At 71.5% G+C, this 114,124-nt stretch carries 108 protein-coding genes (2 of these 108 running past the window's edge); 51 read left to right on the top strand and 57 right to left on the bottom strand.

The features are described from left to right. Positions 1-1,178 carry the 5' portion of an ATP-dependent DNA helicase UvrD2 gene (locus FLX07_RS15025; protein WP_142571385.1) on the bottom strand. 919 nt of this gene lie to the left of the window's left edge, so the window shows 1,178 of its 2,097 coding nt (coding positions 1-1,178); it begins with the start codon at positions 1,176-1,178; its stop codon lies beyond the left edge, outside the window. A gap of 75 nt (positions 1,179-1,253) precedes the next feature. Between FLX07_RS15025 and FLX07_RS15020 the strand changes: the two genes are divergently transcribed. Further along, positions 1,254-2,273 carry an alpha/beta hydrolase gene (locus tag FLX07_RS15020; RefSeq protein WP_229689746.1) on the top strand — a complete coding sequence of 340 codons (1,020 nt, stop codon included), beginning with the start codon at positions 1,254-1,256 and terminating at the stop codon, positions 2,271-2,273. A gap of 76 nt (positions 2,274-2,349) precedes the next feature. Then, the gene (locus tag FLX07_RS15015) at positions 2,350-2,589 is read left to right on the top strand and encodes a mycoredoxin (RefSeq protein ID WP_142571384.1); all 240 of its coding nucleotides are present in this window, start codon (positions 2,350-2,352) and stop codon (positions 2,587-2,589) included. 1 nt (position 2,590) lies between these two features. Here FLX07_RS15015 and nudC read toward each other — a convergent pair whose 3' ends face one another. Continuing rightward, positions 2,591-3,511 carry an NAD(+) diphosphatase gene (gene nudC, locus FLX07_RS15010; protein WP_142571383.1) on the bottom strand — a complete coding sequence of 307 codons (921 nt, stop codon included), beginning with the start codon at positions 3,509-3,511 and terminating at the stop codon, positions 2,591-2,593. A 123-nt stretch (positions 3,512-3,634) separates the two neighbouring features. Between nudC and FLX07_RS15005 the strand changes: the two genes are divergently transcribed. Genes FLX07_RS15005 through FLX07_RS14990 form a run of 4 tightly spaced genes read left to right on the top strand, consistent with a single transcriptional unit; the run spans position 3,635 to position 9,146 of the window. Next, positions 3,635-4,813, top strand: coding sequence for an ATP-grasp domain-containing protein (locus FLX07_RS15005; protein ID WP_142571382.1), 1,179 nt, complete (start codon positions 3,635-3,637; stop codon positions 4,811-4,813). Further along, entirely contained in the window at positions 4,798-6,429 is a 1,632-nt protein-coding gene (locus FLX07_RS15000; protein ID WP_223853177.1) for an IucA/IucC family protein, read from the top strand. Before FLX07_RS15005 ends, FLX07_RS15000 begins: the two co-directional genes overlap by 16 nt. Positions 6,430-6,432: 3 nt before the next feature. Then, on the top strand, positions 6,433-8,055 hold the full coding sequence (locus FLX07_RS14995) for an IucA/IucC family protein (RefSeq protein WP_142571381.1): 1,623 nt from the start codon (positions 6,433-6,435) through the stop codon (positions 8,053-8,055). Further along, complete coding sequence (locus FLX07_RS14990; protein ID WP_142571380.1) at positions 8,052-9,146, top strand: type III PLP-dependent enzyme domain-containing protein; 1,095 nt, start codon at positions 8,052-8,054, stop codon at positions 9,144-9,146. Before FLX07_RS14995 ends, FLX07_RS14990 begins: the two co-directional genes overlap by 4 nt. A 4-nt stretch (positions 9,147-9,150) precedes the next feature. Here the strand turns inward: FLX07_RS14990 and FLX07_RS14985 are convergent, their stop codons facing one another. Beyond that, positions 9,151-9,936, bottom strand: coding sequence for a hypothetical protein (locus tag FLX07_RS14985; RefSeq protein WP_142571379.1), 786 nt, complete (start codon positions 9,934-9,936; stop codon positions 9,151-9,153). Positions 9,937-10,324: 388 nt separating this feature from the next. Here FLX07_RS14985 and FLX07_RS14980 point away from each other — a divergent pair, with 388 nt between their 5' ends. Beyond that, on the top strand, positions 10,325-11,062 hold the full coding sequence (locus tag FLX07_RS14980) for a Uma2 family endonuclease (RefSeq protein ID WP_167748245.1): 738 nt from the start codon (positions 10,325-10,327) through the stop codon (positions 11,060-11,062). On the opposite strand, the gene FLX07_RS14975 is transcribed toward FLX07_RS14980, so the two are convergent. The 3 genes from FLX07_RS14975 to FLX07_RS14965 all read right to left on the bottom strand — a co-directional run bounded on the left by FLX07_RS14975 (position 11,037) and on the right by FLX07_RS14965 (position 18,459). Next, a complete protein-coding gene (locus tag FLX07_RS14975; protein WP_142571377.1) occupies positions 11,037-14,294 on the bottom strand; it encodes an ATP-dependent helicase in 3,258 nt (1,085 codons plus the stop codon). The two genes, FLX07_RS14980 and FLX07_RS14975, sit on opposite strands and share 26 nt — an antisense overlap. Beyond that, on the bottom strand, positions 14,288-17,551 hold the full coding sequence (locus FLX07_RS14970) for an ATP-dependent helicase (RefSeq protein ID WP_142571376.1): 3,264 nt from the start codon (positions 17,549-17,551) through the stop codon (positions 14,288-14,290). The genes FLX07_RS14975 and FLX07_RS14970 overlap by 7 nt, the downstream gene beginning before the upstream one ends. A 71-nt stretch (positions 17,552-17,622) precedes the next feature. Continuing rightward, the gene (locus FLX07_RS14965) at positions 17,623-18,459 is read right to left on the bottom strand and encodes a helix-turn-helix transcriptional regulator (RefSeq protein ID WP_142571375.1); all 837 of its coding nucleotides are present in this window, start codon (positions 18,457-18,459) and stop codon (positions 17,623-17,625) included. A gap of 109 nt (positions 18,460-18,568) precedes the next feature. On the opposite strand from FLX07_RS14965, the gene FLX07_RS14960 reads away from it, so the two are divergent. Beyond that, positions 18,569-19,330: an SDR family oxidoreductase gene (locus tag FLX07_RS14960; RefSeq protein WP_142571374.1), complete on the top strand. Its 762-nt coding sequence runs from the start codon at positions 18,569-18,571 to the stop codon at positions 19,328-19,330. A 19-nt stretch (positions 19,331-19,349) separates the two neighbouring features. Here FLX07_RS14960 and FLX07_RS14955 read toward each other — a convergent pair whose 3' ends face one another. From FLX07_RS14955 to FLX07_RS14920, 8 genes are all read right to left on the bottom strand, one after another. Next, a complete protein-coding gene (locus FLX07_RS14955) occupies positions 19,350-19,892 on the bottom strand; it encodes an RDD family protein (RefSeq protein ID WP_142571373.1) in 543 nt (180 codons plus the stop codon). Positions 19,893-19,934: 42 nt separating this feature from the next. After that, a complete protein-coding gene (locus FLX07_RS14950) occupies positions 19,935-22,832 on the bottom strand; it encodes a CDP-glycerol glycerophosphotransferase family protein (RefSeq protein ID WP_142571372.1) in 2,898 nt (965 codons plus the stop codon). A 226-nt stretch (positions 22,833-23,058) separates the two neighbouring features. Continuing rightward, complete coding sequence (locus FLX07_RS14945; RefSeq protein WP_223853176.1) at positions 23,059-23,382, bottom strand: MGMT family protein; 324 nt, start codon at positions 23,380-23,382, stop codon at positions 23,059-23,061. Continuing rightward, positions 23,379-23,747 (bottom strand): hypothetical protein, encoded by a 369-nt coding sequence (locus FLX07_RS14940; protein WP_142571370.1) that lies wholly within the window; start codon positions 23,745-23,747, stop codon positions 23,379-23,381. The genes FLX07_RS14945 and FLX07_RS14940 overlap by 4 nt, the downstream gene beginning before the upstream one ends. A 135-nt stretch (positions 23,748-23,882) precedes the next feature. Then, the gene (locus FLX07_RS14935) at positions 23,883-25,073 is read right to left on the bottom strand and encodes a S8 family serine peptidase (RefSeq protein WP_142571369.1); all 1,191 of its coding nucleotides are present in this window, start codon (positions 25,071-25,073) and stop codon (positions 23,883-23,885) included. Continuing rightward, positions 25,067-25,972, bottom strand: a complete 906-nt coding sequence (locus tag FLX07_RS14930) for a hypothetical protein (RefSeq protein ID WP_223853175.1) — start codon at positions 25,970-25,972, stop codon at positions 25,067-25,069. Before FLX07_RS14930 ends, FLX07_RS14935 begins: the two co-directional genes overlap by 7 nt. Before the next feature lie 9 nt (positions 25,973-25,981). After that, positions 25,982-27,247, bottom strand: coding sequence for a S8 family peptidase (locus FLX07_RS14925; RefSeq protein WP_229689747.1), 1,266 nt, complete (start codon positions 27,245-27,247; stop codon positions 25,982-25,984). Further along, positions 27,241-27,960, bottom strand: a complete 720-nt coding sequence (locus FLX07_RS14920; protein ID WP_142571368.1) for a hypothetical protein — start codon at positions 27,958-27,960, stop codon at positions 27,241-27,243. Before FLX07_RS14920 ends, FLX07_RS14925 begins: the two co-directional genes overlap by 7 nt. 151 nt (positions 27,961-28,111) lie before the next feature. Between FLX07_RS14920 and FLX07_RS14915 the strand changes: the two genes are divergently transcribed. Next, positions 28,112-28,579 carry a hypothetical protein gene (locus tag FLX07_RS14915; RefSeq protein WP_142571367.1) on the top strand — a complete coding sequence of 156 codons (468 nt, stop codon included), beginning with the start codon at positions 28,112-28,114 and terminating at the stop codon, positions 28,577-28,579. Beyond that, on the top strand, positions 28,579-28,986 hold the full coding sequence (locus FLX07_RS14910; RefSeq protein WP_142571366.1) for a winged helix-turn-helix domain-containing protein: 408 nt from the start codon (positions 28,579-28,581) through the stop codon (positions 28,984-28,986). Before FLX07_RS14915 ends, FLX07_RS14910 begins: the two co-directional genes overlap by 1 nt. Here FLX07_RS14910 and moeZ read toward each other — a convergent pair. Beyond that, on the bottom strand, positions 28,980-30,158 hold the full coding sequence (gene moeZ / locus FLX07_RS14905) for an adenylyltransferase/sulfurtransferase MoeZ (protein WP_142571365.1): 1,179 nt from the start codon (positions 30,156-30,158) through the stop codon (positions 28,980-28,982). The genes FLX07_RS14910 and moeZ overlap by 7 nt on opposite strands. Before the next feature lie 129 nt (positions 30,159-30,287). Then, positions 30,288-31,202 carry an alpha/beta fold hydrolase gene (locus tag FLX07_RS14900; protein ID WP_142571364.1) on the bottom strand — a complete coding sequence of 305 codons (915 nt, stop codon included), beginning with the start codon at positions 31,200-31,202 and terminating at the stop codon, positions 30,288-30,290. Between the two features lie 393 nt (positions 31,203-31,595). Between FLX07_RS14900 and FLX07_RS14895 the strand changes: the two genes are divergently transcribed. Continuing rightward, positions 31,596-32,207, top strand: a complete 612-nt coding sequence (locus FLX07_RS14895) for a hypothetical protein (RefSeq protein ID WP_142571363.1) — start codon at positions 31,596-31,598, stop codon at positions 32,205-32,207. Positions 32,208-32,633: 426 nt separating this feature from the next. Then, positions 32,634-33,245, top strand: coding sequence for a hypothetical protein (locus tag FLX07_RS14890; protein WP_142571362.1), 612 nt, complete (start codon positions 32,634-32,636; stop codon positions 33,243-33,245). Here FLX07_RS14890 and FLX07_RS37030 read toward each other — a convergent pair. Continuing rightward, a complete protein-coding gene (locus FLX07_RS37030) occupies positions 33,212-33,475 on the bottom strand; it encodes a hypothetical protein (protein WP_189104984.1) in 264 nt (87 codons plus the stop codon). The genes FLX07_RS14890 and FLX07_RS37030 overlap by 34 nt on opposite strands. Positions 33,476-34,127: 652 nt before the next feature. Here FLX07_RS37030 and FLX07_RS14880 point away from each other — a divergent pair. From FLX07_RS14880 to FLX07_RS14865, 4 genes are all read left to right on the top strand, one after another. After that, a complete protein-coding gene (locus tag FLX07_RS14880; RefSeq protein ID WP_142571361.1) occupies positions 34,128-34,589 on the top strand; it encodes a hypothetical protein in 462 nt (153 codons plus the stop codon). A gap of 732 nt (positions 34,590-35,321) precedes the next feature. Then, complete coding sequence (locus FLX07_RS14875; RefSeq protein WP_142571360.1) at positions 35,322-35,852, top strand: hypothetical protein; 531 nt, start codon at positions 35,322-35,324, stop codon at positions 35,850-35,852. Positions 35,853-36,613: 761 nt separating this feature from the next. Continuing rightward, positions 36,614-37,192 carry a hypothetical protein gene (locus tag FLX07_RS14870; RefSeq protein WP_142571359.1) on the top strand — a complete coding sequence of 193 codons (579 nt, stop codon included), beginning with the start codon at positions 36,614-36,616 and terminating at the stop codon, positions 37,190-37,192. A 599-nt stretch (positions 37,193-37,791) separates the two neighbouring features. Continuing rightward, positions 37,792-38,094 carry a hypothetical protein gene (locus FLX07_RS14865; protein ID WP_142571358.1) on the top strand — a complete coding sequence of 101 codons (303 nt, stop codon included), beginning with the start codon at positions 37,792-37,794 and terminating at the stop codon, positions 38,092-38,094. A gap of 226 nt (positions 38,095-38,320) precedes the next feature. On the opposite strand, the gene ku is transcribed toward FLX07_RS14865, so the two are convergent. Then, on the bottom strand, positions 38,321-39,235 hold the full coding sequence (gene ku, locus FLX07_RS14860; RefSeq protein WP_142571357.1) for a non-homologous end joining protein Ku: 915 nt from the start codon (positions 39,233-39,235) through the stop codon (positions 38,321-38,323). 178 nt (positions 39,236-39,413) lie between these two features. On the opposite strand from ku, the gene ligD reads away from it, so the two are divergent. The 4 genes from ligD to FLX07_RS14840 all read left to right on the top strand — a co-directional run bounded on the left by ligD (position 39,414) and on the right by FLX07_RS14840 (position 41,594). Continuing rightward, complete coding sequence (ligD, locus tag FLX07_RS14855) at positions 39,414-40,295, top strand: non-homologous end-joining DNA ligase (protein WP_142571356.1); 882 nt, start codon at positions 39,414-39,416, stop codon at positions 40,293-40,295. A gap of 35 nt (positions 40,296-40,330) precedes the next feature. Continuing rightward, entirely contained in the window at positions 40,331-40,576 is a 246-nt protein-coding gene (locus tag FLX07_RS14850) for a hypothetical protein (protein WP_229689748.1), read from the top strand. Between the two features lie 72 nt (positions 40,577-40,648). Beyond that, on the top strand, positions 40,649-41,269 hold the full coding sequence (locus tag FLX07_RS14845; RefSeq protein WP_142571355.1) for a TetR/AcrR family transcriptional regulator: 621 nt from the start codon (positions 40,649-40,651) through the stop codon (positions 41,267-41,269). A 94-nt stretch (positions 41,270-41,363) separates the two neighbouring features. Next, positions 41,364-41,594: a DUF3107 domain-containing protein gene (locus FLX07_RS14840; RefSeq protein ID WP_142571354.1), complete on the top strand. Its 231-nt coding sequence runs from the start codon at positions 41,364-41,366 to the stop codon at positions 41,592-41,594. Positions 41,595-42,028: 434 nt separating this feature from the next. Here the strand turns inward: FLX07_RS14840 and FLX07_RS14835 are convergent, their stop codons facing one another. Continuing rightward, complete coding sequence (locus FLX07_RS14835; protein WP_142571353.1) at positions 42,029-42,688, bottom strand: ferritin-like fold-containing protein; 660 nt, start codon at positions 42,686-42,688, stop codon at positions 42,029-42,031. Between the two features lie 441 nt (positions 42,689-43,129). On the opposite strand from FLX07_RS14835, the gene FLX07_RS14830 reads away from it, so the two are divergent. The 3 genes from FLX07_RS14830 to FLX07_RS14820 all read left to right on the top strand — a co-directional run bounded on the left by FLX07_RS14830 (position 43,130) and on the right by FLX07_RS14820 (position 47,193). After that, complete coding sequence (locus FLX07_RS14830) at positions 43,130-45,082, top strand: DEAD/DEAH box helicase (protein ID WP_167748244.1); 1,953 nt, start codon at positions 43,130-43,132, stop codon at positions 45,080-45,082. Positions 45,083-45,386: 304 nt separating this feature from the next. Beyond that, positions 45,387-46,271: an alpha/beta fold hydrolase gene (locus FLX07_RS14825; protein WP_142571351.1), complete on the top strand. Its 885-nt coding sequence runs from the start codon at positions 45,387-45,389 to the stop codon at positions 46,269-46,271. 10 nt (positions 46,272-46,281) lie between these two features. Further along, positions 46,282-47,193, top strand: coding sequence for an oxygenase MpaB family protein (locus tag FLX07_RS14820; RefSeq protein ID WP_142571350.1), 912 nt, complete (start codon positions 46,282-46,284; stop codon positions 47,191-47,193). On the opposite strand, the gene FLX07_RS14815 is transcribed toward FLX07_RS14820, so the two are convergent. From FLX07_RS14815 to FLX07_RS14805, 3 genes are read right to left on the bottom strand one after another with little or no spacing between them, the layout of a single operon-like run. Next, positions 47,144-48,124, bottom strand: a complete 981-nt coding sequence (locus tag FLX07_RS14815; protein ID WP_142571349.1) for a RecB family exonuclease — start codon at positions 48,122-48,124, stop codon at positions 47,144-47,146. The two genes, FLX07_RS14820 and FLX07_RS14815, sit on opposite strands and share 50 nt — an antisense overlap. 4 nt (positions 48,125-48,128) lie before the next feature. Next, on the bottom strand, positions 48,129-48,839 hold the full coding sequence (locus FLX07_RS14810) for an MBL fold metallo-hydrolase (RefSeq protein WP_142571348.1): 711 nt from the start codon (positions 48,837-48,839) through the stop codon (positions 48,129-48,131). Between the two features lie 42 nt (positions 48,840-48,881). Continuing rightward, a complete protein-coding gene (locus FLX07_RS14805) occupies positions 48,882-49,526 on the bottom strand; it encodes a DUF6758 family protein (protein ID WP_142571347.1) in 645 nt (214 codons plus the stop codon). Positions 49,527-49,598: 72 nt separating this feature from the next. On the opposite strand from FLX07_RS14805, the gene FLX07_RS14800 reads away from it, so the two are divergent. Next, positions 49,599-50,006, top strand: coding sequence for an NUDIX hydrolase (locus FLX07_RS14800; RefSeq protein ID WP_142571346.1), 408 nt, complete (start codon positions 49,599-49,601; stop codon positions 50,004-50,006). Here FLX07_RS14800 and FLX07_RS14795 read toward each other — a convergent pair. The 3 genes from FLX07_RS14795 to FLX07_RS14785 all read right to left on the bottom strand — a co-directional run bounded on the left by FLX07_RS14795 (position 49,993) and on the right by FLX07_RS14785 (position 55,608). Then, positions 49,993-53,391 carry a hypothetical protein gene (locus FLX07_RS14795; RefSeq protein WP_142571345.1) on the bottom strand — a complete coding sequence of 1,133 codons (3,399 nt, stop codon included), beginning with the start codon at positions 53,389-53,391 and terminating at the stop codon, positions 49,993-49,995. The two genes, FLX07_RS14800 and FLX07_RS14795, sit on opposite strands and share 14 nt — an antisense overlap. A gap of 134 nt (positions 53,392-53,525) precedes the next feature. Further along, positions 53,526-54,641, bottom strand: a complete 1,116-nt coding sequence (locus tag FLX07_RS14790; RefSeq protein ID WP_142571344.1) for a CPBP family intramembrane glutamic endopeptidase — start codon at positions 54,639-54,641, stop codon at positions 53,526-53,528. Between the two features lie 28 nt (positions 54,642-54,669). After that, on the bottom strand, positions 54,670-55,608 hold the full coding sequence (locus FLX07_RS14785) for an HpcH/HpaI aldolase/citrate lyase family protein (RefSeq protein WP_142571343.1): 939 nt from the start codon (positions 55,606-55,608) through the stop codon (positions 54,670-54,672). 35 nt (positions 55,609-55,643) lie between these two features. Between FLX07_RS14785 and FLX07_RS14780 the strand changes: the two genes are divergently transcribed. Then, positions 55,644-56,036, top strand: a complete 393-nt coding sequence (locus tag FLX07_RS14780) for a hypothetical protein (RefSeq protein ID WP_142571342.1) — start codon at positions 55,644-55,646, stop codon at positions 56,034-56,036. A gap of 3 nt (positions 56,037-56,039) precedes the next feature. Here the strand turns inward: FLX07_RS14780 and FLX07_RS14775 are convergent, their stop codons facing one another. Further along, complete coding sequence (locus FLX07_RS14775) at positions 56,040-56,984, bottom strand: EamA family transporter (protein ID WP_142571341.1); 945 nt, start codon at positions 56,982-56,984, stop codon at positions 56,040-56,042. An 85-nt stretch (positions 56,985-57,069) separates the two neighbouring features. On the opposite strand from FLX07_RS14775, the gene FLX07_RS14770 reads away from it, so the two are divergent. From FLX07_RS14770 to FLX07_RS14760, 3 genes are read left to right on the top strand one after another with little or no spacing between them, the layout of a single operon-like run. After that, complete coding sequence (locus FLX07_RS14770; RefSeq protein ID WP_142571340.1) at positions 57,070-58,275, top strand: magnesium transporter MgtE N-terminal domain-containing protein; 1,206 nt, start codon at positions 57,070-57,072, stop codon at positions 58,273-58,275. 10 nt (positions 58,276-58,285) lie between these two features. After that, entirely contained in the window at positions 58,286-58,780 is a 495-nt protein-coding gene (locus FLX07_RS14765) for a DUF1003 domain-containing protein (protein ID WP_142571339.1), read from the top strand. 17 nt (positions 58,781-58,797) lie between these two features. Further along, the gene (locus FLX07_RS14760) at positions 58,798-59,937 is read left to right on the top strand and encodes an Mrp/NBP35 family ATP-binding protein (RefSeq protein WP_167748243.1); all 1,140 of its coding nucleotides are present in this window, start codon (positions 58,798-58,800) and stop codon (positions 59,935-59,937) included. 27 nt (positions 59,938-59,964) lie between these two features. Here FLX07_RS14760 and FLX07_RS14755 read toward each other — a convergent pair whose 3' ends face one another. The 4 genes from FLX07_RS14755 to sigE all read right to left on the bottom strand — a co-directional run bounded on the left by FLX07_RS14755 (position 59,965) and on the right by sigE (position 62,956). Next, positions 59,965-60,312 (bottom strand): sec-independent translocase, encoded by a 348-nt coding sequence (locus FLX07_RS14755; protein WP_142571338.1) that lies wholly within the window; start codon positions 60,310-60,312, stop codon positions 59,965-59,967. 79 nt (positions 60,313-60,391) lie between these two features. Further along, positions 60,392-61,681, bottom strand: a complete 1,290-nt coding sequence (locus tag FLX07_RS14750) for a S1C family serine protease (RefSeq protein ID WP_142571337.1) — start codon at positions 61,679-61,681, stop codon at positions 60,392-60,394. Positions 61,682-61,787: 106 nt separating this feature from the next. After that, positions 61,788-62,351 carry an anti-sigma factor family protein gene (locus FLX07_RS14745; RefSeq protein WP_142571336.1) on the bottom strand — a complete coding sequence of 188 codons (564 nt, stop codon included), beginning with the start codon at positions 62,349-62,351 and terminating at the stop codon, positions 61,788-61,790. Further along, the gene (gene sigE, locus FLX07_RS14740) at positions 62,348-62,956 is read right to left on the bottom strand and encodes an RNA polymerase sigma factor SigE (protein WP_142571438.1); all 609 of its coding nucleotides are present in this window, start codon (positions 62,954-62,956) and stop codon (positions 62,348-62,350) included. Before sigE ends, FLX07_RS14745 begins: the two co-directional genes overlap by 4 nt. A 185-nt stretch (positions 62,957-63,141) precedes the next feature. On the opposite strand from sigE, the gene FLX07_RS14735 reads away from it, so the two are divergent. Beyond that, complete coding sequence (locus FLX07_RS14735) at positions 63,142-63,771, top strand: O-methyltransferase (protein WP_142571335.1); 630 nt, start codon at positions 63,142-63,144, stop codon at positions 63,769-63,771. A gap of 30 nt (positions 63,772-63,801) precedes the next feature. Here FLX07_RS14735 and FLX07_RS14730 read toward each other — a convergent pair whose 3' ends face one another. Then, a complete protein-coding gene (locus FLX07_RS14730; protein ID WP_373292552.1) occupies positions 63,802-65,334 on the bottom strand; it encodes a leucyl aminopeptidase in 1,533 nt (510 codons plus the stop codon). Between the two features lie 77 nt (positions 65,335-65,411). Next, positions 65,412-65,579 carry a DUF3117 domain-containing protein gene (locus tag FLX07_RS14725; RefSeq protein ID WP_082777371.1) on the bottom strand — a complete coding sequence of 56 codons (168 nt, stop codon included), beginning with the start codon at positions 65,577-65,579 and terminating at the stop codon, positions 65,412-65,414. A gap of 126 nt (positions 65,580-65,705) precedes the next feature. On the opposite strand from FLX07_RS14725, the gene FLX07_RS14720 reads away from it, so the two are divergent. Together FLX07_RS14720 and FLX07_RS14715 are read left to right on the top strand one after the other, a co-directional pair. Further along, positions 65,706-66,527, top strand: coding sequence for a PaaX family transcriptional regulator (locus FLX07_RS14720; protein WP_223853174.1), 822 nt, complete (start codon positions 65,706-65,708; stop codon positions 66,525-66,527). Between the two features lie 15 nt (positions 66,528-66,542). Further along, positions 66,543-67,322, top strand: a complete 780-nt coding sequence (locus FLX07_RS14715; RefSeq protein ID WP_142571333.1) for an enoyl-CoA hydratase-related protein — start codon at positions 66,543-66,545, stop codon at positions 67,320-67,322. Here the strand turns inward: FLX07_RS14715 and FLX07_RS14710 are convergent. After that, positions 67,288-67,902: a DNA-3-methyladenine glycosylase I gene (locus tag FLX07_RS14710; protein ID WP_142571332.1), complete on the bottom strand. Its 615-nt coding sequence runs from the start codon at positions 67,900-67,902 to the stop codon at positions 67,288-67,290. The genes FLX07_RS14715 and FLX07_RS14710 overlap by 35 nt on opposite strands. Positions 67,903-67,909: 7 nt before the next feature. After that, complete coding sequence (locus FLX07_RS14705) at positions 67,910-68,368, bottom strand: hypothetical protein (RefSeq protein WP_142571331.1); 459 nt, start codon at positions 68,366-68,368, stop codon at positions 67,910-67,912. 43 nt (positions 68,369-68,411) lie between these two features. Here FLX07_RS14705 and FLX07_RS37025 point away from each other — a divergent pair, with 43 nt between their 5' ends. Continuing rightward, positions 68,412-68,684 (top strand): hypothetical protein, encoded by a 273-nt coding sequence (locus tag FLX07_RS37025; RefSeq protein ID WP_191052451.1) that lies wholly within the window; start codon positions 68,412-68,414, stop codon positions 68,682-68,684. 7 nt (positions 68,685-68,691) lie between these two features. Here FLX07_RS37025 and FLX07_RS14695 read toward each other — a convergent pair whose 3' ends face one another. The 7 genes from FLX07_RS14695 to fdxA form a co-directional block, all read right to left on the bottom strand. Then, positions 68,692-69,270: an LOG family protein gene (locus tag FLX07_RS14695; RefSeq protein ID WP_142571330.1), complete on the bottom strand. Its 579-nt coding sequence runs from the start codon at positions 69,268-69,270 to the stop codon at positions 68,692-68,694. A 9-nt stretch (positions 69,271-69,279) separates the two neighbouring features. Continuing rightward, positions 69,280-70,026, bottom strand: coding sequence for an LOG family protein (locus tag FLX07_RS14690; protein ID WP_142571329.1), 747 nt, complete (start codon positions 70,024-70,026; stop codon positions 69,280-69,282). Between the two features lie 223 nt (positions 70,027-70,249). Beyond that, positions 70,250-71,305 carry a succinyl-diaminopimelate desuccinylase gene (dapE, locus tag FLX07_RS14685; protein WP_142571328.1) on the bottom strand — a complete coding sequence of 352 codons (1,056 nt, stop codon included), beginning with the start codon at positions 71,303-71,305 and terminating at the stop codon, positions 70,250-70,252. 24 nt (positions 71,306-71,329) lie between these two features. Beyond that, positions 71,330-72,094 carry a hypothetical protein gene (locus tag FLX07_RS14680; RefSeq protein ID WP_223853233.1) on the bottom strand — a complete coding sequence of 255 codons (765 nt, stop codon included), beginning with the start codon at positions 72,092-72,094 and terminating at the stop codon, positions 71,330-71,332. 57 nt (positions 72,095-72,151) lie between these two features. Next, entirely contained in the window at positions 72,152-72,784 is a 633-nt protein-coding gene (locus FLX07_RS14675) for a DUF4178 domain-containing protein (RefSeq protein WP_142571326.1), read from the bottom strand. An 11-nt stretch (positions 72,785-72,795) separates the two neighbouring features. Then, entirely contained in the window at positions 72,796-73,875 is a 1,080-nt protein-coding gene (dapC, locus tag FLX07_RS14670) for a succinyldiaminopimelate transaminase (RefSeq protein WP_142571325.1), read from the bottom strand. Between the two features lie 44 nt (positions 73,876-73,919). Continuing rightward, complete coding sequence (gene fdxA, locus FLX07_RS14665) at positions 73,920-74,246, bottom strand: ferredoxin (protein ID WP_030507471.1); 327 nt, start codon at positions 74,244-74,246, stop codon at positions 73,920-73,922. Between the two features lie 125 nt (positions 74,247-74,371). Between fdxA and FLX07_RS14660 the strand changes: the two genes are divergently transcribed. The 8 genes from FLX07_RS14660 (at position 74,372) to FLX07_RS14620 (ending at position 87,088) form a co-directional block, all read left to right on the top strand. After that, positions 74,372-74,578 carry a putative acetyltransferase gene (locus FLX07_RS14660; protein ID WP_229689749.1) on the top strand — a complete coding sequence of 69 codons (207 nt, stop codon included), beginning with the start codon at positions 74,372-74,374 and terminating at the stop codon, positions 74,576-74,578. Between the two features lie 86 nt (positions 74,579-74,664). Then, entirely contained in the window at positions 74,665-75,765 is a 1,101-nt protein-coding gene (locus FLX07_RS14655; RefSeq protein WP_142571323.1) for an ABC transporter substrate-binding protein, read from the top strand. A gap of 147 nt (positions 75,766-75,912) precedes the next feature. Continuing rightward, on the top strand, positions 75,913-76,689 hold the full coding sequence (locus FLX07_RS14650; protein ID WP_142571322.1) for a class I SAM-dependent methyltransferase: 777 nt from the start codon (positions 75,913-75,915) through the stop codon (positions 76,687-76,689). Positions 76,690-76,736: 47 nt separating this feature from the next. Continuing rightward, the gene (locus tag FLX07_RS14645) at positions 76,737-78,365 is read left to right on the top strand and encodes a hypothetical protein (protein WP_142571321.1); all 1,629 of its coding nucleotides are present in this window, start codon (positions 76,737-76,739) and stop codon (positions 78,363-78,365) included. A 3-nt stretch (positions 78,366-78,368) separates the two neighbouring features. Then, a complete protein-coding gene (locus FLX07_RS14640) occupies positions 78,369-80,429 on the top strand; it encodes a UvrD-helicase domain-containing protein (RefSeq protein ID WP_142571320.1) in 2,061 nt (686 codons plus the stop codon). A 55-nt stretch (positions 80,430-80,484) separates the two neighbouring features. Then, the gene (locus tag FLX07_RS14635; RefSeq protein WP_142571319.1) at positions 80,485-82,350 is read left to right on the top strand and encodes a sigma factor-like helix-turn-helix DNA-binding protein; all 1,866 of its coding nucleotides are present in this window, start codon (positions 80,485-80,487) and stop codon (positions 82,348-82,350) included. A gap of 102 nt (positions 82,351-82,452) precedes the next feature. Beyond that, positions 82,453-83,619, top strand: a complete 1,167-nt coding sequence (locus FLX07_RS14630) for a cysteine--tRNA ligase (protein WP_142571318.1) — start codon at positions 82,453-82,455, stop codon at positions 83,617-83,619. 604 nt (positions 83,620-84,223) lie between these two features. Continuing rightward, complete coding sequence (locus FLX07_RS14620; RefSeq protein WP_167748242.1) at positions 84,224-87,088, top strand: HNH endonuclease signature motif containing protein; 2,865 nt, start codon at positions 84,224-84,226, stop codon at positions 87,086-87,088. 40 nt (positions 87,089-87,128) lie between these two features. Here the strand turns inward: FLX07_RS14620 and rraA are convergent, their stop codons facing one another. Continuing rightward, entirely contained in the window at positions 87,129-87,611 is a 483-nt protein-coding gene (gene rraA, locus FLX07_RS14615) for a ribonuclease E activity regulator RraA (protein WP_142571315.1), read from the bottom strand. A gap of 116 nt (positions 87,612-87,727) precedes the next feature. Here rraA and FLX07_RS14610 point away from each other — a divergent pair, with 116 nt between their 5' ends. Next, positions 87,728-88,666, top strand: a complete 939-nt coding sequence (locus FLX07_RS14610; protein WP_142571314.1) for a hypothetical protein — start codon at positions 87,728-87,730, stop codon at positions 88,664-88,666. A gap of 58 nt (positions 88,667-88,724) precedes the next feature. On the opposite strand, the gene FLX07_RS14605 is transcribed toward FLX07_RS14610, so the two are convergent. From FLX07_RS14605 to mshB, 4 genes are all read right to left on the bottom strand, one after another. Then, positions 88,725-89,573, bottom strand: a complete 849-nt coding sequence (locus tag FLX07_RS14605) for an MBL fold metallo-hydrolase (RefSeq protein ID WP_223853173.1) — start codon at positions 89,571-89,573, stop codon at positions 88,725-88,727. Between the two features lie 263 nt (positions 89,574-89,836). Next, positions 89,837-90,274, bottom strand: a complete 438-nt coding sequence (locus tag FLX07_RS14600) for a hypothetical protein (RefSeq protein ID WP_142571312.1) — start codon at positions 90,272-90,274, stop codon at positions 89,837-89,839. 65 nt (positions 90,275-90,339) lie between these two features. After that, the gene (locus FLX07_RS14595; RefSeq protein ID WP_142571311.1) at positions 90,340-90,771 is read right to left on the bottom strand and encodes a DUF6113 family protein; all 432 of its coding nucleotides are present in this window, start codon (positions 90,769-90,771) and stop codon (positions 90,340-90,342) included. A gap of 10 nt (positions 90,772-90,781) precedes the next feature. After that, entirely contained in the window at positions 90,782-91,687 is a 906-nt protein-coding gene (gene mshB, locus FLX07_RS14590) for an N-acetyl-1-D-myo-inositol-2-amino-2-deoxy-alpha-D-glucopyranoside deacetylase (protein WP_142571310.1), read from the bottom strand. A gap of 42 nt (positions 91,688-91,729) precedes the next feature. Here mshB and FLX07_RS14585 point away from each other — a divergent pair, with 42 nt between their 5' ends. After that, on the top strand, positions 91,730-93,787 hold the full coding sequence (locus FLX07_RS14585; RefSeq protein WP_142571309.1) for a S9 family peptidase: 2,058 nt from the start codon (positions 91,730-91,732) through the stop codon (positions 93,785-93,787). Between the two features lies 1 nt (position 93,788). Here the strand turns inward: FLX07_RS14585 and FLX07_RS14580 are convergent, their stop codons facing one another. After that, positions 93,789-95,549, bottom strand: a complete 1,761-nt coding sequence (locus tag FLX07_RS14580; RefSeq protein WP_142571308.1) for an ABC transporter ATP-binding protein — start codon at positions 95,547-95,549, stop codon at positions 93,789-93,791. Between the two features lie 2 nt (positions 95,550-95,551). Beyond that, positions 95,552-97,258 (bottom strand): ABC transporter ATP-binding protein, encoded by a 1,707-nt coding sequence (locus FLX07_RS14575; protein WP_142571307.1) that lies wholly within the window; start codon positions 97,256-97,258, stop codon positions 95,552-95,554. A gap of 100 nt (positions 97,259-97,358) precedes the next feature. Here FLX07_RS14575 and FLX07_RS14570 point away from each other — a divergent pair, with 100 nt between their 5' ends. Further along, positions 97,359-97,592: an RNA polymerase subunit sigma-70 gene (locus FLX07_RS14570; RefSeq protein WP_142571306.1), complete on the top strand. Its 234-nt coding sequence runs from the start codon at positions 97,359-97,361 to the stop codon at positions 97,590-97,592. Then, positions 97,593-98,150 carry a Clp protease N-terminal domain-containing protein gene (locus FLX07_RS14565; RefSeq protein ID WP_142571305.1) on the top strand — a complete coding sequence of 186 codons (558 nt, stop codon included), beginning with the start codon at positions 97,593-97,595 and terminating at the stop codon, positions 98,148-98,150. Between the two features lie 6 nt (positions 98,151-98,156). On the opposite strand, the gene FLX07_RS14560 is transcribed toward FLX07_RS14565, so the two are convergent. The 5 genes from FLX07_RS14560 to FLX07_RS14540 form a co-directional block, all read right to left on the bottom strand. Further along, the gene (locus tag FLX07_RS14560) at positions 98,157-98,507 is read right to left on the bottom strand and encodes an STAS domain-containing protein (protein ID WP_142571304.1); all 351 of its coding nucleotides are present in this window, start codon (positions 98,505-98,507) and stop codon (positions 98,157-98,159) included. Positions 98,508-98,625: 118 nt separating this feature from the next. After that, complete coding sequence (locus tag FLX07_RS14555) at positions 98,626-99,096, bottom strand: STAS domain-containing protein (protein ID WP_142571303.1); 471 nt, start codon at positions 99,094-99,096, stop codon at positions 98,626-98,628. A gap of 159 nt (positions 99,097-99,255) precedes the next feature. Further along, positions 99,256-99,996 carry a succinate dehydrogenase/fumarate reductase iron-sulfur subunit gene (locus FLX07_RS14550; protein WP_142571302.1) on the bottom strand — a complete coding sequence of 247 codons (741 nt, stop codon included), beginning with the start codon at positions 99,994-99,996 and terminating at the stop codon, positions 99,256-99,258. Beyond that, positions 99,993-101,915 (bottom strand): fumarate reductase/succinate dehydrogenase flavoprotein subunit, encoded by a 1,923-nt coding sequence (locus tag FLX07_RS14545; RefSeq protein WP_142571436.1) that lies wholly within the window; start codon positions 101,913-101,915, stop codon positions 99,993-99,995. Before FLX07_RS14545 ends, FLX07_RS14550 begins: the two co-directional genes overlap by 4 nt. 50 nt (positions 101,916-101,965) lie before the next feature. Beyond that, entirely contained in the window at positions 101,966-102,769 is an 804-nt protein-coding gene (locus FLX07_RS14540; RefSeq protein ID WP_229689750.1) for a succinate dehydrogenase cytochrome b subunit, read from the bottom strand. A gap of 196 nt (positions 102,770-102,965) precedes the next feature. On the opposite strand from FLX07_RS14540, the gene FLX07_RS14535 reads away from it, so the two are divergent. From FLX07_RS14535 to FLX07_RS14505, 7 genes are all read left to right on the top strand, one after another. Beyond that, entirely contained in the window at positions 102,966-103,892 is a 927-nt protein-coding gene (locus tag FLX07_RS14535) for a LysR family transcriptional regulator (RefSeq protein WP_142571301.1), read from the top strand. 86 nt (positions 103,893-103,978) lie between these two features. Further along, positions 103,979-105,154, top strand: a complete 1,176-nt coding sequence (locus tag FLX07_RS14530) for a PP2C family protein-serine/threonine phosphatase (protein WP_142571300.1) — start codon at positions 103,979-103,981, stop codon at positions 105,152-105,154. Next, positions 105,151-106,752, top strand: coding sequence for a sensor histidine kinase (locus FLX07_RS14525; protein WP_142571299.1), 1,602 nt, complete (start codon positions 105,151-105,153; stop codon positions 106,750-106,752). The genes FLX07_RS14530 and FLX07_RS14525 overlap by 4 nt, the downstream gene beginning before the upstream one ends. A 20-nt stretch (positions 106,753-106,772) precedes the next feature. Then, positions 106,773-107,210 carry a response regulator gene (locus FLX07_RS14520; RefSeq protein ID WP_142571298.1) on the top strand — a complete coding sequence of 146 codons (438 nt, stop codon included), beginning with the start codon at positions 106,773-106,775 and terminating at the stop codon, positions 107,208-107,210. Between the two features lie 147 nt (positions 107,211-107,357). Further along, positions 107,358-108,143 carry a hypothetical protein gene (locus FLX07_RS14515; RefSeq protein WP_142571297.1) on the top strand — a complete coding sequence of 262 codons (786 nt, stop codon included), beginning with the start codon at positions 107,358-107,360 and terminating at the stop codon, positions 108,141-108,143. Between the two features lie 10 nt (positions 108,144-108,153). Then, positions 108,154-110,040: a fumarate reductase/succinate dehydrogenase flavoprotein subunit gene (locus FLX07_RS14510; protein WP_142571296.1), complete on the top strand. Its 1,887-nt coding sequence runs from the start codon at positions 108,154-108,156 to the stop codon at positions 110,038-110,040. Continuing rightward, entirely contained in the window at positions 110,040-110,792 is a 753-nt protein-coding gene (locus FLX07_RS14505) for a succinate dehydrogenase/fumarate reductase iron-sulfur subunit (protein ID WP_142571295.1), read from the top strand. Before FLX07_RS14510 ends, FLX07_RS14505 begins: the two co-directional genes overlap by 1 nt. 66 nt (positions 110,793-110,858) lie before the next feature. Here FLX07_RS14505 and FLX07_RS14500 read toward each other — a convergent pair whose 3' ends face one another. The 4 genes from FLX07_RS14500 to FLX07_RS14485 all read right to left on the bottom strand — a co-directional run. Further along, positions 110,859-111,911 (bottom strand): hypothetical protein, encoded by a 1,053-nt coding sequence (locus tag FLX07_RS14500; protein WP_142571294.1) that lies wholly within the window; start codon positions 111,909-111,911, stop codon positions 110,859-110,861. 93 nt (positions 111,912-112,004) lie between these two features. Further along, positions 112,005-112,406 (bottom strand): (deoxy)nucleoside triphosphate pyrophosphohydrolase, encoded by a 402-nt coding sequence (locus FLX07_RS14495; protein ID WP_142571293.1) that lies wholly within the window; start codon positions 112,404-112,406, stop codon positions 112,005-112,007. Next, positions 112,403-113,554, bottom strand: a complete 1,152-nt coding sequence (locus FLX07_RS14490; protein ID WP_229689751.1) for a C40 family peptidase — start codon at positions 113,552-113,554, stop codon at positions 112,403-112,405. Before FLX07_RS14490 ends, FLX07_RS14495 begins: the two co-directional genes overlap by 4 nt. Beyond that, on the bottom strand, positions 113,551-114,124 hold the 3' portion of the coding sequence (locus FLX07_RS14485; RefSeq protein ID WP_142571292.1) for a hypothetical protein. It continues 77 nt past the right edge of the window; the window shows 574 of its 651 coding nt (coding positions 78-651); its start codon lies off the right edge, out of view; its stop codon occupies positions 113,551-113,553. The genes FLX07_RS14490 and FLX07_RS14485 overlap by 4 nt, the downstream gene beginning before the upstream one ends.

Raw genomic sequence — 114,124 nt, 5'->3', positions numbered from 1 at the left:
AACCGCTCCGCCCCGCGCAGCAGGTAGGGCACGCCGGCGTCGGTGAACGCCTGCTCGTACGCCTCCGACTGGGCGTTGATGCGGAACAGCACCGCGATCTCGCGGGTGGGCACGCCGTCCGCCATGAGCTTCTTGACCGTGAGCGCGACGCCGAGCGCCTCGGCCTGCTCGTCGTCGTACTCGGTGAAGACCGGCTCGGGTCCGTCGGGTCGCTGGGCGGTCAGTTCCAGCCGGTGGGGCGAGCGCGCCATGACGCGGTTGGCCAGCGTGACCACCTGCGGGGTCGAGCGGTAGTCGCGCACCAGCCGGATCACGGCCGCCGAGGGATGCTCGACGGCGAAGTTGGTCAGGTAGTGGGGCGTCGCGCCGGTGAACGAGTAGATGGTCTGGTTGGGGTCGCCCACCACGCACACGTCGTCGCGCCCGCCCAGCCAGGTGTCGAGCAGCAGCTTCTGCAGCGGGTTGACGTCCTGGAACTCGTCGACCACGAAGTAGCGGTACTGCTGGCGGATCTGCCCCGCGACCTCCTGGTGCTCGGTCATCACGGCCGCCGTGAGCTCCAGGATCGTCTCGAAGTCGATCAGGTTGCGCTGGCGGCGCAGGCTCTCGTACCCCTCGTACAGCCGCGCCACCTCCTCGGGCGCGATCGGCGGGGGGCGGCGGGCCTTGACCGCCGCGGCGGGGTAGTCCTCCGGGCCGATCTGGGTGACCTTCGCCCATTCGATCTCGCTCGCGACGTCGCGCAGCTCACCGCGGTCGGGGTTCCTGCGCAGGCGCCTGGCCGCCTCCACGAGCAGCGGCAGCTTCGACTCGACCACCTGCGGCGGGTCGCCGCCGATCACTCGCGGCCAGAAGTAGCTGAGCTGGCGCAGGGCCGCCGCGTGGAACGTGCGGGCCTGCACGCCGGGCGCCCCGAGACCGCGCAGCCGCTGCTTCAGCTCGGCCGCCGCGCGGGTCGTGAAGGTCACGGCGAGCACACCCTGCGGCTCGACCACCCCGGTCTGCACGGCGTACGCGATGCGGTGCGTGATGGCGCGGGTCTTGCCGGTCCCCGCCCCGGCGAGCACGCACACCGGTCCGCGCACCGCCTGGGCGACCTCGCGCTGCTCGGGATCCAGACCGTCGAGGACGTCCAAGGAACGGCTCCCAACATGCGTTGCGGACGTTGTTACTGGCATCATCCTTCCAGCAGCCGACCGGGCGTGTCCCGGCGACCGGTCGGCGCACGACGCGACATCGGGGAGGAACACGCCGTGGCCACCGCGGTCCGAACTGCTTTAGGCATGGGCGCCGCCGCCCTCACCGCCCTCATGATCGCCCCGCCGGACGCCCAGGCGGCCGTCTCGGCGGGCGCCCCCGTCCACCGCCCCTCCGCTTCTCCGGCGCCGTCCGCGGCCCCCTCGGCCGCGCCCTCGGCCTCGTCCCCGGCCTCCGCGAGGACGTCGCCCCCGCCGTCATCTCCGGCCTCGCCCTCGCCGTCCCTCACGCCGTCCGACGCGCTGATCCGCACCTACGCGTACGGCTCGCACGCGCGCCAGACCATGGACGTGTGGTGGCACACCGCCGGACCGCGGCGCCCGGCCGTCTTCGTCATCCACGGCGGCTGGTGGTCGGCGGGCGACAAGAAGGACATGACGTCGATCAGCCGCGGCTACTTCCAGCTCGGCTACACCGTCGTGAACCTCGACTACCGGCTGACGGGCGATGCGGCCTGGCCGGCGCAGCGCACCGACGTGCTGTCCGCCGTCAGCGCCCTGCGCAGGCACGCGGCGTTCTTCCACACCGACCCCAACCGCTACGTCCTGGTCGGGTTCTCCGCCGGCGGCCATCTCGCCGCCGCCGTCGGCGCCTACGGCGACGGCCGGCCGGGGCTGCGCGGCGTCGTCGGGATCTCCCCGCCCGTCTCGCCGCTGTCGGCGTTCGCCGACGGCAGCGCGTTCGGCAGCAAGGAACAGCAGAAACTGCGCAAGGCGGCCATCAAGCTGGCCGGCGGCTGCACGCCCGCCAAGTGCCCGCGCATCTGGTCGAGCATGGAGGTGCCGTTCCACGCCTCGGCCGGCGACCCGCCGATGCTCGCCCTCCACTCCTCCGAGGAGTTCGTCCCGCCGTACCAGAGCGAGATGCTCGCGGAGTCGCTGGCGAGCGTCGGGGTCCGGATGACCGTCAGGACGATGGCCGGCACCCAGCACAGCTCCTCGCTGTACCGGGAGCCGGGGGTCACCGAGACCGTCCAGGCCTGGATCACCGCCCGGCTGGGGCGCGTCGCCGAATAGCCGGGAACACGCGGGGCGTTCGCGATGTTGCCATGACTGCTCTCGGCAACAGTGATGCGCACGGAAGGGACGACAGATGGCGCTGACGGTTTACACCACGAGTTGGTGCGGCCCCTGCAAGCGGCTGAAGAGCCAGCTCACCCGGGAGGGCATCGTCTTCAGCGAGGTCGACATCGAGCGCCACCCGGACGCCGCGGATTTCGTCGCGAGCGTGAACAACGGCAACCAGGTAGTCCCCACCGTGGTCGCCGACTGCCACACCATGACCAACCCCTCGGTCGCCGAGGTGAGGCGGCACCTCGAAGGCGCCTGCTGATTCACCAGCCGGTGTCGGGGATCGGCGCTCCGTACCAGGTCTCGATCAGCCGCCGGGCGATCGAGACCTGGCCGGGCAGCACCAGGTCGCCCGAGCGCACCTGGGCCTCCAGCTCCTCCCGGGACAGCCAGCGCGCCTCGGCGATCTCCTCCAGGTCGGGACGCAGGTCGGTGGTGACGGCGCGGGCGAAGAAGCCGAGCATCAGGCTGCGCGGGAACGGCCACGGCTGGCTGCCGAGATACCGCGGCGTGGCGACGGCGACGCCCACCTCCTCCAGGACCTCGCGGACCACCGCGTGCTCCAGCGACTCCCCCGGCTCGACGAACCCGGCGAGCACCGACATACGGCCCGGCGGCCACTCCGGGCCGCGCGCGAGCAGGATCCGGCCCTCGTCGTCGTGCACCAGCATGATCACCGCGGGGTCGACCCGCGGGAAGTGCTGACTGCCGTCGCGGGGGCACACCCGCGTGTGACCCGACGCGGTGACATCCGTGGGGCCGCCGCACCTCGGGCAGTACGCGTGACTCGCGTGCCACGCCTCCAGGGCCACCGCGTAGACGAGGAGCCCGGCGTCGCGGTCGTCCAGCAGCACCGCGGCCTCCCGCAGGCCCACCGCGTCCCCGGCGCCCTGGAGGGGCTCGGGCAGCGGGGCGTTGACCGCGAAGTAGGGCACGCCATCCTCGTCCACGCCCAGCAGGTAACGCGTGCCCTCCGGCGCCTCGGCCGGCGACGTGAGCACCAGGGCCGCGCCGTCGGTGAAGCGGCGCACCAGCGTGCGGCCGTCGTGGATGAGGAAGACTCTCGTCTTCTCCGCCTCCCACGCCTTCCGCAGCCATTCCTCGTCGCCGCGCAGGGCCGCCGATCTGTCGATTGCGCTCCTCGACAGGAGCAGGGGGCCGAGCAGTCCTTCGGGGATTTCCACGCCGTCATCCTTCCACTGCCGCCGCCCCGGCAATCTTCCCGCCCTTGTCCGTGTCCTGGTCAAAAGGTCGACGTCCCCGGCTAGGATGCATTCACTTAGGTTAGCCTTACCTATGGAGGGCCGGTGCGGCTGTACCTCTCCACGCTCAACCCGACCGACTCGGTGACCGGGGGGTTCCTCCCCGCCGCGGCCGCGCTGGGCTGGGACGTGACGATACTCACCGACCAGCCTGATCGGTATCCGGGGTACGACGTCGTGGCGGCGGACGTCCATGACCCCAGGGCGGTGATCGACGCGGTGGCCGCCCACCACCGGCCCGATGTGATCTTCTCCAACTCCGACCACCTCCAGGCCGCCACCGCGCTCGCCGCCGGGTATTTCGGCCTGCCGGGCAAGGACTGGCGGGCCTGTGTCACCGCCAAGAACAAGGCGCTCACCCGCCGCGCCCTCGCCGCCGTCGAACCCGTCAGGTCCGTACGGCTGCCGCCCGGCGGAGGGGTGCCGCAGGGCCTGCCGTACCCGGTCGTGATCAAGCCCGCGCTGGGTGTGGCCAGCGAGGACGTCGTGCTGGTGGACGGCCCGGACGCGCTGGCCGCCGCCGTCGCGGCGATCAGGGAGCGGCGGCCGGAGGAGGTCCTGGTCGCGGAGGAGTTCCTCGACGGGCCGGTCCGCACGCTGGAGACGCTCGGCGACGGCACAGCCCGGGAAGTCGCCGGCGGGTTCGCCACCACGCTCGGCCCGCTGCCGCGCTTCGTGGAGGAGCGCCTGGACTGGCGGCCTCCGGACCCGGACCACCTGGCCCACCTGGGCGCCGCGCTCGATGCGGCGGGAGTCGGCTTCGGGGTGTGCCACACCGAGTATGCCGTGACCCCGGACGGTCCCCGCGTCATCGAGATCAACTATCGGCTGATCGGCGACAACTGCGACTTCCTGCTGGCGGACCTGCTCGGTGTGCCCCTGCACCAGTGGATCCTGCGCGTCCACGCGGGCGAGCCGGTGTCCTCGTTCGACCTGGGCGGCCTTCGCGCGGCGTACGGATCCGTGGTGAGCCTCGTCGCCGAGCGGTCCGGCACGGTCACCGCCGCGCCGCCGGACCTGTCCCCGCCGGACCCGTCCCCCGCGGAGCCGGCGGGCGGCGTGCGGCTGTGGCACCGGGCACTGCGCCGGATCGGAGATCATGTCGAGGTGACGGGCACCAACCGCGACTATCTCGGCCTGCTCCGCGCCGTCGGCCCGGACGCCGCCGTCGTCGACGCCGCGGTCGACACCTTCAGGAAGGAGCACCCTTGGGTGCTCGCATGATCCCTGCGCGCGACCACCGGGGGGCGACGGGCGGGGAGCACTACCTGGCCGCGCGGGTGCTGAACGCCCTGCTGCGGGAGGACTACGCCGGGATCTCCGCCAGGGTCACCCACGACAAGGACGGGGTCGCGATCGTCCTCGCCTCGGGGCGGCGGGTCGGGCTCACGGCGGGCCACCCGTTCCAGGACTTCGCCACGGCCCCGCACGAGCGTCCGCGCCTGGCGGAGGTGCTGGAGACGCTGGAGGCCGTCGCCCACCCCGCCGACGCCGAGGGGGTCGCCGCCTTCGAACGGGAGTGCCACGAGACGCTCGCGGCCCTGGAGGCCCACCACCGGATGCGCGGCGAGGTGGCGCGGCGGCTGCGCGGGCGCCACGGCCTCATCCGCTACGAGTCGCTGGCCGCCGCGGTGGACCATCCGCTCTATCCGACGGCCAGGTGCCGCCTCGGGGTCTCCCCCGCCGACCTGGCGGCCTACGCCCCGGAGTTCGCCCCCGAGTTCCGCATGCGGTGGGCCGCGGCGCCGCGCGAGCGGGTGACGCTCTCCCGTCCTGATCTCCCGGGGTGGTGGCCCGCGCCCGGCGACGTCGGGCTGCCGCCCGGTCTCGCCCGCACCCACGTGCTCTTCCCCGTCCACCCGCTCACGGAGCCGCAGGTGGCCGGGCTGCCCGGGCTGGTCGCGGGTCCGCAGCCGTACGCGACCGTGCGGCCGACCCTGTCGACCCGGACGGTGGAGGTCCGCGAACGCGTCCATCTCAAGGTGCCGCTCCCGGTCAGCACACTGGGCCTGCGCAACCGCCGGTCGATCAAACCGGGCACGTTGCGGGACGGAGCGCTGGCCGAGTCGCTGCTGCGCGAGATCCTGGCGCGCGAGCCCGGCCTGCGCGTCCGCCTCGCCGACGAGCAGACCTTCGGGCACGCGGAGCACGAATACCTGGGCTGGCTCGTCCGCGACCTGCCCGAAGGGGAGATCGTGCCGGTCGCCGCCCTGCTCGCGCCGCTCGCCCAGCCGCCGGAGGGGGGCTCCGGCGGACGGCTCGTCCTGCACGAGGTGGCCGACCGCCACCACGGCGGCGACGCGGAGGCGCTGCTGCGCGACTACCTCTCGGCGCTGCTCGCGTGGAACGTCACGCTGTTCGTCCGGTACGGCGTCGCACTGGAGGCCCACCAGCAGAACCTCGCGCTGGTGTTCGGCGACGGGCCCATGCGGCTGCTGGTCAAGGACAACGACGGGCTGCTGGCCTCGCCCCGGCGGCTGCACGCGGCGGGGATCGAGACGCCCGGCTTCGGCGACGAGCGCATGCTGACCGACGACCCCTACGCGCTCGCCGACGTCTTCGTGACGATCACCCTGCATCTGGCCGCCATGGCCGTGGCCCACGGCGCGCTGCCCGGCTCCGCCGCCACGCTCGTCGGACGGGCTCTGACGGCCGCGCTCGAACCGTACGGGGACGACCCGATGGCCCGGCTGCTGCGGGCCCGCACGCTGGAGGCCGCCCGTCTCACCGGCAAGTCGATGGTCGTCGCCGGGACGCTCGTGGCCAAGGACCGCACCGGGGCCCGGGACGTCAACAAGTTCTACGGCACGACCGGCCCCAACTACCTGAGGGGTGCCTGAGCCATGGACCGTCTGCTCCTCGACTCGCACGCCCCTGACCGGCACGCGGCCCCGGCCGAGGAGGCGGCGCTCGGGGCGCTGCTGCGCTGCTGGCTGCGTGAGGTCGGCGGTCCCCGTGGGCACGTGCACGCCGCCGGGCCGCACCTGACGCTCCGCGTGGCCGGGACGCCGGTGCGCGTCCGCGTCAGCGGCGGCATCGCGCTGCGCTTCGACGGCCCGCCCGAGCATCTGACGGACGGGCGGTGGCGGACCCTCGGCCTGCTTTCGCTCGTCGCACTGGTGGAGCGGGAGCTGGACGGCGGCAACGAGGAGTTCGCCGCCCAGGTGCGGGCCGGGCGGGAGGCGGTCGCGGCGATCCTGGCCGCCCGCGCGCGAGCCGTACCACCCGCCGATCCGTGGCTCGCCTCCGAGCAGGCCCTCGTGGCCGGGCACCCGTTCCACCCCGCTCCCAAGGCGCGCTCGGGCGACGGCTGGCTGGACTACGCGCCGGAGGCGCACGCGCGGTTCGCGCCGCGCCTGCTCGGGGTGCGCGCCGACCTGGTGGCCCAGGAGGGCGACACGACGGCGCTCGACGCGTTCGGGGACGCGCCGGCGGGATACGTCCCGCTGCCCGCCCATCCCTGGCAGCTCGACCTGCTGACCGCCGACCTGCGCGGGCCGCTCGCGGACGGGCGGCTGGTCGACCTCGGGACCGGCCCTCGCGCGGTCGTGCCCACGTCCTCGGTCCGGACCGTCTACGACCCTGGCACCGGCATGTGCCTGAAGTTCAGCCTGAACGTGCGGATCACCAACTGCGTGCGCAAGAACGCGTGGTACGAGCTGTCCGGCGCGGTCGAGCTGACCCGGCGGCTCACCCCCGTCTTCGAACGGCTGGCCCGCCGCTTCCCCGGCACGCGGTGGTTGCCGGAGCCCGGCTACCGCTCGGCCGCGCTCGGCACCCGGCTGCTGGAAGGGCTCGGGGTGATCGTCCGTACCGGCCCGTGGGCGGTGTGCGGACCGGGGACCACGCCGGTTCTCGCCGGCGCCCTGGCCGCCGGCTCGCAAGGGGTTCCCGAGGCCGTCCTGGCCCGCCGGGCGGCCGACCCCGTGGCGTGGTGGGGGGCGTACGTCGAGCGCGTGGCGTTCCCTGTGCTCGACGCCTTCTTCCGGCACGGGGTCGTGCTCGAAGCGCACGTGCAGAACGTGCTCGTCGGGTTCGACGCCGCCGGGTGGCCGGTCGAGGCGGTCTTCCGCGACCTGGAGGGCACCAAGCTGGTCTCCGGCCGGCACGACCTGGCCGGCGTGCCGGTCGAGGTGGCGGCCCCTCTTTCGTACGACGCCGCGCGGGGCTGGAACCGGGTCGCCTACTGCCTGTTCGTCAACCACCTGGCGGAGGTGGCCGCGACCGTGGCCGGCCCAGCCGGGGGCGTCCTGCGCGCGTTGTGGGCGGTCGCCCGGAAGTCCCTGGAGCGCTACGTCGCGGACCACACCGTCGACACCGCCGAGCCACTGACGCGGCTGCTGGCCGGGGCGCCGCTGCCGGCCAAGGCCAACCTGGGCGTGCGCTGGGCGAAGGCCGCCGACCGGGCCGCCGGATACGTCCCCGTCCCGAACCCGCTCGGGTTCGCGGAAGGAGAGCACCGATGAGCATCGAGGTCCCGGCGGGTGTCCGGAAGGTCGCCGAGTCTCTGGACGACGTCCCCGCCTATGTCTACGACCTGGCCGGGCTCGACCGCCACGCGGCCGCCGTACGGGCCGCCCTGGCGGGGACGGAGATCTGCTACGCCGTCAAGGCCAACCCCGATCCGGAGGTGCTGCGGGCGCTCGCGCCGCACGTGGACGGCTTCGAGGTCTCCTCCGGCGGCGAGTTCGCCCACGTCAGGGAGGTGCTGCCGGAGGCCGCGCTGAGCTTCGGCGGGCCGGGGAAGACCGCGGCGGAGCTGGCCCTCGCCCCCTCGGCACACCGCTGGCATGTCGAGAGCCCGGCCGAGTTGCGGCGGATGCGCGAACCCGCGGACGTGCTGCTGCGGGTCAACCTCGACGTGAACGTCACCGGCGCGGCCCTCGCGATGGGCGGCGGCGCCACGCCGTTCGGCATGGACCCCGGCGGAGTCGCCGAGTGCCTGGCCCTGCTCGGGTCCTCACCGGTGCGGCTGCGTGGCGTCCACGCGCACCTCGCGAGCGGCCTGGCCGCCCCCGATCTGCTCACGCTCGCCGAGGCCGTCCTGGCCTACGGCAGGAGCCTCGGCCTGCGCGAGTTCAACCTGGGCGGCGGCATGGCCGTCTCCTACACCCGCCCGGAGGAACGGTTCGACTGGGCGGCGTACGGCGCGGGCCTGCGGGCGCTGGCCCGGCCGGGCGAGACGCTGCGCGTGGAGCCGGGACGCGCCCTGACGGCCTACTGCGGGTGGTATCTCACCACCGTGCTCGACGTGAAGCGCGTCCACGGGGAGCGCTTCGCCGTCCTGTCCGGCGGCACCCACCACCTGCGGACCCCGGTGACGAAGGGACACGACCAGCCGTTCGCCGTGCTGCCGGGGGGCGGGGAGGGCGAGGACGGGCCGGTGACCCTGGTGGGGCGGCTCTGCACGCCCAAGGACGTCTTCGCCCGCCGCGTCACCGCCTCACTCGCCGTCGGCGACGTCGTTGCCTTCGCCATGGCCGGCGCGTACGCCTGGAACATCTCGCACCACGACTTCCTCATGCACCCGAAGCCCGCGTTCCACTACCTGAGGTGACGGGCTACCAGGACAGCGTGAGTCTGCCGTCGAGGACCTTGGCGGAGTTGGCGAGGCGGGCCTGGTTGAGCGACCTGATGACGTGGAGCCGGGCGCGGCTCTGGCCGATGATCCGGTTCTCGGCCTCGACGTACACCTTGCGACGTACGTCGGAGTAGCCGGTCTCCTCCCGGCATCCCGCGTCCGCGACCGCGGTGTCGATCTCGGCCCGCGTGCCACGCGGCTTGGGGGTGTGGCCGATCGAGTCGTCGTTGACGGTCGCCGCCCAGCGCCGGTCGCCGACGGCGTGGACGGTGCTCCGGTAGTCGAAGCCCTCCGACCGCATGCAGTCGCTCCACTCGCGCTCGGCCGCCGCGATCCGCGGGTCCTTCACGGCGAGGTCGGCCGCGCTGTCGACGTAACGCGGGACCTCGTCGTCGTCGAACCTCTTGCCGGCATCGGCCGGGGTCACGCCCCCCGCTCCCCGGTTCAGCAGGGCGTCCGCCTTGGCCATACAGCCTCCGGGCGGCACCGTACGCCCGTGGTACCGCCGGACCTTCCCGTACAGCACATAGAACTCGTCGTCGGTGACGGAGTACGACGGAATGCCGGTCATCTCATCCGGGTTCCGCCCCTTCCCCAGATATCCGGATTCGGCGGCTTGGCCGGGATCGAGCCATCCGAGGAGATCGACATTACGCAGGTCGGTCACCGGTTCGACGGCGGGAAACCGGAAATCGAGCCCCACATGGCGCATGCATTCCTCCATCAGCATGAACCGGGCGCGTATCACCTGGGCGCGATCCTTCACCCCGAGACTGTAGGCGTCCAAGGGAAGGGCGAGATCCGGAGGATTCGCCGCTGCCGACGCCGAACACCCGGCCACCGCCGCGACGCAGACCGCCGCCATCGCCATCCGCACAACCGACATAGGCCATTAATAGCCGATCATGGACCGGTGCGTCTGCGAAAGAAACAATCGCTCTTTCGGGAAAAGTCAGATACCGCAGTAGGACATTTGCGGCGGGTACGTCGCCCATGACCGATTCGCGGAGCCGATTTTCCTCTCCCAGGTAGGACTTTCCTTCACCTCGTTCTCTCTTTCGACGAATCTCCCTCCCCTCACTCCAATGTTACTTTCCGTGGCGACCCGGAAACCTTCCGTACCATTACATGGAGGAGCAGGAGAGGATGGCGCCATGGCCCTCACGAAGCCGACCAAACGCGGCAGGCACGATCGCCCCGCCCCGCGCACGCAGGACGACCCCGTCCCGGACGATCTCGTCTCCGACGAGCACGAGCCCCCAGACGCCGGGCAGCCTGAAGAGCCCCAGAAGCTCCCTGACGAGGTGCTGCACCTGTGCATGCAACTCAACGACGCCGGTTATCGGGCGGAAATTCGTCTCGGGCAGGTCGTCGTGAGCCCGTGGATGGGTGAGGAGAGCAACGAGATCATCGACCGGGTCTCGAAGCTCCTGCTTCCCTTGGGGATGGCGAAGGGCTGGCGCTTCTTCTGCAACTGGGCGGTCCACATCCCGCCGATGCTCGACCATCGGCTACCCGACCTGCTCGTCCTGCCGATGAAAGCCGAGCGGCTCGATCGGATGCGGGTGCACGGGCACAGCGTCCTGCTGGCCGTGGAGGTGTGCTCTCCGGGCAACCACGAGGTCGATTGGAAGGAGAAGCCGCTCGACTACGCGCGGGCGGGCGTACCGCTCTATCTGATCGTGGACCCCGTGGCGTCTCCGCGCAGAGTGACGCTGATGAGCGATCCCCTCGCCGACCTGGAGCCCTTCGACTACCACCGGCAGGCGTACCGGCAGATCGTCACCGCCGAAGAGGGCGAGGTCCTGGAACTACCCGAACCATTCGGGATCAAGATCGAGACGAGCGTGCTCTTCGACCAGGTGGTCAGTCCTCCGGAACCCGCTGAATGAACGCGGTGAGGCCGTCCGCGTCGAGGAGGTCCACGGGGCGGACGGTCTCGTTCGAGCGAACGTAGTGGAAGGCCGCGCCGACCCTCTCCAGCGGCACCCCGGCCAGTGCGGCCCAGGCCACCCGGTAGGCCGCGAGCTGCACCGACGCGGTCTCGGCGGCCCTGCCCTGCGGCCGTTCACCGGTCTTCCAGTCGATCACCACGTAGCCGTCGCCCTCGCGGAAGACCGCGTCCATCCGGCCGCGCAGCAGGCGGTCGCCGATCATGGTCTCGAACGGGATCTCCAGGTCGACCGGCTCACGCCCGGCCCACTCGCTCTCCTCGAACCGCTCCTGCAACTCGGCGAGCTGGACCTCCGTCTCCGACAGCTCGTCGGCGGCGCCGGGCAGCTCCAGGTCGTCGATCAGGCGCTGCTGGCCCCAGCGCGACTCCAGCCAGCGGTGGAAGGTGGTGCCCCTTCGGGCCAGCGGCGCGGGCCTGCGCGGCACCGGCCGGCGCACCTGCCGAGCGAACGCCGCGGGGTCCTGCGCCAGCGTGACCAGTGACGACACCGACAGCCGCGACGGCAGCTCCACGACCGCCCCGGCCCGCCGGCGGTTCGTCTCCCGCTCGCGCAGCAGCAGGTCGGTGTCGCGCGCCCAGGCCCGCATCCGCTCCAGCTCCCAGTCCCGGACAAGCGCGTGGTCACCGGCCGCCGCGGGCGGGGCATCGCCCATCATCGCCTCCTCGACGAGGCGGGCGCCGTCGAGGATCGCGTCGTTCACCGTGACGGCCGGCCAGTCGGCCACCGGCGGCTCGGCGAGCAGCGGATTGTCCGAGCTGTCCGGATCCTCGGACCACCGCACGACCCGGGCGCCCGCCTCGCGGATTTCCCGCAGGAAGTCCGACGGCTCCAGCGGCCGGGACGAGGTGCCCCAGCGGTAGCCGGAGGCGATCAGCAGGTAGTGCGCCCTCGTGACGGCGACGTACGCCAGCCGCCGCTCCTCCGTCAGGTCGCGGTCGCGGCAGCGCTCGTCGAAGGCGCCCAGCGCCTCCCGGTCCAGCCCGGCCAACTCGGGCAGGTCCGCGCTGTCCCCCCGCAGCGGGTACGGCAGCTTGCGCGGGTTCTCCGTCCACCGCGAGTTGGTGACCGGAGTCGCGGGGAACATACTGCCCTTGATCAGCCCGCCCTTCTGGGAGGTGAGCTGCGACAGGCCCGGCACCACCACGACCGGCCACTCCAGTCCCTTGGACGCGTGGACGGTCATCAGCTTGACGGTGTTGCTGTCGCCGACCCGCCCGGCCTCCAGCCCGAACTCCTCGCTCTCCGCCGCCTTGAGGTACGCCAGGAACGCGCCGAGCGTCGGATCCTCCGAGTCTCCGGCGAACCGGGACGCGGCGTCGAGGAAGGCGTCGAGGTCGGCTCGGGCGGCCAGCGGGCTGCCTCCCCTGGCGGCGACCTCCACGTCGAGGCCGAGCCGGCGTTCGATCTCGCTGATCAGGTCGGGCAGCGGCTGCCCGGCATGGGCGCGCAACTGGCGCAGCTCGCGGGCGGCGGCGGGCAGCCGCAGCCGCGCGAGCGGGGAGAACCGCTCCAGCCAGTCGGGCCGGTCGGGCAACTCGTCGAGCGCGTCGATCAGGCTGCCGCGCTCCTCGGCGAGGTCGGCGACGACCTGGTCGAGCGGGTCCTCCGGGCGCGGCCCACCCCTGGCCGCCCTGATCTCCTTGTTGAGCTCCCGGGCCAGGTCGCCGAGCACCTTCAGGTCGGCGGGGCCGATCCGCCGGCGCGGCCCGGCGAGCAGCCGGACCAGCGCGTCCCCCGCGGTCGGGTCGTACAGGGCCCGCAGGGTCGCCACGATGTCGGCCACCTCGGGCACGGTGAGCAGCCCGCCGAGGCCCACGACCTCCACGGGGACCCCCCGGGCCTCCAGGGCCCGGCGCAGGGCCGGGAACTGCGACCGCTTGCGGGCGAGGATCGCGACGTCCTGCGGCTGCAGGGCGGGGCCGCGCTTGGTCCGCTCGCCCTCGCCCCAGGGCAGGCCGTCCGGGGCGTCCTCGCCGTGCAGCATCCCGGCCAGGCCCTCGGCGATCCACTCCGCCTCGTCCTCGGCCGTCTCGTGGAAGGCGCACAGCACCCGCCCCCGGCCCGCCCGGTTGCCGCCCGGCACCAGCACCGGCACCTCACGGGCCTCCCGGCGCAGGGGCACCTGGATCCGGGCCGCGACGGCGAGCACGTGCTCGCCGTTGCGGAAGCTGACCGACAGCCGCCGCACCTGCGCGGGGTCTGCGGACGCCGCCGGGAAGTCGCTGGGAAACCGGGACAGGTTGCCCGCCGACGCGCCGCGCCAACCGTAGATCGACTGGCAGGGGTCGCCGACCGCGGTGACCGGGTGGCCCCCGCCGTACAGCGAACGCAGCAGCACGAGCTGGGCGTGGCTGGTGTCCTGATACTCGTCGAGCAGCACGACCGAGAACCGGGCCCGCTCGGACGCGCCGACCTCCGGGTGCCGTGAGGCGATCCGCGCGGCCAGTGCCATCTGGTCGCCGTAGTCGATGACCTCCCGGCCGCGCTTGAGCCGTTCGTACGCCTCGACCATCGGCAGCAGTTGCTCACGGATGGCCTGGGTCTCCACCGGCTTTCGCTGGTCCTTGACGATGCGCCCGGTGAGCGAGGCCAGGCGCTCGCGCAGCCAGTCGCCGACCTCGCGGACGTCCGCCGGCTCGCGCAGGTGCTCAGCCAGCTCCCCGGCCAGGTCCAGCACGGCGGCGGTGACGCTGGGCGGGGACAGGTCCACCCGGTCCATCGGCCCGTCGTACTGGCCTACCACCCGGGCCGCCATCTGCCAGGCGACGGCGGGCGTGACCAGCCGCATGGTGGGCTCCAGCCCCTCGCGCAGCGCGTGGTCGGTCACCAGCCGCGCGGCGTACGCGTGATAGGTGGAGACCGTCGGCTCCGAGTCGAGCAGCTCCGGCTCGACCAGCCCGGCCTCCGCCAACCCGGCCAGCCGGCGGCGCACCCGCTCGGCCAGCTCGGCGGCGGCCTTGCGGGTGAAGGTGAGGCCGAGGATCTGCTCGGGCCTGGCCAGGCCGTTGGCGACCAGCCAGACCACCCGCCCGGCCATCGTCTCGCTCTTGCCGGATCCGGCCCCCGCCACCACCACCATCGGCTCCAGCGGCGCCTCGATGACGGCCGCCTGCTCGGGGGTGGGCGGAAGGATCCCGAGCCGGCCCGCCAGCTCATCCGGCGTCAGCACACCTGTCCTCCGTTGTCGTTCACCGGGCAGGCGATCTTGGCGGCACAGGTGCGGCAGCCGTCGTTGACCGTGGCGACGAACACGCCCGCGGACATGCCGGTCGCCACCGTCTTGACCAGATTCTCCGCCCAGTCGGGCTCGGAGTCGTCGCCGAGCGCCCGCTGCGCCTGCTCCCTGGCGTCGGCCGACTGGCCCGCCGCCTTGCCCAGGTGCAGCAGGGACGCACCGCCCGGCTGGATGAGGCCGTGCCGCTCGAACGCCCCGAGCGTCGTGGCGAGCTGGTACACCCCGAGCTGCGGATGCCGGTCGATCTCGGTGTCCTTGGGCCTGCCGCTGCCGGTCTTGATGTCGATGATCACGGCCCGGCCCGCCTCGTCCCGCTCGACCCGGTCCACCCGGCCGGTGATCTGGATGTCGTGCCCCGGCACCCGTACGGTGAACGCCTCCTCCACCGCGACCAGGTCACGCGGTTTGTCCTTCTGCCAGCGGACGAACTTGTCGACCATCTGCTCGGCGACGCGGCGCTGCTTGCGGTTGAACCACAGCCCGCCGAAGTCGAACTGGTCCCAGATGTCGTCGAGCCGCTCGACGTAGTCGGTGCCGTCCTCGGTCGCCATCGCGGCGATCGCATGGACGACCGTGCCGAGGCTCTGGGTGACGTTCGACGTCCCGGCCCCGACCGCGTTCTCCAGCATCCAGCGCAGCCCGCATTTGGTGAAACTCTCCACCGACGACGGCGAGATCTGCACGATGTCGTCGGGCCAGCCGAGCGGCCGGTCGTCGGAGATCGGGGTCAGCGCGTACCACTCTCCGGGGTTGGCGCCGGGCACCCCGGCCCGGGCCAGCCTGGCGAGGTGCGCGGCGGCCTCGCGGCGCAGCGCCTCGGGCCTGCTCGTGTCGCACACCGCCGCGCGCAGGTCCGCGACCAGCGCGGACATGCTGAGCCACCGCGCCCGGTCGTCCACGGTCGCCGCCCCCACGCCGCCGGGCAGCAGCTCGGTGAGGAACCGTGAGGGCCGCTCGTCGGTGTCCTCGCCGCCCACGGCGGTGACGACGAGCTTCCTGCGGGCGCGGGTGGCCGCGACGTAGAACAACCGCCGCTCCTCGGCGAGGAGCTTGGACGCCAGCGCGGCCGTCGCGGCCTGCGTGGTGTCCAGCGCCGAGCCGCCCGCGAACTCCACTCCGCCCGCCAGGTCCACCAGCGCCTCGGTGCCGAGGAGCGAGCCGCGCAGGCGCAGGTCGGGCCACAGGCCCTCCTGAACGCCGGCGACCACCACCACGTCCCACTCCAGGCCCTTGGACCGGTGCGCGGTCAGGATCCGTACGGCGTCGCCCTCGGGGGCGGACTCGGCCAGCGAGTCGCCGGCGATCTCCTGGGAGGTCAGGTCGTCGAGGAACACCGCGACCCCGGCCTTGGGCAGCCGGTCGGTGAAGCGGGCCACGTGGTCGAACAGGGCGACGACGGCGTCGAGGTCGCGGTCGGCCTGGGCGCCCCGGGCCCCGCCCGCGAGGCTGGCCTCCGTCCAGCGCTCCGCGAGCCCGCTGGCCTGCCAGATCTCCCACAGCGTCTCCTCGGCGCCCTGGCCGTGCTGTACGGCCTCGCTGGCGGTCGCGATGAGCCGCGCGAGGCGTTCGGCCGACGCCGCGACATGCGGCTCGACGCCGCCCAGCTCCCGGGCGTCGCGCAGCGCCGCGACCAGCAGCTCGTCCGACGAGCGCGGGGTGAAGGGCAGCGCCGGCCGGCCTGCCTCCTCCGCGGCGGCGGCCTCAGCGGCGACCGCCTCGTGCTCGGCGATCCGCAGGGCGCGGCGCAGCCGGCGCACGCCGATCATGTCGGTGCCGCCGAGCGGACCGGTCAGCAGCTCCTCGGCGGTCGCCACGTCGAGCGTGGCGGGCGTGGCCGCGATCCGCAGCAGCGTGATCAGCGGCCGGACGCCGGGCTCCTGCACCAGCGGGAGCTCGTCGCCCGCGACCACGACGGGCACCCCCGCGGTGACCAGCGCCCGCCGCAGCAGCGGCACGTGCCGGACGGCGCTGCGCACCAGCACCGCCATGCGCGACCACGGCACCCCGTCGAGCAGGTGCGCCCGGCGCAGCGTGTCGGCGACCACCGCGGCCTCCTGGGTGGCGCTGTCGGCCAGCAGGACCTTCACCTCGCCCGGATCGGCCTCCCCGACCGGGATCAGGTCGCGGTGGCCGCCGGTCCTGTTGTCGTGCCTGTACTCGTGCCTGCTTACCGGGCCCGGCACGGCCGGCAGGCGGTAGGCGACGCGCCGGGAGGCCTCCAGCAGGGCCGGCCCGCTGCGGCGGCACACCCGCAGCGCGACCACCGGGGCGTCCCGCCCGTCCCGGGCCGGGAACCGCTCGGGGAACCGCAGGATGCCCTGCACGTCGGCGCCGCGGAAGCCGTAGATGGACTGGTCGGGGTCGCCGACGGCGATCAGGTCGCGGCCGTCTCCGGCGAGCTGCCGGAGCAGGAACTCCTGCGCCGGGTCGGTGTCCTGGTATTCGTCGACGAGCACCAGGTCGTAGGCGTCCCGCTCACGCCGCCGCACCTCGCCGTCGGCCAGCAGGCCGGCCGCCTCGCGGATCAGCTCCGAGTAGTCCAGCGCGGGCACCGGATCGAGGTCGAACCGGTCCTGGTAGCGGTAGGAGAACAGCCCTGCGGCCTCCCAGTCGGGCCTGCCGTGCTCGTGGCCCAGCTGCACCAGCGCGTCGCCGTACAGGCCGCGCTCGGCCGCACGCGACAGGAAGTCGCGCAGCTCCTCGGCGAACCCCCGGGTCTTGAGCAGCTCGCGCATGTCCGGAGGCCAGTGCCGCGCGCCGTCCTCCAGCTCGCCGTGCAACAGCCGCCGGACCTCCAGCAGCTGCTCGGGACCGGTGAGCAGGCGCGGCGGCGGCTCACCGGCCAGCACCGCCTCACGGCGCAGCAGCGCGTACGCGTAGCTGTGGAAGGTGAGCGCCAGCGGGGTCCTGGTGGTCCTGCGCATCCGGGCGGTGATCCGCTCGCGCAGCTCACCGGCCGCCTTGCGGCTGAAGGTGAGGACGAGCACCCGCTCGGGGTCAACGCCGCGGCGCTCGACCCGGTCGACGACGGTCTCCACGATCGTGGTCGTCTTGCCCGTGCCCGGCCCGGCGAGCACGAGCAGGGGCCCGCTCTCGTGCTCGACGACGGCACGCTGATGTTCGTCCAGCACGGGAGCCGCGCGATGCCCCACGCCCCCGCGACGCACCAGCCGGTAGTTCTGACCACTCACAACACAGCATTCCACCAGATCACCGAGGCAGATCGTGCCCGAATGCCCACTCCGTGTCCTAGTAGGGCGGATCAGCCGGCCGCCGCCTCCTGTACGCCGGGTTCGCGGGCCTCGCGAAGCCGGGCCAGTACGCGGCCGGTCGGGGAGGCCGGATCGGCGGTGTACATGACGACCAGCAGTTCGGGGTCCCCGGGCAGGGCCAGGGTCTCGTACGCGAAGTCCAGATCACCGAGCTCCGGGTGGTGCAGCAGCTTGACGCCGAAGGTCTTCTCGGCGACCTGGTGCTCCTCCCACAGCCGGGCGAAATCGGGGTCGGCGGACAGGTCGGCGACGAGTGGGCCCAGCAGCGGATCGTCTGGATGCCTCCCGGCGTACAGGCGCAGGTAGGAGATGGCCTCGGCGGCCACGGCCGCCCAGTCGCGGTAGAGCGAGCGCGCCGCCGGCGTCAGGAACGTCAGACGGGCCAGATTGCGCTCACCCGGCGGCACGGCCGAGAACCCGTTGATCCGTTCGGCGAGGGCGTTCCAGGCGAGCACGTCCATCCGTGGCCCCATGACGCACGCCGGGACGGAGTCGGCCGCGTCCAGGAGCATCCGCACCCCGGGCCGGACGTGCGCGAGGGGAGCCCGCCGATCGCCCGGCGGCCGGAGGAGGCGGCGCAGGTGCGCCCGCTCGGTGCCGTCCAGGCGCAGCACCCGGGCGACCGCGTCGAGCACCTCGTCGGAGACGTTGCCGACGCGCTCCTGCTCCAGGCGGATGTAGTACTCCGCGCTCATGCCCGCGAGCAGCGCGACCTCCTCGCGCCGCAGCCCGCTGACCCGCCGGCGCCCGTATGCCGGGAGCCCCGCGTCCTCGGGTCTGATCCGGGCCCGGCGAGAGCGCAGGAACCGTCCCAGATCACCGTTCATGGAGCACAAGCCTAGTACCGCCGTTACCAGTACCAGGCGTGAGCTGGGTAAACCCGGCCGACCCCGCCACAGTGACTCTCGTCGAACCCGCGAACTCAAAGGAGTCACGATGAGCTACGAGAGCCTGGGCGGACGCGTCGCCGTCGTCACCGGGGCCGCCAGCGGCATGGGAGAGGCGACGGCGCGGCTGCTGGCCGCCTCCGGCGCGAAGGTCGCGCTGCTCGCCCGGCGCGCCGACCGGCTGGAGGACCTGGTCCGGAAGATCGCCGCGGACGGCGGCACCGCGGTGGCCGTGACCGCCGACGTAACCCGGGACGACAGCGTGGCCGCCGCCGTGGACCGGATCCACGCCGCGCTCGGGCCTGTGGACCTGGTGGTCAACGCCGCGGGCATGATGCTGCCCAACGCCATCGACGACGGCCGCATCGACGAGTGGACGCGGATGCTCGACACGAACGTCGCGGGCGCCCTGCGGATCACACGGGCCTTCACGGCCGACCTGCTCGCGGCGGCGGCGGAGGGCCGGACGGCCGACCTCGTCAACATCTCGTCGATCGGCTCCCACGTCCTCTTCCCCGGCTATGCCGTCTACGGGGCCACCAAGGCCGCCCTCACCCACCTGTCCGCGAACCTGCGCACGGAGTTCGGCCCGCGCGGCGTGCGGGTGACCAACATCGAGCCGGGCCTGACGGCGACAGAGCTGGGCGACCACGTCGACAGCCCGGAGATCGGCGCGCAACTGGCCGGAATGTTCGAGGTCATCACGCCCATGACCGCCGAGGAGATCGCCGACCTGATCGCGTACGCGGTCAGCCGGGCCAGGCACGTCAACCTCCGTCAGGTCGTCGTGCTGCCGACGAACCAGGCCTGAGCGGTCGGCAGCGGAGGCGTCACTCGCGAGATCCCGAGACGACCCGGGTGCCGCCGAGCAGGTCGTAAGGCGTCCTGGTCGAGGGCAGGAAGAGGGCGCCCAACCAGGCGAACATGATGACGTAGACGATGATCGTCAGCACCATCAGAGACTCGGACGGGTTCCGGGCCGTGGTGGCGAAGCCGTACGCGACGGTGTGCCCCAGCTCCCACGGTAGAGCGATCTTGGCGGTGTTGCGCAGCAGCGCCCGCCCGAAACCGACCGGCCGCCCGGAGCGGGCGTCGACGACGATCAGGCCCCTGGCCCTTTTACCGGGGGTGGCCTGGAAGCGGCCGGACTCGCGCCAGGCACACCACAGGGTCACCGGCGCGATCAGGAAGAGGAACGAGATGAGGTTCCACAGGCCGACCGGCAGTCGCAGTCCCGCCGAGTAGAGGGCCACGCCGACCGGGACCAGGAGCAGCGGAAGGACGAGGATCCGCAACCAGTCGATCAGCCAGGCCGCGATGCGATGCCAAGCCGGTGCGCGGTTTCCCCCGTTGATCGATGATGTAGTCGGCATGGCGTCCTCGATCCCGGCACGACAGCACGCTCTCGGCCAGGATCAGGACGTGAAGACGTGGTCGATGACCCGCGCGGTGGCCTTGCCGTTGTCATGCGGCGCGTAGGTCCGCGTGAAGGCCGCGTAGCGGTCGGACAGCTTGGCGGTCACGGCGTCGATGTTGCGCAGGGCCTCGACGACCTCGGGTGAGGTCTCCAGGCGCGGCCCCGGGCGCTGGGACTCCAGATCGAGGTACAGCCCGCGGGACGAGCGATACTTGGCCAGGTCCGGCGTGAACAGCACGACCGGCCGCCCGGTCGCCACGAAGTCGAACATGACCGACGAGTAGTCGGTGACGAGCACGTCGGCGATCAGCAGCAGATCGGCCGTGTCGGGGTAGGTCGTCACGTCGATCGCGAAGCCGTCCTGCGCGTTCACGTGGGGGAAGGCCTGCATCATGTGACCGCGGACCAGCACCACGTGGTCGGCGCCGAGTGCCCGCTTCGCATCCGCGAGGTCGAGCTTGACCGTGGCGTTCCTTCGGTCGTAGTCGCGGTAGGTCGGCGCGTACAGGACGACCCGCTTGCCCTCGGGGATGCCGATCCGGCGCCGGATCTCCGCCGCCAGCGCGTCGCGGTCGCCGGAGACGAGGACGTCGTTGCGCGGGTAGCCCGACTCCAGGATCTCGCCCTCGTAACCGAAGGCATTGCGCAGGACGGACGACGCCCACGGGCTCTGCGACAGCAGCAGGTCCCAGCCGCGGACCTCCACGGCCTGGCGGTGCCACACCGGGGGCCGGGGCTCGCGCTTCATGTGGGCCTGGTCGCGGCCGATGTGCTTGACCGGCGTGCCGTGCCAGGTCTGCACGCACACCTGGTCCTCACGGGTGCGGAACCACTGGGGCATGAAGCCGTTGGACACGATGTAGCGGGCGCGGGCCAGCGCCTCGTAGTGCTCCCGGCTGCCCTCGCGGACGACCGTGGGCGCCACGCCGTCGCCGAGGCCCAGCTCGCGCGAGCCCGGCGGGACGAACGCGCCGTCCCTGACGACCCAGATGTGCTCGCCCTCGTCGCCGCGCCGCACCCGCTCCTCGTAGACGGCACGCGGGTTGTCGGAGTAGGCGCGGCCGTCGAAGGAGACGTAGACGGTGGCCTCGCGCAGCGGGCGGGCGCGCTCGGCCGGGTAGAAGGTGCGGCTGAGCGCCCACACGCCGGCCGCGCTCCGCTCGTCGCCGGGCCGGTCCTCGGCCGCCACCAGCACCGGCACGTCGTAACGGGTGGCGACGAACCGGTAGACCCGGCCGCCGATGAGCCGGGGGCTCTCGTCCAGCGCGTCGAGGCCGGCGTGGTCGAACCGGACGGGCACCATGGCGGGGCCGTACCTGCCGGGCGGGGCCACCGAGACGTTCCAGGTGCCCTCGGCCAGCGGCACGGCCGACCCCAGGCGCGACATCGCGCCGGGCGACAGCCGCACGGTGAAGCGCTCGCCGTCGCGCTCCAGCGGCACGCGGATGCTGAGCCCGCCCCGGTGCCGCAGCACGAGGTCGCGCGGGCCCTGGTCGGGGTCGGGGTAGCGGCCGATGAGCGTGATCGACTCGTCGTGCCACTCGGCCGAGGTGATCACGGGCAGGATCTTGTGACCGGAGATGACGACTCGGTCGCGCCGGTCGCCCTGCACCGTGACCTCGCGCTCGCCGAGCAGGAGGCGGGTCTCCTCCGCGCCCTCCAGCATGACGGCCGCGGCGGGGTCTCCCTTGGGCTCGACCCACAGCCGCCGGGACTCCGCGTTGAGCAGTGTGCCGACCCCGAGCGACAGCGAGAAGCGGCTGCCGCCCTCGACCGGGGCGAAGTCGGCCGACATGCGGTGACCGCCGACGCGGGCCTTGCCCTTGGTCACGGCCCGGCCCGGCAGGAAGCCGGTGAGCTCGATGTTGTCGCCGTTCAGCCGGACACCGGTGAGCTGGGCGCGGGTCGGCTGGAAGACCACCTGCAGCGCCTTGTCGGAGGTCCACACGGGCCGCACCCACCAGCGCGGGCGCACCTGCAGGCCGGCCGGGCGCTCGGTGCGGCCGACCACCGGACCGCGCAGCACGCCCTTGGCGCGGGCGGCGCGGCTCCAGATCACGATCTCGGCCCGCCAGGTGGTGGTGTCCTGGACGACGTGGCGGCGGCGCAGCACCCGCTTGGTGCCGCGCACCAGGGCCCGCACTCCGGAGCGCCAGCGCAGGGCGAACGGATGCAGCTCGGCCGTGAAGCCCGCCCAGTCGTAGTTGCATCCGGGCTCGCGGGCCGCGTGGGTGGCCTCGGGGCGGTAGGTCCTGCGGGTCTTCATCGTGACCGGGGGCAGCCAGCGGGGGCCGCGCAGCACGACGGTGGCGCGGTTGAACCGCCCGCTGCGGACCGACAGGCCCGCGATGTAGGCGTGCCCGGTCACTTTCAGGCGGTTGCCCACCCAGGTGATGTCGTCGATCTGCGTGACCGGCACGAGGTCGGCCGCCCGCAGGCGCAGCAGCGAGGGGTCGCCGACCTCCACCGGCAGGTCGGCGTACCACCGCAGGCCGCGCCGCACCCGGCGGGAGGGCTCGGCCGCGGCGGCGGCGAGCTTGGCCAGCGCGTCGCCCTCGGCGAGCTCGCCCGGGTCCTGCGTCTCGATCAGGTGACAGGCGACCCGGCGCCCGACCGGCAGCTCCCGCTTGACCTTGGGATCGACCTCCGCGAGGTAGGGCCGGAGCGCGTCGATGGTCTGGCGGCGGCGGGCGGGCCCGCGCTTGGCTGCGGCGTCGAGGCGCAGACCCAGGGGACCGACGATCGCCTCACGGTCGACCTCCCGGCGCTGCGTGGGGCTGAGCCCCTCCGCGCGCACGAGCGCGACCAGCGCGTCGATCGGCTCGCCTCGGTCGTAAAGCTCCTGGACAGCCCGCAGTCGTTCGGCGACGGCGTCGCTCGTGGGTGCGGGTGTCATTCGGGAGGCACCACCCTTCGCAGACCTGTGTTCAGAAAATGGTAATGCCCTCAGAACACTGCCAGACCTGACTCGCGAAAGCCTGTGGATTTCCTGTGAATCAGCGGGTGACACCCCTGTGGCACCGGGTGACGAGAGGCACTACGCCGGGCGGAAGAACGCCGATCGGACCGCCCGGGGCGCGGCGTGTCAGCCCCCGAGTCAGACCGGGAACGGACAACGACGATCATGGCGACGGCCGGTTCCGGCCGTCCCAGCGGGCCGCACGCATGTCCGCCCGCACGCCGCGGAACGGGGTGCCCTCCTCGCGCCACCGGGCCAGGCATTCGGCTTCCAGACCGGGCGCGGGGGTGCCGTCGGCGCGGATCACCCGCCACCACGGCACGGCGCCGCCCCACAGCGACATCACGCGGCCGACCTGCCGCGGGCCCCCCTCGCCGAGATACTCGGCGACGTCTCCGTACGACATCACCATGCCGGGCGGGATCCGCTCGACCAGGTCGAGCACCCGCTCCGCGTAGGGCGGTGGCTGACCGCGGCCGTCCCTCAAGCGCTCCACTCGGTCGGCCCGGCCGCGATGATCTCTTCGAGCTTGCCGAACTCGTAGGTGGACGATCCGTTGATCTGCTCCACGACGCCGTTCCTGAGTCCGTACGCCTCGCCATCCTCACCCACGAGCCGGGCCCCCATGAGATCGGTGAGAAGTGCCAGCTGGGCGACCTGCCAGTCGGACCCGGGCTGGCCGAAGAGCCGTCCCGACCAGATCGCGATCTGGTGCACGGAGTCGCCGTGGCGTGCGACGATCTCGCCCGCCTCGTGCGACCCGCGCAGCTCGAATCCGGCCGTCGCCGAGACGCTCGCGAGTTCGGCGTAGGCGAGTGGTGCATCCCGCTCTACGCGCAGCTCGTACCCCATGAGCCGGGACCCTAGCGAAATTTGACCTGGCTTTGTCACCGGAAACACGAACATCGGGAAGACCGCGTCCGAAATGCTGCAGAACGGCGGCCAACATGTGATCACCGGCGGCGCCGGGTCATCGGCGACACCGGGTCATCGGCGACGCAGCGCGACGGCCGCGGCGCAGAAACCGCCGAATCCGAGGGCGACGGCGATGCCGTAGATCCAGAGCCTAACCGGATCCGGCCCAGGGCGTGCGGGCCCCTGCGACCCCGGGCCCTTGCCGAAATGCGCGTCGTCCCGCATCGAGGACGCGTGGCCATATCCGGTCAGCTCCGCGGCCTTTCGCAGGGCGGCCGCCGCGTCCACGACACCGAATCCGACTTTGTCGTCATAACCCGCGGACGGATGAGGGCGGGAGGTCGCTGTCAAAGCACGCGACACCAATTCCGGCGACAAATCCGGATATTTAGCCTTTATTAGTGCGATGGCACCCGCGACGAGCGCGCTGGCCACACCGGTCCCCGACACGGCTCCCCGGCGGCCCCCGGCGAGGGTGACGGGCACGTGGTCCCCCGGCGCGGCGACCAGGACCGAGAGGTTGTCGCTGCTGCCCGGCGTCTTCGCGCCCTTGCGGTCGACGGCGGCGACGCCCACCACCCCGGGGTAGCCCGCGGGGAACGCCCAGTAGGAGGTGCCGTTCTCGCGGGCGTACGGTGACCGGCCGGCGTCCCCCACGGCCGCGACGACCACCACACCCCTCGCCAGCGCGAAGGAGATGGCATCCCGCTCCACGCGGTCCACGGCGTACGCGGGGACGGGCAGGCAGATGACCTTGGCGCCCCGGCCGGTCGCGTAGCGGATGCCGCGAGCGAGCGGGCTGTCCTGCGTCTCCGCGGGTGTCTGTCCCGCCGGGCCCCCAGGTTCGCCGGGTACGCCGGCCTCGCCGGGACGGCTCCGGACCACGGTGAGGGACAGCACCCGGGCCTCCGGCGCGATCCCGGACGTCCCTCCGCCGCGCCCGCTCCCGGCGATCGCCGAGGCCAGCGCGGTCACGTCGTCGCCCGGCCGCATCGTGTCGTCGCCGAACATCGCGCCCGTCAGGTCCGGCCCGCGCTCGACCCGGCCGCTCAACTCGGGCACGGCGTCGTCGGGCCGCCCGCTCCCGAGCAGGGCGACGGTCACGCCCGCGCCCCTGCTGACCTTCCAGGCGGCGGCGGCGTTGACGGCGTCGAGCGCCCACCGCGAGTCCTCGCCGCCGGGTGCCGGCGCCGCCGCGACCGCGGGTCCGGTCCCCAGGAGGACGGCCGTGAGCGCCGCACAGAGGAAGGCCGGCCTCAGCACACGTTCCCCTGGGTGCAGCGAGGCACGTCGGGGGGCTCTCCAAGGGCGCGCGCGATGCGCCCGGCCACGGTCTCGGCCACGGGCCACATCTCGCTGTTCACCTGTTCCTCCAGTGGGACGGACTCACGAGTCCTTCCGTCGGTGTACCCCACAGCGGAGAAGACGATGTACGGCCCGGCGCCCACCCATCCCGTGCGCTGGCGCTGGGCCGCGCCGAAGGTGTCGGTGACCGTGCCGGGGAAAGCCACGGGCCGTACGCCCACCCGGTCGTCCACGGGCAGTTCGCCCGCCGCGTCGGCGCGGGCCTGCTCGCTCGGCAGCACGGCGACGCCCACGGTGACGGCGAACGTCGAGGTCTGGTCGACGTAGGTGGCGCGCAGCACGGCCTGGCAGCCGTGCCCCCGCAGCACCGACGCCACCGGCGCGTCGGCCGCCTCGGCGCATGCCGCCTCGGGGGCGATGCCCACCCTGCGCGCGTACTGCTGGGCGCGGCCGAGCGCCGTGTACGGAAGCTCCTCGGGGAAGACCATGCCGGCGGGCCACGCACGCCACCGCCGGGCCACGTCCTCGGCCACGTAGCGGGCGCGCTCGGCCTCGGTCAGCGGCCTGGACCTGTTCTCCTGGATCAGCCCGACCGACCCGAGCAGCACGTTCACCGCGGCGACGGCGAGAACGACGCCCATGATCGTCAGATAGAGCGAGCGGAAGCGGATGCCGCGCTCGAGTTCGGCCCGCTCCCTGGCCGCCCGGGCGGCGGCGGCCCGTCCCCTCGACGCCGTCCAGGGACGCGCGCGGGCGCGGCGGGCGGACGCGCCGAGCGGCAGCGCCCGCGGATCCACCCGCCGGAGGCCGGACGGCGTCCGCGCCGTCTGCGGGATGCGGGGCTGCTCGGGCGGCATACCTCGATGCTACGTCGGCAGGCCTGTCGGCCAAGGAGCCGGCGGCAGCGCGTCGTCTTCCTCCCGCTGCCGTCTGCGTGCCCGCCGGGTGAGGAGCAGCAGGACGGCCACGCCCGCGCCGGACCCGGCGAAGGCGCCGAGCGCGATGGCTCCGTCGAGGAGGATCGCCCCCGTGTCGCGCCGTACGACCACGATCGGGTCCTGGTCGCCCGCGGCCGGGCGGACGGCACGCGAGGGGCTCTGCACGCCCGCCCCCGACGCCGTGGCGCGGTGGCGGGCGAGGGTGGCCGCGACGCTCAGCGCCCGGTAGGCGTTGACCACGCCGAACCCGGTGCCGGTGTTGTACGGCCCCTTCGTGGCCGGCGACGACGTGAGCGCCTGCGCGACGAGGGCGGGCGACATGCGGGGATACCGCGACTTGATCAGCGCGGCGACGCCGGAGACGAGCGCGGTCGCCTGCGAGGTCCCCCGGCCGACCCAGTACTCGTCGCCGGGACCGGCCCCCAGGACGTCGACGCCCGGCGCGGCCACCATCACCGAGGAGTTCCGGTTGGAGAACGAGGCCCGCCTCAGTGTGGACGTGACGGCCGCGACCGAGATCACGCCGGGGATCGCCGCCGGGTAGGAGTACGGCGCGGTCCGCTTGCCCGCGCCCTCGTTGCCCGCCGCGGCGACGAGGACGACGCCCTTGGAGATCGCGTATCTGATGGCCGTGCGCTCGTCCTTCGTCGGCATGTCCTTCGACAGCGACAGGTTGATGACCTCGGCGCCGTGGTCCACGGCGTACCGGATGCCCTTGGCGACCACGGCCTCGTACCGCGCGTCGGAGTTGAACGTGCGGAACCCTGGCTCCTCGTCCTCCAGGATCACCCGCACGGACAGCACCCTGGCCTGCGGCGCGATGCCGATGATGCCGTCCGCGCCGCCGGGACCGTGTCCGTGCCCGGCGATGAGCGAGGCCATGTACGTGCCGTGCAGGCGCACCGGCTGCACCCCGCGCGGGTTGGCCCCGGCCGTGAAGTCCCTCCCGGTGACGACCGATCCCGCGAGGTCGTGGTGATCGGGATCGACACCCGAGTCGAGCACCGCGACGGTCACGCCCCTGCCTTTCGTGAGCCGCCAGGCGTTGTCGACGTCGAGCGTGCGCAGCACGTCCTGCTGGCTGAGCCGCACGTCGTCGGCCCTGGCCGGGCCGGGGACGAGGAACGCGCCGCCCGACAGGACGAGCGCGGCGGCGGACGCCGCGAGAGCCCCGCGGCGCAGCGCGGTCAGCACCGCCACTCCTTGGCGGTGCAGTCCGGGGACGCCGGAGCGGTGAGGGTCGCGCCGACCTCCTCCGCCAGGTCCTCGGTGAACGAGAACATGGTCTCCCGCTGCTCCCCGAGCGCACGGGCCGGGCGGCCGTCGACCTGGCCCGCCGTCGCCATCACGAGGTACGGCCCCGCCGTACGCAGCGTCAGCGACTGGCGCCCGCTCGCGGTGAAGCGGTCGGTCACGGTGCCGGGAAACGCGAGGGCGCGCAGCCCGGGGGCGGCCGACCCGCCGCCGGGGAAGATGGGGATGGCCGAGCGCGCCCTGAGCGCGTCGGGGAAGGCCGCCACGCCGATCGTCACCACGACGCCCTGCAGGGCGTCGAGATAGGTGGCCCGCAGGACCGCCCGGCAGCCGGCCGCCGTCATCTGGCCGGCGATGGCCGTGTCGACGGCGCCGCGGCAGTCGGTGCGCGAGGAGATGCCCACCCGCCGCGCCAGTTCACGCCCGCCCTGCTCGCTCGTGTAGACCAGGGTGGCGGGGAAGATCCGGCCGGTCGGCCAGCGCTCCCACCGCAGCGCCGTCTCGGCCGCCTGCGCCTCACGCAGCTCCGCCGCGCTCGGGCCTCTCGTCAGCTCGGCGACGGCGGCGCTGGCCGCGATCCCGCCGACGATCGCGCAGACGAGGGTGATCGCGGAGGCCACGGCCACGGCCGGCCAGGTCCGCGTCTCGCCCACTGCGCCTCCGTTCCCGCCGCGGCCTCCCTCCTTCAGTGACCTTAACGCGACCTACCGCCCGCCATCCCCACAAATGCCCCCGGAAAGTACTTGACGCTATGGAAAGTGGAAAGTACTTTCCGAAGCGGAAAGAGCATTGGGAGGAGACCCTATGAACCCCGAGGAAGCGGCGCGGAGCCTGGCGACGATCCGGCAGACGCAGGCGAAGGCGATGAGATCCCTACCCTGGCTGCCCACGTGGTTCATCGCGGGCATCGGCCTGCTCGTGACCGGAATCCTCTGCGTCAGCGAGCCCGGCACGCCGATCCCGATGGCCGTGGGCGGCGGGATCCTGCTCTGCGCGGCGCTGGGCGCCCTGATCGCGGTCTTCGTCAAGACGCGGCCGATGACCGTCAACGAGCCCGCGGCCAGACGGGCCTTCTCGGCCGTCTACCTGCCCTGGCTCTTCGGCGGCCTCGTGCTGTGCTGGGTGGTGTCGTTCGCCCTCCAGGCCGCGGACGTGCCGTACGGGATGGCCTGCGGCGGCGTCGCCATGACCGCGTACTTCGCCCTCGGCAGCCGGGCGATCTCCCGCCGCATCGCCCGCCGGGTGGCCCGCCGGTTCGAAGAGGCCCGGTGATGGAGCTCGATCCGGTCATCCACGCGCCGGCCCGGCTGCAGATCGTCTCGCTGCTCGCGGCGGCCGACGAGGCGGAGTTCGGGTTCGTCCGCGACACCGTCGGCGTCAGCGACTCCGTCCTGTCAAAGCACGGCAGCGCGCTGGAGGCCGCCGGATACGTCGCCGTACGCAAGGGCTACGTGGGCAAGCGGCCCAAGACGTGGTTCAAGCTCACCGGCAAGGGGCGCGCGGCGTTCACCGCGTACGTCGAGAACCTGCAGCGCATCGTCGCGCCCAGCGGCCTCAGCGTGGTGCCGGACGAACGCGTTCAGCCTGTGGACGACCAGCCTGTGGACGACCAGCGTGTGGACGACGACGGCCGCCGCCTCGTCGTGAGGCGGCGGCCGTCGTCGGTTCCGCGTCAGTAGGTCGGCAGGCTGGGGTCGACCGTCTTGATCCAGCTCAGCACGCCGCCACCCACGTGGACGGCGTCGGAGAAGCCGGCGTTCTTGAGGACCGCGAGCACCTCGGCCGAGCGGGCGCCCGACTTGCAGTGCAGCACGATCTTCTTGTCCTGCGGCAGCGTCTCCAGGGCCGAGCCGTTGAGGAACTCGCCCTTGGGGATCAGCACCGCGCCCGGGATGTTGACGATCTCGTACTCGTTCGGCTCGCGGACATCGATGATCATGATGTCCTCGCCTCGCTCGCGCATCGCCTCAAGCTCGGCCGCGGTGATCGTGCTGCCCGCGGCGGCCTGCTGCGCCTCGTCGGAGAGCGTGCCGCAGAACGCCTCGTAGTCGATCAGCTCGGTGATCGAGGGGTTCTTGCCGCACAGCGGGCACTCGGGGTCCTTGCGGACCTTGACGTCGCGGTACTTCATCTCGAGCGCGTCGTAGATCATCAGGCGGCCGACGAGCGGCTCGCCGATGCCGGTGATGACCTTGATGGCCTCGTTCACCTGGATGGAGCCGATGGACGCGCACAGCACGCCGAGCACACCACCCTCGGCGCAGCTCGGGACCATGCCCGGCGGCGGGGGCTCAGGGTAGAGGCAGCGGTAGCACGGGCCGTGCTCGGCCCAGAAGACGCTCGCCTGGCCGTCGAACCGGTAGATGGACCCCCACACGTACGGCTTGCCGAGCAGCACGGCCGCGTCGTTGACCATGTAACGGGTGGCGAAGTTGTCCGTGCCGTCCACGATGAGGTCGTAGCCGGAGAAGATGTCCATCACGTTGTCGGTCGTGAGAGCGACGTTGTGGATGATGACGTTGACCAGCGGGTTGATCTCGCGCACGCTCGCGGCGGCCGACTCGGCCTTGAGGCGGCCCACGTCCGACTGCCCGTGGATCACCTGGCGCTGCAGGTTCGACTCGTCCACGACGTCGAAGTCGACGATGCCGAGCGTCCCGACCCCGGCCGCGGCCAGATACAGCAGCGCGGGGGAGCCCAGACCGCCCGCGCCCACGCACAGCACCTTGGCGTTCTTGAGGCGTTTCTGACCCGCCATGCCGACGTCGGGGATGATCAGATGGCGCGAGTAGCGGCGCACCTCGTCAACCGTCAGCTCTGCTGCCGGCTCTACCAGCGGTGGCAACGACACAGTCCCACTCCTGCTCTCCGTGTCCCGTTTTCGTGCCAATGGTCGCGCTCGGCTCCATGGGCCCAACACAAGCTCTTCTCACAACTTAACCGGGGTGGCCCCGCATTCCCCAATCAAGGCATTCCCCACTCACGCCGTTCGGCGCAGGGGCGTCCTCGTGTAGGCGAGCAGGCGGCGCGCCTCCCGGGCCACGAGCTCGGGGTATTCCATCTGTGCCACGTGACCGGCGTGCGGAAGGGTGACCAGGCGCACGTCGCGGAAGACCCGTCCGGCCCGGTGCGCCATGCGGGCGTGGACCAGCCGGTCGCGCAGGCCGTACACGACGAGGGTGGGCGCGCGGACCCGCTCGGCCTGCCGCCAGAGGTTGTCCGGGCCAACGCGGAAGTACTCGCGCACGATCGCACGGGCGCAGCCGACCATGGCCGCCCCCGCGTGCGGCAGGGCGTCGCGGTGGCGCAGCTCCTCTATCGCCTCGTGCAACCGCTCCGGGTGGACCCGCCCGGAGTCGGCGTAACACATGCTGAACGTCGCCTGGGCGCGCCGCTCCGGCGGCAGCGCGCCGAGCCAGCGGACGGCCAGCTCGCCCAGGCGCGGGGTGGCCGACATGGCGATCCTGGCGGGGCCGTACCTCGGCAGCAGGTCGGGCAGCGCCGGCGAGACCAGCGTCAGCGACCTGACGAGGTCGGGCCGCGTGGCCGCGACCCGCACCGAGACCGCGCCGCCCATGGAATTGCCGAAGAGGTGGACCGGCCCCTCCCCCAGGGCCTCGACGACCCGGACCAGCGCCCTGGCGTGTGCCGGAACCGAGTAGTCGCCGTCCGCGGGCTCCGGGGAGTGCCCCGCCCCCGGCAGGTCGACGGCGACCCCCCGCACCTCGTCGGAGAGCTCGCCCATCAGGTCGGTCCAGTTGGTCGCCGAACCCGCCAGGCCGTGCACGAATACGGCGGTCTCGGGCGGGCCCTTCGGAGTCGTCCGCACATGGATGCGCGCGTCACCCATGTCGATGAGCTGGCCGGGCCACGGTGGAATCGGCTCGACACCCACGCGTCCTCCCCTGTTCGCCTCGTGCTTGTCGACCATAACCCTGCCTGTAGGTCACCCCGGGGGGCACTCCCACTACCCGGGGGACGCGGGATCGATCATCCGGGTTCGCCCCGATCAGCGAGAGCGACATAGGGGCAATATCGCCCTCATTCGGACATTTCGAAATGCGGATACGAATCACATTTCGGACCAAAGCGATCCTATCGGTGTTAACGATGCCAATAAAGCGATAAGTGAATGGCAAAAGCCGCCGACCGCCGTTTGTCACTCGTACGGTGAGGAAAACAAGACAATGCAGGGATGATCCACCAAGGGTCATCAGTAAGGGCATTTTCCGAACGACTTGGAAAAGGCCGGAGTGTCGGGGCAACAATCCTTCAAGGAGGACATGAAATGCCCAAGTTCAACAACCTGGTCGGGATCCTCGCGATCAGCGCCGCGCTCACCGGTGGTGCCGTGGCCCTGGGTACCGCTGTCGCCGCCACCAGCGCGAGCGCCGCGACCGTCATGGGCGGCTACGTGGGCGGCGGTGGCTACCCCTACGCGAACTACAACCGCAACCGCAATGCGCAGCACCAGAAGAACAAGGGTGCGAACGCCAACAAGAACAAGAACAAGAACAAGACGAAGCAGTGGCAGCACGAGCGGCAGAACCAGGGCCAGAACCAGTTCCTGCTGCGTGACTTCACGCTCGTCCTCACGCCGTTCCAGAAGACGGACACCGACGCGCGGGCGCTTCCGTACAACTGGCAGTACGGAAACACGCAGTCGTACCCGTACACCCGTACGAACAGCTACAGCGACCAGTTCAACAACCCGCGTCAGGACCAGGACTCCCTGGCCCAGCCGAAGACGAACACGGCCACCGAGGTCAACCCGCGCGTGAAGAAGAAGGACATCGACGCGGACATCGACGTGGACGTGGAGAAGGAGAAGAACAAGGGCCACTACGGCGGCTACGACCGCGGCTACGACCGCGGCGACGAGCCCGTGATCGTGCCCTGACGGGATCCGCACGAGCGGCCCATGAGCGGCCTCGGTTAACGTCCCGGCCACTGCGGGTGACGCGGCAGCCGACGGCCACCCGTACTCGTGACCGGCGGCCTTAGCTGCGCCGGAACCGCGAGCGACGGGAGACACGCGCGAGCGCGGAGCGGCGGGCACTCCGCACGCGGAACGGACGGCGATCGGATGGCCGTGAGACACGGCTCCGGAGCCGCCCGCGTCCGCCGCTCCGTCCACGGGCGAACGAGCAGTCGAGAGAGCAGTCGAGAGAGCAGGGCACCGGCGGCGTTTTCGAGGAGAGGACCACCGGTGCCGGGCGAACGCATCGCGCCGCGTCACACACGACGGCGCCGAACCCACTACCACCCGCCCTGGTCCCTCACGGGACCGGGCCGGGGTTGCGATATTCAGAGGAGAAACACCCAGATGTCCGTGTTGAAGAACATCGCCGGGGCCCTCGCCCTCGGCACCGCGCTGAGCGGCGCGGCCATCGTGCTCGGCGGCGCCACCGCCGGCACGGCCAGCGCAGCAACCGTCATGGGCGGGTACATTCCCGCTCCGTCCGGCGGTGTCCGCTACGTCCGGCCGAGCTACAACCGCAACTACAACACCAACCGGCAGGCCCAGGGGCAGAAGGGCCGTAACAAGAACAAGAACAAGAACAAGAACAAGAACCACGAGTGGCAGCACGCTCGTCAGTCGGAGAACCAGAGCCAGTTCCTGCTGCGTGACTTCACGCTCGTTCTCACGCCGTTCCAGAAGTCGTCGAACGGCTCCGCCGCGGTTCCGTACAACTCGCAGTGGTCGCAGAACTCCACGCTTCCGTACACCAGCACGAGCGACTACAACCAGCTGCACAACCGGCCGTGGCAGGACCAGTCCGCGCAGGCCGACCCGCGCACGAACACGGCCACCCAGGTCAACCCGGAGGCCAAGACCAAGGATGTCGACCTCGACGTCGACGCCGACATCGAGAAGAACGACGGAAAGCACCGGAGGGGTAACTACCCCCGGCCGTCGTACGACGCCATTCCCTGATTCGCAGCGTCCGCAGCGCGGCCGCGCTGACCGGTCACACTGACCGGCCACGCTGAGCCTCGGGCCGCCAGGCCCGGGTGCCGGATGAATGTGCCCGTGCTCGCCGGGGCGTAGAGATACGCCCCTCGCGAGCACGGGCACTCGTCGTCTCCCTCCACCGCGGCCGCCTCGGCCGCCTCGGCCGCCGCGGTCGCCTCGGTCACCGCGGTCGCCTCGGTCACCTGGGTCACCGCGGTCACTGTTCGCCGCGCCCACCCGGGTTCATCATCGAGGTCCCGGCTCCCCGGCCGCCACCTCCGGGTGTGGCCCCGACCCCGGCCCGCGCGGGCGAAGCCCTCAGTCGCGTTCTCCGGGATTCCCGCAGGCCACCACCGCCCAGGCCGGCTCGCCCTCCGCAGCCCCTTCCGGAGCCCCACTCCACGTCACCTCGAACGCGCCGCGCGAGACCCGGCCGCTCCGCGGTGTCCCCCGGCCGCTCCGCGGTGTCCGCCGGCCGCTCTCTGCGTTCCCCGGCCTCCGCTGTATTCCCGGCCTCTGCTCGGCCTCTGCTGTGCGCCCCGGCCGGACGGGCTTGTGCCCGCGCCGTCACCTCCACCCGACGGCACGACCGCCGCTGACGCTCTGCGGCGCCTTCAGCCCGCGAGACCTCTCACATTCAAATCGGACATTATGGGACAAGTCACCCTTTATGACTCTAAGTATCGCCATAAAGTCCTAATTGCTGATCAAAAGCGACAGGGCGGCGTTTGTCGGGATCGCCCGCCGGACATCAACGTATCGCAGGAACCCGGCCCACAGGGGCCACAGAGATATTTCTCTCGAATCTCCAGTGAGAAATATCGGAGGATGCGGGGAATTCCAATTCTTTCAAGGGGGACAGCAATGCCTAAGTTCAAGAACGTTCTCGCCGGACTCGCACTCGGCACCGCGATCGCAGGGGGCGCGATCGCCATGAGCGCCACAGCCGCGAGCGCCAGCGGTGGAGACGGTTTCTTCGGTATGGGTGGCATGCCCTGCAACAACAACAACTTCGTTCCCTTCAACTGTAACAACAACAACGACTGCAACAACAACAACAACTGCAACAACAACAACTGGTGCAACAACAACCAGAACAACAACTGGTGCAACAACCAGAACTTCTGGAACCAGAGCGCGTTCTCCGACAACCTCGACAGCGACTCCAACTTCGCCATCGTCGGCCCCTGCGCCACGATCGCCTTCAGCGACAAGACCAACCGCGACAGCAACTTCTTCAACAACAGCTGGTTCAACAACAACTGCTGGAACAACCAGAACAACAACTGGTGCAACAACAACAACAACAACAACTTCTGCAACTGAGAAAGGCGGGGCCGGCGACGGCCCGTGAGACGACCGCGCCGCTCCGAAATCCTGGCAGGTGAAGGGATGACGGAAACGGCCGGCCGCACCGTCCTCCACCGCCTTGACAGGAGAACGGCGCCCTGAGGCGCAGTCACGTTCCTGCGGCGTCGAAAGCTCCGTGAGCACTCCACGCCCCGGGAACGGCCGTTCGATCCAGCAGAGACAAGGGCTCCGGCGAGACTCTCGCCGGAGCCCTGACTTTTTCCCCGTACGGCCGGCTCAGGCACGGAGCCCGAAGCGACGGATTCGTGTGCGGGTTCCGGACAGCACGGAGGCCCCCGGGACACACCCGCTCCCGGCCCGCCCAAGCGGCCGCGGCCACACGGCAGCGGCGATGCGACAGAGGCAGCGACAGTGACAGCGACAGTGACAGTGACAGCGGCAGACGGCACCCGCAACGCCGTAGGCGCTCAGGCCTGCCGCCTTCGTTTCCGTCTCACGGCCGAGCGTCGACGCGTGAACACCCTCGCCGGAATCGGTCAATAGGGACATTTCTCTCTCAATACCTCTAAGTCAGCTCATAAGACTCTAACTAGTGATCAAAAGGCTTAGATCGCCGTTTGTCAGGCCGTCGCGCTGGAAATCATGACAGCACAGGAAGTTAGGGCTCAATTAAGGGCCCGAAGGACATTTCTCTCAGAAATTCCTAAACAAATTCAGGGATACTGAATCCTGTCAAGGGGGACACGCATGTCCAAGCTCCACCAGATCATCGCCGGTGTCGCACTCAGCACCGCCGCCATCGGCGGTGCGCTCGCCCTGGGCGCCGGCGCCGCCGGCGCCGCGTCGGGGACCAGCGATGTCGACCGTCCCATCGCCCGGGACGGCCTGGCCAACGGCGTCGACGACAGCACGGGCGGCATCGCCCAGGGCAACAGGGGTATCGGCGAGCGCGGTGATCGGGAGAACGTCTTCCCCGTCTTCTTCAACCCGAACAACAACAACAACAACGAACGGAACGACCGCAACCAGAACCTCAACCAGAACAACGACAACAACTGGTGGAACAACCAGAGCTTCTGGAACCAGGGGGCGTTCGCCGACCGGCGCGACGACTTCTCTGGCTTCGGCCTCGTCGCCAAGGACGTCGCGATCGGCTTCCAGGACAAGACGAACAAGGACAACACCTGGTTCAACAACAACTGGTGGAACAACAACAACTGGAACAACAACAACGACGACAACTGGTGGAACAACAACAACAACGACCGCGTGAACTGAGAAGGCAGGTCCAGCGGCTCCTGCGAGACGATCGCGCCGTTCTGAGAAGGTGACGGATCCGGAGAACCTCCCATGAGGCCTCCGACCCCGGCACACGAACCGGCGCCGTTGAGTGCAGAGACACGTTCCCCGATCAACCGGCCGCTCGCTCACGAGCGACGGCCACCGAAACGGGAACGGCCGTCAATCCTTCTACAGTGACAACCAAGGGCTCCGGCGGGAAGGTTCCGCCGGAGCCCTGCTCTTTTCCCCTGCCGCGGTCATCGCCGCCGCCTGCTTCCCCCCGCGGCCTTCCCTCCTCGACCTTCCTTCCGCGGCCTTCCTTCCGCGGCCTTCCCCTCCGCGACCTTTCCCCGCCCCCGCCCCGGTCCACGGCCGCGGCCGCTCCCCGATCCCGTGCGGCGCGAGCCGGATGAAGTACGGGCGACGGCCCGCTCCCCGCACCCGCCCCACCGCATTGCAAATACGGGCACCCCGGCACCCCCGCTCGCCGACTGTCGGAACGCGGCCGCATCAGGGGTGCAAATCGTACCTATCACTACATAAGGCGCATTATCCATCGAATCAAGCCTATACGCAGCTAATCATTAATCAAAAGCAGCAGACATCAGTTTGTCGGACCGCCCGGCAGGAAATCACCCTAGCGTCGGAAGCAAGGCTCAATAAGAGCCAGGAAGGAATTCCTGTCCGCTGTACGCGGCCGGGAAATGCCGACAGACACAGGGCAATTCGAAATTGAATCCTGTCAGGGAGGAACCATAATGCCCAACCTCAAGAAGATCTTCGCAGGGCTCGCGCTCAGCACCGCCGTCGTCGGCGGGGCCGTCGCCATGGGCGCCACGGCCGCCAGCGCCGACGACAACCCCTTCGGGAAGAACGACGACCGCCCCGTCCTCTTCAAGAAGAACGTTGACCGCCCCATCGCCAAGGACGGCGCGGCCAACGGCGTCGACGACAGCACGGGCGGCATCGCCCAGGACAACAGGAAGGGAGAGGACTTCTTCCCGGGCGCGTCGTTCCCGAACAACAACAACGACCGTGAGCGCAACGACCGCGACCACAACATCAACGACCGCAACCAGAACAACATGTGGGACACCAACAACTGGTGGGGTCAGAACCTCTACAAGGATGACAAGGCCGGCCACGACGCCTTCGGCCTGGTCGCCAAGGATGTCGCCTTCGGCTTCCAGGAGAAGGACGACCGTTCCTTCAACTGGCTCAACAACAACTGGTGGGCGGACCAGAACTGGTGGGACCACAACAACAACGACTGGTGGAACCGCAACGACCGCGAGCACGTCAACAACGGCAACAACAACCGCAACAACGACGTGTGATCCGCGGGGCGTGACGCCTCGCGGGACACAGCGCCGTCCGGTCAGGTGGACGGGAGTCGGTGGGCGGGACCACCCACCGGTTCCTCTTCGCCACCGGCCGGAACGACGGCGCCGGTGAGTGCAGCCAGGCGTTTCCAGCGCATCCGCGCACAGAGCGACGGGATGCCTGGAAGCGCCTTCCACCGGACGGCATGAGACAAGGGCTCCGGCGAGATCCTCGCCGGAGCCCTGACCTTTTCGGCGCCCGATCCGGCCCCGTGACCGCCTCGCACACCGTCCTGAGCGAGCCGGCTCCCATAGGCCGAAGCGAAGGAGAACAGGGGGTTGACGAACACCGCGACGGGGAAGCGACGCCTGCCCTACCCCGGATCCCGCACGGACACATCAGGCATGAACGTCGATCAGGTCAGCGGTCGTCCAACGCCGGCCACCGCACCACAACACGAGCCCAAATTCCCTCCGGCCCAGTTTGCCGGCAGGCCGCATCGGTAATGAAGACGCCACGGGCGATGACCGGACATACAGGACATCGCACGGACATTTCCGACAGTTACTGGGAATGTCGCACTCGGGCACTCCATCCTTCGAGGAGGACCTCAATGCCCAAATTCCGGAACGTCATCACCGGCCTGGCGATCAGCACGGTAATGACCGGCGGCGCGCTCGCACTGGGCGCCACCACGGCCCACGCAGCCACCCCTGGCACCCCGACCATCAGCAGCAACTGGGGCCACGGCTCGGGCCACTGCGGACGTCGCGGACGCGGCTGCCGTAACACGGCTGTCAACCGCAACGACTTCCGCTTCTTCAAGTTCGAGAAGGAGAAGAAGGTCAACCGGAAGAACACGGCCTTCGCGTCCGGTGACGCCGTCATCGAGATCGACGGCGACGACGACGACTGACACTGACGGGTGACACCCAGTCGTACGGGGCCGTCGGCGCGACGCTGCGGTGTCCGGGCCCGCCCTGATCATGCCTCCGCCACCTTCGTGGCGATCGGGCGGCGGTGACCGGGCGGCCGAGAGCTTACGGCCCTGTACGGATCGCCTACTTCCACACCATGAAGAAAGCCCCGGCGGCAATGCCCGCCGGGGCTCCTCTTGAAGAGACCTGAACAGCCCGGCAGGATCAGGCGGAGCGGCGGGTCTTCCGCTTCTTCGGCGCCTTCTCCTCGCCCGCGCCGTCCGGCCCGGCCTTTCCGGCGGCGGCACCGGAGGCGGCCTTGGCCTTGGCGGCTCTGCCGGGCGACTTGGCCGCGGCGGGACCCTGACGCTCCCGCTTCGCCGCCTCGACACTGGCCCGCAGCGCGGCCATGAGGTCGACGGCCGGCCCGGCCTCGGCGGGGGTCTCGGGGGCGACGACCTCCTTGCCCGCCACCTTGGCCTCGATGACCTCCTGCAGCGCCTCCCGGTAGGCGTCCTTGTACTCCGTGGGATCGAAGTCCGCCACCATCGTGTCGATGAGGGACTCGGCCATCTTCAGTTCCTGGGGCCGTACGTCGACGTCCTCCTCCAGGAACCCGAAGTCGGCCTCGCGGATCTCGTCCGGCCAGAGCATGGTCTCCAGCACGAAGACGCCGTCGCGGACCCGGAGCGCGGCCAGCGACTCGCGCTGTCGCAGGGCGACCTTCACGACCGCCACCTGTCCCGACCGCTCCAGAGCGTCCCGCAACAGCACGTACGGCTTGGCGCCCTGCCCGTCCGGCTCCAGGTAGTAGGACTTGGCGAAGTAGATCGGGTCGATCTGGTCCGCGGGGGTGAACTGCAGCACGTCGATCCTGCGGGAGGAGGTCAGCGGCAGGTCGGCGAAGTCCTCGTCGGTCAGCACGACCATCTCGCCGGTCGCGAGCTCGTACCCCTTGGCGATGTCGGAGTAGGGGACCTCTTCGCCGTCGACGGAGCAGACCCTCTTGTATTTGATCCTTCCGCCGTCCTCCCGGTGCACCTGGTGGAACGTGACGTCCTTCTGCTCGGTCGCCGAGTAGAGCTTCACCGGGATGGTGACAAGACCGAACGAGATCGCGCCTTTCCAGATGCTGCGCATAACCACATTCTCGTCTCTGTGTTCGAACAACGCTATGGTGGATTCAAGGGAGTTACCTCATGGGCAGGTACCCACTATGGCGGTGCCGTATCCGATCGAGCCGATGCTCGCCGTCCCGCGGCATGCGGCTCGTGCGCGCCGGTGAGATCCCCGCGGAGGCGCGGCGGGAGGAGCGACGATGACGGATAAGGTGCGGGTGAAGGTGGAGGGCCGCCTCCTTGTCCTGACCAACCTGGACAAGGGCCTTTATCCCGACGCCGCCTTCACCAAGGCCGAGGTGATCGACTACTACACCCGGATCGCACCGGTCCTGCTGCCCCATCTGAAGGGGCGCCCGCTCACGGTCAAGCGTTATCCCGACGGCGTCGACGGCCAGTTCTTCTTCGAGAAGAACGTCCCCGGGCACACACCCGACTGGGTCCGTACGGTGACCCTGCCCGCGCCCGGCAGCACCAAGAACCGCGAAGAAATCGACTTCGCGGTCGTGGACGACCTGCCGACCCTGGTCTACTACGCCAACCTGGCCGCCCTGGAGATCCACGTGCCCATGTGGCGGGTGGCCAAGGACGGCGAGCCGCAACCGCCCGACACCCTCGTCTTCGACCTCGACCCCGGCGCCCCCGCCACGATCGTCGACTGCTGCCGGGTCGCCGTCCTCCTCCGGCAGGCCCTGGCCGACGACGGCCTGGACAGCCGCCCCAAGACCAGCGGCCAGAAGGGCATGCAGCTCTACGTCCCCTGGGATCGCGGCCCGGACACCTCCGGCTACGCGAAGGCGCTCGCCCGGCGGATGCAGGCCGAGCATCCGTTCGTGACGAGCGTGATGGCGAAGAAGGAGCGGCCGGGCAAGGTTTTCATCGACTGGAGCCAGAACAACCCGGCCAAGACGACGGTCGCGCCCTATTCGCTGCGCGCCGCCGGACGGCCGAACGTGTCCACTCCCCTGCTGTGGGAAGAGGTCGAGGCGTGCGGCAGCCCCGGCCATCTGGTGTTCACCGCACCTGACGTGCTGCGGCGCGTGGCGGAACACGGCGACCTGTTCCTGCCCCTCACCGCTTAGCCCGGCTGCTTAGTTCCGCCGCCACCCTGGCCGTAGTGTTGGACCTGTCGCAGCCGACCTTCGAACGGAAGGACAAGCAGATGCCCGAGATGGACCCCCTCGACGACGTGGTCGAGGAGATCTCGATCGAGGCGCCGGAGGCCGACGCGGTCGAGCAGCACCAGCTCCTCCAGGTCACCGACGACAGGCGCTGGCCCGAGCACGTTCCGTTCGAGGCCGATCCGGCCGACGTGGCCGAGCAGGAGCGCACGGTCGACCTCGACGACGACGACTATCGCTGATCCGGATTACCGACACGTAGGATGAGGCCCCGGGGCGGGAGCCCCCGATGCGCATCTTGCAAGGAGACTGCCGTGACCGCTACCCCGGACGCCAGGCCCCGGGGCACCCGGCTACCCCGGATGGCCCGCCGCCGCCAGTTGCTGAGCGCGGCACAGGAAGTGTTCGTGGAGAACGGCTACCACGCGGCGGCGATGGACGAGATCGCCGAGCGTGCCGGCGTGAGCAAGCCGGTGCTCTACCAGCACTTTCCGGGCAAGCTGGAGCTGTACCTCGCGCTGCTCGATCTGCACGTCGACGACATGGTGACCCGGTGCCGCCAGGCGCTGGAGTCCACGACCGACAACAAGCAGCGGGTGCAGGCCGCCATCGGCGCCTTCTTCGACTTCGTCTCCAGCCAGGGCGAGGCGTTCCGGCTCGTCTTCGAGTCCGACCTGCGCAACGTCGCGCCCGTACGGCAGCGGATGGAGCGTTCGCTGCACGAGAGCGCCGAGGCGATCAGCCGGGTGATCCAGGAGGACACCGGCTGCTCCAGCGACGAGGCACACCTGCTCGGCGTGGGCCTGGTCGGCATGGCCGAGGTGAGCGCGCGCTACTGGCTGAGCAGCCACGGCTCGATCCCCAAGGAGGCGGCGACCCAGCTGATGGCGCGTCTGGCCTGGCGCGGCATCAGCGGTTTCCCGCGCACCGGCTGACCGGAATCGTGTTCGCTTCACGCGATCACCGTGCTGACCGCGCCCCGAGGCGACGACGATGGACAGGGAACAGCCCTCCTGAAAGGGGAGCCCGATGGAAATAAAGATCGGCGTGCAGTCGGTGCACCGTGAGCTTGTCGTGGAGACCGACCTGTCGGCCGAGCAGATCGAGGAGGAACTCCGCAAGGCGCTCGCCTCCACCAAGGGCGTCTTCTCACTCACCGACACCAAGGGCCGCCGAGTGGTCGTCCCCGTGGACTCGCTCGGCTTCGTCGAGATCGGCGAGGACGAGTCACGCCCCGTAGGTTTCGGCGGCACGCTCTAGCGCGCCTCCGCGACCGCGCCGGCTTGCCGGCGGCGCGCGCCCACCACGCGCGCCGCCCCGGCGGCTGACCGTGATCGGCGCGGGGTCAGGTGCGTCCGTACCCGCATCCGCGGGGGCGGCGGGTCAGATCCGCGTGATGGGGATCCCGCCTCCCGCTGATCGTCGGACAGCCCGCGCTTCCTCTCCGCAATACCGCACGCGGAGTCCAGGTGTTCGGCCTGCATCTCGTCAAGGAACTGCCGTAGCGGCGCGAGGCCCTCATGCTCGCACCGTACATCCGTTTGGCACGTGCGCGACCCATGAACGCCGCACCGGCCGGCGCCCGGGGCGGGCTTCCGGCCCGCCCGATCACCGCCGCTTCGGGATTCGGCCAGGTCAGCGGGGATGGCGGGCGCGAGGCGCCGCATCGACGACCCCGCCCCAAGCCGTGAAGATCACGGGCCGGGCGTGAGGCCGAGGGCGGCCATCCGCTTGCCGTGCTCCTCGGTCAGCCGGGCGAACATCCGCCCGATCTCCGCCAGGTTCTCGCCCTCCTCGCCCACCAGCAGGGCGGCGAGCTGCGGCCGGACGGCGGCGAGCCGCTGCCCCTGGCTCAGCGCCTCGCCGACCATGCGGCGCGCCCACAGCGCGAGACGGCCGCACAGCCGCGGGTCGGCGTCCAGCGCGGCGCGCACCCGCTCCACCGCGAACTCCGCACGGCTCTCGCCGGCCAGCACCTCGTCCACCAGGGCGCTGATCGAGGCAGTGGTGTTGCGCGCCGCCTCGCGGTAGAAGTCGCCCGCGATCCCCACGCCGACATAGGCCTTGATGAGCGCCTCGTGCCAGTCCTTCGGCCTGGTCTGGGCGTGCCAGGCGTCGATCGCCTCCACGAAGGGGGCCATCGCCTCCTCCGGATCGACGCCGAGCGAGGCCAGCCGGTCCCGCAGCACCCGGAAGTGCCCGTATTCGGCGGCGGCCACGTCCCCGAGGGCGGCCCTGTCGTTCAGCGTCGGAGCCAGCAGGGCGGCGTCCTCGGCCAGCCGGAGGAAGGCGGTGAGCTCGGCGTACGCGAGGACACCGAGCAGGTCCACAGTGCCGGGAGAGGAATCACTCATGGGTGCAGCGTACGGCTCCCGCGCCGCCCCGCCGATGCCGCGCGCGCCACCCGGTTCCCGGCGGTTTCCCCTCCGACACAGCAAGAGCTTTTAGCGAGAAGACGCAGAAATCGGTTCCGTGTTGTGGTATCGAGTAGACTGCTTCGTGGAAGTGCGACCGCACTGTGTCGATCACCACATCGATCCCTGTGTCGATCCGGGGCCAGCCCCGGACCCCCAGGAACCACTGGATGCAGCGGTCGCTGATTCACGACGAGGGCGCGACGTTCCGCGAGGACCCGAACCGGGAAGGCTCTGCCGGTCGGATGTCCCGGAGGGCCGCCTTCGCACTGATTGAGGCAGGCCACGCTGACAACGACGTTCCGAGACCTGGGAGTCATCCCGGAGATCGCCGATGCGCTCGAGACCGAGGGCATCACTTCACCATTCCCGATTCAGGAGATGGCGCTCCCGCTGGCGCTGGCCGGCCAGGACGTCATCGGACAGGCGCGCACGGGCACCGGCAAGACCTATGCCTTCGGCGTCGCCATGCTCCAGCTCGTCGGCAAACCGAGGAAGAACCGCAAGAAGCCCCGCGGTCTGGTCCTCGTGCCGACCCGCGAGCTGGCCCTCCAGGTGACCGAGGATCTGGTCCTCGCCGCCGGGAAGCTGGGTTCGCGCATCCTCACCGTGTACGGCGGGCGCGCGTACGAGCCGCAGATCGAGGCGCTCAAGAACGGCGTCGACGTGATCGTCGGAACGCCGGGACGACTGCTCGACCTGGTCAAGCAGAAGCACCTCGACCTCGGCCAGATCACCATGCTCGTCCTCGACGAGGCCGACCGCATGCTCGATCTCGGCTTCCTCCCGGACATCGAGCGGATCATCAAGCTGGTGCCCGAGGAACGGCAGACCATGCTGTTCTCCGCCACCATGCCCGGTGAGATCGTGAACCTGTCCCGCCGCTACCTCACCCGGCCGACCCGGGTCCGGGCGGAGAGCGGCACGGCCGACGCCGAGACGACCGCGCTGACGACGCAGCACGTCTACCGCACGCACCGCATGGACAAGATCGAGATCGTGGCCCGCCTCATGCAGAGCAAGGGCGCCGGGCTCACGATGGTCTTCTGCGAGACCAAGCGTGCCTGCGACATGGTCGCCGAGCAGCTCAAGGACAAGGGCTTCGCGGTGGCGGCCGTCCACGGCGACCTCGGCCAGGGCCAGCGCGAACAGGCGCTGCGGGCGTTCCGCAACGGCAAGATCAGCGTGCTGGTGGCGACCGACGTCGCGGCGCGCGGCATCGACATCGACGACGTCACCCACGTCGTCAACTACGACTGCCCGCAGGACGAGAAGACCTACGTCCACCGGATCGGCCGCACGGGCCGGGCGGGCCGTACGGGCGTCGCCGTGACCTTCGTCGAGTGGACCGAGCTGGCCCGCTGGAAGGTCATCAACAACGCCCTCTCGCTGGACTTCTCTGAGCCCGTCGAGACCTATTCGAGCTCCCCGCACCTGTACGCCGACCTCGACATCCCCGAGGGGACCAAGGGTGTGCTGCCGCGCGCCCAGCGCTCCCGGGCGGGCTTGGAGGCCGAGGAGATCGAGGACCTCGGGGAGACCGGGCGCACCCGCACCCGCGGCAAGTCCGGTCGCGGCGATCGGGAGGAGCGCCGGGAGGAGCGCCGGGAGCGCCCCGCCCGCACCCGCGAGCGGCGGCGGACCCGTGGGGGCCGCTTGGACGCCGAGGCGCCCTCGGAGCAGACAGAGGCGCCGGCTCCGCCAGAGGCCTCCGTGGAGGCTCCCGTGGAGGCCCCTGTGAAGGCTCCCGTCGAGACTCCTGCCGAGGTCGCTGTGGATGTCACCGTGGAGACCGCTGTGGAGACCGTGCCCGGGCGCCGTGGGCGCAGGGGCGCGAACGCGGCGGCCCTGACCGGCGCGCTGGCCGATGCCGGAGGGCCCGTACGGCCCGGCAAGGACGGCCCGGCTGACGACGCGGACAAGCACGCCGAGGCGGGTGACGGGCCGGAGCCGGAGACGGCGGCGACCCGCAGGACCACCCGCCGCAGGACCCGTGCCGCCGACCCGGCGCCCGCGGTCGAGGCACAGGTGGAGGAGCACCCGGCCCGGCGCCGCAGGACCCGCGCCGCCGACGCGGTCGACGCGGTCGACCAGGCACTACCGGTAGAGGAGCAGGCCGTGGAAGCGCCCGTGAGCGAGGTCGCCGACGAGCCCGCCGAGTGGCCGGCCCCGCAGCCGGAGCCGGACCGGATCGTCCCGTCCAGTCCGTTCATGATCGTCTTCAGGTCTCCCGACCTCGCGACCGACGACGACGATCTCGCGCCGTCCGCCGCGAGCGAGCGTGCCCAGCAGCGGCGCCGTCCGACCCGGCCGCGTCCACGCCGTACGGGGTGACGGGCCGGCACAGGCCCGCTCGGCGATGAGCACCACGCAGGGGCAGGGAGGGGCACCGGGCAACCGGCGCTCTCCCTGCCCCCGTTCTTTGAGGGCCGCTTCGCCCCGCAGTGGGTATGACCTGGACAGGAGGCATGCGCAATGACCATCCGCAACCCTCGTAGTCCCTTCGGCAGTGTCGCCGGGATCTTTCCTGGGTATCGTGATGCCACGTGAGTGAGCGAGCCTTCAGCAGACGGTCCAGGACGTGGGGCCGGTCCGACCCATCGGTCCCCCGGATCCGGGGTGAGGTGGAGGAGGCCTCGTGAGCACGCCACGGTTCCTGACCCTTCCTCCGGGTGTCAGCAGTGAGCAGATCGAGACGCCGCTGGGCTCGTTCGCGGCCCTCGAAGCGCTTCCGGTCAGCGGTGTCCCCGAGCGCTGGCCCGCCCTTCTCGTCCCCGGTTTCACGGGGTCGAAGGAGGACTTCATCGCCGTGCTGCAGACGCTCGCCCAGGCCGGCCGCAGGGTGATCGCGGTCGACATGCGCGGGCAGTTCGAGACGCCGGGCCCGGACGATCCGTCGGCGTACTCGTGCGCGGCCCTCGGCGCGGACATCGGCGCGATCGCCGCGGCGGTCGGCCAGGGTGAGCCCGTCCACCTGCTGGGACACTCGTTCGGCGGCCTGGTCGCCCGGGAGACGGCGCTGAACGGCGCCTCCAAGCTCGCCTCGCTCACGCTCATGAGCTCGGGGCCCGCGGGCATCGTCGGGCCGCGGGAGCGGATGGGCCGGGTCATGCTGGCCGAGCTTCCGGAATACGGCCTCGACTACATGTGGTCGAACCGGATGGAGCCCGACGCGCTGGCGGCGGGCGTCCCCGACGACATCGTCGCGTTCCTGCGCAAGCGGCTGCTCGCCAACCACCCCACCGGTCTCGTGTCGATGGCACACGAGGTCCTGGGCGCTCCCGACCGCTGCGCGGAGCTGGCCGGGTGCGGGCTCGACCTCCTGGTCCTGTACGGCGAGCACGACGACGGCTGGCCGCCGCTGCTGCAGGCCGAGATGGCCCGCAGGCTCGACGCGGAGTGCGTCGTGGTGCCCGGGGCGCTCCACTCGCCGGCCGTCGAGGCCCCCGAGACCACCGCGGCGGCCCTGACCCGGTTCTGGAACGCGGCGGAGAGCCGGCTGCTCCAGCACCAGCACGGGTGACCGGGTCGCCATGCCCACGACAGGCGGCCTGACCGCCCAGCCTCCGGAGTCCATGACGTGGCTGGTCCACGTCGACCGGACCATGTGGGTGGGCGGCGTACGCGGCCTGATGCTGCAGGCCCTGCATCCGCTGGCGATGCGGGGCGTGTGGCAGAACTCCAATTTCCGGGAGGACCCCTTCGGCCGGCTCCGCCGCACGGCGGACTTCGTGGGCCGGGTGACGTACGGCAGCCCCGAGGAGGCCGAGGAGATCGGCAGGCGGGTGCGCGCGATCCACCGGGCCCTGCGCATCCGCGACCCCGACACGGGCCGGACCCACCGGGTGGACGAGCCCGAGCTGCTGCTGTGGGTCCACTGCGCGGAGGTGATGTCCTACCTGGAGGTCGTCCGCCGCGCGGGCGTCCCGATCAGCGACCGGCAGGCCGACCAGTACCTCGCGGAGCAGCGGCGCAGCGCCACGTACGTCGGGCTCCACCCCGACGACGTGCCCGGCTCGGTCGGCGAGATGAACGACTACTTCGCCCGGATGCGGCCGGCCCTGCGGGTCATCCCCGAGTCGGCCGCCGCCGTGCGGTTCCTGCTCTGGCCGCGCCTGCCGGAGACCATGCGCGTGCTGTCCCCGGCCAAGCCGGTCTACTTCCCGTTCGGCGCGCTGTGCTACTACACGCTGCCGGACTGGGCCCGCCGCCTGTACGGCACGCTTCCCGAGGTGCCCCAGATCGCGGTCACGGCGGCGCTGCGGGCCTTCCGCCTGACCATGAACACGATTCCCGACTTCATGCACCAGCAGGTGCTTGACGAGGGCACCAGAGCGATGCTGCAGGCCTCGCGCGAACGCCTGGGCTCCGCCGGATACGACGTCGGCAAGGGCCTCAGGGCGCTGGTCGATCCTCGCCGCCGTCCCGGCCCTGCGCCGGGCTGAGGCCGGAAGAGCCGGGCGTCTCGGCCAGGCCGTCCCAGGGGAGCCGGTCGGGCGAGACCGCCCGCCCCTCGGGGCAGTGGCGGCGGAAGTCGCACCAGGAGCAGATGGGGCCCGGTTCCGGCGGGAACAGCCGGTCGATCTCGGGCGGCACCTCGGGCGCCCCCGCACCGGCCTCCCGTCTCGGCGCCGGAACGGCGCCCTTGGCACGGCCCGCCCCCGAGTTCCCGGCCCATTCGCGGTAGGAGTCGTCGGCGCCGGCCGCCTCCGTCGCGATGTCCTCGGCCCGGCTCAGGTGCCGGGCGAGCGACTGGTCGGTGTGCTCCCACTCCGCGACCGTCCCGGTGGGCAGGTGGTGCAGCTCCACCCGGTGGCAGGCCCGGCGCATCATGCGGGACGAGGCGATCGCGTAGACGGCCAGCGCGATCGACGAACGGGCGTCGTCGGAGCCCGGCGGGCGGCGGCCGGTCTTGTAGTCGACCACGACCAGCTCGTCACCGCGCCGGTCGAGCCGGTCCACCCGGCCCGAGACGGCGATGACCGACGTACGCGTGGCGACCGTGCGCTCGACGCCCACCGGCTCGTCACCGGGGTCGAGCGTGGCGACGTAGGCGGAGACCATCTCGCGGGCCCGGTCCCGCCACGCGGCCGACTGCTCCTCGTCCCTGAACCCCTCGCGGATCCAGCCGTTGGTGAGCAGCACGGCCGCCATGACCGGCGTACGCCGGTCGTACGGCTCCCGCCACCACGCGGCCAGCGCGTTGTGAACGGAGGCCCCCACGCTGTTGTGCGCCCACGGGGGCCCCTTCTGCGGAGCGGGCCGGTCGAGATAGGTGAAGCGGTAGCGACGCCGGCAGTCGAGCCAGGTGTTCAGGCGCGATGGAGTGCACGTGTAGAGCCGCCTCGGCATGCCGTCGAGGCCGAGCTGCTCCACGGCGCTACTCGTCGAGGTTCAGCTTGATGCCGGACGCCCCGGTGCCGTCCACGAGGGGCGGCTCAGACTCGGCCTCCTGGGCGCCGGTCAGCGACCCCGACAGCCAGCGGTCGAACTCCGGCTCCAGGTCGCCGATCCTGCCCTCCTCGCCGTGCGCGGGCAGCACCCTCGTCTCGTGCGGCAGCGTGAACAGCCTCTCGCCGATCGAGGTGAGCTGGTCGGCGAGCGCGGGATACTCCCCGCCGAGCTTGCCGGGGCCGTCCATGAGCAGGGTCTTGCCGGTGAAGACCGCGCCGAGGCCCTCGCAGTAGAGCGAGACGCCGCCCGGCGTGACACCCGGCGTGGAGAGCACCTCCAGCTCGACGTCGGCCACGGAGAACAGCCCCTCGTCCTCCATGTCGATGTCGGGCCAGGTCTCCTCCCAGGTCTGCCGCCACAGGCGCTTGTCCTTGACGTGGACCGCGATCGCGGCCTCGTCCCTGGCCGCCACCTCGATCGCGGCGCCCACGTGGTCGGGCAGGCCGTGGGTGCAGATGACGGCGAGGACCTCGCGCTCGCCGACCTTCTCCAGGATCTTGTCGGCGTCCCGCGCCGGGTCGATGACGATCACCTCGTCGTCGTCACCCACGATCCAGGTGTTGTTCTCGACCTTGTGCTCGTCGCCTTCGATGTCCACCAGGCCCGAGCTCACCACTCGTTCGATGCGCGCTGTCACGGCTCAGAACCTTACTATCCCTCGCGCTTCGGACCCGCCGTACTAGACATCCCCGTCGAGGCGCGGCGAGAAGGCCCCGAAGGGCAGGTCGAGCGCCTGGTCCTGGTCGCGCAGGTCACGCAGCGACAGGTGGGCCAGCGCGATGAAGCACCCGGCCTCGACCGGCCAGGCGACCGTCCACAACCAGTTGCCGAGAGCCTCGCCCACGTAGACGGCCCGGTCTCCCGGCACCGCCCGCCCCGCGCACCACAGCGCCGTCGGATGGCCGCGTGCGTCGATCTTGGCGTGCGGCGGCCCGGCGTCGAAGCCCGCCCCCGGGTCCGGGCCCGGCAGCCCGGCGTACGCGGCGCCGAGACCGATGCCGGGCTCCTCTGCGATGAGCAGCATGTCGGCGGGACCGTGGGTGACCGACGGGCCGGCGAGGGCGACGACGCTCGCCCTCGTGCCGCTGCGCTCGTCACCCACCTCGCCGAAGCCCGTCACCAGCCATCCGGAGGGCAGCGGCCACGGGAGCCAGACAGGCACCCTGGCCGCCTCGCACAGGGCCTCCAGAGCGGCCAGAGAGGGCCGCCGGGGAGGCTGGAAGGGCAGGACGTCCCCGTGGGCGGCGCATCGCCAGGAACTCGACCAGACGTTCGGTTCGTGTAGCGACCCGAAGCACCGCGGACATGTTGGCGCGGTTCTCACAAATATTCACGGTGCTTCCGTGATGTCCGTACGTCAAGAGCCTGCCCGTTATCTAGTCGTAATCTTGGTGATGTGCGGTGCATCCGATGTGTGGGCGCGATCATCACCGACGCCGAGGGGCGTCTGCTGCTCGTGCGGCGGGGCCGCCCTCCCGGCGAGGGGCTGTGGTCGCTGCCCGGCGGCAGAGTCGAGCCCGGCGAGACCGACGAGCAGGCGCTGCGCCGCGAACTGCGCGAGGAGACCGGCCTCGACGTCACCGTCGTGCGGCTCGCCGGGACCGTGCTGCGGCCCGCCCCCGGCGGCGCGACCTTCGAGATCCACGACTACGTGGCGACCGCCTCGGGCGTGCCGGTCGCCGGCGACGACGCCGCCGATGCCCGCTGGTGCGCGCCGTCCGACCTCCCGCGGCTCCCGCTGACCGACGGCCTCGCCGGCGCCCTCGCCGAATGGGGGGTCGTCTCCGGGATCATCGCTCCGTGACGGTGCTGCGCCATATCGTCAAATGATCGTCAGCGTATCCGGCGGCGTATCCGGCGTCGGAGCCGGTCGACCTGCCGATGGCCACGACCCGGTCGCCGGAGACCGCCACCGCCCCGAGCCACTGCGTCCCCTGGCCGCCGAGGCCGTCCTGGGTGAGCGTCTGGCGCGACCACTCCACCCCGTCCTCGGACACCCAGGCGGCGCTGTCGGCCTCGCCGCCCTCCGCGGGCGACCGGTGCGACCCGACGGCGACCAGTCCCCGCCCGGTCGCGGTCAGGTCGAGGACCGAGGCGGCGGCATCGGCGGGCAGCGTGCCGTACTCCCAGCTCGCGCCGTCGTCGGTGGACACCGCGGAGAACGGGCGGGGACCGTCCTCGGTCATCGCGGTGCCCGCGACCACCACGCCGGCCTCGGTCGCGACCACGTGGCGCAGCCCGGCCGAGGTGGTGTCCGGCGGCAGGACCCGGCCGCGTGCGTTCCAGTTGAGCCCGTCGGTGGAGACCCAGACCACCCCCGTCTCCCGGTCCGCGGTGCCCGACCCGCCGACCGCCACGAACTCCTCGGACGTCGCCGTGACGTCGTAGATGCGCACCCCCGCCCCTCCGGCCGGCATGCTACCCGGGGCGGAACGGGTGAACCGCTTGAGGCCGGGGCTGAACCACAGGGCGGGCAGCGTCCCCGTGGCGGACCTGTCCTCCCCCGCCAGGACGTAGCCCTTCGGCCCGGCGGCCACCACCGCGGGCGCGAGCAGGAAATGGCCCGCGGGCACCTCGATCGCGGGACCGGGCCGCCAGCTCTTCCCGTCGGCCGAGGTGACCAGCAGCGGCCGGGTCACCGCCGGGTCGGTCGTCGTGCTGCCGACGGCGAGCCATCCCCTCGGGCCGTGCACCACGCCGCTGAGCGCCTGGCGCCCCGGTCCGCCCAGCAGGTCGGGGAACGCCGCGTCCTCCCAGTTGGCCCCGTTGTTGCCGCTCGTCCAGATCGCGGCGTCGCCGTTGGCCGCGCCCACGGCCACGAACGTGCCACCGGAGGCGGCGACGTCGGCGGTGTCCCTGGCCAGCCGGTTGAGCCCGGCGATGTCCTTGAGCGGCACGGTGTGCGCCGCCTCGCCCTTCCCCGCGGTGATCAGCACAGGAAGGTTCTCCACGTCGCCGGGCCCGCGCTTGTCGCCGCCCGCCACGAGGACGCCGGCGTCGGTGACGGCCAGCCCGCGCAGCGTCCCCGGGATCGCGCCGAGGTCGGCGCTCCTGGTCCACTCGCGCCCGTCCTGGCTGGTGTAGACGGCGTACCGTTCCCACTCCGACTCGGCCACCGCCGCGACGCCCGCCGCAGAGGCGGCCAGGCCGCGCACGCCCGTCCCCTCCGCGCCGAGCGGCCCTATCGTGCCGCACTGCGTCCAGTCGGCGCCCTCCGGCGAGCAGTAGACCCGGACCTCGCCGCCGTCCGACTTCTGCCGGGTGGGCACGAGCACGAAGCCCTTCTTGGTCACGGCCAGCGCGCCGGGCTCCGCCCGCACGTCCGCCAGGGCCGCGGCCGTGCGCAGCCAGGTGCGGCCGCCGTCGTCGGAGCGCAGGACGACCGAGATGGACTCGCCCGACCCCGGATCGGCGAGCGCCACCACCCGGTCGCCCCGGGCGGCCACCGCCCGCATCGCCCTGACCTTGTCGGGGGTGCCGATCTGGTCGGTGTCCACCCTGGTCCAGCCGACGCCGTCGGGCGACACCCAGGCGACCGGGCCCGCCGTGCCGTCCCGCAGGGTCGTGGCGCCCACGGCGAGGAAGCCGGTCGCGGTCCGCGCCACGTCGGTGATCCTGTCCTGGCTCCAGAACGCGGCCAGCCGGGCGGGGTCCACCGCGGTCCAGGACCGGCCGTCGGAGGAGACCCACATGCCACGGGCGGCCGGGCCCGCGGAGCCGGGCGCGTCGGTGCCGACGGCGAGCCAGCGGCCGTCGCCGCCCGCGACCCTGCCGACCGCCCCGGGCGCGGACTCGTACCCGGGGGCGTCGGCGACCCGGCCCGTCTGCCAGTGCGCACCGCCGTCGGCGGACACGAGGAACAGCGGCCGGGCGAGCGGGCTCGTCGTGTCGCTGCCCGCCGCCACCACCGTCGCGCCCGCCGCGGCGAACGCGGTGAGCACCTGGCTGGAGCCGTTGCCCGGCAGTCCGGGCGCCGAGAACGCCGCGTCGCCCGACTGGCCGTCTCCGGCGGCGAGGCGCAGCCCGGTCGTGGACGGGCCGCCGGCCCACCTGACGACGGCCACGCCCAGCACGGCGGCCGCGACGAGGACCACGGCGATCACCGCCGGGGCGACCATCCGCGGCAGGTGCGGATGGAACCGCCGGACCGGCAGCACCCGCCTGTGGCGGCGTCCGCCGCTCCCTCGTGGCGGGCCGACGGCCACGAGCGCGTCGGGACGGGCCGGGCGGCCCCCCGGCGGACGCCCGATGCGCTCGACCGGCTCGACCGGCTCGACCGGCTCGACCGGCGGGTCGTCGTGCTCGGGCTCGACCGGGATCTCGGGGCTCATGCGGATGCCGGAGAGCTCTCCCAGCCCGTGACGGGAGGCGGGCTCGGGCGGCATGTGCGCCCACGCGTTCTCCCCCCGCTCGCCGGGGTCGTGCTGATCGGGATTGTGCTGATCGGGGTTGTGCTCACGCAACGGTCCCGATGCGGGGGTGACGATCTCGGGGGCGTCGGGCCCGTCCGGGTTCTCACGGGGGATCTGGGCACGCCGCCGCCGTGGCGGGCCCGAGGCGACCAGCTTGTCCGGCCGGTTCACGATCCGGCGGCGCCGGCCCTCCTCCTGCGCTCTGGGCTCCTGCGCCGCCTCCCCCGACGACCTGGCACCCTCGCCATGCCAGGTCGTGGGGGCGCCGGCCCGGCCGGGCGGGCCCGTCGCGCCGGCGTCGCCGGGATCCTCGGGATCTCGCCCGCCGGAGCGGCTGTGACGCGGTTCCCCTGTCCCGGACGGCCCTGTTCCGGACGGCCCTGTTGCGTACGGCGCCGCATAGGGCCTGCGGCCGGTCCTGGGCCCGCGGTCGCGCCGTGCTTGCGGTTCCGGCCCGTCGCCCGCGTCCGCTCCGGGACGCGGGGCCCAGATGTCGCCGCGTAAGTCCCGGCCGGATAAGTCCTGGCCGGATAAGTCCGCATCGCCGATCGTGCGGTGCGGCCGGGTGTCCTCGTCGTCCCCCGGCGCCGTGTCGTCCGGTGCCGCGTGGTCCGGTGCCGTGTCGTCCGGTGCCGCGTCCTCGGGAATCGGGGCCGCGAACGGAGGCATCGCCCACGGGGACGGGCCTGGCGGCCGGTGGTGCAGCTCCGGCGGGGGCACGGAGGAGGGTTCGCCGGCGTCGCGCCGGCGGTCACGGTCGTGGGGGCCTGAGACCACGCTCAGTACCTCCTCCCGGAGAGGTCAATCCGGACCGTTCCACCTGTCGTACGGCAAAGCGATCACAGTGATACCCCATCACGAATCCAGAGCAACACGGGAAGAGCGTGCGGGCCATACCTCTCTAGTGAGATTTATCGGGAGACCGTCTGAATTGCCCACTTTCGGGCGATTATCAGCACGCCGATGCCGAAAACCGCGAACTGGACGGCCGATCCGATCAGCGACTCCCAGGGCACCTCGCCCTGTTCCATCGCGCTTCCCATGTCCCCCGAAGCCGCGACGACTCCGAACGCCACAATGTTGTTGGTCGCGTGCAGGGCGATCGGCGCCTCCAGCCCGCCGGTGCGGACCGCCAGCCACCCCATGAGCATGCCGAACGCGAAGACGTAGACGATTCCCCAGCCCGTGTAGCCGTGCGAGGCGGCGAAGGCCGCCGCGCCCACCAGGATCGCCGGCCACGGATTGCGCAGGTATGCCCCGAACCCCTGGATGATCCACCCGCGGTAGGCGTACTCCTCGGCCGCCGACTGGAACGGCACCAGCAGCAGGACCACGATGATGGCCGGGAGGAACTCCCCCCAGCCCGCCCAGCGGAATCCGGGATCCACCCCGGCGGACAGCAGAGTCATCGCCTCGATCACCTGGCCGAGCACGACCGCCACCAGCGCGACCAGCAGGCAGGCCCCCAGCCACCGCCACCGCAGCCGCAGGGCCACCGACGACAGCGACCCCGGCGGTCTTCGTTGGAGCAGCCACGCCGCGCCGAGCACCAGCGGCAGCAGCAGAGCGATGACCCCCAGCTGGAACCCGAGGTCGAGGACGGGATCGGCGAACAGCCGGGTCCCCGTCCGCACCATGGGCACGCCGGTGACGAGCGAGATCACGAAGGCCACCAGGCCGACGAAGATCGAGAGCACCAGGAAGACCGCGATGATCGCCGCCGTGCCGAGGATCGGCCGCCACCAGCGGTGCGACGCCGTACGGGCCAGGCGGTCGTAACGGGTGCCGGTCGGGGGCGGGACGACCCAGCGGGCCCGCGGGGGCGGCCCCCACGGATAAGGTCCCGCGTACGGGCCCCCGTACGGGCCTGAAGACGACCACTGTGGCTGGGCCGCGGCGGGTGGCGGCGGCTGCGGCGGACCGGCCGGCCAGGCGGTCCCGCCCGCGTACGGCCCGGGCGCCAGGTAGGGACCGGGCAGCTGGTTCGGGCCGGCGGCCTGATCCGGGCCCGGCTGTGGTTCGTTCATATGTCCATTCTTCGCGTGCCGCGGGTGATCAGCTGGGCGGGGTGAAGGAGCCGGACCGGGTAAGGCCGGCGGCGCGGCCCTTCGCCGCCACCACCAGTGCCATCTTCCGCGACGCCTCGTCGATCATCTCGTTGCCCAGCATGACCGCGCCCCGCTTCTCGACCGTCGTGTAGTACTCGTACGCGTCGAGGATGAGCTCGGCGTGGTCGTAGTCCTCCTGCGACGGCGAGAACACCTCGTTGGCCGCCTCCACCTGCGACGGGTGGAGCACCCACTTGCCGTCGAACCCGAGGGCGGCCGACCGCATGGCGACCCGGCGGAAGCCCTCCAGATCGCGGATCTGCAGGTATGGCCCGTCGACCGCCTGGAGTCCGTGCGCACGGGCGGCCATCAGGATGCGCATGAGGATGTAGTGGTAGGCGTCGCCCTCGCCGTACCCGGGGGGCTGCTCGCCCACCACGAGCGTCCGCATGCCGATCGAGGCCATGAAGTCGGCCGGGCCGAAGACCAGCGTCTCCAGCCGGGGCGAGGAGGCGGCGATGTCGTCCACGTTGACGAGACCCCGGGCGTCCTCGATCTGCGCCTCGATGCCGATGCCGCCCTCGGGCAGGCCGGTGGCCCGCTCTATCTGGCCGAGAAGGGTGTCGAGCCAGGCGACGTGGGAGGCGTCCGCGGCCTTCGGCAGCATGAGGCAGTCGAGCCGGTCGCCGGCGCCTTCGACGACCTCGATGACGTCCCGGTAGGTCCATCGGGTGGTGAGGTCGTTGACCCGCACGACGACCGTCTTCCCCGTCCAGTCGCCCTCCCTGAGCGCGGCGACGACGTTGCGGCGCGCCTCGTCCTTCGCGCCGGGCGCGACGGAGTCCTCCAGGTCCAGGAAGACCTCGTCGGCCGCGAGACCCTGGGCCTTTTCCAGGAAACGCGGGTTGCTGCCCGGCACCGCCAGGCACGAACGTCGAGCGCGCATGGGCACACCGTAGCGTGGTCAATAGGCTGGGAGGCATGAACCTCCCGGTGATCGAAGAGGGCGCGAAGAAGTCCGGCGTGTTGTGGCTCGCCCTGCCCTCCGGGGTCCGGCTGGCCTGGCACGTGTGGCACGACGGCGCGCTCTACGTGGTGGCCGGCGGAGGGGAGCAGTCGCTGCCCGGGCTGGCCGAGCTCGCGGCCGGGCGGAGCGAGATCGAGGTCGTGCTCCGCAGCAAGGACAACGGCGCCGAACTCGTCCGTTTCCCGGCCGTCGCCGAGGTGGTGGACCAGGCGGCCGCCCCCGAGGCCGTGGCCGCGCTGGCCAAGGAGCGCCTGAACGCCCGCGACGCCGCGGGTCTGACCGCCCGCTGGGCCGAGGGGTCCACCGTCGTACGGCTCACCCCCGCACCTGATCTACCCGGCACCTGAGCCTCACACGCGTACGGTCTCGGCCACCTCGGCGGTGTGCTGCTCCGAGCCGAGCCGTACGGTGGCGGTCTGGGCCAGCAGAGCCCCGGCGAGCACGATCACGCCACCGGCGATCTGGGCGGCTCCCAGCCGCTCCCCGAGCAGCACCCAGGCGACCACCGCGCCCGCGATGACCTCCATCGAGGCGACCGTCGCCCCGACCGCGGCCGACAGCCGCCGGACGGCCGTGACCCCGGTCGCGTACGCGATCACGGTGGCCACCACGACCAGCACGACGCCGGCCGCGGCGACCGGCACCGTGTGACCGGAGACCTCGACGGCGCGGGTGAACGCCGGCCAGTCGATGTTCCAGGGCCGGGAGAGGGGCAGCAGGACGACCGCCGAGCCGAGCATGGCCCAGCCGATCAGGCCCAGCGTGTCCACGTCGTCCCCGAACGAATCGCTCATCAGGAAATATCCGGCGCAGCAGGCGGCGGCGACAAGGGCGAGCAGCAGTCCGAGCGCGTCGAGGCGCAGCCCCTCCCAGACCTGCACGACGATCGCCAGCCCGGCGACCGCGATCAGCGCCCCCAGGTAGGCCGAGCGCGGCAGCCGCAGCCGCCGGACGAACCGCACCCACAGGACCACCATCACCGGAGAGGTGTACTCGATCAGCAGCGCCACACCGACCGGCAGACGGGTGATGGCCACGAAGTAGAGGGCCTGCACGGCGGCCACGGCGATCGCGGCGTACGCCGCGAAGAACAGCAGGCGGTCGCGGGGGATGCGCAGCGCGCGCGGCCTGACGACGGCCAGGACCGCCAGCAGGAGCACGCCGGCCCCCGCCATGCGGACCCACACGGCCTCCAGCGGCGTGAGCCCCGCCGCGCCGAGGATCTTCGCCATCGGTCCGGAGAACCCGAAACAGAAGGCCGAGACGGTCGCGATCGCCAGGCTGACAGCCCTCATCGTCACCTGCCCATGTAATTACCAATAATCGGCTTTGATCCTGTCATAACCCGGAGCCGTCCGCATCCGTGCGTAACCTGGCAGAGTGGATCGGATCTTCGTGGCGCGCCTGGCGGGACTGGCGGTCTTCGACCCGGCCGGCGACCAGATCGGCCGGATCCGGGACGTCGTCGTCTCGCTGCGTGGACCGATGCTCCCCCGGGTGCACGGCTTCGTCGTCGAGGTCCAGCCACGCCGGCGGGTCTTCCTGCCGATCACCAGGATCACCAGCATCGAGGCCCGCGCGCTCATCTTCACCGGCAAGCTCAACATGCGCAGGTTCGAGTGCCGGGACGCCGAGACGCTCGCCATCGGGGAGATGCTCGACCGCACCGTCACGTACAAGGGCGAGCGGGTGACCGTACAGGACTTGGCCATGGAGCAGCCGAGGCCGTCCGACTGGCTCATCACGAAGGTCGCGGTACGCCGCGGGACGCGGCGCAGGGGCGAGACGCTGATCGTCGACTGGGACGAGATCACCGGCTTCGCGGGGATCCAGAAGGACCAGGGCGCGGCCAACCTGCTCGCCGCCTTCGAGGCGCTGCGCCCGGCCGACCTGGCGAACATGCTGCACGAGCTGCCGACCAAGCGGATGGCCGAGGTCGCCGCCGCACTGGACGACGACCGGCTCGCCGACGTGCTGGAGGAGCTGCCCGAGCGCGACCAGGTGCTCGTGCTGAGCCGGCTGCACCGGGAGCGCGCCGCCGACGTGCTGGAGGAGATGAGCCCCGACGACGCCGCCGACCTGCTGCAGGAACTGCCCGCCGAGCAGGCCGAGGGGCTGCTGCGGCTCATGGTGCCCGAAGAGGCCGCGCCGGTCCGGCGGTTGCTGACCTACGGCGAGTTCACCGCCGGCGGCATGATGACGACCGAGCCGGTCGTCCTCCCGCCGACCTCCACCGTGGCCGAGGCCCTGGCGCACATCCGTCAGGAGGAGCGTCCCCCCGCCGTCGCCGCCCAGGTGTACGTGACCCGCCCGCCGGGCGAGACGCCGACCGGGCGCTTCCTGGGGGTGGCGCACTTCCAGCGGCTGCTCAGGGAGCCTCCGTCGACGCTGCTCGGCAGCGTGATAGACATCACCGTGGACCCGATCAGGCCCGAGCTGACGGTCCACGAGGTGGCGTCGTACCTCGCGACGTACAACCTGGTCGCGGTCCCCGTCGTGGACGAGCTGGGCCGCCTGCTCGGCGCGGTGACCGTCGACGACGTGCTCGACCACATGCTCCCGGAGGACTGGCGGGAACGCCCATGACAGAACGCCCATGACAGAACGCCTCGACCAGCCGCGCGAGCTGACCTACCGCCTGCGGCTCTACTACGACCCCGAGGCGTTCGGCGAGTTCTCGGAGCGGTTCGCGCGCTTCCTCGGCACGGCACGGTTCATCGTCTACATGACCGTGTTCGTCGGGGTGTGGCTGCTGTGGAACGTGTTCGCGCCGTACAAGTTCGATCCCTACCCGTTCATCTTCCTGACCCTGATGCTCTCGCTCCAGGCGTCGTACGCCGCGCCGCTGATCCTGCTGGCGCAGAACCGGCAGGCCGACCGCGACCGCATCCAGTACGAGCAGGACAGGATGACGGCCGAGCGCGACCAGGCCGAGATCGAGTACCTCACCCGGGAGATCGCCGGACTGCGCATAACGCTCGGCGAGGTGGCCACACGCGACTACATCCGCTCGGAGCTCCAGCGTCTGCAGGACGAGTTGACCGCGGATCCGCCTAGATCGCGTGGGGCGGGTTCGGAGGATGCCCGCTGAGTCCATAGCATGGATTCATGGCACCATCCCCTGAACTGGTCATGGCCGCGCTGGCTACGGTGAACGACCCGGAGATCCGCCGGCCGATCACCGAGCTCGGCATGGTCAAGAACGTCGACATCTCCCCCGACGGGGTGGTGCGCGTTGGCGTGCTCCTGACCGTCGCCGGCTGCCCCCTGAAGGACACCATCACCCGAGACGTCACCGGAGCCGTGTCCCGGATCGACGGCGTGTCCCGCGTCCACGTGGACATGGACGTCATGAGTCCCGAGCAACGCAAGGAACTGCAGACGAAGCTGCGCGGCGACCGCGGGCCGGAGAAGGAGATCCCCTTCGCCAAGCCCGGCTCGCTGACCCGCGTGTTCGCCGTCGCGAGCGGCAAGGGCGGCGTCGGCAAGTCGTCCGTCACGGTGAACCTCGCCGCCGCGATGGCCTCCCAAGGCCTGAAGGTCGGCGTCGTGGACGCCGACATCTACGGCCACTCGGTGCCGCGCATGCTCGGCGTGAGCGAGCGGCCCACCAAGGTCGAGGACATGATCATGCCGCCGGTGGCGCATGACATCAAGGTCATCTCGGTCGGCATGTTCAAGCCCGAGGGCAACACGCCGGTGGTGTGGCGCGGCCCGATGCTCGACCGCGCGCTGTACCAGTTCCTCACCGACGTCTACTGGGGCGACCTCGACGTCCTGCTGATGGACCTGCCGCCGGGCACCGGCGACATCGCGATCTCGGTCGCCCAGCGCATGCCCACGGCCGAGATCCTGGTCGTGACGACCCCGCAGCAGGCCGCCGCCGAAGTGGCCGAGCGGGCCGGGTCGATCGCCGCCCAGACCCACCAGCAGATCGCGGGCGTTATCGAGAACATGGCGTGGCTGCCCTGTCCGCACTGCGACGAACGCATCTCCGTTTTCGGCGAGGGCGGCGGCCAGACCGTGGCCGACGCGCTGACCCGCACGCTGGGCGCGCGCGTGCCGCTGCTCGGCCAGGTGCCGATCGACATGCGGCTGCGTGAGGGGGGCGACGAGGGCAAGCCGCTCGTGCTGACCGACCCCGACGCCCCGGCGGCCGCCGAGCTGCGCAGGATCGCGGCCGACCTCGGCAAGAAGTCGACCAGCCTCAAGGGCCTGAAGCTCGACATCTCACCGGTCAAGCACTAGGGAGTGCCCGGCACGACCCAGAGCGGGTCAGGTCGCCTCGTTGTCGTACGGCGGGATCTCCCCCACGCCCAGCTCCGGCGTGGGGGCGGCGACCGGCTCGGCCGTCGTGTCCGGGCTGTTGTTCCAGTCGTTCTCGATGTCCTCGAGCAGGTGCTTGCGCACGAAGTTCTTGGGGTTGAGATCGGCCGGGTCGAAGTTGGCGAACTCGGGCCCCATGTTGGCCTGCAGGTCCGCCTTCGCGTTGTTGGCCATCTGCCGGAGCTGCCGCAGCGTGCGGCCCGCCTGCGAGGCCGCCTGAGGCAGCTTCTCCGGTCCGAAGACGAGCAGGGCGATCACCACCAGCGCCAGGGCCTCCCCCCAGCCGAGTCCGAACATGGCGATCTCCTCCTGCACGTGTGACGCTGAACTCAGACTAATGCCCGCGCCCCGAGCTGTGGACAGGGGACGCCCTCCTTCATGAGGGCCGCGCGCTGGGGGCGGGAGCCGCGCCGACCGTGACCGTGGCCGTCCGCACCTCGCCGTCGTGCCGGAACCTGATCCGCACCTGGTCGCCGGGGGCCTTGCTGCGGATGGTGACGATCAGCTCCCGGCTGTCGCTCACGGCCTGGCCGTCGACCTCCAGGATGACGTCTCCCGCGTGCAGGCCCGCCTTCGCGGCCGGGCCCCCCGGCGTGACCGGCACGGTGCCGCCCTCGGTCTGGGTGGCGATCCGCACCCCCTGGCCCTGGTAGCTCTGGTCGATCGTGATGCCGATCCTGGAGGTGCGGGCCGTTCCCGTGGTGATGAGCTCCTTCGCGATGCGGCGCGCCTGGTTCACGGGGATCGCGAAGCCGAGGCCGATGCTGCCGGACTGCTCGCCGAGCAGGGACCCGCCGACGGTGGCGATCGCCGAGTTCACCCCGATCACCTCGCCCGCGGCGTTGACCAGGGGGCCGCCCGAGTTGCCGGGGTTGATGGCGGCGTCCGTCTGGATCGCGTTGATGAGCGCGTAGTCGGACCCGGTGCTGCCGCCCGCCTCGACGGGCCGGTTGAGCGAGCTGACGATGCCGGTGGTGACCGTGCCGGACAGGCCGAGGGGCGAGCCGACCGCGATGACGGGGTCGCCGACGACCACGCCGTCGGAGTTGCCGAGGGGCAGCTCCGGCGCCCTGACGGTCCCGTCCGGCTTGACGATCGCGATGTCGGAGTTGGGGTCGCGGCCGACGACGCGCGCCCCCGAGGAGGTGCGGTCGTTGTAGCGGATGCGGATCTGCCCGGCCTGTCCCGCGACGGCCACGACGTGGTTGTTCGTGATGATGTAGCCGCCCTTGATGACGAAGCCCGACCCGGTGCCGGCCTCGCTGTTGCCCTTGACCTCCAGCGAGACCACGCTGGGCAGGACCTTGGCGGCCACCCCGGCCACCGACTCGGGCGGCCGGGCCGTGGGCTGCTTCGACGGGGTGCTCAGCGCGTATCCGGGGTCGATGCCGGAGGAGGGACGCGTCAGCAGGAACGTGCCCCAGCTCGCCAGCCCGCCCGCCACGAGCGCGATGACCACGGCCAGGGCGGCGAACAGCGCGATGTTCGGGCCGCGCGGCTCCCGCTGCGGCACGACGGGATACAACGGCGGCGGAGCCCATCCGGGGCCCATGCCGTACGCGTCGGTGGAGGGCGGAGGGCCGTCCGCAGGGCCCTGCGGCTCCTCGCCCGCGGGAAGGAACTCGGGCCGGTCCGACGCGCCGTACGGACGCGTTTCGTCGGTCATCGCGGCAGTCACTCCTCGCACACGGCGTCATCCGCTGAGCAGCCGCGGTAACGAGGAACGCGGCACACGTCGGCTGTGGTGTCCGATCGTATGCCGATTCCCCGAATCAGCGCGAAAGCCCCCCGGTGACGCTGGGTGACGGGGTGGGCGACACGCTCACCACGGGCGCCCTGTTCTGGGCGGGATGCTGTACGAACATCTGGCCGGGTGTCGGGTTCGGGGTGGCCGTGGATCCCCCGGCCATGAGCATGGTGCCGAGGGCGACGGCGGCGCCGGCCATTCCCACGGCGACGTATCCCGCTCGTCTGGCCCTACCGGGCCGCCCCGGCCTCGATCGTCCCTCGTCCCGGCCCCGGGGCCGGTTGTCCATGGGCCCGGCGGCGTGCATGCCGGGCAGTCGCCCGGTGCCGAAGGCCGGATGGTCGGGAAAGGGCCGCATCCGCGGCGGCAACGGCCCTCCAGGCTCCGCCATGCGCAGCAGCGACATGGTGAGGTCCGCCGGCATGGCGGGCGGATCCATGGACCGCAGGCGGGACTTCAGCGCGCGCATCGCGTCGACCTCCGCGCGACAGTCCGCGCAGAAGGTCAGGTGCGCGAGCGCGCGTTCCCGCTCGTTGTGACTGAGTTCGCCGTCGATGAGCGCGGAGACGCGCTCGTCAAGATGACTCACAGTCCCTCCCTGCTGATTGAAGGGGGGGTTTGATCGCCGTTCCGGTTCGCGGAGGGCGCCCGGTGGTCGAGTGCCTCCCGCAGTTGGGCGCGCCCGCGGTGGATGCGGCTGCGCACCGTGCCGAGTTTCACGCCGAGTGTCGCGGCGATCTCCTCGTAGGACAGTCCCTCGATGTCGCACAGCACCACGGCCGCCCGGAACTCCGGAGCCAGGGCGTCGAGCGCGGCCTGGATGTCGGGCTCCAGGTGTGCGTCGTCGTACGCCTGCGCCGGGGACGGCTCGCGGCCGCGCAGCCGCTCCGCGGCGTCGTCCGCCAGCCCCTCGAAGCGGATGCGCTGCCTGCGCCGCGCCATGTCGAGGAAGAGGTTCGTCGTGATCCGGTGCAGCCACCCCTCGAACGTGCCCGGGGTGTAGCTCGACAGGGACCGGAAGACCCGGACGAAGACTTCCTGAGTGAGGTCCTCGGCGTCGTGGACGTTACCCGTGAGCCGATAGGCCAGCCGGTAGACCCGAGCGGAATGAGTTCGGACGACCTCCTCCCAGGTGGGAGGCGTCCAGTCGGACACCGAAGTCTCCGCCTGGTGGTCGTGCTCGTCCACCGGCATTCCTCTCTGCAGGATCGTCGCTACAGCCATAGTGCCTGGTTTCGCCCCTTCCTGCGCACCGCGAGCCGAGCGGTCTCGAACAAAGACCGTTCAAAGCGTGCAACGTCCCCGTTGTGGCGTGAGTTCCCGTTCCGGTCCGACTCCCCTAGGCTGCGTCCAAGATGAAGCAGGGGAGGGAGAGGCCGATGGCGACACCGGCCAGCCTGGAGTACGCGGAGGAGTTCGTCCCGGAGGACGACATCCTGCGGACCGCACGCCGGCGTGGCATCGAGGTCGGGGCGCGCCCGATCCTGCCCGGGTGCGGAGCGGCGCTCTGCTTCCTCGCCACCGTGGTGAACGCGCGCTCGGTGGTGGAGGTCGGCACCGGATGCGGGGTCTCCGGCCTGTGGCTGCTGCGCGGCATGCGCCCGGACGGCACGCTCACGAGCGTGGACGTGGAGCCGGAACATCAGCGCATGGCTCGGCAGACGTTCGCGGAGGCGGGGTTCTCCGGCAGCCGCATCCGCCTGATCGGCGGCCGCGCGCTCGACGTCCTTCCCCGCCTCGCCGACGGCGGCTACGACATGGTCTTCTGCGACGCGGCCAAGCAGGAGTACATCGACTACCTCAACGAGTCGGTACGGCTCCTGCGCCGGGGCGGGGTCGTCGTCTTCGCCGACGCCTTCTGCGACGACCAGGTGGCCGACCCCACCCGGCGCGACCCGGACACGGTCGCGATCCGGGAGCTGGGCAAGCTCGCGAGGAACGACGAACGGCTGCGTCCCCTGATGCTGCCGCTCGGCTCCGGGCTGCTGGCCGCCGTCAGACTCGACTGACCGGCGCCCGCCGCGGGACCGCTCCGCCTCTCAGGTCGTCGTGCGGGCCCGTGAAGCGGTGGTGAGGTAGCGCAGGAGCAGGCGGACACCGAAGCCGGTGCCGCCCTTGGTGATCTCGCCCTCGTCGGAGGCGGCCCGCGCGGGCCCCGCGATGTCCAGGTGCGCCCAGGGCCGCCCGCCGGTGAACTCCCGCAGGAACAGGGCGGCGGCGATCGACCCCGCCGCGCCCGACATCCTCCTGTCGACGTTGGCCAGGTCGGCCACGTCGGAGTCGAGCATCGCGCGGTAGTCCTCGACGAGCGGCATCCGCCACAGCCGCTCCCCGCCCGCCTCTCCGGCGGCCACCAGGTCCGCGGCCAGCGACTCGTCGGTGGCGTAGAGCGCGCCCAGGTTCACGCCGAGCGCTACCTTGGCCGCGCCGGTCAGCGTGGCGACGTCGATCACGACGTCCGGGTCCAGTTCGGCGTGGGCGTACGCCAGCGCGTCGGCCAGCACGAGACGGCCCTCCGCGTCGGTGTTCAGCACCTCCACCGTGCGCCCGCCGTACTGGGTGATGACGTCCCCGGGCCGCTGCGCCGAGCCGGAGATGGAGTTCTCCGCGCACGCCACGAGCCCGGTGACCCGCACCGGCGCATCGAAGGCCGCCAGCGCGCTCATCGCGGCGATGACGGCGGCCCCGCCCGCCATGTCGGTCTTCATCGCCTTCATGCCCTCGGTGGGCTTCAGGGAAAGGCCGCCGGTGTCGAACGTGATGCCCTTGCCGACGAGCACCACGTGGGCGCGCGGGTTGTCCGGCGTGTAGGAGAGCTGGACCAGGCACGGCGGGCTGATCGACCCCTGGCCGACCGCCCGGATGCCGCCGAACTCGCCGAGCTCGGACTCCTCCCACACGCGTACGTCGAGCCCGGAGCCGGCGGCGACCGCCTTGGCCTGCTCGGCGAGCCAGGCGGGCGTCTTCACGGAGGAGGGGGTGTTGACGAGGTCACGGGCGAGCGCTGCGGCCCGCGCGACCGCCTCGCCGCGCTTCAGGTCCCGCTCGTCCCCGCCGACGAAGACGATCTCCCCGACCGGCTTCGAGCGGCCGTTGCCCACGGTGAACGCGTACGCCGCGAGCAGCGCGCCCTCGGCCAGGGCGGCCACATCCCCCTCGGACGGGACGACGACCGACAGGGACGCCCTGCCCTTGGCCCGCCTCGCGACGGCCGCCCCGGCCTTGCGCAGCGCGGCGGCCGAGCCGTCGCCGACGCCGTAGAACAGGACGCGCCGCACGCCGCCGCCGTCCCGGACGGTGGGCACCTCCACGACCTCGCCGGGCTCCCCCTTGGCCTCGTAGTGCGCCAGCAGCGCGTCCACCGGCACGGGAGACTCCAGCCAGGGCGCCGGGGCAGGGGCCGTCGGTCCGGGGCCGAAAGGCACGGCCACCAGGTCGGCGTCCGGCGCGGGCCCGGCACCATAAGCGCCGTGAGTGCCCTGAGCGCCGTGCGCGCTCTGGGGGCTCTGAGCGCCGTGAGCGCGGTGAGCGCTGTGAGCATCGGCGAGGACCGGCGTGGTCTCGATGGGCACGTCCACCTCCAACAGGGCGGCCCCGGGGCGGGATCTCCCGCCGCCAGGGCCGTGAATCGAACAGGTCGGCCGACGGATCAGCCGACCACCTTCTTGAGCGCGTCACCGAGGGCGCCGGCCTCGTCCGCGGACAGCTCCACGACGAGTCGGCCGCCACCTTCGAGAGGGACCCGCATGACGATGCCCCGTCCTTCCTTGGTGACCTCCAGCGGACCGTCACCGGTCCGTGGCTTCATCGCCGCCATGCGTGTATCCCTTCCCGCGTTGTCGGCCGCCCCAGAGGGTAACCGGCGTATTCACGTTTCTGTGATGTTCTATTATCCCGCCTCCGAGCTCAAAAAGGTAACGGCCCGGCTCCGGTCAGTGGATCAATGCGACGGGGCACGCGTTGTGGGCGGACCGGACGTGACCCCACACTGGGTGGGGTGAACGCCCGAGCCGCGCTTTTCGACCTCTTTGGGGACCACCTTCGCACTCGTGGCAGCCGTGCCTCGGTGGCCGCGCTCGTGAGGCTGCTCTCGCCGCTCGACATCGCGGCGCCGGCGGTCAGGACCGCGATATCGCGCATGGTCAGGCAGGGCTGGCTCGACCCCGTACGGCTACCGCAGGGGCCCGGGTACGCGGTCACGCCGAAGTGCGAGCGCAGACTCGACGAGACGGCGGTCCGCGTCTACCGGCGGGGCGCCGCGCCGTGGAGCGGCCGCTGGCACGTCCTGGTGCTCGAACCGGTCAGGGACCGGGCACGGCGCGAACGGCTGCGTGCCGACCTCGCCTTCCTCGGGTACGCCCCGCTGTCGGAGACGACCTGGATCGGCCCGCGTCCCTCGCCCGAGCTCGACGCGCTGCGGGTCCCCGGCCACCGGTTCGACGCCGCGTACGAGGGCGACCCGCGGGACCTGCTCGCGCGCGCGTGGGACCTGGACGGCATCGGCAGCGCGTATGAGGATTGGCTGGCCAGCGCCGCGGACCTGGTGGGCTCGCTGCCGGAGGACGCCCCGGACGACCGGGTGTTCGCGATCCGCAGCAGATTGGTGCACGGCTGGCGCAACTTCCTGTTCCGCGACCCCGGGCTGCCCGCCGAGCTGCTGCCGCCGGGCTGGCCGGGGGAGAAGGCCCGCACCTTCTTCGAGCAGGAGGCCGCCCGGCTGCTGCCCGCCGCCGCCGCGTTTGTCGAGCGCAATCTGACGACCTGAATGGAGCCGCCCGAGATGACCGTGACGTATGACGTCGACGAAGCCGTCGCCACGATCACGCTGAACCGCCCCGACGCGATGAACTCGCTGACCGTCGCGATGAAGACCGCCCTGCTCACGGCCGTGCGACGCGCCGCCGGCGACGCGTCGGTGCGGGCCGTGCTCCTGACCGGCGCGGGCCGGGCCTTCTGCGCGGGACAGGACCTGCGCGAGCACGCCGACAACCTCGACCGGGGCCTCGGCCTGGCCAACACCGTGCGCGAGCACTACAACCCGGTCGTGCTGGCCGTCGCCTCGATGGGCAAGCCCGTCGTGGCCGCCGTGAACGGGGTGGCCGCGGGGGCGGGGGCCTCGCTGGCGTTCGCGTGCGACTTCCGCGTCGCCGCCGAAACCGCGAAGTTCTCCATGGCCTTCACCGGGATCGGGCTCGCGCCCGACTCCGGCGCGTCGTGGACCCTCCAGCGGCTCGTCGGTCCCGCGCGCGCCCGGGAGATGCTGCTGCTCGGCGACGTCGTGAACGCGACCAGGGCCTTGGAGCTCGGCCTGGTCGGGCAGGTGGTCCCGGCCGACCGGCTGGCGTCAGCCGCCCGCGACCTCGCCGTACGGCTCGCGCAGGGGCCCACCCGGGCGTACGCCGCGACCAAGGCGGCGCTGGACCACGCGGCGGCGTCCTCCCTCGCCGAGGCGCTGGAGCGGGAGGCGGAGCTTCAGGACGAGTGCGCGGCCACCGCCGACCACGCGGCGGCGACCAAGGCGTTCCTCAACAAGGAGAGGCCCCGCTTCGAAGGCCGGTAGGCGCTTCGGCGACCTGCGCGGTGACGGCCTCACGGACGTGGCAGTCGGCCACGTGGTCGTTGACCAGGCCGATGGCCTGCATCAGGGCGTACGCCGTGGTGGGGCCGACGAAGCGGAAGCCGTGCTTCTTGAGCTCCTTGGCTAGCGCCGTGGAACCGGCGGTGCGGGCCGGGATGTCGGCGAGAGTGGCCGGGACCCTGCCGGGCTCCTCGGCGTACTTCCACACCAGCGCCGACAGACCGCCCGGTGTCTCAAGGGCGGCGCGGGCGTTCGCGACGGTCGCCTCGATCTTGGCGCGGTTGCGTACGATGCCCGCGTCGCCGAGCAGCCGCTCCACGTCGCCTTCGTCGAAGACCGCCACCGCCGGGATCGAGAACCCGGCGAACGCCTTCCGGAAGTTCTCGCGTTTGCGCAGGATCGTCAGCCACGACAGACCGGACTGGAACGCCTCCAGGGTGACCCGCTCGAAGACGAGATCGTCGCCGTGGACCGGACGGCCCCACTCCTCGTCGTGGTAGGCGACGTAGTCGGGCGTCGTGCCCGCCCAGCCGCAGCGGACCAGCCCGTCGTATCCGGTCATCGCACCGTCACCATGCCTCTTCCGCGTCGGCGAGGTCGCCGTCCCGGCCCTCGCGGGCCGCCCCCGTGGGCACTTCCGGCTCACGCCCGGCGTCCTCAGCCTGCTTCGGTTCCGCCTTTTCGGACGGTTCGGCGGTTTCGGCCCGCTTCGTCTCCTCGCGGGCCTGCAGCCGCGCGTACGATAACTCGCTCACGCGCTGCTCCAGCACCGCGATGCGGGTGTCGCGCTCCCCGAGCGCGACCGAGACGCGGTGCAGCGTCTCGTCCACCGCCTGGGTGCTGTAACCCACGAGACCGATCGGAAGCTGAAGCGCGATCAGGTCGGCGGGGGCCATCTGGCCGGCCGCGGGCAGTTCGAGCGGCGGGACGTCAGGGGGGAACTCCGCCATCTCGCCGCCGTGCCCAAGCGAGACCATGACCACGCAGGCGATCACAACGAGTCCGGCGATGACGAGTACGACCAGCACATACGAATCGTGCCACAACTCTTCTCCGTGCGAGCATGGAAGCATGACGCACGTGATCGGGCCCGGCGACGAGATCGAGTCCGGCTGGATCGAGGCCGCCTCGCTGCCGGAGGCGTCCGCGCTGGCCCGGGCCGGACACACCGTCGTGGTGACGCTCCCGGGCGAGGAGACCGAGGCGATCGCGGCCGCCGCGGCCTACGCCTGGGTGGGCGCGAGCGTCTTCCGGACATCCCACGACGTGCGGCAGGCCCTCGACATGACCGAGGCCCTGCTGGGCCGCCGGCCCCCCGCCCTGACCCGGCGCGGCCTGGCCTGAGGGCCTTCTAGCCCTCGCCGAGCTCCCCGACCGAGGGGCTGAGCAGGTGCGTGGGCTGCTCCAGCAGGTCGAGCGCCTCCTCCACCGTGGTCGCCCAGGAGATCGCGTCGAACACGTTGGGCCGCGTGAAGCCCTGCTCGTACATGCCGTCGACCAGGTCGCGCAGCGGCCCGTACAGCCCCCACGGGTCGAGGACGACCAGCGGCCGCTCGTGCATGCCCAGCACCCGGGAGGTCCAGATCTCGAACAGTTCCTCCATGGTGCCGATGCCGCCCGGAAGCACGAGGAACGCGTCGGACCTGGCGTCCATGATTCCTTTGCGCTCGCGCATGTCGGCGGTGACGATCAGCTCGTCGGAGTCGGTGTCGGCGATCTCGATGTCGACGAGGGCCTGGGGGATCACCCCGACCGTGTGGCCGCCGCCGTCGCGGACGGCTCGGGCGACCTCGCCCATGCAGGAGACGATGGCGCCTCCGCTCACGAGGCCGTGGCCGCGCAGGGCCAGCCCGGCGCCCACCTCCCGGGCGAGGTCGATGTACTTACGGTCGATCTTCTGACTGGACGAGCAGTACACACAGACGAACACGTGGCAACCCTACTGAGTGGCGGAGCGCCGGTCGGCCTCGACGATGAGGCGCACGGCCTCGTCGGGGTCGTCGGTGAGCGAGACCAGCCCGACGTCCTGCGGCGAGATCTTCCCGCCGGCCAGCAGCGTGTCGCGGATCCAGTCGATCAGCGGCGACCAGAACGAGACACCCATCATGATCACCGGGAACGAGGTGACCTTCCGCGTCTGCACCAGGGTCAGCGCCTCGAACAGCTCGTCGAGCGTTCCGAACCCGCCGGGCAGGGCCAGGAACCCGCTGGCGTACTTGACGAACATCGTCTTGCGGACGAAGAAGTAGCGGAACTCGACGCCGAGGTCCACGTAGTCGTTGAGGCGCTGTTCGTGCGGCAGCTCGATACCGAGGCCGACCGAAACTCCGCCGGCTTCGAGCGCGCCCTTGTTCGCCGCCTCCATCACCCCGGGGCCGCCGCCGGTGATCACCGCGTAGCCCGCCTTGGCGAGCGCCGCACCGACCTTCACCCCGAGTTCGTAGTCGGGGCTGTCGGGGTCGGTGCGGGCCGAGCCGAAGACGGTCACCGCCGGAGGAAGGTCGGCGAGGGCGCCGAAGCCCTCGACGAACTCCGACTGGATGCGCAGGACTCGCCAGGGATCCTCGTGCAGCCAGCCGGTGGGGCCGCGACGGTCGAGCAGGCGCTGGTCGTGGGTGGATTCGGGGACGAGTCCGCCGCGGACCAGCGACGGACCCTGCCGGCGTTCGGGTCGGGTGTGGTTCATGACGGTCACGCTAACGGTAGGGATCGGGAACGGTGCAACACGCTCGCACTGCCCGGGATGGACCGGCCGAGGCCGCTCCCGGAAGAATCTTGAAAAGATCCTCGGAGGTACGGAACCCGTCGTCGCCGAGGCTCCGTCTAAGCAACGAGGGTGCTGCTCGGGACGAAAGTGGCTTTCCCCGCCAAATGGCCGGCGAGGAAAGCCACTTTCTTCTATGTAGGGACTATTCCGCCAGCCAGGCCGTCATCCGGCGCTCGCTCCCGGCGATCTTGGCCAGGCTCACGTTCTCCCCCGCCGTGTGGGCGATGTCGGGGTTGCCCGGGCCGCAGTTGACCGCGGGCATCCCGAGGGCCGAGAACCGCGCGACGTCGGTCCAGCCGAGCTTGGCCCGGGGCGTGCCGCCGATCGCGGCGGCGAACGCCGCGGCGACGGGGTGGGTCAGCCCCGGCCGCGCCCCCGGCACTCCGTCGGTGAGCCGCACGTCGAAGCCGTCGAAGACCTCCTGGACGTGGGCGAACGCCTCCTCCAGCGTACGGTCGGGGGCGAAGCGGTAGTTCACGGTCACGACGCACTCGTCCGGGATCACGTTCCCGGCCACCCCGCCGCGTACGCCCACCGCGTTGAGCCCCTCGCGGAACCGGAGGCCGTCCACCACCGGGCGCCGCGCCTCGTAGCGGCCGAGGGTCTCCAGGACCGGCGCGATGCCGTGGATGGCGTTGACGCCCTCCCACGACCGGGCGCTGTGCGCGCGCACGCCCTTCACCGTGATCTCGGCGCGCAGCGTGCCCTGGCAGCCGCCCTCGATCAGCCCGTCGGTCGGCTCCATCACGACCGCGAAGTCACCCGTGATCCATTCGGGATGGGTGCGGGTGAGCCGCAGCAAACCGCTCCGCTCGGCCTCGATCTCCTCGCAGTCGTAGAAGACGAAGGTCAGGTCGCGGTTAGGCTCGGTCAGCAGGCAGAGCTTGAGCTGGACGGCCACGCCGCTCTTCATGTCGGACGTCCCGCAGCCGTACAGCACGCCGTCCTCGACCCTGCTGGGCAGGTTGCCGGCCACCGGGACCGTGTCGATGTGGCCGGCGATCACCACGCGCTCGGCCCGGCCGAGGTCGGTCCGCGCCACCACCGCGTCGCCGTCCCGCAGCACCGTCAGGTGCGGCAGCGGATCGAGCGCCTCCTCGACGGCGTCGGCCAGCGCCTTCTCCGCGCCGCTCACCGATTCGATGTCCACCAGTTGCGCCGTCAGCGCGCCCACGTCCTGGGCAAGGTCAAGCCGCATGCCATCCGACCCTAATCCACGGGTTCACGCGACCTGCACGGTGGCGACGGGCTTGGTGGTCTTGCGCCAGCCGTCGTGGCCGCTGGCGGCCGTCCAGGTGACGCCCTCGAAGCGCACCTGGCGCAGGCCGTACTTCTGCGCGTGGGTGACGTACCAGGCGGCGACCAGCCAGCCGCGCTTGGGCGCGTCGTCCGTGCCGAGGGCACGCACGAGCTGCTTGCGCGCGGTCTCGGTCTGCGGCTCGACCGGCTTGTCGGACGGCGGGTACCAGCAGTGCACGGCCTGGGGCACACGCCCGGCGAACGCCGCCGAAAGGATCTTGGCGTTGTACTCGTGCTCGGCGTAGGCCGAGCCGTCGGCGGAGCGCTGCACGGCCTGGGCCGCCTCGTGCAGCGGCAGGGTCCGGTAATGCTTGACCTTCTCCAGGGCGGCGAAGAACTTCCGCGCCGCGTAGACCGGGTCCTGCAACTGCTCGGCCGTCCCCCAGCCCTGCGAGGGCCGCTGCTGGAAGACGCCCACCGAGTCGCGGTCGCCGTAGGGCAGGTTGGCCAGCTTGGACTCCTGGATCGCCGTGACGTAGGCGATCTGGAGGGCGCGCTCGGGCAGCTTGCGCCGCGCCGCGACGGCGGCGATGGTCGCGGCCATCTGGGCCTGCTCGATGTCGAGGTCAAGCGTCCCGTCAGAGGTTTTGATCATGCAGTGTTCGCCCAGCGCGAACGGCTGGGTCCGCTTCAGCAGGTGATAGGCGCCGTAGAAAATGGCCGCGCCCAGCAGGACGACGATGACCATGACGGTCACGACAGGTTTGGTAAGGCGCCGTTCCACAAGCAGAACCTACCCGTGTGATCAGGGAAGCCGATCCACCCGAATGGAACCCGGAGTGAGCGGCCGCGCGTAGGAGGCCTCCCACTGCCCGCCCTGCACGCGCTGGAACGACAGCAGGCGGCCGTCACCCCGATAGTCGGCGAAGTCGAGCAGGCCGCGCTCGGGCAGCCCGGTGGTCCCTTCGGAGCGGAATGCGGCCGTGCCGCGCTCGATTGGATAGAACTCCAGCCCGTCCACGATCAGCATGTGCCTGGCCGGCACCATGCCCTGGGCCGGCACGTCGGTCCACAACAGGACCTCCAGGTGAAGGGGCTCGCCCTCCTCGCCCGGCCGTTCCTCGACCGACAGCCAGTTGTAGCGCCGGGCGCCCTCGTCCAGCAGATACTCCGTCCACTTCTCGCCCTGCATCGTGCAGTGCAGGGCGCCGACGGCCCGGTAGCGGGCGGCCTCCACGTAGACGGTGTCCCCCACCCTGATCGTGCGCGGGTCGAAGAAGTCGGGATCGGCCTCGGGATCACGCGCCGGCGACTCCCCCGGAGCGGCGGGCGGCGTGCGGACCGGCTCACGCGCACGCGCGCGCCGGGCCGCGGCGATCGCGCCCAGCACGACGACGACCGTGGCGAGGCCCAGCACGATCACGATCGCTGTCGTCATGGCGGGCGATCCTACTGGAGGCGGCTCACCGCCGCATCGACGCGCTCGTCCGTGGCGGTGATGGCGATGCGGACGTGGCCGCGCCCGGCGCCGCCGTAGAACTCACCCGGCGCGACGAGGATGCCTCTCTCGGCCAGGGCACGCACCTGGTCCCAGCAGCCGGTGCCGTCGGTGGCCCACAGGTAGAGCCCGGCGGCCGAGTGCTCGACCCGCCAGCCGGCCCGCTCCAGCGCGGGCCGCAGCACCGCCCTGCGCCGGGCGTACCGCTCCCGCTGCTCGTCGGCGTGGGCGTCGTCGTCGAGCACGGCCGCCGTCGCGGCCTGGACCGGGGCGGGCATCATCATGCCGGCGTGCTTGCGCACCTCCAGCAGCCGCCGTACGAGCCGGGGGTCGCCGGCGACGAAGCCGGCGCGGTATCCGGCGAAGTTCGACCGCTTCGACAGCGAGTGGACCGCGAGCAGGTTCTCGTGGGAGCCCTCGCACACGTCCGGATGGAGGACGGAGACCGGGTGCTCCTCCCAGCCCAGCTCGATGTAGCACTCGTCGGACGCGACGACCGCGCCGCGCTCGCGCGCCCACGCGACGACCTTGCGCAGGTGCTCGGCGGGCAGGACGCGCCCGGTGGGGTTGGACGGCGAGTTCACCCAGACGAGGGGCACCCGCTCGGGGCCCAGCGCGAGGAGCCCGTCGGTCGCGTAGGGCTCGGCCCCGGCCAGCCTCGCCCCCACGTCGTACGTGGGATAGGCGAGCTCGGGGAAGACCACGCGCTCGCCGGGCCGCACGCCGAGCAGCGTCGGCAGCCAGGCCACCAGCTCCTTGGAGCCGATGGTCGGCAGCACGTCGGCGGGGTCGACCGTGACTCCGTGCCGCCGCCGCAGCCAGCCCGCGGCCGCCTCACGCAGCCGCGGCGTGCCGTACGTCAGGGGATAGCCGGGGCTGTCGGCGGCGGCGGCGAGCGCCTCGCGAGCGACCGGGGGCACCGGGTCGACCGGCGTGCCGACCGACAGGTCGACCATCCCGCCGGGATGCGCCCGCGCCAGGTCCTGATAGGGCACGAGCCGATCCCATGGGAAGTCCGGCAACGCAAGCAAAGAAAATCCCCCAGTCGTCACGGACGGCGCCGGTCAGGCGTCGGTCAGTGGTCCTCGCCCTGCGGCGGGAGCGCCGCGACGAGCGGGTGGTCCTTGTTGATCTTTCCGACCTTCGAGGCGCCGCCGGGCGAGCCCAGCTCCTCGAAGAAGTCGACGTTGGCCTTGTAGAAGTCCTTCCACTGCTCGGGAAGGTCATCCTCATAGAAGATCGCCTCTACGGGGCACACCGGCTCGCACGCACCGCAGTCCACGCACTCGTCGGGGTGGATGTAGAGCATGCGTTCGCCCTCGTAGATGCAATCGACGGGGCACTCCTCGATGCACGCCTTGTCCAGGACGTCCACGCAAGGCTGCGCGATGACGTACGTCACCTCGGGCTCCTTCTGGGTTGCACGGCTCGACCGCGGGTTGCTAGCCCCTAGTATTGCGGTGCCTGCCGACTAGCCGGAACAGGAGGGGGGCAATCGTCGTGGCCCCTCGGCTCGGAGCCCGTCTCGTGATCGCCATCAGCCCCGCCGACGTGGGCAAACGGGTGACGACGCGGCGCAGGGCGCCCGGCGGGCACCGGGACGCCGTCGGCGTGTTGGAATCCTGGCGCGACGGAGTGCTCACCGTGCGCAAGAGGGACGGAAGCCTCGTGGAGATCGCCGAGGACACTCTGGCCGCGGCCAAGGTCGTGCCGCCCGCGCCGCCCGCCCGGTAATCCCCGCACCTGGTGCGGACGCCGACTCGGTAATACCTCAGCGTGCCGAGGCGAACGACCACCGTCGCGCGGGGAGCATACGCGGCGTGACCATACGTGCCTGCGCCGTGACGATCTCCTCGGCGGTCGTCCTCCTCTTCGCGGCCTCCGCGTGCTCGAAGCCGTCGTCGCCGTCCTCGCCGGACAAGCCGCTGCCGCCCCTGAACCCCCGGGCCGACAGCCTGGAGTCCGGGTTCGGCACCATGGACAGGCTCGTCGAGGCGGCCAAGAAGGAGGGCGCGCTCACGGTCGTGGGCCTGCCGGGCGGCTGGGTCGGTTACAAGGAGATCCTCGCCCGCTTCTCCGACAAGTACGGCATCAAGGTGACCTCGATCGTGCCGGAGGCGAGCAGCAAGCAGGAGATCGACACCGCGGCCCGCCTGAAGGGGACGAACCAGGCGCCGGACGTGTTCGACCTCGCCCTGGAGGTCGCGGTCGCCAACGCCAAGCTGTTCGCGCCCTACCGCGTGACCGGCTGGGCGGACATCCCCGATGAGGCCAAGGAGCAGCGAGGACGCTGGTTCGCCGCCTACGGCGGATACATGTCGATCGGCTACGACCCGAGGAAGGTCCCCGCCCCCGCGTCGTACGGCGCGCTGGTCAGGCCGGGGACGATCGTGGCCCTGCCGGGCGACCCGCGGCAGACGGCCTCCGCGTTCGGCGCCGTGATGGCCGCCTCGCTCGGCAGCGGACTGCCGGACGCGGCGCGGGGCGTGGACCTGTTCGCGCGGCTGAAGAAGGGCGGCATGCTCGGCCGGCCCGACCAGGCGGCCGCGGTGGTGGACTGGGACTACATGAACGCGGCGCGGGCCGCCTCCGGCCAGGGCGCGGCGTCCTGGCGGGTGACGATCCCGAAGAACGAGGTGTTCGCCTCCTACTACATGCAGGCCATCAGCGCCGACGCGCCGCACCCGGCCGCCGCCCGGCTGTGGGAGGAGTTCCTGCTGTCCGACGAGGGCCAGAACCTCTTCCTCAAGGCGTACGCGCGCCCCGCCCGGATGGAGGCCATGGAGATGCGCGACACGCTGGACGCGGACGCCGCCGCCAGGCTGCCGGAGGCGTCCGGCGACCCGGTGATCCTGAACATCCCCGAGCAGGATCAGGCCAAGTCATACGTGACCGCGCACTGGGGCCGGATGGTCGGCTGAGTCCCCCGATCGTCCCCCGATCGTCCCCCGATCTCGCGGGGGCGGCGGAAGCCGTAAAGTGTGTCGTTATCACAGCAGTCTCACAAGTCGGCATGAGATTGCGGCAATCCCGGCACCGGGCACCACGTGTCAGAATGCGAGCCGATCTTGAGGTACGAAACTCCCAGTCTCACCCGATGGAACGCTCGCGCCTACGACAGCTCCTTCGGCTACGTCTCGGCTCAGGGCGCGCCGCTGGTGGAACTGCTCGACCCGCGCCCTGGTGAGCGCGTGCTCGACCTCGGGTGCGGCACCGGCGTGCTCACCGCCGACATCGCCAGGCGCGGCGCCCACGTGCTGGGCATCGACGGCTCCCACTCCATGATCGAGCAGGCCATCGCGCACCATCCCGGCCTCGACTTCACCGTGGGCGACGGTTACGACTTCACCGTCGCCCAGAGGTACGACGCGGTCTTCTCGAACGCCGCGCTGCACTGGATGAGCCGCGACCCCGACGCCGTGATCGACTGCGTGCGGGAGGCGCTGCGGCCCGGCGGCCGGTTCGTCGCCGAGATGGGCGGCGCGGGCAACTGCGCGACCCTGACCTCCGCCGTGCTCACCGCCTGGCGCGAGTACGGCCTGCCCGAGCCCGAGCTGCCGTGGTATTTCCCCAGCCCCGGTGAGTACGCCCACCGCCTGGAGAAGGGCGGGTTCACGGTCCGGCTGCTGGAGTACTTCGACCGTCCCACCCCGCTCGACGAGTGCCCCAACGGCGCGGCCGACTGGGTCCGGACGTTCGCCGGCTCGCTGCTCGACCGGGTCCCCCCGGCGGCCGTGGAGCCGCTGCTGCGCCGGGTCAACGAACTGGCCGCCCCCGCGCTGCGCAGGGAGACCGGCTGGATGGCCGACTACGTCCGCCTCCGTTTCGCCGCAGAACGTCACTGACATCTCCACCACGACGGGGCAATTTGCCAGACTATGGACTGGTCTTCGTGAGTGATGGGGAACGCATGAACTTCTGCCTGAGTGACCTCGTGCCACCGCTGCGCTGGAGTGACGCTGCCCGCATCACGGCCCTGGCCGACCGGCCCGGCCTGCCGGACGCCTGGTGGCGGACGCTGCCCCTGCACAGGGTGCTCGCCGTCCTGGACGCCGAGGCGCTGGGCGACCTGCTCACCGAGCTCGCGGTCGACCACTGGCCGGCGGCGGCCGTCGGCGACGTGCTGCCCGCGCTGCACGTGCTGGACCCCGACGACGCCGACGACCCCCAGGTCGCGATCGCGCTCGACCGGGCGGGGTCGTGGCCCGGCCTGCTCGCGCTGTCCGGCCGGGAACTGGCCGACCAGCCGTTCATCAGGGCCCGCCCCGTGCTGACCGCTCTGTTCAGCGCCGTGTTCTTACGGATGTCCCCGGAGGGGGCCCGGCAGGTCTCCGCGCCGATCTCCGTGCCGGTCGAGGATCCCCCGGACGAACAGGCAGCGGAGGAAGAGGTGCCGGAGCAGGACCCGGACATCCCCGAGTTGATCGACGCGGCGTTCGGCGACCTCGACGACCAGACCTGGATGGTGGCGCAGAACCGGGTCTTCGCCGGCGAGCCGTCCGATCCCGAGCAGCTGGCCAGGCTGCTCGCCGTCCCTCCCGACGTCATCCACGACCTCGATGCGGCCCTGCGCGACCGGCTGTCCCGCTGGCTCGCGCTTCCGGAGGCGAAGCCGTACAACGAGCATCTGGCCTGGCTCACCGACACCTTCGGAGTCGCGGTCCCCGAGCAGCGGTTCGTCACGGCGGCCGAGTGGCACGAGCGCGAACTGCGCTCGCTGGAGCTGCCCGCCTGGCGGTTCGTGCTCGCCACGCTCCCCGGATACCGCCTCTCCGGCGACTGGATCGTGGCCGGCGACATCGAGGAACTGCGGGAGAGCACGCGGAGCCTGATCGCCTCGGCCGAGCGCCCGCCGACCGTTCCCCAGGCGCTGGAGATGATCGGCTCTCTCGGCGTCCGTCCCGACGTCGCCAGGCAATGGCTGGAGAGCGTGCCGCAACTGCGCGCTCAGAAGGCGTCCCAGGTCGACCCCGACCGGCAGCAGGACCGGCAGCAGGGCGGGCAGCAGGGCGGGCTCAAGGACGTCGCGCTGACCCGGCGGTGCTTCCGGCAGCCGGACGGCCGGTGGTGGCTCAGGGTCGACGTCTCCGGCGACCACCTCCACGGCAGCGAGGTGCCGCTGCCGAGCGGGTTCGCGGCGTACGTCCATCTGGCGCCGGGCGAGGACCGCACGGTGCGCAGCGCGGCCGGGGAGGTCGGCCTGTCCTGGCACGCGCGGCCGGTCCTGGGCTCCCTCCAGCGGATTCTCGGCGAGGTCTCGGCCGAGGAGGGCAGCCACATCTTCCTGACCCTGTCCGAGGAGGGCATGCTGCGCGTACGGCACCTGCCGGCGGCGAACGGCGGCGACCAGACGAGCCGCGCGCTGCGCCTGGTGGGCTACACCGCGCCGAGCGGCACGACCGAGCAGGCCGCGCGGGTGATCGCGGCGCGCGTCGGCCTCACCGCACCCGCCGGACGGCCCGAACTCCTCGCGCGGCTGCGAGAACGCGGGGACCGCGACCTGCTGACCCTGCTGGGATAGCCGATGCCCCGGCTCGCGATCTCCCCGGAGTTCCTGCGCGGGCTCGGCGCGCTCACCCGCCCGGTCCGCCGCGACGTCGCCGTCGCGGTGCGCCGGTTCCTGCTGAACGCGTCCGCCGCGCCGCACCCCGAGAGGGTGCGCAACTGCCGCGATCCCCGCGTCGCCACGCTGCGGCTCGCCGACCGCCACCGGGGGGTGGTGGTGCGGCAGGAGGACGTCTACTGGCTGCTCACCGTGCTGCCGGACGCCGAGGCGTGGGCGTACGCGCAGCGGCACAGATTCGGTGTCAACACGGCCGTCGGGATCGTCGAGATCTGGGACGCCGAGGCTCTGGAGCGGATCGAGCCGGCTCTGCGCCGCGCGTCGAGGACCGGCGGCCGGCCGCTGTTCGAGAACTGGTGCGACTCCGATCTGCTGAACGTCGGCGTCGACGCCCAGCTGCTGCCGCTGCTGCGGCTGATGACGTCGGAGTCGCATCTCGCGGCCGTGGAGCCGCTGCTCCCGCACAGCCAGTACGCGCCACTCGCCGCGCTCGCCCGCGGCGGCTCGCTCACGGCGGCCTGGCGCGAGCTGGACGCCTGCCGCTCCCGCGTCGCCGACGAGATCGACCCCGAGGACCTCCTGACGGCGCTGCGGCGCAGCCCCGACCGGGCCGCGTTCACCGCCGACGCCGCTGAGCTCGAACGCGTCCTCATGCTGCCGGGCTGGTGCACGTTCCTCTATCCGCCGCAGCACACGTACGCCAACTGGCCGGCGTACGAGCAGCCGGTGCTGATCACCGGGGGCGCGGGCACGGGGAAGACGGTCGCCGCGCTGCACCGGGCGGCCCTGCTGGCCCGCGCGGCCACCGGCCCGGTGCTGCTGGTGACGTTCTCCCAGAGCCTCGCGACCGAGCTGTCCGCGCGGCTCGACATGATCATCGATGACGAGGTGGTCCGCAAGCGCGTCGAGGTGGGCAACGTCGACAGGATGGCGCATCGCATCGTCGCCGAGGCGGAGGGCCGCGCCCCCGCCCTCGTCTCCTCCGACGACCTGGCCGGGCTGTGGCAGGAGGCCGCCGTCGGGCGCTTCGGCAGCGCGTTCCTGCTGCGCGAGTGGGAGCAGGTGATCCTCGCGCAGGACCTGCGGACGCTGGAGGAGTATCAGTCCGCCGCCCGGCCCGGCCGCGGCGTCCGGCTCGACGCCGAGGCCAGGACGACGGTGTGGGAGGCCGTCCAGCAGGTCGTACGGCACCTGCGCGAGTCCGGCCGGCGCACCCTGCTCCAGCTCGCCTCGGAGGCGGCGGGCCTGCTCGGGCGGGCCGTGGGCGACCTGCTGGGCGACGAGGCGCCGGGGCGGGAGCCGTACCGGCACATCGTGGTGGACGAGGCGCAGGACCTGCACCCGGCCCAGTGGCGGCTGCTGCGGGCGGCGGTCCCCGCCGCCCCGAACGACCTGTTCATCGTGGGAGACCCGCACCAGCGCATGTTCGACACGCGGGTCGCGCTGGCGGACGTCGGCATCCCCGCCCGTCAGTTCCGTCTGAAGATCTCCCACCGGCTGCCCGCCGAGATCCTCTCGTGGGGAGTGCGCCTGCGCGGCGGCGGTCCGGCCGACGGCCTGGTCGCGGGCAACGCCGCGATGTACGGCTACCGCGCGCTGGACTACGGCGCGCGTCCGATGGTGCGCGGGTACGTGGACGCGGAGGCGGAGATCGCCGGGCTCGTCTCCACCGTGGCCGAGTGGCTTGAGGAAGGGGTGCCGACCGCCGAGATCGCGGTGGCCGCGCGTACCTCGGACCTCCTGCGTACCGCCCGCACCGCACTACGCGAAGCGGGCATCACGGTCAAAGTCACCTCCCTTCATGGCATGAAAGGGCTGGAATTCCGCCGGGTGGCCGTGATAGGCGTGGCTGACGGAATCGTGCCGGCGCCGGACGCGCTGACCCCGGCCGACGAGGACCCGACGGCCCGGGCGCACGATCTGCAACGCGAACGGGGGCTGCTCTACGTGGCGTGCACGCGGGCGGGAGAGCTGCTCTACGTGTCCTATTCGGGGCGCGCCAGTCCCTTCATCCCGGCCTGACGTCCGATCCCCTAGTCTGAACTGCGGATATATTCCCCTTGCCGGTTGGACCTGCATGAACCTCAGCCTTAGCGACATCGTGCCTCCGCTGCGCTGGACCGCGCCCAGCCAGGTAGAGCCGATCGCGAGCGACCCCGGTCTTCCCGACGCGTGGTGGCAGGCGCTTCCCCTCGGCCGGGCCTGCGCGGCGGTGGGAACCGGCCAGGTCGCCTCCCGGCTCGCCGACCTCACCACCGCCTGCTGGGCGCACCTGGTCCTCGGCGACATCCTCCCGCTGCTGAGGTTCACCCACCCGGAGGAGAGCCTCCAGACGCCCGGCCCCCGGGAGAGCGTCCGCGACCTCTACGTCGAAGTGATCGACAAGCTGCTGGCCACGGAGCCTGTGGAGGAGCAGGCCGGGGCGCCGGTCCCGCCGGCCCTTCCCGACCGGCCGATGCCCGAGGTCATCGACGAGATCTTCGCCCGGCTCGACGACCGTCAGCGGGCCATCGCGCGTGACCGGCTCTACTTCGACACATCGCTGCACCCCGGCCAGGCCCAGCGGGCCACGTTGGACGAGCTGGCCCAGCGCTTCTCGGTCACCCGCGAGCGGATCCGGCAGATCGAGCGCGACCTGCGCGACCACGTGGCGGGCTGGCTGAACGGCCCGTCCGCCGCGCCGCTGAACGCCCACCTGTCCTGGCTGCGCACCCGGCTGGGCTCGGCCGTTCCCGCCGACGACCTCGCCGCCGCCGTGCCCTGGCACCGCACCGAGCTGATCACGCTCGCGATCCCCGCCTGGCGGTTCGTCCGTACGCTGCTGACCGGGTACGAGCAGGTGGACGGCTGGATGATCGCAGGCGGCGCGGACGAGCTCAGGGACAAGACACGGCAACTGTTCGCCGACGGCCCCCGGCCGCTGGAGGAGGCGGTCTCCCTCGTCGCCCAGCTCGGCATCCGGGAGGACGTCGCCGACCGCTGGCTGGCGTCGGTGCCGCACCTGCGGCTCATGGACGGCCACGTCGTCCCCTGGCCGCGCAGCATGGGCGACAAGGCGGAGGCCGTGCTGACGGTCGCCCACGCCCCGCTCACCCCCGAGGACATCCAGGGGCGCATCGGCGAGGACTACAGCCTCGTCGGCATCCGCAACCAGCTCGCCGCGGACGAGCGGTTCATCCGGCTCGACCGCAGCAAGTACGGCCTGCGGAGCTGGGGCGGCGACGAGTACCTCGGCATCCGGGAGATGATCATTCGGGAGATCGAGCGCGCGGGCGGCGAGGCGTCCGTGAGCACGGTCGTGGACAACCTGACCTCCCACTACGACGTGAGCGAGAGCTCCATCAGGGCGTACGCCGGAGGGCCCGGGTTCGAGCGGACCCAGCGCGGCTACATCAGGGTGGCCGGCCAGGACCAGGCCGAGCCGTACCAGCCGCGACGGGACGTCTCGATGACCCGCCGCTGCTTCCGCAGCAGGGACGGCCGCTGGTGGCACCGCGTCGACGTGAACGCCGAGCACCTGCGCGGCTCGGGCTCCCCGCTGCCGACCGGCTTCGCCGCGCACCTCGGCATGGCGCCCGGCGGGCAGCTCACCGCCTCCACGGCGTCGGGCGAGGTGGTGATCAGCTGGCACAACCAGCCGACCATCGGCTCGATCAGGCACGTTCTCGCGGAGTACAACGCGTCTGAGGGCGACCATGTCTTCCTCACGGTCTCCGACGGCGGGGAGCTGCTGACCCGCTTCCTGCCGGCGGCGGGGGCCGGGCTGCCCGCGATCAATCACGCGCTGCACCTGATCGGGTACACCGCCCCGGTGGCGTCGGAGGCCGAGGGCCTGCGTCTCATCGGCGCCCGCATCGGCCTGCCCGAGGGGTCCGTCCGCGAGGACGTCCTCGACCGCCTGCGCGAGCGCGGCGACCGCGACATCATCCGTTTTCTGCCCTGATTCCGGCCCGGATTTCGGCGCTGATTACGGCGCTGATTACGGCGCTGATTACGGCGCAGGGGCCGGGGCGGGGATGTCGGGGGGAGCACGTAGGCTCGGAGCATGTTGCGGCTCCAAGACACCCTGACCCGGCAGATCGTGCCCGTCGCCCCGGCCGGTTCGCGGGTTCTGCGGATGTACACCTGCGCCGCGCACGGGCCCGCCGGCCTCGCCGACCTGCGCGCCGCCCTGCTCGCCGACCTGGTCCGCCGCATCGCCGAACGCTCCAATCTGCGGGTGCTCGCCTGCCGCAATGTCTCCGATCTCGTTCACCGGGACGGCGGCGATGGTGGTGGTGACGCCGGCGATGCCCGGGACCCTCGGGGCCCTCGTGGCGGGAACGGCGCGTCTCTCGACGCCGACATGCTCGCGCTCAACATGCGCGCCCCCGAGCACTCCCCCAGGACCAGCGAGACGATGGGCCTGGTGATCGAACTCATCGGGCGGCTCATCGAGCGCGGTCACGCCTACGCCACCCCGGAGGGGGCGGTGTTCTTCGACGCGGCGTCCTTCCCCACGTACGGCGAGATCTCCGGCAAGCCGGGCTCCGCGCCCGACTGGCCCCTCTGGGAGCCGGCGGCGGAGCCCTCAAGGGATTCGGCCGCCGGCGACGCCGGAGCGGTCTGGGACGCGCCCTGGGGCCGCGGTCTCCCCGGCCGCGACCTGGAGTGCTCCGCCACGCCGCTGCGGTTCCTCGGCCCCCGCTTCGACCTGTACGTGGGCGGGGCCGACCTGTGCTTTCCTCACCACGAGAGGGCGCGGGCCCAGTCGAACGCCGCCACCGGTCAGGAGGCCGCCGCCCACTGGGCGCATTCTGGTCGCCTGCTGTTCGAGGGCCGCCCGGCCGGCGCCGGTCACGTCGTGCCACTGTCCGGCTTCGTCGACGCCGGTCTCGATCCCCTCGCCGTACGACTGGCCCTGCTGGAGCACCACTACCGGCGACCGATCGACCTCAGCTGGGATGATCTTCGTGCCGCCGACGAGGAGTTGCGGCGGCTTCGGCGGCGGGTGGCCGAATGGGCGGAGTTGCCGAGCCGCCCGATCGACGACGCCCACTCAGGGCGCGTCCAGCGGGCGCTGGAGGACGACCTCGACACGCCCGAAGCCCTACGCCTGCTGCGCGACCTGGAGGCCGACGAGTCGGTCGCGCCGGGGTCCAAGTTCGAGACCTTCCTCCACTTCGACCACGTGCTCGCCCTCGGCCTGCCCGCCGACATCGGCCGTATCTAGTGCGCTGTCCACCGTCGTTCACCGGGGTGGAGGGAGCGGAGCGGGCTTCGCGAGGACCGGAGGTTCCTTCCGGCGCAATGATCGACCCGGCCAAGATTTGTGGACACTCCCCTAGCGGGCACTTCTCACGCGTGCAGGGACCGGCCGGCCGATCCGCTTCGCGCACCTGACCGAACCGACCACCGGCCGCCCTCTCGTCGCCCGAACGGGCCACCACCGGCCCCCCTCTCATCGCCCGAACGAGCCCACCACCGGCCTCCTTCGCGCGTACTGACAGCTGGCCCGGCAGCGGATTCGCCTGCCGCCCAGAGTGAGGGCCGAAGTCACGTCAGCGCCTGGCCTGTTGGACGGCCTCGGCAGTCGCCTCCGCTCCTTTCCTGCGAGCTCGGCCGTCCAGCTCGGTATCCGCGCCCGTAACCCGCAGACCGTTAAACGCGGCTGCGAGAGGAGCACCCCGGACAGCCGACCCCTTCCGGGCCTCAAGCACGCGAGAACAACCGGCGACTCAACCTGATGCTCCAACTATTCGCTTCTGTCGGTTGCTCAGAGTGACGAGCAGGTGGAAGAATTCATACAAGAGTTCGAATCGAGTGAGGAGGCTGCGGTGGATCTGTTAGATCCGGATTCTGGCCACCGTCGTCGTTCGAACGATGCCGACAGAGAGTGGTGGGATCGGCTGAGCGCCGATTCCCCTCTGTGGTCGTCGGAAGGTTCGCTCGCCCGCGAGCACTTTCCGATCGCCGACCCCCAGCCGGCGCGGCACGCGAGCCACACCAAGGCTGACACCAGCACCAAGAGCACCGGCAGCAGTGCCAGCAGCACCGACAGCGGGCTCACCGACGGTGAGGGCGTCGACGACGCGACCAGTGCCACGAGCGGCGACAGCGCCGACAGCGCTGGTGCCCGTGCCGGTGCCGGGAGCGCCCGTGGTGCAGGCGATGGCCGGAGTGCCGGTGGTGCCGGAGCCGGGAGGGCCGGTGGTTGTGGTGCCGGTCCCGGTCAGGGCAAGGGCCGGTCGTCGTGGGTGCTCGTGAGTTCGTTGCGCGAGTCGGCGCAGGCGTTGGCGCTGATGCCGTTGCCGGACGATGCGGACATCTGCGTGGCCGAGGCTGAGGATTTGCTGTTCGCGCGGGATCGGATCACGTGCGCGTTGGCGGATCGGGTGGGGCAGGTGCATCGGGCGGGGCAGGCCAAACAGCATGGGCATGCCTCCACCCGCAGCTGGCTGCGCACCGCCGCCGGGATGAGCGTGGCCGGAGCGGGCCGTCTGCTGACCTTGGCGGTGGAGCTGGCCCGCCTACCGAGGGTGCGGGAGAAGTTCGCCGCCGGGAACCTGTCGGCGGGGGTGGTGGAGGCGATCTGCACCGCCACCGCGCGGTTGAGCGATGAGCACGCGGGGCTGGCCGAGCCGATTTTGCTGGAGCTGGCGGGCAAGGCGGGGCCGGCGGAGGTGGCCAAAGCCGGGCGTTACTTGCGGGCGGTGCTGGACCCTGATGGTGAGGAGCGGGACGAGCGGGCCGATTACGGGCGGCGGTTTTTGCGGGTCCGCCCCACTGCGGGCGGTGGGTTGGAGGGGGAGTTTTATCTGCCGCGTGAGGCGGCGGCCCGGTTGCGGGCGCTGCTGGATGCTTATGCCAAGCCGGGCGCGGAGGGCGATGATCGGCCGCTGCGGGTCCGCCAGGCGGATGCGTTCATCGCGTTGATGGAGCAGAAGATCGTCGCTGAGCTCCTGGTCCTGGTCAACGCCGAATCCCTCCCCACCGACCCCCAACCCGACCACCCCGAAGACCCCGCCCCCGAACCCGACCACCCTGAAGACGCCCAGGACGCCCAGAGTGCCGAGGACGCGCAGGTCGGCGAGAGCGCTGAGGACGACGGCCGGGACGCCCAGGGTGCGGACAACGCTGAGGACGCGCAGGTCGGCGAGAAGGCCGAGAACGCCGAGAACGGTGAGGGCACCGAGGGCGCGCAGGGTGACGAGGGTGCCGGCGACGGCCAGGACGCCCAGGATGCCGAGGGCGCGGCCACTGCCGAGGATGGCGACAGTGAGGACACCGACGTCTCCGGCGGCAGCGGAAGCGTTGACGGGCCCTGCCCGGTGGAAGACGGCGACGTCGAAGACGCCATCCCCACCGACGACCCCGGCAACCTCAGCGACGACGACCCCGGCGACGCGGACCCCAGCGATGTGGGCGACGCGGGCATGACCGGTGCTGCCGCACCTGCTCAGGGTGAGGGCCCCCACCGGCCACGTGACCCCGGCACCGCCGAAGCCGAGACAGCAGCCGCTCCGGCAGCCGATGCCGATGCCGGGGCAGCCACCGACGCCGCCGCCGGGAGCACCAACCTTGACCTCGCGTCTGCCGAGGACGACGACACCGCACCACCCAGGGGCGCAGACCGCGACCATGCCGCGGCCCACGCTGAAACAGACCCCGAGCGTGCACCAGCATGGCCTGCCTACGGCGGAAGCACGCCCCCACACACAGCTCCGCCACACGCAGCGCCACCACACGCAGCGCCACCACATGCGGTGCGTCCCCGCGCGGCGCATTCTCGCGCGGCGGAATGGCCGGATCCTCCTCCCGAGGACGCCGCTGCGCATCACGCCCACGCCGGGCATCGGCCTGCGGGGGACTGCAGGCATGCGCAGGGCACGCCTGAGAACCAGAGCGACATGCGCTGTGAGCAGCGCCGCCACGAGCCGGACCGCCGTTGTGAGCCCGGCTTCGATGAGCCAGGCAGTGATGAGCAGGGCCGGGATCAGCCGGGCTGGGCGCAGCAGGACGCGGCAGATGGGCAGAGCGCGTGCGGGTGCGGCGGCGAGGCCCGGTGCTCCTGCACGTCGGGGACAACGGGAACAGCACCGGGCGCAGTGCCGGAAGCACCGCCGGGCGCGCCGAGGCCAGGGACACCCCCGGGGACGCCAACGGGGACAGCGCCCGGAACAGCGCCGGGGACACCACCGGGCGAGCCACTGGGAACAGCACCGGGGAGGCCAGCGGGAGCAGCGCCGGGTGAGACGCTGCTCGGGGCGGTGCCGGGAGCTCTGCTGGGCACCGCGCCGGGGTTGTTGCTGGCGACCGGGCAGATGCTGCCCCTCGCCAGCGTGCATCGCCTGGCCCGCACCTCCGCGCTGGTGCGGCTGGTGATGGACGCCGAGGGGCAGGTGCTGGACATGGGCCGCAAGGTCCGCCTGGCCACCCCCGCCCAACGACGGGCCGTCTACGCCCGCTACGCCACCTGCTGGATCGACGGCTGCCCGCTGCCCGCCACCATGTGCCAGATCGACCACGCCGACAACTGGAGCACCGGCGGCCTGACCGACCTGAAACTCCTCGGCCCGGCCTGCCAGTTCCACAACCGCGACCGCTACCAACACCCCGACCGCTACACCCGCCACAAGACCGGCACCGACCGCTGGACCTTCACCTACCACCCGGCCCGGGCCCGGCGGCTATGGGAGTGAGAGAGCCGCCGGGTGGCGGCACCGGCAGCAGCCGGAAAGCTCAGACGTCGAGGCGCTGGTCGCTGACGAGGATGCCGTCCTCGTCGCTGTAGAGCCATGCACCCGGGGGGAAGGACACGTCGCCGAAGTTCACCGGGACGTCGATCTCCCCCAGGCCGGTCTTGGCGCTCTTGCGCGGGTTGACGCCGAGCGCCTTGATACCAAGGTCGAGCCTGGTCAGGGCTGCCGTGTCCCTTACCGCGCCGTTGATCACCACGCCCGCCCAGCGGTTCTCCACCGCCGAGGTCGCAATCATGTCGCCGAGCAGCGCCGTACGCAGCGATCCGCCGCCGTCGGCCACCAGCACCCGGCCCTCGCCCGGTGTCGCGAGCACCTGCTTGACGAGCGCGTTGTCCTCCAGGCAGCGGACCGTGGCGATCTGGCCGGAGAATCGCGTCCGTGAGCCGTACGAGCGGAACTGTGTGACACAACTGCGCAGCGCGTCACCGTGGGCGTCGTAGAGATCGGCGGTCGCGAAGCTCATGGCCGCACGGTGCCAGGGCCCGCGCGATCGTTGCCGCCGAACGGAAACTCCGGGGTTTGTCCTTCCGTAAATGCCCTGATTATGCGAGCGAAGCCCACTGGGAAAAGAATGCAGATGTGCCCTATGTTTCGCGTTTCCGCCCGCTTCCGCTCGCCGTGCTCGCCGCTGTCGCGCTCAGTGGGTGCCAGGCGAGCGGAACCGCCGCCGCAGTGGGCACCACTCTCACCGCGTCGCCCGTGCCGGACGGCGGGCAGGCGGCTCAGAAGGCGGTACGGACGGTCGAGAACGCGGTGTTCCCCCTGGACGCGTTCGAGCCGACACCCGAACAGCGAGCCCGGCTCGTCAACGCCGTACGCCATTCGGTGGCCCTGTGCACGAATAGGTTCGGAATGAAGGGATACGACGACACTCCGTTGCCACCGCAGCGCGACACGACGCCGAGAGCCCGCCGTTACCTGTTCGTCGATCCTGCCCTGGCCGCCCGTTATGGGTACGCCGTGCCGTTGCAGCCTCCCTCGCAGCAGCAGAAACCGCCAAGATCCACGAGAGCGGGCACGGGCCTGACCCCGATCGAAGAGCAGGCCGTCCTGAACGGACAGGGGCCGAAGACGGTCAGAGGCATCCGCGTGCCGGAGGGTGGCTGCATCGGGGCGGCGAACCGGCGCGTGATGAAAGGGGTCCCGCCCGACGCGGAGTGGCTGGTCGTCCGGCTGGGCATGCAGGCGTACGACAAGGCGCTCGCTGATCCCCGGGTGAAAGCGGTGAACACGGCGTGGAGCGCCTGCATGAAGAGGGCCGGCTACACCTACCCAACGCCCGTCAAGGCGTGGGAGGACCCGCGCTGGCGGAAACCGGGTGACACGCGGGAGGAGGCCACCGCGGCGGCGGACATGCGCTGCAAGCTGCAGGTGGACTATCTGATCGTGCGGCTGACGAGTGAGATCGATGCCCAGCGGACGATCGCAGACAGACACGGCCCCGAACTCCGGGCGTTCCGGCGGCAACTGCGGACGCGGCTGGCCAACGCCGCGGCGATGCTCGGAGAGCGGCCCTAGCCACGGCCGGAGCCACAGCCGGAGCCGCTCTCCCGCAAGCGCCATCCCGGCCGGCCCGTCAGGGGAGGGTACGGCTCTCGCCGACGGCGAGGTCCCACAGGTCGGCGGGGTCGAGGCCGCGCGACTCCCATACGGCGCGGGCCTCGCGCACGGGCTCCAGCAGCGGCTCGCCCGACAGCACGAACGTGCCCCAGTGCATGGTGGCCATCCGCCGCGCGCCCACGTCGAGGCAGCCCTGCACGGCCTGGGCGGGGTCGACGTGGGAGACCTTCATGAACCAGCGCGGCTCGTAGGCGCCGACCGGCATGAGAGCGAGGTCGATGCCCGGGTAACGCTCGCCGATCTGGGCGAACCGCTCTCCGTAGGCCGTGTCACCGGCGAAGTAGACCCGGCGCTCGCGTGAGGTGAGCACCCATCCGCCCCACAGGGTGCGGCAGGTGTCCCAGAGCGTACGGCGGCTCCAGTGGTGCGCCGGGACGAAGTCGAACGTCACGTCGCCGAGGCGGGCCGACTCCCACCAGTCCAGTTCGGTCACGTCGCGGAAGCCGCGCCGCCGGAACCACCCGCCGAGCTTGGCGGGTACGAAGACGGCCGTGTCCTTCGGCAGGCGGCGGATCGTCGGCGCGTCCAGGTGGTCGTAGTGGTTGTGGCTGATCACGATCGCGTCGACCTCGGGCAGGTCGGACCAGGCGACGCCGGGAGGGGTCAGCCGCTGGCGCACACCGGGGATCTTGCGGGACCACACCGGATCGGTCAGCACGGTCAGCCCGCCGATCTGGAGAACGAACGTCGCGTGGCCGACCCAGGTCACCACGGTCTCGGTCGCGGCGGCGCGGGGCAGGCCGACACGGTGGACGGGAATCTGGTCGCTGTCACCGATGTCGGGCCGCAGTTGCCCGTGCCACATGACACTGGTGACCTCGCGGAAGTCCGGGAGAGGGGCGGTCAGCCTGTCGGCGAAGCTGGACGGCCATCGGCGGGGTGTGGCAGGCGGAACAATCGGCGCACTCGGCGCTTTCGGAACGGGAGAAACGGGAATTTCTGTGGCTTCAGGGCTTTCCGGGTGAATCGTCTGCGACATGGGGAACTCCCTTCCGCTCTCCATGATCCCCGCGGAGCCGAAATTATTCCTCCTGCGACCGGTGGATTCCCTTCATGTTTCCTCCGCCTTCAGGTGGAATGTGACCTCCTTCGCCTTCTCCTCCACCAGGGATGCACGAGGGGATAACCACCGTCACCCAAACCGGCCATCCGTTCGAAAAGGTTCCACGAGGCCGGATGACCGCAGACGGCGTACGAGACGGCCGAGGCGAGCACGTACAGCACGAGCATGGGCAGGCCGACGCAGAACGCGTACTGGGTGGCGTGGCGCGACTCGTGGTCGAGCAGGCAGCCGGTGAGGTAGCCCTCCCTGTGCTTGGTCAGGATCACGTTGCCCACCGTGAACGCCCCGGCGACGGGGAACGGGATGCGGTAGCCGTGCGCGTAGACGAGGCCGCGCTCCCCCCTGTGGGTGCGGGCTCCGCCGATCCGCGCGATCAGCAGCCCGAGGGGCGTGGAGAGGTTGACGTAGTTGATGACCTGCCGGACCCGGTGCGACCGCCGCATGTCCCCAGGATCGGCGAGGGTCTGCGCCTATACAAGCAGGCAAGCACGGGCGAGCACAGGCAGGCTTAGGCCCGGCTGTACGAGGTGAGCAGCCACGAGTTCGTGGACCGGGTGACCACCACGGCGGCCGCCACGGCGACGGCGCCGCCGTACAGGTACCAGTAGCCGGCCGAATTGCCTGCGATGGCGAGGTCGCCGGCCTGCTGCGGCGTGGCCAGTAGGTACGAGACGAGGAGCCAGCCGACGGCGGGGACGAGCGCGCCCAGCCTTCCGCCCATCAGTCTGCCCATCGCGTACGGCACGGCGAACAGGGCGGCCAGCCAGGCGATCGCGGCGACCGGCACCTGCCCGGCGTACCACGCGTGCTGGAAGCCCCCTACGACGCCGAGCACCACGCCCAGCAGGAAGAGCATGCCGTACGCCGCACCGGTCACGGCCCCGGCCAGCGGGCCGGGAACGTCATCGCTCTCGACGGCGACCTGCGTCTCCTGGGTCATACCGCCCAACTTAGCCGATGTCGGCGAACAGGTCGGTCTCCCGGTTGTACGGCTCGCCCAGGCCGCCGACCTCGGGCGGAGCGCCGATGCCGGGCCGCCCGGCAACCCCCGCACGCAGGATGAAGTGCTCGACCCCGAGTGCCTGCTGGCCGACGTTGTTGGACAGCGCGAACCACGGGGCGTCCACGTCGATCTGCGTCGCGTGCGCCCGCATCGCGTCGAGCTTGGCCTCCACGTAGGGCCGCGCGTCGATCTCCGTCGTCACGTCCTCGTCGGCGCATCCCGGCATGTCGTCGATCGACTCGGGCACCAAGAAGTCGACGCCGGCCTCGCGCATGGTCTCGATGGTCCACCGCAGCACCGATCTGGGCATGGCGGTGAGGTAGAACTTGGCGATCCGCCACGGCTCCCCGCCGGGGAACGCGGGGTCGGCGGCCAGCTCGAAGGCCCGCCAGGCGACGCGGTGCGCCTGGATGTGGTCGGGATGGCCGTAGAAGCCGTTCTCGTCGTAGGTGACGAGGACCTGGGGCCTGACCTCGCGGATCACCGCGACCAGCTCGCCCGCGGCCTCGTCGAGGTCGGCCCGCCAGAAGCAGCCGGGGCGGTCGTTGGTCGCCGCGCCCATCATGCCCGAGTCGCGCCAGCGGCCGGCCCCGCCCAGGAACCGGTGATCGGTGACGCCGAGCGCCTTGCACGCCGAGGCCAGCTCGCCGATGCGGTACTGACCGAGGCTGTCGTCCCTGTCGGCGGCGTGGTGGGCGAGCTCCGCCGGGATGACCTCGCCCTCCTCCCCCAGGGTGCAGGTCACGAGCGTCACGTGCGCGCCCTCGGCGGCGTACTTGGCCATGGTCGCCCCGGTGCCGATCGTCTCGTCGTCGGGGTGGGCGTGCACGAGCAGCAGGCGACGGTCAGTCATGCGTCCGAGGGTAGTGCCCTCGTGCTGGCAGTATGAGGAGCTATGACGGAGAGCTTCCCGCGGTTGCATGCCAGGACCCGGCGGTTCACCCTCGGGGTGCCGCGCAACTTCACGATCTCCCCTGACGGCGGTCGGGTGACCTTCCTCAGGACGCGGTCGGGCACCGATCCGGTGACCTGCCTGTGGGAGCTGGACGTCGCGTCCGGAGCCGAGCGGCTCGTCGTCGATCCCCTCGCGCTGGGGGCCGCCGACGAGGACCTGCCGCCGGAGGAGCGCGCCCGCCGCGAGCGGTCGCGGGAGTCGGCGGGCGGCGTGGTGGCGTACGCCACGGACCGTGCGGTCCGGCAGGCCGTCTTCGCGCTGTCGGGCGAGCTCTACCTGGCCGGTCTCGCCTCGGGCGAGGTGCGGCGGCTCCCGGCGGCCGGGCCGGTCATCGACCCCCGGCTCGACCCCACCGGCGCGCGGGTCGCGTACGTCACGGGCGGCGCCCTGCACGTGCTGGACATCTCCACCGGCACGGACACCGGCGCGGAAACACTACTTGCCGAGCCGGAGAACGACCTGGTCACCTACGGCCTCGCGGAGTTCATCGCGGCCGAGGAGATGGAGCGGATGCGCGGCTACTGGTGGTCGCCCTCCGGCGACCGCCTGCTCGTCGCCCGGGTGGACGAGTCTCCGGTGCCGCTGTGGCACATCGCCGACCCGGCCAACCCCGATCGTCAGCCCGTCCCGCAGCGCTATCCCGCCGCCGGCACGGCCAACGCCGAGGTCACGCTGCACGTCATCGGCCTGGACGGCGCGCGTACGGCGGTGCCGTTCGAGCAGGAGTACCTGGTGACGGCGGCCTGGGACGCGCACGGCCTCGCCATCGTCACGCTCGCACGCGACCAGCGGACCATGCGCCTGCTGTCGGCCGACCCGGACACGGGCGAGACGACGCTCCTGCGCGAGGACACCGACCCGGCCTGGGTGGACATCGTCGCCGGCGTCCCGGCCCGCCTGTCCGACGGGACGCTCGTGTGGGTGGCCGACGCCGACGGCGGCCACCGCCTCGTGGTCGGCGACGAGCCGGTCACGCCGCCGTCCCTGCAGGTGCGCGCGGTGCTCGACGTCGACGGCGACACCGTGCTCTTCCAGGCGAGCGGCGAGCCCACCGAGATCCATCTGTGGACCTACTCCGCGGGCATCGTCAGCGCCGTCACGACAGAGCCGGGCATCCACTCCGGCCGCCGGGCGGGCGGCGTGACGCTCGTCGCCCGGCAGAGCCTCGACAGCGAAGGCATGGCGGTGACCGTCGGGTCGGCGTCGATCAATAACCTGGCCGAGCGCCCGGGTCTGGAGCCGCGGGTGTCGCTCGTCCGGGCGGGTTCGCGCGACCTGTCCACGGCGATCCTGCTGCCCTCGTGGCACGTGCCCGGTTCGGGTCCGCTGCCCGTCCTGATGGACCCGTACGGCGGCCCGCACGCCCAGCGCGTGCTGTCGGCCCGGCGGATGTTCCTGGAGTCCCAGTGGTGGGCCGAGCAGGGCTTCGCCGTGATCGTGGCCGACGGGCGGGGCACGCCGGGGCGCGGCCCGGCCTTCGAGCGCGAGATGCTGCACGACTTCACGATCTCGCTGCAGGACCAGGTGGACGCCCTCCAGGGCGCGGCGGCCCTGCACCCGGACGACCTCGACCTGTCCCGGGTGGCGATCCGGGGCTGGTCGTTCGGCGGCTACCTCGCCGCGCTCGCCGTGCTGCGCCGCCCGGACGTGTTCCATGCCGCGGTCGCCGGGGCGCCGGTCACCGACTGGCGCCTGTACGACACCTGCTACACCGAGCGCTACCTCGGCCACCCGGACGAGGGGCACTACGAGCGCTCCTCCCTTCTCGGTGACGCCGAGAAGCTGGAGCGCCCGCTGCTGCTGATCCACGGCCTGGCCGACGACAACGTGGTCGCCGCGCACACGCTGCGGCTGTCGTCGGCCCTGCTCGCGGCCGGCCGCGCGCACACCGTGCTCCCCCTGTCGGGCGTCACCCACATGACGCCGCAGGAGGTCGTCGCCGAGAACCTGCTGCTCCTGCAGCTCGACTTCCTCAAGAAGTCGCTCGGCCTGAGCTGAGTCAGCGGGCGGTGCCGTGCCAGCTGTCCCACAGCGCGGCATAGGCACCGCCCGCGGCCACCAGGTCGTCGTGGGAGCCCAGCTCGCTGATCCGGCCGTCCTCGACCACGGCCACCCGGTCGGCGTCGTGCGCGGTGTACAGCCGGTGCGCGATGGCGATGACCGTACGGCCCTCCAGAACGGCCGCGAGCGACCGCTCAAGGTGGCGGGCGGCCCGCGGATCGATCAGCGACGTGGCCTCGTCGAGGACGAGCGTGTGCGGGTCGGCCAGCACCAGCCGGGCGAGCGCGAGCTGCTGCGCCTGGGCCGGGGAGATCGCCGTGCCGCCCGAGCCCACCGCCGTGTCCAGGTCCTCGCCGGATCCATTGCCCAGGGCCGCCACCCACTCCCAGGCGTCCACGGCCTCCAGCGCGCGGCGCACCTCGGCGTCCGAGGCATCGGGCCTGGCGATCAGGAGGTTGTCGCGCAGCGTCCCCCGGAACACGTGGTGCTCCTGGGTGACCAGGGCGACGTGCCCGCGCAGCTCGTCGAGCGGCAGCTCGACCAGCGGCACCCCGCCGACCGTGACCGACCCGCTCCCCGGCCCGTGCACCCCGGCGATGAGACGGCCCAGCGTCGACTTGCCCGCCCCCGAGGGCCCGACCATGGCCAGGCGCTCCCCCGGTCGTACGTCGAGGTCGATGCCGTGCAGCACGTCGCGGCCCTCGCGGTAGGCGTACCGCACGCCGCTGACCTTCAGCTCCTCCCCCACCGGCCGGGTGTCGCCGGTGACCCGGTCGTCGGGCACGTCGGCCACGCCCAGCAGCCGGGCCATCGAGGCCCCGCCGACCTGGAGCTCGTCCACCCACGACAGCAGCCGGTCGAGCGGGTCGATGAGCTGCTGCACGTAGAGCGTGGCGGTCGTCACCTGGGCCACCGTCACCCAGCCCTCGATGGACAGCAGCCCGCCGATGAGCAGGGTCGCCACGACCGGGATCACGTAGCCGAACTCCACGGCCGGAAACCACACCATGCGCAGGCCCAGGGTGTACCGCTCGGCGGCGAACGACCGCGCGATGTCCCGGTCCGTACGGTCCCGGCGGCGGCCCTCCAGCCCCAGCGCCTCGATCGTGCGCGCGCCCTCGACGGTCTCGGCCAGGCCCTCGGTCATGTCGGCGTACGCCGCGTTCTCCCGCAGGTAGCCGTCCCTGGCGCGGTTGAGGTACCACCGGGTGGCGCCCCACAGCAGCGGCACGGCGACCAGCGACGGCACCGCCATCACCGGCCCGACGAGGATCACCGCGCCGACGACGAAGACGCCGGTCACGATCGCGATCAGCGTCTCGGGCACGGCGTGCCGCACGCTCCGGGACAGCGCGTCCACGTCCCTGGACGTGCGGGTGATGAGGTCGCCGGAACCGGCCCGCTCGACCGTCGAGAGCGGCAGCGCCAGCACCCGGCCGACGAAGTCCTCCCTCAGCTCGGCCAGCACCTTCTCGCCCAGCCGCGACGACGCGTACACGGCGAACCTGACCAGCACGGCCTGCGCGGCCACGAAGGCCCCGATGGCCAGGGCGACGGCGTCCACGCGCAGGTCGGTCCGGCCCTTGGCCAGGCCCTCCACCAGGTCGCCGAGCATGCGGGGCGCGACGAGCCCGGCGGCCGCCGCCAGCGCGTGCAGGGCCAGCGCGAGGCCCAGCTGGCGGGGGTACTTCAGCGTCAGCCGCCGTGCGTAGGCGCGCACCTGCGCCCTGTCGGCGACCGGCAGGATCTCCCGGGCCATGCTCAGTCCTCCCCTCGCGTCAGCTCGCGTGTGACGGTGGCCCGGTAGGCGGGCTCGGTCTCCAGCAGCGCCCGGTGGGTGCCCTCGGCCCGCACCACGCCGCCCTCGACGTACAGCACGTGGTCGGCCCGGTCGAGCACGAGCGGGCTGGTCGTGCAGACCAGGGTCGCGCGGCCGGCCCGCGCCTTGCCCAGCCGTTCGGCGACGCGTGCCTCCGTGTGCGCGTCGACGGCGCTGGTGGGCTCGACCAGGATCAGGATCTCCGGGTCGGCGATCAGCGCCCGGGCCAGCCGCAGCCGCTGCTGCTGGCCGCCGGAGAACTCCCGGCCCGACTCGGCCACGTACGCGTCCAGGCCCTCGGGCAGCGCCGCCACGATGTCCTCGGCGCACGCGGCGTACAGCGCCTGGCGGACGTCCTCGTCTCCGGCCGTGCCCCGCACGTCGAGCTCGTCGCGCAGCCGTCCGCTGAACAGCCGCGCGCCGTTGTCGGCCACCAGGATGTGCCGCCTGGCCTCGGCGAGCGGCAGGTCCGCCAGCGGCGCGCCGCCGACGGTGACGTCGCCGGGGGCGAACCTGCCCAGGCGGTCGGCGATGGCGAGTGCGTCCTGCGGCGCGGCCGCCGCGAGCGCCGTGAGCCGGCCGGGCCGGACCTCGGCCCTCGACCCGCCGTCGCGCAGCGTGCCCTCGCCCGTGAAGAAGCGGCCGCCGCCGCCCGCGATCTCGGGCTCCAGCGACAGGATGCGGCAGACGCGGCGCGCCGCCACGTGCCCTTTGGTCAGCTTGTCCGCGGCCTCGGTCAGCGTACGCAAAGGCGCGATCAGGAAGACCGCGTAGCCGTAGAACGCGACGAGCTGACCGGGCGTGATGCGGCCGTCGAGCGCGAAGTGCGCGCCGAGCCAGGTCACACACGCGATCAGCACGCCGGGCAGCAGGATCTGCGCGCCCTCCAGCAGGGACTCCACCGAGGCCACCCGCACACCCGCCTGCCGTACGCGCTGCGATTCCTCGCGGTAGCGCGCGGCGAAGACCTGTTCGCCGCCGACGCCGCGCAGCACCCGCAGGCCGGCCACGATGTCGGCGGCCCGGGTGGCCAGGTCGCCCTGCAGGTCGCGTTGCTCGTGCTGGCGCCGGTGCAGCGGCTTGAGCAAAGGACCCACCGCGGCCGCCATCAGCGGCACTCCGACCAGCACGACCAGGCCCAGCGGAACCGAGGTGGCGAGGAGGATCACGGTCACCGCGACGATGGCGACGGCCGCGCCGGTCCCGCGCAGGAGGATGTCCATGGCGTTGCCGATGTGCGCGATGTCGGAGTTGCCCACGCTGACGACCTCGCCCGTCGACAGGCGTTTCGGCAGCGTCGCCCCGAGCCTGGCCGCCTGCCGTACGGTCACCTGCACGGTGCGGTAGGCCGCCGACAGCCAGGCGAAGACGGCGAAGCGGTGGCGCATGACACCGGCGACCGCCTGGACCACGCCGAGACCGAGCACCACCGCCGACCATCTGAGCAGCGTGCCCGCGTCCCGCGCGGCCATCGCGTCGATCGCCTTGCCCAGGGCCGCCGGCACGAGCGCCTGCCCCAGCCACCACAGCACCGCCAGGCCGGCTCCGATCAGCATCGGGGCGGCCTGGCTGCGCGCCACCCACCACAGGTAGCGCAGCGGCCCGCGGGCGTCGGGAGTGCCGGGGTCGGCCACAGGAAGAGAGCGCATGGTCGTTCCAGCGTCGCAAAAACGCAGGTCGAGGGGCAAACCGTTTTCCTCGGCGTCAACCATGGTTGACACAAGGGCGATGTCAACCTATGTTGACGACATGAGCGATACGGCACAACTGGCGAGCGACGCCGGCAGCCGCGATCCAGCCGTCGGCCTGCGGGCCGTACGGGCGCTGCGGCTCCTGGTGGAACGGCTCGAAGCGCTGCAGGTCGACAACGCCCGCACCGCGGGGTGGTCGTGGCAGGACATCGCGCTCCTGCTCGGGGTGTCCCGGCAGGCGGTGCACAAGAAGTACGCGGGCGGACGAGGACTGCTGAGACGGGAGAAGTAGATGCTTGAGAGGTTCACCGAAGACACCCGGCAGGTCGTCGTACACGCCGAGGAGCAGGCCAGGGAACTCCGGCACGGGCAGGTGGGCACCGAGCACCTGCTGCTCGGCCTGCTGAGCCGCCCGGAGACGCTGTCCGCCCGGCTCCTCGCGGCGCGGGGCGTCGATCACGCGCGGGTGCGGGCGGAGGTCGTCCGGATCGTCGGCAACGCGACGGGCGGGGACATCGACGCCGAGGCTCTGGAGACGATCGGCATCGACCTGTCGGCCGTCCGGGAGAAGATCGAGGAGGTCTTCGGCGTCGGCGCTCTCGACCGGGACCCGCGCCGCGGCCGTCGGGGCGGTCTCCTCAGCGGGCGCCGGGCCCCGTTCAGCCCCCGGGCCAGGAAGACGCTCGAACTCGCGCTGCGCGAGGCCATCGCGCTCAAGAGCAAGGACATCCGCGACGGGCACATCCTCCTCGGCGTCATCCGGGAGGGCGAGGGCCTCGGCGTCCGCATCCTGACCGACGCCGCGGTCGACCTGTCCGAGCTCCGGGCGGAGATCAGGAGCGGCCTGTGACCGGCGTCAGTCGTCCAGGGTTTCCAGGGCGTCCGCGAGGGTCTCGTAGATGGGGAACGCCGCGTGCAGCCCGGTCACCGTGAGGATCCTGCGGAAGACGCCCCGAACGCCGGCGAGCTTCATGAACCCGCCCGCCTCCACGGCACGGTCGTGCGCCTCCAGCAGAAGCCGCAGGCCCATGGAGTCGCAGAAGGTCAGCTCGGAGGCGTCCACGACCAGCCGGGTGCCGCCCTCCTCCGACAACTTGCCGAACACGGTGCTCAGCCGCTCGCCGGAGATCACGTCCAGCTCACCGGTCAGAGTGACGAGAGTGTGCGTCGCCTCATGGCTCACCGTGACGCCAAGTCTCGTCGTCATCGCCTGTCCTCATCCCGAAAGATCTTCCTCTTTGGAGATCTACAGAGAAGTTACACCCCTACTTACCCCGCCAGGCGGAAGGAGGCAAGGAGGACGGTACGGCAGGGGCCGGCAGCGCTCAGCGGTCGCCGGCGGTCTCGTACAACCCGCCGGGATCAGAGCCCGAGCCGGGGTCGGAGCCCGAGCCGGGGTCGCCGCCGGACCGGGAGTGGCGCGGCCCGGCGTCCGCCGCGAGGCGGAGCGCCTCGGCGACCGACGGGTGCTGTTCGAACACGTTGCGCAGACCGGTGATCGTCAGCACCCGGCGCAGCACGCCCTGCACGCCGCTCAGGATCAACCGGACGTTCATGGCCTGGCCGCGCTGCAACGCGGAGATCAGCTCGCTCAGCCCGCGCGAGTCGCAGAACTCCAGCTCGGCGACGTCGATCACGAGGACGGACGTCCCCGGCGACTCCCAGACCCGGTCCAACTCGCCGTGGAGCAGGTGAACGGTGCCGGCGTCCAGATCGCCTTCCACACGCACGACGACGGCCGCGCCGTGGACTGCGGACGCGACCTTCAAGGTCGAACGTGGACCTGACACGGGCATGCTCACTCCCTCGCCTGCGGGGACACGGCAGGCGCGTTACGCCAACGCAAATCACACGTTACCCGGGAGGAGGCGTGATTATGTTTCCGGCGGCGACGACACGGCCGGCGTGATGCGTGCGCCGGCCGTGCGTTCGCTCGGATACTACTTGTCGCGTGACTACTTCGAGGCGGCCTTGAGGTAGTCGGCGTTCATCTGAGCGATCGTGTCGAGCGGGATGCCCTTGGGGCACACCGCCGTGCACTCGCCGGTGTTGGTGCAGCCGCCGAAGCCCTCGGCGTCCATCTGCTCGACCATCGCCCTGGCCCGCGACTCGCGCTCCGGCTGGCCCTGCGGCAGCAGGCTCAGGTGCGTGATCTTCGCCGCGGTGAACAGCGAGGCCGAGCCGTTCGGGCAGGCCGCGACACACGCGCCGCAGCCGATGCAGGTGGCGGCGTCGAAGGCGGCGTCGGCGGCGGCCTTCGGCACCGGGACGGAGTGCGCCTCCGGGGCGGACCCGGCGGGAACGGAGATGAAGCCGCCCGCCTGGATGATCCGGTCGAACGCCGACCTGTCCACGACGAGGTCCTTGACCACCGGGAACGCCGCGGCCCGCCACGGCTCGATGGTGACGACGTCGCCGTCCTTGAAGTGCCGCATGTGCAGCTGGCAGGTCGTGGTGAGCTTCTGCTCGCCGTGCGCGACGCCGTTGATGACCATGCCGCACATGCCGCAGATGCCCTCGCGGCAGTCGTGGTCGAAGGCGACCGGGTCGTCGCCCTCCAGGATCAGCCGCTCGTTGAGGACGTCGAGCATTTCCAGGAACGACATGTCCGGAGAGACGTCTTCGACCCGGTAGGTCACCATCCGTCCCTTGTCCGACGAGCCGTTCTGCCGCCAGATCTTGAGGGTCAGGTTCACTTGTAGCTCCGCTGGGTCATCTTGACGTACTCGTAGTTCAGCTCTTCCTTGTGCAGGACCGGGCCCTCCGGGGTCCACTCCCACGCGGCGACGTAGGCGAAGTTCTCGTCGTCGCGCAGCGCCTCGCCGTCCGCGTCCTGCGACTCGGCCCGGAAGTGACCGCCGCACGACTCCGTACGGTGCAGGGCGTCGATGCACATCAGCTCGGCGAGCTCGAAGAAGTCGGCCACCCGGCCGGCGCGTTCGAGCGCCTGGTTGAGCCCCTCGGGGTCGCCCGGCACCTTGACGTTGTTCCAGAACTCCTCGCGCAGCTCGGGAATGCGCTCCAGCGCCTTGCGCAGCGACTCCTCGGTGCGCTCCATGCCGCAGTAGTCCCACATGATCCGGCCGAGCTCCCGATGGTAGGAGTCGGCGGTGCGGTTGCCGTTCACGGACAGGAGCTTGTCGATCTTGTCCTGCACGGCCTTCCTGGCCTCCGCGACGTCGCCCTCCTCGACCGGTCCGAACGTGCCGGCTCCGGCGAGGTAGTCGCCGATCGTCGTGGGCAGCACGAAGTAGCCGTCCGCGAGGCCCTGCATGAGGGCGGAGGCGCCCAGGCGGTTCGCGCCGTGGTCGGAGAAGTTGGCCTCGCCGACCACGAACAGCCCGGGGATGGTCGACTGCAGGTCGTAGTCCACCCACAGCCCGCCCATCGTGTAGTGGACGGCCGGGTAGATGCGCATCGGCACCTCGTACGGGTTCTCGCCGGTGATGCGCTCGTACATCTCGAAGAGGTTGCCGTACTTCTTCTCGACGGCCTCCCGGCCCATCCGCCTGATGGCGTCGGCGAAGTCGAGGTAGACGCCGAGCCCGCCGGGACCGACGCCGCGGCCCTCGTCGCAGACGTTCTTGGCGGCGCGGCTGGCGATGTCACGCGGCACGAGGTTGCCGAACGCCGGGTAGATGCGCTCCAGGTAGTAGTCGCGCTCGTCCTCGGGGATGTCGCCGGGAGCCCGGCCGTCGCCCTTGCGCTTCGGCACCCACACCCGGCCGTCGTTGCGCAGCGACTCCGACATCAGCGTCAGCTTCGACTGGTGGTCGCCGCTCTGCGGGATGCAGGTCGGGTGGATCTGCGTGTAGCAGGGGTTGCCGAAGTGGGCGCCCTTCTTGTGCGCCCGCCAGATCGCCGTGGTGTTGCAGCCCTTGGCGTTGGTGGACAGGTAGAACACGTTGCCGTAGCCGCCGCTGGCGAGCACGACCGCGTCCGCGAGGTGGGTCTCGATCTCGCCGGTGACCATGTCGCGGACCACGACGCCCCGGGCCCGGCCGCCGCTGACGATGAGCTCCAGCATCTCGTGACGGGTGTGGACCTCCACGTTCCCCGCCGCGACCTGCCGCTCCAGCGCCTGGTAGGCGCCGAGCAGGAGCTGCTGGCCCGTCTGGCCGCGGGCGTAGAAGGTGCGCGACACCTGGGTGCCGCCGAACGACCGGGTGTCGAGCAGGCCGCCGTACTCACGGGCGAACGGCACGCCCTGCGCCACGGCCTGGTCGATGATGTTCACGCTGACCTGGGCGAGGCGGTAGACGTTCGACTCGCGGGCGCGGTAGTCGCCGCCCTTCACGGTGTCGTAGAACAGCCGGTAGACGCTGTCGCCGTCGCCGCGGTAGTTCTTGGCGGCGTTGATGCCGCCCTGCGCGGCGATGGAGTGGGCCCGCCGGGGCGAGTCCTGGTAGCAGAACGACTTGACCTTGTATCCCAGCTCGCCGAGCGTGGCCGCGGCGGAGCCGCCGGCCAGGCCGGTGCCGACGACGATGACGGTCAGCTTGCGCTTGTTGACCGGGTTGACCAGCTTGGCCGAGAAACGGCGCTTGTCCCAGCGCTCCTCGATGGGCCCCTCCGGTGCCTTGGTGTCCCGGATGGGCTCGCCCACCCGGTACATCCCCGGGAGGCTCACGTGCTCCTCCTGCTGCTGGGCGCGGCGGCGGAACTTCACTTGACCACTCCGATCAGAATGCAGACGGGCGCGGCGACGAACCCGAGCACCAGCACCGCGGAGACCGCGACGGCGGTCTTCTGCAGCAAGCCGCGGACGCGGGGGCGGCGGGTCAGGCCGAGCGACTGGAACGCGCTCCACAGGCCGTGGCGCAGGTGCAGGCCGATCATCACCATGGCGACGAGGTAGAACAGCGCCACCCACCAGCGGTCGGGCTGGAAGCCGGCGATCATGCGGTCGTACGGCGTGGCGTCGCCACCCTTGGGGTTCACGGTGCCGAAGGTCATGTCCAGCAGGTGCCAGACCACGAACAGCACGATGATCACGCCGCCGTACCGCATGGTCTGCGCGGCATACCCGTTGGCCTGCGACTTCCGCTTGGCCGCGTACTTCACGGGCCGCGCCTTGGCCGCCCGGCGGGCGAGCGACACCGCCGCCCACATGTGCAGCACGACGCAGACCACGAGCACGATCTCGGTGATCGTCAACAGAGTCCGGTTCGGCAGCGCGGGCGAGCCCACGGTGCGCAACCAGTCGGCATAGTGGTTGAAGGAGTCGGCACCCAAGAAGATCTTGAGGTTGCCCAGCATGTGGCCGATCAAAAAGAGCACGAGAACCGCGCCGGTGACGGCCATGACGGCCTTCCTGCCGGCCGAGGTGCCGAGCAGACCGCGCCGGGCGGGCGTACGCGGCGCGGGCCCCGCGGGCTTGCGAGGTGCGTTGTGCGTGGGAACCGGAGCGGTCGCCGACCCGCGATCCACGGATGCGGAGTCCACAGAATGGTCAACAGTGGCTGTCACGAATCCACACGCTAGGTTTGCCACTTTCAGACGTCCAAGTCATGGCAGGCCTGGTTTCGATAGCCCGCGGCTATGCGCTCTGTCCCACGCGGTTTCCCAGAGCCGAAGGTCCCGTGGGGGTGCGACCAATCTCACACCTTGTCCCCACGACGGGGGCGCATCGAGCCGGCTTCGGCGATAGCCGTAGCCTATTGATGTGCAGCTCCAGCAACTGGCCTACTTCCTGGCCGTGGCCGAGACGCGGCACTTCACCCAGGCCGCGGAACGGATGCGCGTCGCCCAGCCATCGCTGAGCAAGCAGATCAAGAGTCTCGAGACCGAGCTGGGGGCTCCCCTGTTCAGCCGGGCCCGGGGCAACGTCACGCTCACCGCGGCGGGTGAGGCGCTGCTCCCGCTCGCGCGCCGGATGCTCGCCGACGCGGACACCGCGCGGCGCGAGGTCGCCGAGCTCGCCGGGCTGCGGCGGGGGCGGGTGCGCCTCGGCGCGACCCCCTCGCTGTGCGCCGGGCTGCTGGCCGACGCGCTGGCCCGCTTCCACCGCGACTACCCGGGCGTGGAGCTGAAGGTCGAGGAGGGCGGGTCCCGCGACCTCGTCCGCGACCTCGCCCGGGGCCAGCTCGACCTGGCCCTGATCATCCTGCCGCTGCAGAGCAGCGACCCGTCCCTCGTGACCCGGGAGATCCTGAGCGAGAACCTCGTCGTGGCCTCCGCGTCGGCGCCGGGGCGCAGGTCGTACATGCGGATCGAGGACCTGCGCGGGCGGCCCATGGTCATGTTCCGCAGGGGCTACGACGTGCGCGAGGCGACGCTGGCGGCCTGCCGGCAGGCGGGGTTCGAGCCGCGCTTCTCGGTGGAGGGCGGGGAGATGGACGCGGTGCTGCGGTTCGTCGAGGCGGGGCTGGGCATCGCCGTGGTGCCCTCGATGGTGCTGGAGAACCGCCCGGCGCTGACGGGCACGCCGTTGCTGCCCGGGCTGCGCCGTACGGTGGCCCTCGCCCACCGCAAGGACGTGGAGCCGACCCGGGCGGCGCAGGCCTTCCGCGGGACGCTGTTGTCGTTCCTCGGCGAGGCCGCGCGTGAGGGAACCCTTCCCCAGGGAATAGAGGCGCTCGTTGACGAGTGAGCCCCGACCGAGCGGTCCCCAGACGATAGGTTCTGTCCACAGATGCTGCACAACGATGATGCTGCTGACGCTGACGAGAGGCGTTCGTGACCCCGGTCTCCCCTGATCTGCCCGATCCGCTCACCCTCCTGCTGGTCGAGGACGACGCCGGTGACGCGTTTCTCGTCGAGGAGTTGCTGGCGGGCGCCGAGAGGCCGCCGAAGATCACCTGGGCGCGGACGCTGGCCGAGGGACGCGCGCGGCTCACCGACGACGTGCAGTGCGTGCTCGTCGACCTCTCCCTTCCGGACGCGTCCGGGCTCGAGGCGCTGCAGCAGGTCCTCGCCATGGCCCCGGACACGGCGGTGCTCGTCCTCACGGGGCTCGGCGACGCGCACGTCGGCATCGAGGCGGTCGCCGCCGGAGCACAGGATTTCCTGGTCAAACAGGACATCGACGCCCGGCTGCTGATCCGTGCCATCCGCTACGCCATCGAGCGCAAGCGCGCCGACCTCGCCATGCGCGAACTCCTGCAGGAACGCATCGTCAGCAAGGAGAACTCCCGGCTCGAACGCGGCCTGCTGCCCGTCCCCCTGCTCGATCCCCAGCTCCTCCATCACCAGACCCGCTACCTGCCCGGACGTACGGGCGGGCTGCTGGCCGGCGACTTCTGGGACACCGTGCAGACGCCCGACGGGGCGGTGCACGTGCTGATCGGCGACGTGTGCGGGCACGGGCCCGACGAGGCCGCCCTCGGCACGGCGCTCCGCATCGCCTGGCGCACGCTCGTGCTGGCCGGGCAGACCGGCAACGACGTGCTGCGCACGCTCGACACGCTGCTGCGGCACGAGCGCAAGTCGCCGGAGATCTTCACCACGATGTGCACCGCGACCATCGCCCCCGACCTGACCACCGCCCGCCTGCACGTGATCGGTCACCCGCCGCCGCTGCTGCTGCGCGACGGCGTGCTCGGCGTGGTCACCGAGACGCCGTCCGGCCCGCCACTCGGGATCTTCCGGGACATCGTGTGGACGCCCATCGACGTCGCCCTGGGCGAGCGGTGGTCGCTGCTGCTCTACACCGACGGACTGATCGAGGCGACGGTCGGCGAGAACCGCGACCTGCTCGGCACCGAGGGGCTCGCGAACCTGATCCGCGCCCAGGCGGGAATCGACCTCGACCGCATCATCGCCAGTCTCGACGGCGCCATGCACGACGACGTCGCGGCCGTCCTCGTCTCCCGCGGCCATGACAAGCAGGACGTACGGGAGAGCAGGGCATGAGCGCGCCGGAGCCCACGGGAAAGCCGCAGTCGGCGCCGGACCCGCTGCCCCCGCTGACGCCGTCCGCGCGGGGCGCGCGCCTGCCGGTCAGCCGGTGGTTCGTGCTCGCCGGAGCGGGCGTCCTGCTCATCTTCGTGATCGCGGTCAGCGCCATCCTGCTCGCGCTCATCACGACGCAGGAGGCCCGGCGGACCCTCGTGGACGCGGTCGACCCCGCCGCCCTGCAGACGCTGCGCGTCGCCCGGGCCGTGCAGACACAGGAGGGCGCGATCCGCGGGTACGGGCTCACCGGCGAGCGGCAGTACCTCGACACCTACCACCGGGGGATCGCCGAGGAGCGCTCGGCGACCGACGAGATCGCCAGGCTCGCCCCGCAGTTACCCCAGGGATACGGCGTACGCCGCCAGATCCGCGAGATCACCGACGCCACGGGCGCGTGGCGGCGCGACTACGCCGAGCCCGTGGTCGCGCGGACCGACGAGAGCGGTCCTGGCCGGCTCACCGACCTGGCCAAGGACAACCTCCAGCGCTTCTCGGCGGTCAGGAGCGCGCTCGACACGCAGCAGGCACTGCTGGGACGGCTGCACGACACCGCCAGAGATCGGCTCTACTCCGGCTGGAACACCATTTATGCGGCGGTCGCCGCGCTGGTCTGCGCGATGGTGCTGGCGATCGTGTTCTGCGCGCTGATCGTGCGCCGGGCGGTCACCGGCCCTGTCGCGCGGCTGACCCGGCAGGTCCGGGCGGTGGCGGCGGGCGACTTCGACCACGAGCTCGGGGTCGAGCGGCCGGCCGAGCTGTGGGAGCTGTCGGGGCACATCGACGGAATGCGCCACCGGATCATGACCGAGTGGCAGTCGTCCGTCGAGGCCCGCCGGCAGATCGCCGAGCAGGCCGAGGAGCTCAAGCGGTCCAACCGCGAGCTGGAGCAGTTCGCCTACGTGGCCAGCCACGACCTGCAGGAGCCGCTGCGCAAGGTGGCGAGCTTCACCCAGATGCTGGAGCAGCGCTACGCCGACCGGCTCGACGACCGCGCCCGGCAGTACATCGCCTTCGCGGTCGACGGCGCCCACCGCATGCAGTTGCTCATCAACGACCTGCTCGACTTCTCGCGGGTGGGCCGGGTCGGCGACGAGCGGGAGGAGCTGGACACCGGCGACGCGCTGGCCCATGCCCTGCGCAACCTCGACACCCGGCTTTCGGAGACCGGCGCGACCGTCACCCACGACGACATGCCCAAGGTCGTCGGCAACCGCACGCTGCTGACCCAGCTCTTCCAGAACCTCGTCGGCAACGCGCTCAAGTTCCGCTCCGAGGAGCCGCCCCGCGTCCACGTCGGCGTACGGCGGGACGGCGACGTGTGGGAGTTCAGCTGCTCGGACAACGGGATCGGCGTCGAGCCGAAGTACGCCGACCGCATCTTCCTGATCTTCCAGCGTCTGCACCCGAGGGACGTCTATCCCGGGACGGGCATCGGACTGGCCCTGTGCCGCAAGATCGTCGAATATCATGGCGGCCGGATCTGGCTCGACACGAGCGAGGGCACCGGAGCCACGTTCCGCTGGACCCTGCCGGCCTTGGGAGACCCTGATGAGTGAACGCCGATGAGTGAGCGCCGATGAGTGAGTTCCGCCCGATCGAGGTCCTCCTGGTCGAGGACGACCCGGGCGACGTCCTGCTCTGCCAGGAGGCGTTCTCCTACAACAAGGTCGGCAACAACCTCCACGTGGTCAACGACGGCGAGCAGGCGCTGGCCTTCCTGCGCTCGGAGGGGAAGTACGACTCGGTGCCCCGGCCCGATCTGGTGCTGCTCGACCTCAACCTGCCGCGCGTGAACGGTTTCGAGGTGCTGGAGGAGGTCAAGAAGGACCCCTCGCTGCGGAGCATCCCCGTTGTGATCCTCACCACGTCGGAGGCCGAGCAGGATATCCTGCGGGGATACAACCTGCACGCTAACGCGTACATCACAAAACCCGTAGATTTCGACCAGTTCACCCGGGTAGTACGGCAGATCGACGAGTTCTTCGTGACCGTGGTCAAACTGCCGGGGAAGTGACCGAGATCACAGAGGGGAGGAGTGACCCTCCTCACACTTCGTGATGTGCTCGTCGTAATGTGTGCCCCACCAATAACGCGCACGGCCTGAGCAGTACGGCGCGGTCGCTCCGGCGTGCGCGGAGTCAGTGAGGGTGGAAGGTCTCCGATGACCCAGACAACGGCCGAGAGCGCGGCAAGGAAACAACGCGCCCAGATCAGGGTGCGCACTCTAAGAACCGACCGATGGTGGCTGGCTCCGGCGTTCACGTTCGCCGGACTCCTGTTGTTCTTGATTTACGGATTTTGGGCGATCTTCGACAAGAGCTACTTCGTCGATCCGTACATTGCGCCCTTCTCGTCGCCGTGTCTGGCGACGTCCTGCCCCGAGGGGGCCCGGCTGTTCGGGCTCGCCCCGTTCGGCGACTGGTACACGTTGCCGCCCGGGATACTGATCCTCGGCCTGCCGGGCGGTTTCCGGCTCACCTGCTACTACTACCGCAAGGCCTACTACCGGTCGTTCTGGCTGTCGCCGCCGGCGTGCGCCGTGGCCGAGCCGCACGGGAAGTACACCGGTGAGACGCGTCTGCCGCTGATCCTGCAGAACATCCACCGCTACTTCTTCTACCTGGCCATCGTCATCGGCCTGATCCTGACGTACGACGCGGTGCTCGCGCTGGTGCACAAGCCCGCCGGGCTGGGCAGCTGGATCCTGCTCGTGAACGCGGCCCTGATTCTCTGCTACACGTTCGGCTGCCACTCGTGCCGTCACATCACCGCCGGGCGCCTGACCCACTTCTCCAGGCACCCGCTGCGCTACAAGGCGTGGACCCTGGTCTCGAAGCTCAACGCCAGGCACCAGAAGTTCGCCTGGGCCTCGCTGTTCTCGGTCATGATCGCCGACCTGTACGTGCGGCTCGTCGCCATGGGCGTCATCAACTTCCCGTTCGCATAAGGATTTTCAAGTGGAGCGTCACGAATACGACGTCGTCGTCATCGGGGCCGGTGGAGCGGGCCTCCGCGCGGCGATCGAGGCGCGGCAGCAGGGCAAGCGGACGGCGATCGTCTGCAAGTCGCTGTTCGGCAAGGCCCACACGGTCATGGCCGAGGGCGGCGCCGCCGCCGCGATGGGCAACGTCAACAGCAGCGACAACTGGATGGTGCACTTCCGCGACACCATGCGCGGAGGCAAGTTCCTCAACAACTGGCGCATGGCGGAGCTGCACGCCAAGGAGGCCCCGGACCGGGTCTGGGAGCTGGAGGCCTGGGGCGCGCTGTTCGACCGCACCAAGGACGGCAAGATCAGCCAGCGCAACTTCGGCGGCCACGAGTACCCGCGCCTCGCCCACGTCGGCGACCGCACCGGCCTGGAGCTGATCCGCACCCTCCAGCAGCGCGTCGTCGCCCTGCAGCAGGAGGACGAGAAGCTGCACGGCGACCCCGAGGCGTACATCAAGGTCTTCGCCGAGTGCACGATCACCCGGCTGCTGAAGGATGGGGACGCGATCTCCGGGGCCTTCGGCTACTGGCGGGAGACGGGCGACTTCATCCTCTTCGACGCCCCCGCCGTGGTGCTGGCCACCGGCGGCATCGGCAAGTCGTACGTCGTCACGTCGAACTCCTGGGAGTACACCGGTGACGGTCACGCGCTGGCCCTGCTCGCCGGCGCGAAGCTCATCAACATGGAGTTCATCCAGTTCCACCCGACCGGCATGGTCTGGCCCCCGTCGGTGCGCGGCATCCTGGTGACCGAGTCGGTGCGCGGCGACGGCGGCGTCCTGCGCAACTCCGAGGGCCGCCGCTTCATGTTCGACTACATCCCGGACGTGTTCAAGGACAAGTACGCCACGACCGAGGAGGAGGCGGACCGCTGGTACGACGACCAGGCCAACAACCGCCGTCCGCCGGAGCTGCTGCCCCGTGACGAGGTGGCCAGGGCGATCAACGCCGAGGTGAAGGCCGGGCGCGGGTCACCGCAGGGCGGCGTGTTCCTCGACGTGTCCACCCGCCTGCCCGCCGCTGAAATCACCAGGCGGCTGCCGTCGATGCACCACCAGTTCAAGGAGCTGGCGGACGTCGACATCACCAAGGAGCCCATGCAGGTCGGCCCGACCTGCCACTACATCATGGGCGGCGTCGAGGTGGACGCCGACACCGGCGCGGCGTCGGTCCCGGGCCTGTTCGCGGCCGGCGAGGTCTCCGGCGGCATGCACGGCTCCAACCGCCTCGGCGGCAACTCGCTGTCCGACCTGCTGGTGTTCGGCCGCCGGGCCGGCGCGGGAGCCGCGGGATACGTGGACGGGCTGGCCAAGCGGCCGTCCGTGACCGGCGTCGAGGAGGCCAAGGCCGAGGCCCTGGCCCCGCTGGAGCGGACCGGCGGGGAGAACCCGTACGAGGTCCACCACGAGCTGCAGCGCACGATGAACGACCTGGTCGGCATCATCCGCAAGTCCGAGGAGATCAGCGAGGCCCTCCAGGTCGTCGAGAAGCTCAAGGAGCGGGCCAAGAACGCCGCCTCCTCGGGCAGCAGGATCTACAACCCCGGCTGGCACCTCGCGCTCGACCTGCGCAACATGCTGCTGGTCAGCGAGTGCGTGGCGAAGGCCGCGCTGCTGCGGGAGGAGAGCCGCGGCGGTCACACCCGCGACGACTTCCCCGGCATGTCGGCCGGCTGGCGGCGCAAGCTGCTGGTCTGCTCCGCGAAGCCGGACGGCACGTCCGTCACGGTCGAGGAGAGGGCCCAGCCGTCCATGCGGGGCGACCTCATCGGTCTGTTCGAGCGCTCCGAGCTGGAGAAGTACCTCACCGAGGAAGAGCTGGCGGAATACGACGCCGCGGTCAAGGAGTCGTGATGGGATACAAGGCGAAGTTCCGCATCTGGCGCGGCGAGGGCGGCGAGGGCCGCCTGGAGGACTTCACCGTCGAGGTGAACGAGGGCGAGGTCGTCCTCGACGTCATCCACCGGCTCCAGGCCACGCAGACCCCCGACCTCGCGGTCCGCTGGAACTGCAAGGCCGGCAAGTGCGGCTCGTGCTCGATGGAGATCAACGGCAGGCCCCGGCTGGGCTGCATGACCCGGATGTCCACCTTCGAGGAGAGCGAGACCATCACGGTCACGCCGCTGCGGACGTTCCCGGTCATCAAGGACCTGGTGACGGACGTGTCGTTCAACTACCAGAAGGCCCGCGAGGTCCCGTCGTTCACGCCGCCCGCGGACGTGAAGCCGGGCGAGTACCGCATGCAGCAGGTCGACGTCGAGCGCTCGCAGGAGTTCCGCAAGTGCATCGAATGCTTCATGTGCCAGAACGTCTGCCACGTGATCCGCGACCATGAGGAGAACAAGCCGAACTTCTCCGGCCCGCGGTACTTCATCCGGATCGCGGAGCTCGACATGCACCCGTACGACGTGGCGGAGCGCAAGGAGCCGGCGCAGGAGGAGCACGGCCTCGGCTACTGCAACATCACCAAGTGCTGCACCGAGGTCTGCCCCGAGCACATCAAGATCACCGACAACGCGATCATCCCGATGAAGGAACGCGTCGTCGACCGGAAGTACGACCCGCTGGTCTGGCTGGGCTCGAAGATCTTCAAGCGTCAGCGCTGAGCCTCTGACAGCTGAGTACCCGACAAAGGCGCCGATCGGTCCGTCCGATCGGCGCCTTTCTGTTCGTCAGCGCTGGGTGGTCGGGTCCTCGCCCTGGGGCGGCTGCGGAAGATGGCCGGGCCGGGTGGCCTCGCTCCATACCCCGGCCTGGGCCTCACCGACCGCCTGGCTCCAGGGATCGGCCGCGCCCTGGGGCGCCGGGGCCTGGCCCGGGTACTGCTGGGCCTGCGCCTGCTGCTGCGCCTGCAGCTGGGCGGGGTCGGCCACCGGATACCCGTACGGCTGGGCGTAGCCGTACGGCACCGGGTAGCCGTAGGGCTGCTGCGGATAGCCCACGGTGTAGGGCTGGACGGGCACGAAACCCATCATCGGGGCGTAGCCGGGGGTCGCCGCCGGGTAGGCCGCCGCCTCGGGAGCCGGCGTCCGCGCCGCGGCCGGGCCGCCCCGCCGCACCGCGGCGGCGTGCGCCATCCTGCGCAGCCGGCCTTCGAAGATCAGCCAGGCGATCAGCGCGATGCCCACGAGCACCCCGGCGGGGATGGCGAGCCGGTGGGCCAGCGTCGGTTTGTCGTACTCGGGAGACGCGTTGCGGATCTCGATCGGCACCGTCTCGGGATCGGGCTGCTCGAACGTCACGCCCGTGCTGGGGGTCTGCTGCGCCGTGTCCGGCGTCGGCTCGGCCGACGCGGGGGGCAGGCTCACCTGCCCGTCGTCCGCCGGGCTCGGGGTCGGACTCGGGATGGACATGTCAGACGGCGTGGGGAACGTCTGCGTCGACTGCGGCGGGTTCTGCTCCGAGGTGGCCGCGGGGGGAGCGGTCGTCGTCGTGACCGGCTTGGGGGTCTTGGTCTTGGTCTGCGTCGGCGTCGGCGTGATGGTGACGGTCTTGGTCACCACCGGCTCGGCCGTGGGGCTCGCGTTCGCCGAGGCGGTGGCCGGCGGCGTCTGGGTGACGGTGACCGTGACCACGGCACACTGGGGGTCCACAGCGGGGTCGCACGGCTCCACCGGATCGGCGTTGGCGCCGATCACCGGACCCACGGCCACGATCGCCAGCGTGGCGATGGCCACCGAGGCGACAGCCGAGGACGCGGCTCTCATGTACACGCGTCCAATCACCGTTCGCCTCCTGTCGGCCCGGCTTCGAGGTCAGGACCGATTGTAGTTCGGTAAAAGCAGGAGCAAAGCCGGATCTTGCGAACGATTCGGCGACTATGCCCCTTGACCTGGCAGCAGCTTCTCGATCGCGGCGACGACCGGCAGATCCGCCGGAAGCCAGGGGACGTCGTACAACTCGTGCGGCTCCAGCCAGCGCAGCGCGAGATGCTCCAGTGGGCGGGGCACGCCCGTGACGACGGTGGCGAGCCACACGTGCATCAGAAAGCCGTTGTCCAGCGGCCAGTCCCCGCCGACGCGGCGTCCGAGGACGACCTGGACCCCGAGCTCCTCGGCGCACTCGCGCACCAGCGCCGCATGCTCGTCCTCCCCCGGGTCGACCTTCCCGCCGGGGAACTCCCAGCCGCCGCGCAGCGCCGGGGGTCCGGACCGCTGGGCGGCCAGGAGGCGGCCGCCCTCGACGATCGCGGCCCCGACGACGAGCCGCGTGCCCGTCACGTCTGCGCCCGCTTCAGTTGCGCGACGACGGTCTCGTTCTCCAGCGGCCGGGTGAAACCGACGATGTTGGGCCGGTCGCGGTACGTCGAGATTTTGATGGGCCCGCACAGCGTGCAGCGTGCCTCGATCATCTTGCCGGGCGACACGACCATCCCGACATGCCCCGGACTGTCCTTGGCCGTGCCCGGACCGGCGTTGAAGAAGACGAGGTCGCCGGGCTGTTCCCGGCCCTCCTCGATCTTCGCGCCGAAGGGCCACTGGCCGAAGGTCGTGCGGGGAATGGTCAGCCCCGCGTTGCGGTAGGCCATGTAGATGATCCCCGAGCAGTCGAAGGCGTCGGGGCCCGTGCCACCCCACCGGTACGGCTTGCCCCGCTGCGCCAGAGCGTACTCGATGATCTTGCGTACGACCTCGTCGGGGGCGCTGTCGACGTAGCCGGAGTCGCAGGCCGGGTCGGCCTCGGCCGGCACCGCGATGTCCCCGGTCGCCGCGTAACGCTTGGCGATCTCCAGCACCTGGTCGACGTACCAGGTGGCCCGGTTGTAGACGAAGATCGCCCTTCTGAGGTCGTCGGGCGCGCCGTTGCGCTTGAGCATCTTGGCCGCGCCGAGGATGGCGTCCGCGGGGTTGTAGACGTCGCCGTAGCCGTCCCCGTCGCCGTCGGAGGCGTAGCCGTTGACGCCCGGCTCGATCCGCATCTTGGCCTGGCCGCCCCAGGTGCTGATGAGGAACTGCATCGGCCCCGCGGCCCCCGCGTAGTTGGTGCCGCTGCGCACCCCCGGCAGCGTCGAGCGGCCGTGGTTGGTCTCCCGCTTGCCGATGGCGGCCAGCACGTTCCACTGCACGCCGATCTGCTTGCCGACCTTCTTGTAGAGCTCCAGGTAGTCGTCCGGGATGTCCCCCTCGGCCGTCTGCGAGACGTCGGCCGCGGCCTCCCCCGTGGCCGCCTCGGCGCAGTTCTCGGCGGCGCCGCCGCCGAAGAGGATCGACGGGCTGGGGGTCATCAGGATGATCGAGCCGAACAGCGTGGCCGGAACGATCACGATGAGGACCACGGCGATCGTCCGCCAGTCCCGCCCCGCCGACGCGAGCCTGCGTACGACGCGCGTCGAGGCGCCGGACGAAGTGAAGCGCGGCGGGGCGGTCACGGCGAGCTGTCCCCGTCCTGACCGGCGTCGGCCAGCTGCAGGTCGTACACCCGCCAGTCGGTCCCCGCCTTGATCACGGTCACCGCGAACTGCTCGGGCACGTCCTTCTGGCCGTTCCTGTCGGTCACGTGACGAACCGAGTCGACGACGAACACCACCTGGGCGGCCGTCATGTCGCGGATCGTCGCCACCTTCGCCGACCCCTTGGAGGTCACCTGGTCGGTCTCGTTCTGCTCCACCACCGCGGGATCGGTGACGGTCCTGGTGAGCTGGCCGGCGAACTCGTCGGTCGCGAACCGCTTCAGCCGGTCGGCCCGCGCCGCCGGCTCCTCGCCGGGGGAGAAGGTGCCGTACGCCTCGGTGAACCGGCGCGCCAGGTCGGCCGCCGCGCCGATCTCCTCCTTCGACAGCGGCAGGTACGCGTACACGTCGAAGGCGCCGGGGGTCGTGGCCACCGGGCTGGGCTCCCGGACGGCGGCCGTCGCCCGCGGGGTGGCCACGACGGACTGCTCCCTCGTCTGCTCGTCGCTCCCGGCGGAGGAGCTCGACGGCGGGCTCATCGTGAGGTAG

The sequence above is a fragment of the Microbispora bryophytorum genome (assembly GCF_006874465.1).
Classification (GTDB): Bacteria; Actinomycetota; Actinomycetes; order Streptosporangiales; family Streptosporangiaceae; genus Microbispora; species Microbispora bryophytorum.
Note: the sequence above shows the minus strand (reverse complement) of the source record. Positions and strands in the feature narration are given on the sequence as shown.

What these genes read in the sequence shown, in the direction of transcription:
- rraA (WP_142571315.1), bottom strand. Translation starts at nt 87,611, where the DNA reads ATGAGCTTCGCGACCGCCGATCTCTACGACGCCCACGGTGACGCGCTG.
- FLX07_RS14790 (WP_142571344.1), bottom strand. Translation starts at nt 54,641, where the DNA reads ATGAACGAACCACAGCCGGGCCCGGATCAGGCCGCCGGCCCGAACCAG.
- FLX07_RS14950 (WP_142571372.1), bottom strand. Translation starts at nt 22,832, where the DNA reads ATGACACCCGCACCCACGAGCGACGCCGTCGCCGAACGACTGCGGGCT.
- FLX07_RS14690 (WP_142571329.1), bottom strand. Translation starts at nt 70,026, where the DNA reads ATGAACCACACCCGACCCGAACGCCGGCAGGGTCCGTCGCTGGTCCGC.
- ku (WP_142571357.1), bottom strand. Translation starts at nt 39,235, where the DNA reads ATGCGCAGCATCTGGAAAGGCGCGATCTCGTTCGGTCTTGTCACCATC.
- FLX07_RS14750 (WP_142571337.1), bottom strand. Translation starts at nt 61,681, where the DNA reads ATGACCGACGAAACGCGTCCGTACGGCGCGTCGGACCGGCCCGAGTTC.
- FLX07_RS14565 (WP_142571305.1), top strand. Translation starts at nt 97,593, where the DNA reads ATGCTTGAGAGGTTCACCGAAGACACCCGGCAGGTCGTCGTACACGCC.
- FLX07_RS14890 (WP_142571362.1), top strand. Translation starts at nt 32,634, where the DNA reads ATGTCCGTGTTGAAGAACATCGCCGGGGCCCTCGCCCTCGGCACCGCG.
- FLX07_RS14990 (WP_142571380.1), top strand. Translation starts at nt 8,052, where the DNA reads ATGAGCATCGAGGTCCCGGCGGGTGTCCGGAAGGTCGCCGAGTCTCTG.
- FLX07_RS14865 (WP_142571358.1), top strand. Translation starts at nt 37,792, where the DNA reads ATGCCCAAATTCCGGAACGTCATCACCGGCCTGGCGATCAGCACGGTA.
- FLX07_RS14725 (WP_082777371.1), bottom strand. Translation starts at nt 65,579, where the DNA reads ATGGCGGCGATGAAGCCACGGACCGGTGACGGTCCGCTGGAGGTCACC.
- FLX07_RS14505 (WP_142571295.1), top strand. Translation starts at nt 110,040, where the DNA reads ATGGGATACAAGGCGAAGTTCCGCATCTGGCGCGGCGAGGGCGGCGAG.
- FLX07_RS14930 (WP_223853175.1), bottom strand. Translation starts at nt 25,972, where the DNA reads ATGCCGCCCGAGCAGCCCCGCATCCCGCAGACGGCGCGGACGCCGTCC.
- FLX07_RS14520 (WP_142571298.1), top strand. Translation starts at nt 106,773, where the DNA reads ATGAGTGAGTTCCGCCCGATCGAGGTCCTCCTGGTCGAGGACGACCCG.
- FLX07_RS14595 (WP_142571311.1), bottom strand. Translation starts at nt 90,771, where the DNA reads ATGACCCAGGAGACGCAGGTCGCCGTCGAGAGCGATGACGTTCCCGGC.
- FLX07_RS14775 (WP_142571341.1), bottom strand. Translation starts at nt 56,984, where the DNA reads ATGAGGGCTGTCAGCCTGGCGATCGCGACCGTCTCGGCCTTCTGTTTC.
- FLX07_RS14760 (WP_167748243.1), top strand. Translation starts at nt 58,798, where the DNA reads ATGGCACCATCCCCTGAACTGGTCATGGCCGCGCTGGCTACGGTGAAC.
- FLX07_RS14515 (WP_142571297.1), top strand. Translation starts at nt 107,358, where the DNA reads ATGACCCAGACAACGGCCGAGAGCGCGGCAAGGAAACAACGCGCCCAG.
- FLX07_RS14680 (WP_223853233.1), bottom strand. Translation starts at nt 72,094, where the DNA reads ATGGTCATCGTCGTCCTGCTGGGCGCGGCCATTTTCTACGGCGCCTAT.
- FLX07_RS14910 (WP_142571366.1), top strand. Translation starts at nt 28,579, where the DNA reads ATGGAGCTCGATCCGGTCATCCACGCGCCGGCCCGGCTGCAGATCGTC.
- FLX07_RS14675 (WP_142571326.1), bottom strand. Translation starts at nt 72,784, where the DNA reads ATGACGACAGCGATCGTGATCGTGCTGGGCCTCGCCACGGTCGTCGTC.
- FLX07_RS14960 (WP_142571374.1), top strand. Translation starts at nt 18,569, where the DNA reads ATGAGCTACGAGAGCCTGGGCGGACGCGTCGCCGTCGTCACCGGGGCC.
- FLX07_RS15015 (WP_142571384.1), top strand. Translation starts at nt 2,350, where the DNA reads ATGGCGCTGACGGTTTACACCACGAGTTGGTGCGGCCCCTGCAAGCGG.
- FLX07_RS14895 (WP_142571363.1), top strand. Translation starts at nt 31,596, where the DNA reads ATGCCCAAGTTCAACAACCTGGTCGGGATCCTCGCGATCAGCGCCGCG.
- FLX07_RS14755 (WP_142571338.1), bottom strand. Translation starts at nt 60,312, where the DNA reads ATGTTCGGACTCGGCTGGGGGGAGGCCCTGGCGCTGGTGGTGATCGCC.
- FLX07_RS14600 (WP_142571312.1), bottom strand. Translation starts at nt 90,274, where the DNA reads ATGCGGCGGTCGCACCGGGTCCGGCAGGTCATCAACTACGTCAACCTC.
- FLX07_RS14640 (WP_142571320.1), top strand. Translation starts at nt 78,369, where the DNA reads ATGCCCCGGCTCGCGATCTCCCCGGAGTTCCTGCGCGGGCTCGGCGCG.
- sigE (WP_142571438.1), bottom strand. Translation starts at nt 62,956, where the DNA reads ATGCCGGTGGACGAGCACGACCACCAGGCGGAGACTTCGGTGTCCGAC.
- ligD (WP_142571356.1), top strand. Translation starts at nt 39,414, where the DNA reads ATGACGGATAAGGTGCGGGTGAAGGTGGAGGGCCGCCTCCTTGTCCTG.
- FLX07_RS14820 (WP_142571350.1), top strand. Translation starts at nt 46,282, where the DNA reads ATGCCCACGACAGGCGGCCTGACCGCCCAGCCTCCGGAGTCCATGACG.
- FLX07_RS14525 (WP_142571299.1), top strand. Translation starts at nt 105,151, where the DNA reads ATGAGCGCGCCGGAGCCCACGGGAAAGCCGCAGTCGGCGCCGGACCCG.
- FLX07_RS14955 (WP_142571373.1), bottom strand. Translation starts at nt 19,892, where the DNA reads ATGCCGACTACATCATCGATCAACGGGGGAAACCGCGCACCGGCTTGG.
- FLX07_RS14605 (WP_223853173.1), bottom strand. Translation starts at nt 89,573, where the DNA reads ATGTGGCACGGGCAACTGCGGCCCGACATCGGTGACAGCGACCAGATT.
- dapE (WP_142571328.1), bottom strand. Translation starts at nt 71,305, where the DNA reads ATGCGGCTTGACCTTGCCCAGGACGTGGGCGCGCTGACGGCGCAACTG.
- FLX07_RS14785 (WP_142571343.1), bottom strand. Translation starts at nt 55,608, where the DNA reads ATGCGCGCTCGACGTTCGTGCCTGGCGGTGCCGGGCAGCAACCCGCGT.
- FLX07_RS14995 (WP_142571381.1), top strand. Translation starts at nt 6,433, where the DNA reads ATGGACCGTCTGCTCCTCGACTCGCACGCCCCTGACCGGCACGCGGCC.
- FLX07_RS37025 (WP_191052451.1), top strand. Translation starts at nt 68,412, where the DNA reads ATGACGCACGTGATCGGGCCCGGCGACGAGATCGAGTCCGGCTGGATC.
- FLX07_RS14880 (WP_142571361.1), top strand. Translation starts at nt 34,128, where the DNA reads ATGCCTAAGTTCAAGAACGTTCTCGCCGGACTCGCACTCGGCACCGCG.
- FLX07_RS14635 (WP_142571319.1), top strand. Translation starts at nt 80,485, where the DNA reads ATGAACCTCAGCCTTAGCGACATCGTGCCTCCGCTGCGCTGGACCGCG.
- FLX07_RS14780 (WP_142571342.1), top strand. Translation starts at nt 55,644, where the DNA reads ATGAACCTCCCGGTGATCGAAGAGGGCGCGAAGAAGTCCGGCGTGTTG.
- FLX07_RS14915 (WP_142571367.1), top strand. Translation starts at nt 28,112, where the DNA reads ATGAACCCCGAGGAAGCGGCGCGGAGCCTGGCGACGATCCGGCAGACG.
- FLX07_RS14560 (WP_142571304.1), bottom strand. Translation starts at nt 98,507, where the DNA reads ATGACGACGAGACTTGGCGTCACGGTGAGCCATGAGGCGACGCACACT.
- FLX07_RS14830 (WP_167748244.1), top strand. Translation starts at nt 43,130, where the DNA reads ATGGCGCTCCCGCTGGCGCTGGCCGGCCAGGACGTCATCGGACAGGCG.
- FLX07_RS14875 (WP_142571360.1), top strand. Translation starts at nt 35,322, where the DNA reads ATGTCCAAGCTCCACCAGATCATCGCCGGTGTCGCACTCAGCACCGCC.
- FLX07_RS14555 (WP_142571303.1), bottom strand. Translation starts at nt 99,096, where the DNA reads ATGCCCGTGTCAGGTCCACGTTCGACCTTGAAGGTCGCGTCCGCAGTC.
- FLX07_RS14570 (WP_142571306.1), top strand. Translation starts at nt 97,359, where the DNA reads ATGAGCGATACGGCACAACTGGCGAGCGACGCCGGCAGCCGCGATCCA.
- FLX07_RS14630 (WP_142571318.1), top strand. Translation starts at nt 82,453, where the DNA reads ATGTTGCGGCTCCAAGACACCCTGACCCGGCAGATCGTGCCCGTCGCC.
- FLX07_RS14940 (WP_142571370.1), bottom strand. Translation starts at nt 23,747, where the DNA reads ATGGGGTACGAGCTGCGCGTAGAGCGGGATGCACCACTCGCCTACGCC.
- FLX07_RS14575 (WP_142571307.1), bottom strand. Translation starts at nt 97,258, where the DNA reads ATGCGCTCTCTTCCTGTGGCCGACCCCGGCACTCCCGACGCCCGCGGG.
- FLX07_RS14715 (WP_142571333.1), top strand. Translation starts at nt 66,543, where the DNA reads ATGACCGTGACGTATGACGTCGACGAAGCCGTCGCCACGATCACGCTG.
- FLX07_RS14835 (WP_142571353.1), bottom strand. Translation starts at nt 42,688, where the DNA reads ATGAGTGATTCCTCTCCCGGCACTGTGGACCTGCTCGGTGTCCTCGCG.
- FLX07_RS14840 (WP_142571354.1), top strand. Translation starts at nt 41,364, where the DNA reads ATGGAAATAAAGATCGGCGTGCAGTCGGTGCACCGTGAGCTTGTCGTG.
- FLX07_RS14870 (WP_142571359.1), top strand. Translation starts at nt 36,614, where the DNA reads ATGCCCAACCTCAAGAAGATCTTCGCAGGGCTCGCGCTCAGCACCGCC.
- FLX07_RS14720 (WP_223853174.1), top strand. Translation starts at nt 65,706, where the DNA reads ATGCGACGGGGCACGCGTTGTGGGCGGACCGGACGTGACCCCACACTG.
- FLX07_RS14980 (WP_167748245.1), top strand. Translation starts at nt 10,325, where the DNA reads ATGGCCCTCACGAAGCCGACCAAACGCGGCAGGCACGATCGCCCCGCC.
- FLX07_RS14735 (WP_142571335.1), top strand. Translation starts at nt 63,142, where the DNA reads ATGGCGACACCGGCCAGCCTGGAGTACGCGGAGGAGTTCGTCCCGGAG.
- FLX07_RS14545 (WP_142571436.1), bottom strand. Translation starts at nt 101,915, where the DNA reads ATGTACCGGGTGGGCGAGCCCATCCGGGACACCAAGGCACCGGAGGGG.
- FLX07_RS14965 (WP_142571375.1), bottom strand. Translation starts at nt 18,459, where the DNA reads ATGAACGGTGATCTGGGACGGTTCCTGCGCTCTCGCCGGGCCCGGATC.
- FLX07_RS14585 (WP_142571309.1), top strand. Translation starts at nt 91,730, where the DNA reads ATGACGGAGAGCTTCCCGCGGTTGCATGCCAGGACCCGGCGGTTCACC.
- FLX07_RS14580 (WP_142571308.1), bottom strand. Translation starts at nt 95,549, where the DNA reads ATGGCCCGGGAGATCCTGCCGGTCGCCGACAGGGCGCAGGTGCGCGCC.
- FLX07_RS14765 (WP_142571339.1), top strand. Translation starts at nt 58,286, where the DNA reads ATGACAGAACGCCTCGACCAGCCGCGCGAGCTGACCTACCGCCTGCGG.
- FLX07_RS14710 (WP_142571332.1), bottom strand. Translation starts at nt 67,902, where the DNA reads ATGACCGGATACGACGGGCTGGTCCGCTGCGGCTGGGCGGGCACGACG.
- mshB (WP_142571310.1), bottom strand. Translation starts at nt 91,687, where the DNA reads ATGACTGACCGTCGCCTGCTGCTCGTGCACGCCCACCCCGACGACGAG.